At 68.6% G+C, this 113669-nt stretch carries 104 protein-coding genes and 1 riboswitch (2 of these 105 running past the window's edge); of the genes, 58 read left to right on the forward strand and 46 right to left on the reverse strand.

Going from position 1 to position 113669, the window contains the following annotated elements:
• Window positions 1-1331, reverse strand: the 5' portion of a protein-coding gene (locus J2Y49_RS15165; RefSeq protein WP_310115693.1) for an MmgE/PrpD family protein. 100 nt of this gene lie to the left of the window's left edge; only the first 1331 of its 1431 coding nucleotides appear in the window; it begins with the start codon at window positions 1329-1331; its stop codon lies off the left edge, out of view.
• A 195-nt stretch (window positions 1332-1526) separates the two neighbouring features.
• On the opposite strand from J2Y49_RS15165, the gene J2Y49_RS15170 reads away from it, so the two are divergent.
• The 14 genes from J2Y49_RS15170 (at window position 1527) to J2Y49_RS15235 (ending at window position 15453) form a co-directional block, all read left to right on the forward strand.
• Window positions 1527-2483 carry a LysR family transcriptional regulator gene (locus tag J2Y49_RS15170; protein WP_310115695.1) on the forward strand — a complete coding sequence of 319 codons (957 nt, stop codon included), beginning with the start codon at window positions 1527-1529 and terminating at the stop codon, window positions 2481-2483.
• Window positions 2484-2648: 165 nt separating this feature from the next.
• The gene (locus J2Y49_RS15175) at window positions 2649-2867 is read left to right on the forward strand and encodes a hypothetical protein (RefSeq protein ID WP_310115696.1); all 219 of its coding nucleotides are present in this window, start codon (window positions 2649-2651) and stop codon (window positions 2865-2867) included.
• Between the two features lie 15 nt (window positions 2868-2882).
• Entirely contained in the window at window positions 2883-3218 is a 336-nt protein-coding gene (locus J2Y49_RS15180; protein ID WP_310115697.1) for a hypothetical protein, read from the forward strand.
• A gap of 98 nt (window positions 3219-3316) precedes the next feature.
• On the forward strand, window positions 3317-3850 hold the full coding sequence (locus J2Y49_RS15185) for a sigma-70 family RNA polymerase sigma factor (protein WP_310115698.1): 534 nt from the start codon (window positions 3317-3319) through the stop codon (window positions 3848-3850).
• 18 nt (window positions 3851-3868) lie between these two features.
• Window positions 3869-4645 (forward strand): anti-sigma factor, encoded by a 777-nt coding sequence (locus J2Y49_RS15190; protein ID WP_310115699.1) that lies wholly within the window; start codon window positions 3869-3871, stop codon window positions 4643-4645.
• 124 nt (window positions 4646-4769) lie between these two features.
• Entirely contained in the window at window positions 4770-5105 is a 336-nt protein-coding gene (locus J2Y49_RS15195) for a hypothetical protein (protein ID WP_310115700.1), read from the forward strand.
• A gap of 228 nt (window positions 5106-5333) precedes the next feature.
• Entirely contained in the window at window positions 5334-5768 is a 435-nt protein-coding gene (locus tag J2Y49_RS15200; protein WP_310115701.1) for a DUF4399 domain-containing protein, read from the forward strand.
• A gap of 52 nt (window positions 5769-5820) precedes the next feature.
• The gene (locus J2Y49_RS15205; RefSeq protein ID WP_310115702.1) at window positions 5821-6411 is read left to right on the forward strand and encodes a DUF4399 domain-containing protein; all 591 of its coding nucleotides are present in this window, start codon (window positions 5821-5823) and stop codon (window positions 6409-6411) included.
• 67 nt (window positions 6412-6478) lie between these two features.
• Window positions 6479-8047 (forward strand): DUF4384 domain-containing protein, encoded by a 1569-nt coding sequence (locus tag J2Y49_RS15210; protein WP_310115703.1) that lies wholly within the window; start codon window positions 6479-6481, stop codon window positions 8045-8047.
• 114 nt (window positions 8048-8161) lie between these two features.
• Window positions 8162-8944: an OmpA family protein gene (locus tag J2Y49_RS15215; RefSeq protein WP_310115704.1), complete on the forward strand. Its 783-nt coding sequence runs from the start codon at window positions 8162-8164 to the stop codon at window positions 8942-8944.
• A gap of 26 nt (window positions 8945-8970) precedes the next feature.
• Complete coding sequence (locus J2Y49_RS15220) at window positions 8971-9342, forward strand: hypothetical protein (protein WP_310115705.1); 372 nt, start codon at window positions 8971-8973, stop codon at window positions 9340-9342.
• Between the two features lie 28 nt (window positions 9343-9370).
• Window positions 9371-10504: a DUF4384 domain-containing protein gene (locus J2Y49_RS15225; RefSeq protein ID WP_310115706.1), complete on the forward strand. Its 1134-nt coding sequence runs from the start codon at window positions 9371-9373 to the stop codon at window positions 10502-10504.
• An 8-nt stretch (window positions 10505-10512) separates the two neighbouring features.
• On the forward strand, window positions 10513-12411 hold the full coding sequence (locus J2Y49_RS15230) for an adenylate/guanylate cyclase domain-containing protein (RefSeq protein WP_310115707.1): 1899 nt from the start codon (window positions 10513-10515) through the stop codon (window positions 12409-12411).
• Between the two features lie 312 nt (window positions 12412-12723).
• Window positions 12724-15453 (forward strand): SUMF1/EgtB/PvdO family nonheme iron enzyme, encoded by a 2730-nt coding sequence (locus J2Y49_RS15235; protein ID WP_310115708.1) that lies wholly within the window; start codon window positions 12724-12726, stop codon window positions 15451-15453.
• 19 nt (window positions 15454-15472) lie between these two features.
• On the opposite strand, the gene J2Y49_RS15240 is transcribed toward J2Y49_RS15235, so the two are convergent.
• The 7 genes from J2Y49_RS15240 to J2Y49_RS15270 form a co-directional block, all read right to left on the reverse strand.
• The gene (locus J2Y49_RS15240) at window positions 15473-16168 is read right to left on the reverse strand and encodes a hypothetical protein (protein ID WP_310115709.1); all 696 of its coding nucleotides are present in this window, start codon (window positions 16166-16168) and stop codon (window positions 15473-15475) included.
• 127 nt (window positions 16169-16295) lie between these two features.
• Window positions 16296-17006 carry a Crp/Fnr family transcriptional regulator gene (locus tag J2Y49_RS15245; protein ID WP_149224988.1) on the reverse strand — a complete coding sequence of 237 codons (711 nt, stop codon included), beginning with the start codon at window positions 17004-17006 and terminating at the stop codon, window positions 16296-16298.
• Between the two features lie 200 nt (window positions 17007-17206).
• On the reverse strand, window positions 17207-17467 hold the full coding sequence (locus J2Y49_RS15250; RefSeq protein WP_310115710.1) for a hypothetical protein: 261 nt from the start codon (window positions 17465-17467) through the stop codon (window positions 17207-17209).
• A 25-nt stretch (window positions 17468-17492) separates the two neighbouring features.
• Window positions 17493-17837 (reverse strand): hypothetical protein, encoded by a 345-nt coding sequence (locus J2Y49_RS15255; RefSeq protein WP_310115711.1) that lies wholly within the window; start codon window positions 17835-17837, stop codon window positions 17493-17495.
• 83 nt (window positions 17838-17920) lie between these two features.
• Window positions 17921-18373: a hypothetical protein gene (locus J2Y49_RS15260; RefSeq protein ID WP_310115712.1), complete on the reverse strand. Its 453-nt coding sequence runs from the start codon at window positions 18371-18373 to the stop codon at window positions 17921-17923.
• Window positions 18374-18606: 233 nt separating this feature from the next.
• Window positions 18607-19149 (reverse strand): hypothetical protein, encoded by a 543-nt coding sequence (locus J2Y49_RS15265; protein WP_149224984.1) that lies wholly within the window; start codon window positions 19147-19149, stop codon window positions 18607-18609.
• A gap of 135 nt (window positions 19150-19284) precedes the next feature.
• Window positions 19285-19629, reverse strand: a complete 345-nt coding sequence (locus J2Y49_RS15270) for a cupin domain-containing protein (RefSeq protein WP_310115713.1) — start codon at window positions 19627-19629, stop codon at window positions 19285-19287.
• A gap of 179 nt (window positions 19630-19808) precedes the next feature.
• Window positions 19809-19941, forward strand: a riboswitch (TPP riboswitch).
• 103 nt (window positions 19942-20044) lie between these two features.
• Between J2Y49_RS15270 and J2Y49_RS15275 the strand changes: the two genes are divergently transcribed.
• The 6 genes from J2Y49_RS15275 to J2Y49_RS15300 are packed head-to-tail and all read left to right on the forward strand — an operon-like array spanning window position 20045 to window position 25957.
• Window positions 20045-21148: a long-chain fatty acid--CoA ligase gene (locus J2Y49_RS15275; RefSeq protein WP_310115714.1), complete on the forward strand. Its 1104-nt coding sequence runs from the start codon at window positions 20045-20047 to the stop codon at window positions 21146-21148.
• Between the two features lie 14 nt (window positions 21149-21162).
• On the forward strand, window positions 21163-22638 hold the full coding sequence (locus J2Y49_RS15280) for an acyl-CoA reductase (protein ID WP_310115715.1): 1476 nt from the start codon (window positions 21163-21165) through the stop codon (window positions 22636-22638).
• Window positions 22628-23410 (forward strand): ABC transporter ATP-binding protein, encoded by a 783-nt coding sequence (locus tag J2Y49_RS15285; RefSeq protein ID WP_310115716.1) that lies wholly within the window; start codon window positions 22628-22630, stop codon window positions 23408-23410. Before J2Y49_RS15280 ends, J2Y49_RS15285 begins: the two co-directional genes overlap by 11 nt.
• Complete coding sequence (locus J2Y49_RS15290) at window positions 23407-24156, forward strand: ABC transporter permease (RefSeq protein WP_310115717.1); 750 nt, start codon at window positions 23407-23409, stop codon at window positions 24154-24156. Before J2Y49_RS15285 ends, J2Y49_RS15290 begins: the two co-directional genes overlap by 4 nt.
• A 6-nt stretch (window positions 24157-24162) precedes the next feature.
• Window positions 24163-25173: an ABC transporter substrate-binding protein gene (locus J2Y49_RS15295; RefSeq protein ID WP_310115718.1), complete on the forward strand. Its 1011-nt coding sequence runs from the start codon at window positions 24163-24165 to the stop codon at window positions 25171-25173.
• 10 nt (window positions 25174-25183) lie between these two features.
• A complete protein-coding gene (locus J2Y49_RS15300; protein WP_310115719.1) occupies window positions 25184-25957 on the forward strand; it encodes a 3-oxoacyl-ACP reductase in 774 nt (257 codons plus the stop codon).
• Window positions 25958-26003: 46 nt separating this feature from the next.
• On the opposite strand, the gene J2Y49_RS15305 is transcribed toward J2Y49_RS15300, so the two are convergent.
• Window positions 26004-27485, reverse strand: a complete 1482-nt coding sequence (locus J2Y49_RS15305; RefSeq protein ID WP_310115720.1) for a M20/M25/M40 family metallo-hydrolase — start codon at window positions 27483-27485, stop codon at window positions 26004-26006.
• Window positions 27486-27781: 296 nt separating this feature from the next.
• Here J2Y49_RS15305 and J2Y49_RS15310 point away from each other — a divergent pair, with 296 nt between their 5' ends.
• From J2Y49_RS15310 to J2Y49_RS15345, 8 genes are all read left to right on the forward strand, one after another.
• Window positions 27782-29152, forward strand: a complete 1371-nt coding sequence (locus J2Y49_RS15310; RefSeq protein ID WP_310115721.1) for an extracellular solute-binding protein — start codon at window positions 27782-27784, stop codon at window positions 29150-29152.
• The gene (locus J2Y49_RS15315; RefSeq protein ID WP_310115722.1) at window positions 29149-31653 is read left to right on the forward strand and encodes an ATP-binding protein; all 2505 of its coding nucleotides are present in this window, start codon (window positions 29149-29151) and stop codon (window positions 31651-31653) included. The genes J2Y49_RS15310 and J2Y49_RS15315 overlap by 4 nt, the downstream gene beginning before the upstream one ends.
• 21 nt (window positions 31654-31674) lie before the next feature.
• Window positions 31675-33030 carry a sigma-54 dependent transcriptional regulator gene (locus J2Y49_RS15320; protein ID WP_310115723.1) on the forward strand — a complete coding sequence of 452 codons (1356 nt, stop codon included), beginning with the start codon at window positions 31675-31677 and terminating at the stop codon, window positions 33028-33030.
• Between the two features lie 165 nt (window positions 33031-33195).
• Window positions 33196-34563: an extracellular solute-binding protein gene (locus tag J2Y49_RS15325; RefSeq protein WP_310115724.1), complete on the forward strand. Its 1368-nt coding sequence runs from the start codon at window positions 33196-33198 to the stop codon at window positions 34561-34563.
• A 73-nt stretch (window positions 34564-34636) separates the two neighbouring features.
• Complete coding sequence (locus tag J2Y49_RS15330) at window positions 34637-36349, forward strand: iron ABC transporter permease (protein WP_310115725.1); 1713 nt, start codon at window positions 34637-34639, stop codon at window positions 36347-36349.
• 25 nt (window positions 36350-36374) lie between these two features.
• Window positions 36375-37505, forward strand: coding sequence for an ABC transporter ATP-binding protein (locus J2Y49_RS15335; RefSeq protein WP_310115726.1), 1131 nt, complete (start codon window positions 36375-36377; stop codon window positions 37503-37505).
• Window positions 37506-37517: 12 nt separating this feature from the next.
• Complete coding sequence (gph, locus tag J2Y49_RS15340) at window positions 37518-38210, forward strand: phosphoglycolate phosphatase (RefSeq protein ID WP_310115727.1); 693 nt, start codon at window positions 37518-37520, stop codon at window positions 38208-38210.
• Window positions 38204-38731 carry a histidine phosphatase family protein gene (locus tag J2Y49_RS15345; RefSeq protein ID WP_310115728.1) on the forward strand — a complete coding sequence of 176 codons (528 nt, stop codon included), beginning with the start codon at window positions 38204-38206 and terminating at the stop codon, window positions 38729-38731. Before gph ends, J2Y49_RS15345 begins: the two co-directional genes overlap by 7 nt.
• Before the next feature lie 37 nt (window positions 38732-38768).
• Here the strand turns inward: J2Y49_RS15345 and J2Y49_RS15350 are convergent, their stop codons facing one another.
• Together J2Y49_RS15350 and J2Y49_RS15355 are read right to left on the reverse strand one after the other, a co-directional pair.
• The gene (locus tag J2Y49_RS15350) at window positions 38769-40175 is read right to left on the reverse strand and encodes an L-serine ammonia-lyase (RefSeq protein WP_310115729.1); all 1407 of its coding nucleotides are present in this window, start codon (window positions 40173-40175) and stop codon (window positions 38769-38771) included.
• 139 nt (window positions 40176-40314) lie between these two features.
• Window positions 40315-41589, reverse strand: a complete 1275-nt coding sequence (locus J2Y49_RS15355) for a serine/threonine transporter (protein WP_310115730.1) — start codon at window positions 41587-41589, stop codon at window positions 40315-40317.
• A 360-nt stretch (window positions 41590-41949) separates the two neighbouring features.
• Here J2Y49_RS15355 and J2Y49_RS15360 point away from each other — a divergent pair, with 360 nt between their 5' ends.
• Both J2Y49_RS15360 and btsR read left to right on the forward strand, forming a co-directional pair.
• Window positions 41950-43644, forward strand: a complete 1695-nt coding sequence (locus tag J2Y49_RS15360; RefSeq protein ID WP_310115731.1) for a sensor histidine kinase — start codon at window positions 41950-41952, stop codon at window positions 43642-43644.
• Window positions 43641-44360, forward strand: a complete 720-nt coding sequence (gene btsR / locus J2Y49_RS15365; RefSeq protein WP_310115732.1) for a two-component system response regulator BtsR — start codon at window positions 43641-43643, stop codon at window positions 44358-44360. Before J2Y49_RS15360 ends, btsR begins: the two co-directional genes overlap by 4 nt.
• A 27-nt stretch (window positions 44361-44387) precedes the next feature.
• Here btsR and J2Y49_RS15370 read toward each other — a convergent pair whose 3' ends face one another.
• The 7 genes from J2Y49_RS15370 to J2Y49_RS15400 all read right to left on the reverse strand — a co-directional run bounded on the left by J2Y49_RS15370 (window position 44388) and on the right by J2Y49_RS15400 (window position 52646).
• Complete coding sequence (locus J2Y49_RS15370) at window positions 44388-46946, reverse strand: extracellular solute-binding protein (RefSeq protein ID WP_310115733.1); 2559 nt, start codon at window positions 46944-46946, stop codon at window positions 44388-44390.
• Window positions 46918-47592, reverse strand: coding sequence for a response regulator transcription factor (locus tag J2Y49_RS15375; protein WP_310115734.1), 675 nt, complete (start codon window positions 47590-47592; stop codon window positions 46918-46920). The genes J2Y49_RS15370 and J2Y49_RS15375 overlap by 29 nt, the downstream gene beginning before the upstream one ends.
• Before the next feature lie 34 nt (window positions 47593-47626).
• Entirely contained in the window at window positions 47627-48454 is an 828-nt protein-coding gene (locus J2Y49_RS15380) for a universal stress protein (protein WP_310115735.1), read from the reverse strand.
• 89 nt (window positions 48455-48543) lie between these two features.
• Window positions 48544-50064 carry a tripartite tricarboxylate transporter permease gene (locus J2Y49_RS15385; protein ID WP_310115736.1) on the reverse strand — a complete coding sequence of 507 codons (1521 nt, stop codon included), beginning with the start codon at window positions 50062-50064 and terminating at the stop codon, window positions 48544-48546.
• Between the two features lie 27 nt (window positions 50065-50091).
• Entirely contained in the window at window positions 50092-50574 is a 483-nt protein-coding gene (locus tag J2Y49_RS15390; RefSeq protein ID WP_310115737.1) for a tripartite tricarboxylate transporter TctB family protein, read from the reverse strand.
• A 73-nt stretch (window positions 50575-50647) separates the two neighbouring features.
• Entirely contained in the window at window positions 50648-51625 is a 978-nt protein-coding gene (locus J2Y49_RS15395; protein WP_310115738.1) for a tripartite tricarboxylate transporter substrate-binding protein, read from the reverse strand.
• 49 nt (window positions 51626-51674) lie between these two features.
• The gene (locus J2Y49_RS15400; protein ID WP_310115739.1) at window positions 51675-52646 is read right to left on the reverse strand and encodes a tripartite tricarboxylate transporter substrate-binding protein; all 972 of its coding nucleotides are present in this window, start codon (window positions 52644-52646) and stop codon (window positions 51675-51677) included.
• 733 nt (window positions 52647-53379) lie between these two features.
• Between J2Y49_RS15400 and J2Y49_RS15405 the strand changes: the two genes are divergently transcribed.
• The 5 genes from J2Y49_RS15405 to J2Y49_RS15425 are packed head-to-tail and all read left to right on the forward strand — an operon-like array spanning window position 53380 to window position 58692.
• The gene (locus J2Y49_RS15405) at window positions 53380-53832 is read left to right on the forward strand and encodes a c-type cytochrome (protein WP_149224958.1); all 453 of its coding nucleotides are present in this window, start codon (window positions 53380-53382) and stop codon (window positions 53830-53832) included.
• A 16-nt stretch (window positions 53833-53848) separates the two neighbouring features.
• Complete coding sequence (locus J2Y49_RS15410) at window positions 53849-55198, forward strand: cbb3-type cytochrome c oxidase subunit I (RefSeq protein WP_310115740.1); 1350 nt, start codon at window positions 53849-53851, stop codon at window positions 55196-55198.
• A 55-nt stretch (window positions 55199-55253) separates the two neighbouring features.
• Entirely contained in the window at window positions 55254-56039 is a 786-nt protein-coding gene (locus J2Y49_RS15415) for a CbbQ/NirQ/NorQ/GpvN family protein (RefSeq protein ID WP_310115741.1), read from the forward strand.
• Between the two features lie 4 nt (window positions 56040-56043).
• Window positions 56044-57969 (forward strand): VWA domain-containing protein, encoded by a 1926-nt coding sequence (locus tag J2Y49_RS15420; protein ID WP_310115743.1) that lies wholly within the window; start codon window positions 56044-56046, stop codon window positions 57967-57969.
• 24 nt (window positions 57970-57993) lie between these two features.
• Window positions 57994-58692, forward strand: coding sequence for a DUF4142 domain-containing protein (locus J2Y49_RS15425; protein WP_310115744.1), 699 nt, complete (start codon window positions 57994-57996; stop codon window positions 58690-58692).
• A gap of 30 nt (window positions 58693-58722) precedes the next feature.
• On the opposite strand, the gene J2Y49_RS15430 is transcribed toward J2Y49_RS15425, so the two are convergent.
• On the reverse strand, window positions 58723-59355 hold the full coding sequence (locus J2Y49_RS15430; protein ID WP_310115745.1) for a response regulator transcription factor: 633 nt from the start codon (window positions 59353-59355) through the stop codon (window positions 58723-58725).
• Window positions 59352-60668 (reverse strand): ATP-binding protein, encoded by a 1317-nt coding sequence (locus tag J2Y49_RS15435; protein WP_310115746.1) that lies wholly within the window; start codon window positions 60666-60668, stop codon window positions 59352-59354. Before J2Y49_RS15435 ends, J2Y49_RS15430 begins: the two co-directional genes overlap by 4 nt.
• Before the next feature lie 498 nt (window positions 60669-61166).
• On the opposite strand from J2Y49_RS15435, the gene J2Y49_RS15440 reads away from it, so the two are divergent.
• Together J2Y49_RS15440 and J2Y49_RS15445 are read left to right on the forward strand one after the other, a co-directional pair.
• A complete protein-coding gene (locus J2Y49_RS15440; RefSeq protein WP_310115747.1) occupies window positions 61167-63065 on the forward strand; it encodes a methanol/ethanol family PQQ-dependent dehydrogenase in 1899 nt (632 codons plus the stop codon).
• Window positions 63066-63154: 89 nt separating this feature from the next.
• Window positions 63155-63823: a pentapeptide repeat-containing protein gene (locus J2Y49_RS15445; RefSeq protein WP_310115748.1), complete on the forward strand. Its 669-nt coding sequence runs from the start codon at window positions 63155-63157 to the stop codon at window positions 63821-63823.
• A gap of 16 nt (window positions 63824-63839) precedes the next feature.
• On the opposite strand, the gene J2Y49_RS15450 is transcribed toward J2Y49_RS15445, so the two are convergent.
• Window positions 63840-64148, reverse strand: coding sequence for a putative quinol monooxygenase (locus tag J2Y49_RS15450; RefSeq protein ID WP_310115749.1), 309 nt, complete (start codon window positions 64146-64148; stop codon window positions 63840-63842).
• A 237-nt stretch (window positions 64149-64385) separates the two neighbouring features.
• On the opposite strand from J2Y49_RS15450, the gene J2Y49_RS15455 reads away from it, so the two are divergent.
• Window positions 64386-64805: a CopG family transcriptional regulator gene (locus J2Y49_RS15455; protein ID WP_310115750.1), complete on the forward strand. Its 420-nt coding sequence runs from the start codon at window positions 64386-64388 to the stop codon at window positions 64803-64805.
• A gap of 50 nt (window positions 64806-64855) precedes the next feature.
• Entirely contained in the window at window positions 64856-66079 is a 1224-nt protein-coding gene (locus J2Y49_RS15460; RefSeq protein ID WP_310115751.1) for a PHB depolymerase family esterase, read from the forward strand.
• Between the two features lie 3 nt (window positions 66080-66082).
• Here J2Y49_RS15460 and J2Y49_RS15465 read toward each other — a convergent pair whose 3' ends face one another.
• Window positions 66083-67009, reverse strand: a complete 927-nt coding sequence (locus J2Y49_RS15465) for a LysR family transcriptional regulator (protein ID WP_310115752.1) — start codon at window positions 67007-67009, stop codon at window positions 66083-66085.
• Between the two features lie 106 nt (window positions 67010-67115).
• On the opposite strand from J2Y49_RS15465, the gene J2Y49_RS15470 reads away from it, so the two are divergent.
• Window positions 67116-67793, forward strand: coding sequence for an SDR family NAD(P)-dependent oxidoreductase (locus J2Y49_RS15470; RefSeq protein ID WP_310115753.1), 678 nt, complete (start codon window positions 67116-67118; stop codon window positions 67791-67793).
• 49 nt (window positions 67794-67842) lie between these two features.
• Here the strand turns inward: J2Y49_RS15470 and J2Y49_RS15475 are convergent, their stop codons facing one another.
• Together J2Y49_RS15475 and J2Y49_RS15480 are read right to left on the reverse strand one after the other, a co-directional pair.
• Window positions 67843-68421, reverse strand: a complete 579-nt coding sequence (locus J2Y49_RS15475; RefSeq protein ID WP_310115754.1) for a hypothetical protein — start codon at window positions 68419-68421, stop codon at window positions 67843-67845.
• 117 nt (window positions 68422-68538) lie between these two features.
• Window positions 68539-69552 carry a helix-turn-helix domain-containing protein gene (locus tag J2Y49_RS15480; protein WP_310115755.1) on the reverse strand — a complete coding sequence of 338 codons (1014 nt, stop codon included), beginning with the start codon at window positions 69550-69552 and terminating at the stop codon, window positions 68539-68541.
• Window positions 69553-69754: 202 nt separating this feature from the next.
• On the opposite strand from J2Y49_RS15480, the gene kynU reads away from it, so the two are divergent.
• Genes kynU through J2Y49_RS15495 form a run of 3 tightly spaced genes read left to right on the forward strand, consistent with a single transcriptional unit; the run spans window position 69755 to window position 72641 of the window.
• On the forward strand, window positions 69755-70948 hold the full coding sequence (kynU, locus tag J2Y49_RS15485; protein ID WP_310115756.1) for a kynureninase: 1194 nt from the start codon (window positions 69755-69757) through the stop codon (window positions 70946-70948).
• On the forward strand, window positions 70945-71811 hold the full coding sequence (kynA, locus tag J2Y49_RS15490; protein WP_310115757.1) for a tryptophan 2,3-dioxygenase: 867 nt from the start codon (window positions 70945-70947) through the stop codon (window positions 71809-71811). The genes kynU and kynA overlap by 4 nt, the downstream gene beginning before the upstream one ends.
• The gene (locus tag J2Y49_RS15495) at window positions 71808-72641 is read left to right on the forward strand and encodes an alpha/beta hydrolase (RefSeq protein WP_310115758.1); all 834 of its coding nucleotides are present in this window, start codon (window positions 71808-71810) and stop codon (window positions 72639-72641) included. Before kynA ends, J2Y49_RS15495 begins: the two co-directional genes overlap by 4 nt.
• A 19-nt stretch (window positions 72642-72660) precedes the next feature.
• On the opposite strand, the gene J2Y49_RS15500 is transcribed toward J2Y49_RS15495, so the two are convergent.
• The 5 genes from J2Y49_RS15500 to J2Y49_RS15520 form a co-directional block, all read right to left on the reverse strand.
• On the reverse strand, window positions 72661-72807 hold the full coding sequence (locus tag J2Y49_RS15500) for a hypothetical protein (RefSeq protein WP_310115760.1): 147 nt from the start codon (window positions 72805-72807) through the stop codon (window positions 72661-72663).
• Window positions 72808-72898: 91 nt separating this feature from the next.
• Window positions 72899-73735 (reverse strand): oxidoreductase, encoded by an 837-nt coding sequence (locus J2Y49_RS15505; protein WP_310115761.1) that lies wholly within the window; start codon window positions 73733-73735, stop codon window positions 72899-72901.
• Window positions 73736-73872: 137 nt separating this feature from the next.
• Window positions 73873-74814, reverse strand: a complete 942-nt coding sequence (locus J2Y49_RS15510) for an AraC family transcriptional regulator (protein ID WP_310115762.1) — start codon at window positions 74812-74814, stop codon at window positions 73873-73875.
• Window positions 74815-74920: 106 nt separating this feature from the next.
• Window positions 74921-75547: an acetate uptake transporter gene (locus tag J2Y49_RS15515; RefSeq protein ID WP_310115763.1), complete on the reverse strand. Its 627-nt coding sequence runs from the start codon at window positions 75545-75547 to the stop codon at window positions 74921-74923.
• A gap of 159 nt (window positions 75548-75706) precedes the next feature.
• The gene (locus J2Y49_RS15520; protein WP_310115764.1) at window positions 75707-76633 is read right to left on the reverse strand and encodes a LysR substrate-binding domain-containing protein; all 927 of its coding nucleotides are present in this window, start codon (window positions 76631-76633) and stop codon (window positions 75707-75709) included.
• 282 nt (window positions 76634-76915) lie between these two features.
• Here J2Y49_RS15520 and tkt point away from each other — a divergent pair, with 282 nt between their 5' ends.
• A complete protein-coding gene (gene tkt / locus J2Y49_RS15525; protein ID WP_310115765.1) occupies window positions 76916-78904 on the forward strand; it encodes a transketolase in 1989 nt (662 codons plus the stop codon).
• A 39-nt stretch (window positions 78905-78943) separates the two neighbouring features.
• Window positions 78944-79909: a D-2-hydroxyacid dehydrogenase gene (locus tag J2Y49_RS15530; RefSeq protein WP_310115766.1), complete on the forward strand. Its 966-nt coding sequence runs from the start codon at window positions 78944-78946 to the stop codon at window positions 79907-79909.
• Here the strand turns inward: J2Y49_RS15530 and J2Y49_RS15535 are convergent.
• Entirely contained in the window at window positions 79903-80655 is a 753-nt protein-coding gene (locus J2Y49_RS15535; RefSeq protein WP_310115767.1) for a GntR family transcriptional regulator, read from the reverse strand. The two genes, J2Y49_RS15530 and J2Y49_RS15535, sit on opposite strands and share 7 nt — an antisense overlap.
• 224 nt (window positions 80656-80879) lie before the next feature.
• On the opposite strand from J2Y49_RS15535, the gene J2Y49_RS15540 reads away from it, so the two are divergent.
• The 7 genes from J2Y49_RS15540 to J2Y49_RS15570 all read left to right on the forward strand — a co-directional run bounded on the left by J2Y49_RS15540 (window position 80880) and on the right by J2Y49_RS15570 (window position 90013).
• Window positions 80880-81905, forward strand: coding sequence for an ABC transporter substrate-binding protein (locus tag J2Y49_RS15540; RefSeq protein ID WP_310115768.1), 1026 nt, complete (start codon window positions 80880-80882; stop codon window positions 81903-81905).
• Window positions 81906-82074: 169 nt separating this feature from the next.
• A complete protein-coding gene (locus J2Y49_RS15545; protein WP_310115769.1) occupies window positions 82075-82881 on the forward strand; it encodes an ABC transporter permease in 807 nt (268 codons plus the stop codon).
• A gap of 4 nt (window positions 82882-82885) precedes the next feature.
• A complete protein-coding gene (locus tag J2Y49_RS15550; protein WP_310115770.1) occupies window positions 82886-83668 on the forward strand; it encodes an ABC transporter ATP-binding protein in 783 nt (260 codons plus the stop codon).
• Complete coding sequence (locus J2Y49_RS15555) at window positions 83665-85008, forward strand: amidohydrolase family protein (RefSeq protein ID WP_310115771.1); 1344 nt, start codon at window positions 83665-83667, stop codon at window positions 85006-85008. Before J2Y49_RS15550 ends, J2Y49_RS15555 begins: the two co-directional genes overlap by 4 nt.
• A 30-nt stretch (window positions 85009-85038) precedes the next feature.
• A complete protein-coding gene (locus J2Y49_RS15560; protein ID WP_310115772.1) occupies window positions 85039-85770 on the forward strand; it encodes an aspartate/glutamate racemase family protein in 732 nt (243 codons plus the stop codon).
• A gap of 23 nt (window positions 85771-85793) precedes the next feature.
• Window positions 85794-87230 carry a dihydropyrimidinase gene (gene hydA / locus J2Y49_RS15565; protein ID WP_310115773.1) on the forward strand — a complete coding sequence of 479 codons (1437 nt, stop codon included), beginning with the start codon at window positions 85794-85796 and terminating at the stop codon, window positions 87228-87230.
• A gap of 251 nt (window positions 87231-87481) precedes the next feature.
• On the forward strand, window positions 87482-90013 hold the full coding sequence (locus tag J2Y49_RS15570) for an EAL domain-containing protein (protein ID WP_310115774.1): 2532 nt from the start codon (window positions 87482-87484) through the stop codon (window positions 90011-90013).
• Between the two features lie 67 nt (window positions 90014-90080).
• Here the strand turns inward: J2Y49_RS15570 and uxuA are convergent, their stop codons facing one another.
• The 3 genes from uxuA to J2Y49_RS15585 all read right to left on the reverse strand — a co-directional run bounded on the left by uxuA (window position 90081) and on the right by J2Y49_RS15585 (window position 94376).
• The gene (gene uxuA, locus J2Y49_RS15575) at window positions 90081-91271 is read right to left on the reverse strand and encodes a mannonate dehydratase (RefSeq protein WP_310115775.1); all 1191 of its coding nucleotides are present in this window, start codon (window positions 91269-91271) and stop codon (window positions 90081-90083) included.
• A gap of 54 nt (window positions 91272-91325) precedes the next feature.
• Window positions 91326-92849: a mannitol dehydrogenase family protein gene (locus tag J2Y49_RS15580; protein ID WP_310115776.1), complete on the reverse strand. Its 1524-nt coding sequence runs from the start codon at window positions 92847-92849 to the stop codon at window positions 91326-91328.
• A 165-nt stretch (window positions 92850-93014) separates the two neighbouring features.
• Window positions 93015-94376 (reverse strand): MFS transporter, encoded by a 1362-nt coding sequence (locus tag J2Y49_RS15585; RefSeq protein ID WP_310115777.1) that lies wholly within the window; start codon window positions 94374-94376, stop codon window positions 93015-93017.
• Between the two features lie 462 nt (window positions 94377-94838).
• On the opposite strand from J2Y49_RS15585, the gene J2Y49_RS15590 reads away from it, so the two are divergent.
• On the forward strand, window positions 94839-95972 hold the full coding sequence (locus J2Y49_RS15590; RefSeq protein ID WP_310115778.1) for a diguanylate cyclase: 1134 nt from the start codon (window positions 94839-94841) through the stop codon (window positions 95970-95972).
• A gap of 37 nt (window positions 95973-96009) precedes the next feature.
• On the opposite strand, the gene J2Y49_RS15595 is transcribed toward J2Y49_RS15590, so the two are convergent.
• From J2Y49_RS15595 to J2Y49_RS15605, 3 genes are read right to left on the reverse strand one after another with little or no spacing between them, the layout of a single operon-like run.
• Entirely contained in the window at window positions 96010-96750 is a 741-nt protein-coding gene (locus J2Y49_RS15595; protein ID WP_310115779.1) for a GntR family transcriptional regulator, read from the reverse strand.
• Window positions 96747-98147, reverse strand: coding sequence for an amidase (locus J2Y49_RS15600; RefSeq protein ID WP_310115780.1), 1401 nt, complete (start codon window positions 98145-98147; stop codon window positions 96747-96749). Before J2Y49_RS15600 ends, J2Y49_RS15595 begins: the two co-directional genes overlap by 4 nt.
• Complete coding sequence (locus J2Y49_RS15605) at window positions 98144-99352, reverse strand: MFS transporter (protein WP_310115781.1); 1209 nt, start codon at window positions 99350-99352, stop codon at window positions 98144-98146. The genes J2Y49_RS15600 and J2Y49_RS15605 overlap by 4 nt, the downstream gene beginning before the upstream one ends.
• 26 nt (window positions 99353-99378) lie before the next feature.
• Between J2Y49_RS15605 and J2Y49_RS15610 the strand changes: the two genes are divergently transcribed.
• A complete protein-coding gene (locus tag J2Y49_RS15610; RefSeq protein ID WP_310115782.1) occupies window positions 99379-99732 on the forward strand; it encodes a hydroxyisourate hydrolase in 354 nt (117 codons plus the stop codon).
• A gap of 6 nt (window positions 99733-99738) precedes the next feature.
• Here the strand turns inward: J2Y49_RS15610 and J2Y49_RS15615 are convergent, their stop codons facing one another.
• From J2Y49_RS15615 to fliG, 10 genes are all read right to left on the reverse strand, one after another.
• On the reverse strand, window positions 99739-100551 hold the full coding sequence (locus J2Y49_RS15615) for an ABC transporter permease (RefSeq protein WP_149224919.1): 813 nt from the start codon (window positions 100549-100551) through the stop codon (window positions 99739-99741).
• Window positions 100552-100568: 17 nt separating this feature from the next.
• A complete protein-coding gene (locus J2Y49_RS15620) occupies window positions 100569-101426 on the reverse strand; it encodes an ABC transporter permease (protein ID WP_149224918.1) in 858 nt (285 codons plus the stop codon).
• 70 nt (window positions 101427-101496) lie between these two features.
• Entirely contained in the window at window positions 101497-102543 is a 1047-nt protein-coding gene (locus tag J2Y49_RS15625; protein WP_310115783.1) for an ABC transporter substrate-binding protein, read from the reverse strand.
• A 50-nt stretch (window positions 102544-102593) separates the two neighbouring features.
• A complete protein-coding gene (locus J2Y49_RS15630) occupies window positions 102594-103712 on the reverse strand; it encodes an ABC transporter ATP-binding protein (protein ID WP_310115784.1) in 1119 nt (372 codons plus the stop codon).
• 182 nt (window positions 103713-103894) lie between these two features.
• Window positions 103895-104953, reverse strand: coding sequence for a biotin-dependent carboxyltransferase family protein (locus J2Y49_RS15635; protein WP_310115785.1), 1059 nt, complete (start codon window positions 104951-104953; stop codon window positions 103895-103897).
• Window positions 104950-105672: a 5-oxoprolinase subunit PxpB gene (pxpB, locus tag J2Y49_RS15640; RefSeq protein ID WP_310115786.1), complete on the reverse strand. Its 723-nt coding sequence runs from the start codon at window positions 105670-105672 to the stop codon at window positions 104950-104952. Before pxpB ends, J2Y49_RS15635 begins: the two co-directional genes overlap by 4 nt.
• 11 nt (window positions 105673-105683) lie before the next feature.
• Window positions 105684-106985 carry a TRAP transporter large permease subunit gene (locus tag J2Y49_RS15645; protein WP_310115787.1) on the reverse strand — a complete coding sequence of 434 codons (1302 nt, stop codon included), beginning with the start codon at window positions 106983-106985 and terminating at the stop codon, window positions 105684-105686.
• A 4-nt stretch (window positions 106986-106989) separates the two neighbouring features.
• Window positions 106990-107499, reverse strand: coding sequence for a TRAP transporter small permease (locus tag J2Y49_RS15650; RefSeq protein ID WP_310115788.1), 510 nt, complete (start codon window positions 107497-107499; stop codon window positions 106990-106992).
• A gap of 128 nt (window positions 107500-107627) precedes the next feature.
• Window positions 107628-108638 (reverse strand): TRAP transporter substrate-binding protein, encoded by a 1011-nt coding sequence (locus J2Y49_RS15655; RefSeq protein ID WP_310115789.1) that lies wholly within the window; start codon window positions 108636-108638, stop codon window positions 107628-107630.
• Between the two features lie 257 nt (window positions 108639-108895).
• The gene (gene fliG, locus J2Y49_RS15660) at window positions 108896-109918 is read right to left on the reverse strand and encodes a flagellar motor switch protein FliG (protein ID WP_014188857.1); all 1023 of its coding nucleotides are present in this window, start codon (window positions 109916-109918) and stop codon (window positions 108896-108898) included.
• Window positions 109919-110112: 194 nt separating this feature from the next.
• On the opposite strand from fliG, the gene J2Y49_RS15665 reads away from it, so the two are divergent.
• From J2Y49_RS15665 to J2Y49_RS15680, 4 genes are all read left to right on the forward strand, one after another.
• Window positions 110113-110868 carry a hypothetical protein gene (locus tag J2Y49_RS15665; RefSeq protein WP_310115791.1) on the forward strand — a complete coding sequence of 252 codons (756 nt, stop codon included), beginning with the start codon at window positions 110113-110115 and terminating at the stop codon, window positions 110866-110868.
• Window positions 110869-111035: 167 nt separating this feature from the next.
• Window positions 111036-111929 carry a MurR/RpiR family transcriptional regulator gene (locus tag J2Y49_RS15670; RefSeq protein WP_310115792.1) on the forward strand — a complete coding sequence of 298 codons (894 nt, stop codon included), beginning with the start codon at window positions 111036-111038 and terminating at the stop codon, window positions 111927-111929.
• A gap of 41 nt (window positions 111930-111970) precedes the next feature.
• The gene (locus J2Y49_RS15675; RefSeq protein ID WP_310115793.1) at window positions 111971-112816 is read left to right on the forward strand and encodes a D-amino acid aminotransferase; all 846 of its coding nucleotides are present in this window, start codon (window positions 111971-111973) and stop codon (window positions 112814-112816) included.
• On the forward strand, window positions 112813-113669 hold the start of the coding sequence (locus J2Y49_RS15680) for a dipeptide ABC transporter ATP-binding protein (RefSeq protein WP_310115794.1). 1057 nt of this gene lie beyond the right edge of the window; 857 of the gene's 1914 nt are visible here — the first part of the coding sequence; the start codon lies at window positions 112813-112815; its stop codon lies off the right edge, out of view. Before J2Y49_RS15675 ends, J2Y49_RS15680 begins: the two co-directional genes overlap by 4 nt.

Raw genomic sequence — 113669 nt, forward strand, 5'->3', positions numbered from 1 at the left:
TGGAGGCGCTCCGCTCCCTCCGCCCCGACCGCAAGGGCGGCGCAGCTTTTGAACTTGGCGGCATGCTCCGCTGCCGACAGCGGGCGGGCCACCGTGCCGCGCGCCGACGGGCAGAAGCGGGTGATCCGCTCCCCCGCCACCGTTTCGACGGTCACCTCCGCGCCCTCCGGCGCAAGCCGCGCACGGTCGGCGTCGGCGTTCCAGTCCGGATCGGCCGCCATGGCGACGCGCCCCATCGCCGCACCCAGCGCCGGATCCGTCAGCATGGCCCGGCTCAGATGCTCCAGCGCCAGGGTGCCGTGCAGCATCACGCAGGCAACGGCGAAATGCAGGCTGAAGCGGGCCTCTCCCGCCGTCGCCGGGCGGTCATAGGTCAGGTTGGCCGCCACCACCGGCGGAACACGGCAGTGGACGGCCGCGATGTCGGTGGCGCCGAGCCCCCGCTCCGCCATCAGGTCGCGCAGCGCGTCCATGGCGGCATGGGCGGACAGGCAGACCGGGTAGAGCTTGGTGTCGATGCCGGGATCGAGAAGACGCCAGCGCCTTCCGAGCGACTCCAGCGCCGCCCGCTCGAACCGGTCCTCCGCCACCAGCCGGGCGAAGCCGCGCGGATCCTCCACGACGCCATGCGGGACGGTGAGGCCGCGCGCGGCAAGGCGGGCGGCACGCACCCCGTTCGCCGCCGCCTGTGCGGCAAGCAGCGGCTTGGCTCCGGTGCCGAAACAGGCGCGCATGCCACCGGTCCCGCAGAGCGCGAAGGCGACGGCATCGGCGGCCGAAATTCCGTCCAGTCCCAGAGCCTTGGCCGTCGCCGCCGCGGCGCCGACCGTGCCGAACAGGGCGGTGGTCCACCAGCCGGCATGGTAGACGCCGTTGCCGACCGCCTCCGCCAGGGCATATTGCGCCTCGGCACCAGCCACCACGGCGGTGAGCAGGTCGCTGCCCGTGCCGCCGGCCATGTCGGTCGCCGCCAGCGCCGTCGGCACCAGGATGGCGGACCCATGGACGAAGCCGGCATAGCTGTTGTCGTCGAAATCCAGCGCATGGGCGGCGGCGGCATTCGCGAACGCGGCTCCCTCCATGCACAGGCGTCCGCCCGCCAGAAGCGGCGCCGGACCAGGGGCGTAGGTGTCGCGCGCGACATCGGCGGCCAGCACCGCGGCCTCCGTACCCGCGCCGGCCAGCGCCACACCCAGCGTATCGACGATGCAGGACAGTGCGACGGCTGCCGCCGGTTCCGGGATGTCGGCCCGCCGCAAGCCCGCCACCCAATCGCCGATGCGACGGGCCGCCGGGGTGGGAAGGGCAGGAGGGTCAGGGGGCGTCGTCATGGATGGAGCTCCGGCAGGGGATCGATATCCCTGCGAGGCTGCCGCGGAAGCGCGCGCACCGGTCAGATGAAGAAATTTATTTCATGATCGGCATGAATGCCGTTCATGGCGACTCTGTTCACAAGCCCTATACATAAGATAGTATGCAGATCGCTGTCCGAACCTGCCGGCCACCGGGAGCCTGATCGAAGCCCCATGCATCACCGAGACTTCGACCTTGGATCCCTTGAGGTGTTCGTCGCCGTGGCCGAATTGGGAAGCATGACGGGCGCCGCCCGCAGGCTTGGACTGACCCAGTCGGCCGTTTCGCATGTCGTGCGTCAACTGGAAACCGCCTTCGCCAGCCAGTTGCTGGACCGCAGCATCCGGCCGATGGCCTTGACCGCCGCCGGCCAAAGGCTTTGGCATTGGAGCAACCGCATCCTGACCGATGCGCGGCAATTGCCGGCCGCCATCGGCGGGGCCGACGCGTCCTTCATGCCGGAACTGCGCATCGGCTGCATCGACACGCTGGCGGCCCCCTTCATCCCGCGGCTGCTGCAACGGCTGCGCGACAGCGTGCCGTCCTTCAGTATCGCATCCGGCCTGTGCGGACAATTGCGCGAGCAGTTCCTCGCCCGCCGGCTGGACGTGCTGTTCACCATCGACAGTTTCGACGACATGGACCAGGTCGACAGCCTGCGCCTGCTTGTCGAACCCTTCGTGCTGCTGCTGCCGCGCAACTGGCCCGACGTCGCGGACGAGGCCGCCCTGCGGACCCTGTCGCGGACGCTGCCGCTGATCCGCAGCACGACGGACAGTGCGCTGGGCCGGCTGGTGGACCAGCATCTGCGGCGGCTGGGCATGGAGGTGCCGCGCAGCTTCGCCTTCGACGCCACGGATACGGTGATGGCCATGGTGGCGGAGGAGATGGGGTGGAGCCTGCTTCCGCCCACCGCCCTGGTGAAGAGCCGCCAGCACCTCGGCCATATCCGCGTTCTGCCGCTGCCCACCTCGGGATTCCGCCGGTCCATCCATCTGGTGACCCGGAAGGGCGAGTTGGGCGGGTTGCCGGAAGGCATCCACAAGGCCGGGCGGGCGGTGATCCGGCAGGGCTATTTCACCGAGGTCTTCGCCAATTCGCCCTGGCTCAAGCCGATGATCGGCCGCTAGCGGTCCCGATTCCGGCTGCCGCTCCCGACGCGCAAGATTTTCGGCGGCTTCAGCGGATTATTCCGGGCGCCCGCGCGTAATCAAGGAAACGAACGATCGAAACGAGCGTCGCCATTCGGTGGCGCGAGATGACCGGATCGAGCCATCCGAACCGCGGAGGCCACCATGACCTATCCCCGCTGGGCCACCGGCCTTGCCATCACCGTGATCGCCGCCATCGGCGTCCTGCTGGCGCTGGACTGGGTTACCGACGAGCGGCTCGGGGCCTGGGCGCCCTATTCCATCGGGGTCGCGCTGATCCTGCTGATGCTTCTGTCGTTCGGCGCCATGCCGCGGGCGGCTGCGACCCGTGCATCACGGCGCCGCAACGGCGGGGAACTTTGAAAGCGGAGGGACATCATGAGCCTGCACACCGATCCCGACGAGCGCACCGGCCTCTTCGCCGAGGGATTCGAAACCTATGTCGCGCGCGAACATTGGGCGCCGATCCTCACCCAGGCGCTTCTCTATGGAACCACCCTGGTGGTCGTCGCGCTCATGCTGGGCCTGCCGGTCCTGAACGCGCTGGCACTGGTGCATGTGGTGGCCTCCGTGTCCGGCTTCTTCGGCGGCCTGCTGGCGATGCGGCTGGACGAGATGGAGCCTGGACCGGCCGCGGTGGTCATCGCGCGGCGGAGCCTTGCGGCGCTGCTGGTGTCGGGAACCGCGCTGCTCCTCGTGCCCTTCGCGCAGTGAGGCAGATTCCGCATTGGCCGGGGAGATCAAAACGCCGGAGGATTAAAATGGCCTGCCGCGCGAACACATAGAAGAAGCCCCATCCATGGAGCGACGATGTGACGTTCAGCCTGCGAAGCCAGTTGTCGGATCACGTCCGCACATTGCGCCGCTACGCGATGACCCTGGTGCGCAACCGGGACGACGCGGAGGATCTTGTGCAGGAGACGCTGGTGCGGGCCATCGCCGGTGCCAGGACCTATCGGCCGGAGGCCAGCCTGCGCTCCTGGCTGTTCGGTATCCTGCACAACGTCCATGTCAGCGACCGGCGCCGCGATCAGGTGCGGACCCGTGCGGCGGCGTCCATCGAACCGCTCGTCCGCAGCGACATCGCCCCCAATCAACCCGACCAGGTCGAGCTTGCCCGGACCATGGAGGCCTTCGCCCGGCTTCCCGAGGACCAGCGGCGGGCGCTCATGCTGGTCGCGGTCGACGGGATGAGCTACCAGGAGGCCGCCGGGATTCTCGGTATTCCGCTTGGAACGCTGATGTCGCGCCTTGCGCGTGGGCGGGAGGCCCTGCGCGCCGATGTGCGCGGGGATGGAGGCCGTGGGGATGACGGCCGGCCGGCCCCTTTGCGGGTGGTGAAGTAAGCCATGATGGGGAACGGGATGAACGGTGAGTGGCAAACCGACCTGCACGCCTACATCGACGGCGAACTCGATGCCGAGCGCCGGTTGGCGTTCGAAGCGTTCCTCGCCTCCAACCCGGCGGCCGCCGCCCGGCTGCACGACTATCTCCATCAGAGGGAGATCCTGCGGCACGGCTTTGCGCGGATGGCCGGCGATCCTCCCCAACACACGGAAAGCCTGACCGGTCGCCTGTATGGCCGCTTGCGCATGGAGCGCACCATCCGGCGCTTCGGCCCGCTCGCGGCGGCGGTCCTGCTGCTGGTGGGCGGCGCCAACATCGCGGCCCTGGTCCATCACCAGCAGAAAACGGCCACTTACGCGGTGCCGGAATTCGCGGAGGAAGCCGCCGAGATGCACGCGACGGCCGTCAGCCAAAGCCTGGCATTCTCGGACCTGTCCCCGGTGGATCTGAATGCCATGGCAGAGGGGATTCCCCACCGCCTCGGCGCGATCACGGTCAACCTGCCGGCCTTGGACCCGAACCTGCTGACGCTGGTGCGGGCGACCCCGGTGCCGTTGAGCAGCGGCGTCGGCCTGCAGTTCGTCTACCGCGAGAGGGACGGCGAGATGCTGACTCTTCTGGTCGTCGCCGAGGATCCGATCGACGACAGGGGCCTGCACGCCGTCGAACAGCGCGGGCTTCAGCTGGTCTATTGGCGCAACGGTGCCACCGCCTACACGCTTGCGGGCAGCCGGTCGGACGGCGACCTTCTCGTGGTTGCCAAGAAGATGGCCGACAGCGTGAGACGGTCCTGATCGAAATCGGGCGAGGCGAAGCCTTTCAACGCGACAGTGTGGCCCGGGCCACAGCGGGCGTACGGCCGGTCGCGGCAGGATGAGGGTCTTAACGGCCCTGGTCCTTGCGTGAAGGAAATGCCCGATGTGCAGACTTGCCGCCATCCCCCTGCTCCTGACCCTCCTCGCGGCGATTCCGGCCGCCGTCCAGCCGGCCTCGGCGTTCGAGGTGCAGTCCGGTGGCATTCCGCTGCCGGCCGCAGCGACCCTGATCCCGGCGCACCGTGCCGGCACTGCATCGCCGCCCGCCGGCGTTGCCTTTCCACCCTGGATGGGCGGCGGTCGGACGGGGGCGGAAGCCATGGCCGCCGGGTTGCCGGGGATGAGGAGCGCCGGGGCGCTGCCCCAGGGCCGGGCAACGGGGGCGGGTGCCCCTGACCGCGCGGCGATGAACGAACAGCTGTTCGGAATCAGGCGCTGACCGGTGCCGACCGCGCGCATTGCACGTCTCGCACCCCCATTTCCGGAATTGCCGCAAGTATGGGGAAGCCGGCCGCGATTTTCGGCCAATTCGGAAGCAGGCTGCGCTGAACCGGTGCGGTTTCAACGGGATGGGATTACCCAAGAATTCGGGGGGACCCTGCTTCCCGGACGAAGACTAAGATGCAGGTCATCAGACAAAGGGCAATGAAGAAAACAGGGGGAAATCATGCTGCGGACTGCCGTCATCGCAGTCGGCGCCCTGCTGCTTCTGCCGCTGTTTCTGGCTGGGCAGGGAATGGCCGACCGGGCGAAAGCGCCCGACGACGCGCGTGCCTACATCCTGTGGCCGTCCAACGCGACGGTCATCAATGGCGGAAAGTTCTGGGTGCGCATGGGGCTCCAGAACATGGGGGTGGCGCCGGCCGGCATCAGCCATGCCGACACCGGGCACCATCACCTGCTGATCGACACCGACCTGTCGAACCCGGACGAGCCGATCCCCAACGACAAGCAGCACCTGCATTTCGGCGCCGGCCAGACCGAAGCGCGGCTGGAGCTGCCGCCGGGAACCCACACGCTGCAGATGGTGCTGGGCGACGCCGACCACATTCCGCACAACCCGCCGGTGATGTCGGAGAAGGTGACCATCACCGTCCGCTGACCGGCCCCGGCCGGCTGATATCCGCCGGTTCATGTTCGTCAGGGAGGGCACCATGAAGACTGGATTGTCCGTGCTTGCGGCCGGCCCCGGTCCGCACGCCGCTTTGAAACTGGCGCTGTGGGGGGTGCTGTCGGTTGCGCCGCTGTCGGTCGCGCCATTGATCGTGATGGCGAGCCCCGTGGCTGCGGCCGAGGCGTCTCCCGACCAGAAGGCCGAGCGAAGCCCCGCGACCGCGGAGCAGGCGCAGCCGGCCGCGCCGCGGACGCCCGGCCGCAAGGAGGCATGGCTCTACATCGGCTGGCCCAACAACGGCGAGGTGGTGGGAACGCGGTTCAAGGTGTGGTTCGGCCTGCGGAATTTCGGCGTCGCGCCGGCCGGCGTGCGCAAGGACGGCACCGGGCACCACCATCTGCTGATCGACACCGACCTGAAGGCCCTCGACGAGCCGATCCCCAGCGACAAGCAGCACCTGCATTTCGGCAAGGGCCAGACCGAAACCATCCTGGAACTGCCGCCGGGGCGGCACACGCTGCAGTTGGTCCTGGCCGACGCCGACCATGTGCCGCACGACCCGCCGATCATGTCGAAGAAGATCACCGTCACCGTCCGTGCCGACCGCGGCCAGCAACTGTCGGCACGGTGACGGCCAAAGCCGGAGAACCGGACCCGGCCCCGGCCCTGAATGCCCCAACCCACAGGAGACAGCGCCGATGAGCATGGTCCGGTTCCTTGGTTCGCTCGGGGTTTCCGCCGGCCTGACGCTGGCGCTGGGCGGCTGTTTCACCTCCGGCGAGATGGCCCGCGTGGTGCAGCAGCCGAAGACACCCGCCGTCCGCACCATCAGCAGCTTCAGCGAGGCGCTGCGCTGCATGGACACGCTGCTGTGGACCCACGGCAAGCGCGACATCTACATCACCGCCAACGGCCTGCCCGACGCCACCGGCCGGGTGGCCGGCGGCACGAAGGAGATGCTGATCACCGCCGTCTCCCGCATGTCGGAGACGTCCAGCGCCTTCCGCTTCGTGGATTTCGAACCGGCGCTGGACGACGTCAACGCGCTCTACTGGATGATCGGGGTGCAGCCGAACTTCCGCGCGCCCTCCTACTACATCCGCGGCGCCATCACCCAGCTGGACGACAATGTGGTCAGCGAGGCGGCGGGGGCGGGACTGTCGTTGCCGAAGCTGGACCTCGGCGTGTCGGCCGATCAGGTGGTGTCGATGGTCTCCGTCGACCTCAATGTCGGGGAACTGGTGACCCGGCAGATCATCCCCGGCATGTCGGCGTCCAACACGCTGGCCGTGGTGTCGTCGGGGCGCGGGGCGGATGCCGGCGGGGTGATCGGCAAGGCCGGACTGTCCTTCAACATCTCGCTGAACCGGTCGGAGGGGCTGCACCAGGGCGTGCGCACGCTGGTCGAACTCAGCACCATCGAGGTGCTGGGCAAGCTGACCCGCGTGCCCTATTGGCAATGCCTGGGCATCGACCAGACCAACCCGGCCTTCATGGCGGAGGCACGCGGCTGGTTCGACGGCATGGCACCGGCGGAGCGCGTCACCTTCACCCAGCGGGCGCTGTCGGCGCAGGGCTATTACGACGGGCCGGTCAACGGGCAGCTCGACCAGCGGACCGCCGAGGCCGTCGGCCGCTTCCAGGCGGACAACGACCTGATCGCCACCGGCCGCATCGACTTCGACCTCTACCAGCGCCTGCTCGCCAAGCCGCCCGGTCAGGGCGGCCAAGGCGGAGCACTGCCGGCCCGGCTGCAGAGCGTCAGCAACGCCGGGGGCGAGGGGCTGCCGCGTCCCCAGCCGTCGCCGGCCAAACTCGACCTGTTGCTTTCGTCGGACCGCGGCCCGGCACCGCGCTATCGCGCCGGGGAGGCGCTGGTGGTGCGGATGCAGCCGACGGCGGACGGCTTCGTCTACTGCTATTACCGCGACGCCGCCGGCACGGTTTCCCGCATCTTCCCCAACCGCTTCCAGCCCGACGCCTTCGTCGAGGCCGGCCGGCAGGTGGAAATCCCGCCCGGCGTGCAGAAGCCCTTCAATCTGCGGATGGATCGTGCGGGCGCGGAAGAGACGGTGGCCTGCATCCTGTCGCATGACGAGATCGGCTTGCGGATCCCGGAAGCGCTCAAGAGCGAGGATCTGCAGCCCATCCCCGGCACGGCGCTGGATGACGTGATCAACGCCTTCGCGACGGCCAAGGGGAGCGACGCCCGCGCCAAGCGGCTGTCGGTGAAGGTGCTGCCGGGCACGCTGGCGCAGGACGGGTAGGCCCGTTCTCTCCGGAAAACCGCCACCGACTGTTGGCCGGCTCACAGCGCGGGGGAGGGGGTGGCGATAGAACCAGGGGCAACGCCGTTCCTTCTCCTGCCCATGGAGCCTCAGATGACGAAGTCCATCCTGTCCCCCTTCCTGGCCCATGCCCTGGCCGCCACCCTGCCGATGCTGGCCGCCGTTTGCGCCGGACCGGCATCCGCCCAGAGCGTGGAAGGGTCCGGCCCGTCGAAGGTGATGATGTTCGACCGGCCGCCCAGTGTGGAGGAACTGCGCGAGGTGGTGGCGCCGGAACCGAAAATCCGCACCCGCAGCATCGAGATCATCGGCGGAGCGGCCGGTGCCGCCGCCAAGCGCCCGCGCCCCATCGACGAGATCAACTACGGCACGGCACCCATCCCGCCCGCGGCGCAGCCGGCTCCTCAGTATAATGCCCAGCCCACCGCCCAGCCTGCCGCCCAACCGGCGCCGAGCCGCCCTGCCCAAAAGCAGCGCCGGCAAGAGGCGCGGATGGAGGCCCCGGCCGCCGAGCCGCCCCCCGCCGCGCAGGCGGGTGAAGCGCCGCAGGCTTTCGGGTTCCGCATCAACTTCGCCCTCAATTCGGCAGAGATTCCGGCGGACTCCGCCTCCTACATCGACGCTGTCGGCGCGCTGATGAAGGAGGACCCGAATCTGGGACTGACGGTTGAGGGGCACACCGACGCCAGCGGGAGCCTTCCCTACAACCTGCTGCTGTCGCAGCGCCGCGCGGTGTCGGTCGGCGAATACCTGGTCCGCGTCCACCAGATCGATCCCAAGCGCATCACCGTGGACGGCAAGGGGCCGACCGCGCCGCTCGCCGCCAATCCCTATGACGGCCGCAACCGGCGCGTCGAATTCAAGCCGACCCGTTGAGCGGCGGCCGGAACGGAGGGGATGTCATGAAGCACGCCTTGCTCCTCGCCGCCTGCCTCGGGCTGGCCGTCACCGGCGCCGCCGATGCCACGCTGGTCCGCAAGAAGAGCCCGGAGAATTCCGGCGCCACAAGCAGCGGTGCCCAAGGCGGCGGTGTCCAGGGCGGGGTGGACGTCGCCCCGGCCGGAACGCGGGTCCGCGTCCAATGCTGGCAGGACGGCCACAAGATCATCGACGAGGCGGACCTCGCCGTCGTCTCGCTCAGCATCGCCAGCCAGATCAACGGACTGCGCTTCCGCCGCAACGGCGGGACGGATGGAACGGTGTCGGTGATGACGCAGTCCCGCACCGCTTGCCTGCTCGCCCCCGATGACGGGAAAGGCCGCAGCCGCGACTGATCCCCTCCCAAGCCACAAGGTGACCATCATGTCCAAGAGAACTCTTTCCCATCTGCTGGGTGCCGCGGCCGTCGCGGCCCTGGGCTGCGGCCTCGCCCCTGGGGTGCGGGCGGAGGCCGTGGTGGTCGCGTCCAGCGCGCCCGGCTATGTCCAGGGCCAGCTCGTCTCTGACGGTCAGGCCGTCCGGCTTCCCGACGGGGCCAACGCGACGCTGCTGTTCGCCAACGGCCGCCTGTTGCGGCTGCGCGGCCCCTATGACGGGATCCCCGGCGAGATGGCCGACAGCGCCGCTTCGGCCCGTGCCGGCCCCGTCGACGACCGCTTCATGCAGAGCGACCTGGGTGCGGCCCGCGCCTTGGGAAACCCGCTGGAGGCGGCGCTGGAGCGTGCGCTGGCGATCGACCCGTCCGTTCCCGGCACCCGCTGCGTCAGGGCGGGAAGCCCGCCGACGCTGCGCCGCCCGGTGGACGGCGGGCTGGACGGTATGCTGCTGCAGGATATGGCCGCTGGAAAGCGCGCATCGATCAGCTGGGCCGGCAGCGCTTCGGCGCCCTGGCCGCCGGGTCTTCCGCTGACGGACGGGGCGGACATTGCGGCCCTGCGGCCGGATGGAACGCCGATCGGCACCCTGCATGTCCGACTGGTGGACGCGACGGCTGGACCGGCGCTGGCGGTGGGCATGGCCTCGGCCGGCTGCACCGGGCAGATCGGCGCGGCGATGGCGGCCTTGCGCGACGCGACGGTGCCGCTCGGCCTCTTTCTCTCCGCGGATCCGGCTTCCGCAGCCAGCTACCGGCCGGGCGAGGATATCCGGCTGCTGGTCCAGACCGATCGCGACGCCCACCTTTACTGCTATCTGCGCAATGCGCGGGCCCAACTGATCCCCATCTTTCCGGCCGGCGCCAGCATGAGCGCCCATGTGGCGGGCAATGCGCCGGTCAGCCTGTCCGGTGACCGCATGCCCCTGCGGGCCGGCGACGGTCCCGCCGATCTGGAGGTGCGCTGCATCGCCGCCAGCCGCAATCTTGACGGCGAGATGCCCGGCCGCACCGACGCCTTCCGCCCGCTTGCCGAGGAGGCCGCCGTCCAGCTCGACCGCGCGGTGTCCCGCCTGCGCGAGACCGAGGTGGCATCCGCACAGCTTGTCCTGAAGGTTCGCTGAGGAGCCGCATGGACGGTGCACCCGCGACCCCCAGCGAGAGACCGCCGGCCTCTCCCGCCGCAAGGCCGGAGCCGCCTGAGCCCGGCCGGCGCCGCTGGCCGGGCATGCGGCTGGCCGTGGCCATCGCACTTGGCAGCGCCCTGCTGGCACTTGCCGCCGTGAGATTCGTGCCGCCGTTGCGCACCGCCGACGAGAGCCTGGGCGACCGGTTGATCGCAACCTCGGCACCGGTCCGGCCGCAGCATCCGGCCATCGCATTGGTGCTGTTTGGGGAGGACAGCTTCGCCGGGCTGGCCTGCCGGTCGCCGGTGGATCGCGGCATGCTGGCCGACATGATCGGCGTGCTGGAGGCGGCACGGGTGCGGGCCATCGGCATCGACGTGCTGTTCGACCAACCGACCCTGCCGGCGCTGGACGAGCGGCTGCGCCGCGCCATGCTCGGCGCGTCGGTCCCGGTGGTGGCGATCACCGCGCTGGAGCAGACTCCGCTGACCGAACGGCAGCGGCGCTTTCTGAACGACTTCACCGAAGGGCTGCCGCGCGGACACGCCAATCTGGCGAAGGACCGGCTGGATGCCGCCGTGCGCTGGCATGTTCCCTTCGGCGGCGACGGCACGCCCAGCCTGCCGGTGCAGCTTGCCCGCGTCGGCGGCGTGTCCGGCGTGCCGGCGGAGCCTTTCCGCATCGACTGGCATGGCCGGCCGGACGGCGCCACCGCCCCCTTTCCCATCTATCCCGCGGAGGCGGTCGCCCTGCTGCCCAAGGACTGGCTGGCCGGGCGGACGGTGCTGGTGGGGACGGCGCTGGCGGGCATCGACCAGCACCGCACGCCGCTGTCGCCCGCCGGCTCCTCGACGGCGGGCGTGGAGATCGAGGCACATGTGCTGGCCCAACTGCTCGACGGGCGGAGCAGCCCGCGCCTGCCCGTCGCGGGGGAGGCGGCGCTGGCGCTGCTGATGGCGGCGGCCGGGGTGACGGTGGCGCTGGCCGGGTTGCCGTTGTGGTTGCTGGCGTCGGTGGGCCTGCTCGTGCCGGCGGCGGGCTGGACCGGCGCGGCGGCGTTGTTCACGGCGGGCGGACCGCTGGTGCCGCTGGTGGCGCCGTCGCTGGCCTGGGTCGCCGGCATCGCCGCCATGACCGTGCAGCTGTCCTTGCGGGAGCGGGCCGACCGGCGCGTCATGATGCAGCTGTTCGCCAATCACGTCTCCCAGCCGGTGGCGGAGGAGATCTGGCGCGAGCGTGCGACCTTCATGGCCGGCAACCGCCCGCGCCCGCAGCAGCTGACCGCGACCGTGCTGTTTTCCGACATCGAAGGCTTCACCACCATCTGCGAAGCGCTGGAGCCGGAGCCGCTCATTCGCTGGCTGGAGGGCTATCTCGACGCCATGGTGCGCATCGTCACCGCCAATGACGGGGTGGTGCTGCGCTTCGTCGGCGATGCGATCCTGGCTGTCTTCGGCGCGCCGGTCGCCCGCACCACGCAGGCGCAGATTGACGCCGACGCCCTCCGCGCCGTCCGTTGCGCCCTGCAGATGGGGCGGGAACTGGTGGCGCTGAACCGGCAATGGCAGGCGGAGGGGCTGCCGCCGGTCGGCATCCGCGTCGGACTGCACACCGGCCCCCTGGTGGCCGGCAGTCTGGGCGGGCTGCGCCACAGCGAATATTCGCTGTTGGGGGACACCGCCAACACCGCCGCCCGGCTGGAGGCCTACGGCAAGCTGGTCGACGCCCGGACATCCCGCCACTGCCGCATCATCGTCGGCGACCCGACTTGGCAGGCGGTGCGGCAGGATGTGCAGGGCCGATGCACCGCGCTGCCGGTGGGGGAGGTGGCGCTGAAGGGCAAAACCAGGACGGTGCGCATCTGGCTGCTGGTCGACGACGGCGATGCTGACGGTTGTGTGTGAGGACAATCAGAAATCATGCGTGATGCGCGCAGTAATCCCTTCGGTCTGCCACCTCCTCTTTTGCCGGAGTTAGGCAGAAGGGGCGTCTTGGAATTGTTCGTTGCCGCGGGTATGCTTCTTCCATCCATGGCGGGTTGCCGGCAATTTCCGGAAATATTTTGAACAGCCCATCGCTATGCGCCGTAAGCTTCGCCGGCTGACCCGTAGATGGATGTGACAGTCGGACGTCATCGATGGAGTGCGGCGCCTCTTTGCTCAGGTACGGAGGCGGGGATGGTGGGACCGGTCGGACCCTGCCGGAAGGTTTTCGCGGTGCTTGTGCTCCTGCTGCTGGTCGCGGGACCGGCGGGGTTTGCGCGCGCGGCCGGACCTGCCGCTTCCGGGCCAGCCTCCGGCGGTGCGGCGGCGGAAATCCGTCTCGCCCTGGTCATCGGCGTCAGCAACTACCGCAACGCGCCGGAGCTGCTGAACCCGCGCAACGACGCACGTGCCATCGGCGAGGCGCTGCGTGCCCTGAACTTCACGGTGGACGAGCAATACGACCTGGACGCCCGCGGCTTCTCGACGGCCCTGCGCCAGTTCGGCCTGAAGGCCTCGCAGGCCGACGTGGCGGTGATCTTCTACGCCGGGCACGGCATCCAGGTCAGCGGCGTCAACTATCTGCTGCCCGCCGACGCCCAATTGGAGCGGGAGCGTGATCTGGTCTATGAGGCGATCCCGCTGAACCTGCCGATGGGGGAACTGGCCGGTGCGCGCAAGCTCGGCATCCTCATCCTCGACGCCTGCCGCAACAATCCCTTCGTCGACCGCCTGACCCGCAGCGGGTCGAACCGCAACCAGGCCCATCCCGGCTTCGGCAGCGTGGACGACACGCCCAGTGACACGCTGGTTGCGATGGCGACCCGCGCCGACCAGCTGGCGGAGGACGGCACCGGCGACCACAGCCCCTTCAGCGCGGCGCTGCTGCAGCATCTCCAGACGCCCGGCCTGGAGCTGAGCCTGTTCTTTCGCAATGTGCGCGATACGGTGAAGCAGGCCACCAACGGCCGGCAGGAGCCGTTCGTCTATGGCTCGCTCGGTGCCACGCCCTTCTATTTCAACCCGCGCCCGCCCAACCGGCCGCCGGTGGTGGGCGATCTGCGGGCGCTGACCCTGCTCGACCGCGCCAGCCCGGAGCCGCTGGCGCCCGGCAAGCCGACCGACCCCGACGACGACCAGATGTACGCCCGCGTCACCGGCCTGCCGCGCGGCGGCACCGTCCGCGTCGGGGAGCGCAGCGTCCTGATCGGCGATTACCTGACGGTGGAGCAGCTGGCAGCCACCAGCTTCAAGCCCGACGGCAGTTTCCGCGGGGAGGCCGGCGCCTTCGAATTCCTGGTGGCCGACGGCCGCGGCGGCACGGTGACCGGCACCATCCCCGTCACCATCCGGCCGAGCAACCAGCCGCCGGCCGTGGTGGCGGACCGCAAGCTGCGGGCCGCCGCCAACCCGATGGGGATCGACGCCCCGGCCGACCCGGACGGCGACGCGCTGACCGTCACCGTCACCGCCGTGCCGGAGCGCGGCAGTGTCCGCAACGGCGCCGCCGTGGTGAAGCCGGGTGACCGGCTGACCGTGGAGGCGCTGACCGCACTGACCTTCGACCCGGAAGCCGCGGCGCCGGGGCCGGCCGGAACCTTGCGCTACAGCGTCGATGACGGGCGTGGCGGCATCGCCACGGCCAACGTCGGCGTGGAGATCGCGCCGCCGGGGACCACGCCGGTGGCGGAACTGGAGGACAGCGTCTGGAAGCGCGTCCAGGCCAGCAAGGAGCCCGGCGACTATCAGGCCTTCCTGCAGCTGTTCGGCGGCAGCGGCTATGCCCCGATCGCCCGCCGCCAGATGGAGACGCTGAAACTTGCCGGCAGGCCGGCGGAGACGGCGTCCCAACCGAAGGTCGAGCAACCGAAAACGGAACAACCTAAAACAGAGCCTAGGGCCGAGGTCGCGCTGGGTCCCGGATTGGAGCCGGCCGATCCCGGACGCTACACCGTCGCCGCCGACGGCGTCATGCGGGCGACGCCGGCCAACGGCGGCGCGCGGGTCGGCCGGGTGGCGCGCGGGGCGACGGTGCAGGTGCTGGGCCGCGTGCCGGAGGGCGGGTGGTACCGCATCGCGCTGGAGGACGGCACGCAGGGCTTCGTCGCCGCCGCCCTGCTGAAGCACGAACCGCCGCCCGCTCCGCAGCCTGCTGCCGCTCCACCGCCCACGCCCCAGACGGCCGAAGCCCAGGTGGCGGCTGCGGCTCCGCTAAGGCCGGCCAACGGGGCGGCGCGCAATCATGGTGCCGGCAACAGTTTCCAGGATTGCCCGACCTGCCCGGTTCTGGTGCGGGTGCCGGCCGGCAGCTTCATGATGGGGAACGACAAGGGCGACCCGTCGGAGCGGCCGGTGCACCGCGTCACCATCGCCAAGCCCTTTGCGCTCGGCATGTATGAGGTGACCGTCGGCGAATGGCGCGCCTGCATGCAGGAAGGAGGCTGCACCGACCTGCCGCGCATGGTCAAGGTCACCGACACGTCGCCCGTCCACAATCTGCATTGGCAGGATGCCCAGGCCTATGTGGCGTGGCTCAGCCGCAAGACCGGGCAGCGCTACCGCCTGCCGAGCGAGGCGGAGTGGGAGTTCGCCGCGCGGGCCGGCACCGCCACGCCCTATTGGTGGGAGGCGGGCGCGGAAGTCCAGGCCGACTGCGACGATTGCGGCGGCCCGCACGAACACCTGACGCCCGCCGCGGTCGGCAGCTACAAGCCGAATCCCTTCGGCCTGCACGACATGAACGGCGGGGTGGCGGAGTGGGTGGCCGATTGCTGGAACCGCAACTACCAGGGCGCACCCGCCGATGGCGGCGCCTGGACCCAGGGCAACTGCCGCAAGCGGGTGCTGCGCGGCGGATCCTGGCGCGACCGGCTTGAGGTGATCAACGGCACCGTGCGCAACAGCTACGATGTCGACGTGCGCTATCTCACCAACGGCTTCCGCGTCGCGCGGGACGTGAACTGACGGGGTGAACTGACGGGGTTCAGCGCTGGACCGTGACGGTCGTCTGGGTCGCGCGGTTTTGCCTGCCGACGGCGGTGTTGGTCGTGGTGTTCACGTTGTTGACCTGCACCCCGCCCTGGGCCAGCGCCGAGGGCAGATGCGGCAGCGGCCCGGCGGTGCTCATCAGCAGGTCCAGCGTCGACGGACCTTGCGGTTTAGTGGTCGGAGCGGGCGCTGGCTCCGGTTCGGGCGCCGGCGCGGGAGCGGCGGTATCCACCGGTCCGGCGCTGTCGTCGCCAAGCTGCTGCTGGCTGATGTTGCCGTCGCCGAAGGCGAAGTTCAGCGCGCTGTTGAAATTGTTCACGATGAAGGGCGCGTCGATGAAGGTGAAGCTCGGGTCGACCGGCTGCACCGGCGGCTGGCGGCTGGCGGCCAGCGGCTGCCCCTTGCTGAAGCCGGCGAGATAGCCGGCGTCGCCGCGGATGCGGGTGATCGACTGCTGGTGCTTGGAGGATCGGCTGACCGATGGGTTGGTCACCATCGCGCCGGGAGGAGCGCCGCGGCGGTTCGGGTCCACCGACACCGGCAGGCGCGGCACCTGGGCGAAGGCCTGCGCCATCGCCGCTCCGGGGATCGGACCGGGCGGGAAGGCGATGCCGCCGGTCACCTGTGCTGAGGCCGTCCCGGCGGTCAGCAGCAGGGCGGTGGACAGAAGGATGATGCGGGGCGACGGCATGGCGGGCTCCCTCAAGACTGTTGGCCGGGACGATGAAGGGCATGGGGGCAGGGCATGGGGAGCAGGGTAGGGCCATCCGAGGGCTGGCGCTGTGGCGCGGCTCACAATCTGTCGGAGGATTGGCGGCTCAGTCGCAGGATTCGGCGATCTCGTCCAGCGCTTGGGCATCGCGGATGACGATGCAGCCGGCATCCATCGCGATCACGCCGGCACGCTGCCATTCGTTCAGCAGCTTGTTGACGCTTTCCCGCGACACGCCGACGAGACAGCCCAACTGCTGCTGCGACAGCTTGATGTCCAGCCGCAGCCCCTCCGGCCCCGGCCGCCCGAAGGCCTCGCCCAGCCGTTTCAAAGCGCGGGCGAAGCGGGAGGGCGCTTCCAGGAACAGCGTGTCCTCCAGATGCTCGCTGGTCTGGCGCAGCCGCTTGCACAGCACGCTGATGATGCGGAAGGCCAGATCGGGCCTTGCCGTCAGCACCGGCATCAGTTGCGACCGGTCGAGGACCAGCAGGTCGGTCTCCTCCAGCGCCACCGCGTCGGCGGTGCGCGGCTCGCCGTCCAGCAGGGCGATCTCGCCGAACAGGCCGCCCTTGTTGATGATGCTCAGCACCAGTTCCTTGCCGTCCATGGAGTGACAGCAGATCTTCACCCGGCCGCGGATGACCGCCATCATGCTGTCGCCGGGATCGCCCTTCTGGAAGATCATGGCGCCGCGCGGGTGGTGGGACAGCCTGGCGGCGGTCGCCAGCCGGTGCCGTTCCTCGCGCTCCAGATGCTTGAGCAGGAAATGCCCGGCGAGGACGAGATCCTTGTCGAAGTTGATCCGTATCGCGGTCATGGCTGCCCCCTGGCTGACGTCGCGGGCCGGTCCTCTAACCAGGGCATGGTACGCCGGCAACCGGCGCGTCCCGCCCCGTCAAGGGCGGTACGCCGTCGTTGGCACTTCTGCTCCGTTCGTGTGCGGATCGGACACGAAAAGGGCGGCCGGCGCCGGCCGGTCGCCCTTCGATCGCGATGACGGGGTGAGGAGCCCCGCCGTCAGCGGAAGATCGCCTTCGGCGGCAGCGGCTGGGGATTCAGGGCGCGGTCGCCGCCGTAGGCGGGGCCCGGCGTGATCCCCGGCAGGACCCTCGTGCCGCAAGTCAGGCAGGGCGGCGGCTTCGGGATGCCGGGGGACGGCTGGAGGATGATCGGGCCGAGGGTGGTTGCCCGCGTGTAGGACATGGTCGGCGTCGCGGCGAAAGCCGGGGCCGCGGCGAGGGTGGCGAGCGTCAGCGACAGGGTCAGAAGGCGGGACATGGCGGTGTCTCCGGTTCGGTTGGCGTCAGAGGTCGGGGTCTTCGTCGTCGTCCGGGTCCAAGGAGCGGGCCTGGGGGCCGAAGGGGAAGTCGCGGCGATTCAGCAAACCACGCAGGTCCGGCGCGACGGCGCGGGGGAGCAGTTGGATCTCCGCATCGGGAATGATTTCCGACTGCGGGTCGGATGGCGTGGCGGAACAGCGGGTCCGGCCGTCGAGCGTCACGCAGCTCAGCGTGCCTGAACCCCGCATGCAGACGGTCTTGCCGTTGACCGTCTGGCAGGCGAGGGAGACGGCATCCGCCGGGGCCGTCAAGGCCGTCAACAGCAGGGCGGGCGCGACGAAGGCCAGGATCATCGGGAACTTCGCCATCGGTGGTCTCCCGGACAAAAGAGGTGGGCAAAGGGCTGCAGGGCGGGCTGCAGGGCGGGCTGCAGGATGAGTGAAAGGGGGTCTCAGCGGCGAAGGCCGGTCAGCGACTGGGCGGCGCTGTTGCCGAGGCCGGCGGTGACGTTGGTGCCGATCCCGACATTGGTGCTGACCAGCGGGCCGCGGCCGCTGAAGTTCAGCCCGACCTGGACGCCGTTGCCCTGGAAGCCGAGCAGCTTCTGTCCGGCCGCGTTGCCGATCCCGGCGGCGACGTTGGTGGCGGTGCCGACATTGGTGCTGACCAGCGGGCCGACGCCGCGGATGGGAGCGCCGCCGCCCTGGAGGACGGTGCCCTGCTGCTGCGCCGAATTGCCGATGCCGGCGCCGACATTGGTGGCGTTGGCGACGTTGGTGCTGACCAGTCCGGGCACCGACATCAGTGAGGGCATGCCGGTGCCGGCACCGGTCTTGGGCTGTGCCAGGGCGGGTGTCGCGAGCAGGGCGGCGGCGAGGGTAGCGAAAGCGATTTTGCGGATCATGGCGGGAGTTCCTTCGGTGGGGATGAGGCTTCGGGCTTCCGCGTCCCGGCGTTCTTGTCCGGCGTTCTTGAGAAAAGCTTAGCTAAGCGCCTGAAATTGTTCTGTGAGTTGGCCCACAGATGCGGGTGCTTTTCCCGAAGGAATCCGATGGGCGAGACCGGACAAAAGAAAGCTCCGGCCGGGAAACCGGCCGGAGCGAGGTCAGGGGAGGAAGCCGGGAGGAGGGAAGTCGGTCAGCGCTGCTTGACGAGGGCGCTCTGGCCCGCCCAGTTGCCGGTTCCGGCGGACAGGTTCTGCATGGAGCTGTGGTTGAAGGGGCCGACCAGCCCGCCCGAACGCTGGAGAACGGTGCCGTGCTGCAGGGCGGTGTTGCCGATGCCGGCCGCCGTGTTGCCGACATTGGCGACCGAGCCGCCGCTCAGCAGGCCGCCGCTCTTCTGCATCACCGTCGCCCTTTGGCCGGCAAGGTTGCCGATGCCCGCGGCGGTGTTGCCGACCGTCGCCATCGACCCGCCGCTGAACACGCCGCCGCTCCGCTGTTTGACGAAGGCGTCCTGGTTGGCGGTGTTGCCGATGCCGGCGGCGAGGTTGGAGACGGTGGCGACGTTCGGACCGGCGAAGGGGCCCTTGGACTTCTGCATGACCAGCGCGCTCTGGTTGGCGGTGTTGCCGATCCCGGCCGCGGTGTTGGAGATGTCGGAGATGTTCTGGGCCATCGCCGGGGCGGCGAACAGGGCGAGCGAAGCGAAGCCGGTCAGCAGGGAGGTGCGGATCATGATCTGGTCTCCTGTCTCGGGGCCGCGGGATGCGGCGTGTTGCCGATGGACAGACCCTACCCAAGCCCCGGAATCCGGGATGTGAGCCGCTCCACACTCTTCCTGCTTTTGTCGATCGGCGGCGATCGGGGCCGCTTACGCCTCCTGCCAGCGCGGATAGGTGACGTAGGCGGTGAGGGCGCCCTGTTCGTGCGAGCGGATGGTGACCTTTGAGCCCTTGGGCATGTAGACGATCTCGCCCGGCCCGGCGGTGACCGTGCCGGCATCGGAGGCGACCGAGACCCGCCCTTCCAGCACCACCATCACGTCGTCGACGGCAATCGCCTCATCGATGCTCTGGTTGGGTTCGTAGCGGCCGTAGCCGATGGTGACGGGTCCGCCATGGCGCTGGTCGACCAAGTTCCCGACGAACACATCGGCGTCCTGTCCGGGCGTGCGTTCCAGCGATACGTCCGTCACGGCGAATTTGCGAACGGTCATCTGCGTCTCCTTGAAGAGAGGGCCGATCCACCCCAGCCGATATCGGAATTGCTGCGGCACAGGGCGGCAGCGGTACAACAGGGCGGAGAGCGAAAATCATCAATGCGCCGCCGTTTCCGCCGTCCGCAAAGCCGGCATCCCCGCCGTTGACAGACGGCGCGATGGTCTTCTAGGCTCCGTCCCGTTCCCAGGGGAGCCTCGTTCAGGAGGCTGAGACACCCGCCGGCCCGGTCCTTCGCGTCCGGGCGACGCGGCAACCCTTCGAACCTGATCCGGGTCATGCCGGCGTAGGGATGCGGGACGAGAAGGCCTTCGCGGCCGACGCGCTGATCCATACCCCACAGGCTTGTCCCGGATTCGTTTGTTGCTCCATCGGTCGGTGCCGCTTGGAGAAGAACGGGGCGGGGAGGGTGCGGTGAGCGCGATCTACGACAAGGTCCTGGCCTTTATGGAGGCCGACATCGGAACCGGGGCGGCGGCCGACGAGGCCTTCGACGCCCTGGCGCTGGCTGTCTTCGCCCACCAGTTCGAGCACAACCAGCCCTATCGCCGCTTCGCCATGCAGCGCGGGCGGACGCCGCGCGGGGTGAAGAGCTGGCGCGACATCCCGGCGGTGCCGATCAACGCCTTCAAGGACCTGACGCTCAGCTGCCGCCCGGCGGAGGAGTCCGCCCGCATCTTCATGACCAGCGGCACCACCAAGGGCGGCATCCGCGGCCAGATCCACCACACGACCCTGACGGTCTACGACCGCTCCATGCTGCTCAACTTCCGCCGCCGCTTCATGCCGGGGGCAGGGGCTGGCGCTGGCGCGGAGCGGATGGCGATGGGCATCCTGTTCCCGACCGAGACGGCGATGCCGAACTCCTCGCTCGCCCATTATCTGGAACTGGCGCGGGCGGAATGCGGCACGCCAGACAGCCGCCATTGGATCGGCGAGGCGGGCATCGACATCGCCGGGCTCTATGACCGGCTGGCCGCCGCCGAACGGTCGGGGGAGCCCTTCGCCCTGCTGGGCGCCAGCTATGGCTTCGTGCATCTGATGGACGCCATGGCACGCGACGGCCGCCGCTTCGCCCTGCCGGAGGGGAGCCGCATCCTCGACACCGGCGGCTTCAAGGGCCAGTCGCGGGAACTGGAGCCGGACGAGTTCTACGGCCAGCTGGCCGAGTTCTTCGGCGTGCCGCGCCAGCGCTGCATCAACATGTACGGCATGACGGAGCTGAGCACCCAGTTCTATGACGACGGCAACGCGGTCTGCCCGTCGCTGAAATCCGGCCCGCACTGGATCCGCAGCCGCGTGGTCGATCCATTGTCCGGCCGGGACGTGCCGCCCGGTAGCATGGGCGTGCTGGTTCACCACGATCTGGCCCACATCAACTCCGTCGCCGCGATCCTGACCGAGGACGCCGGCATCCTTGAGGAGGGCGGCTTCCGCCTGCTGGGCCGTGTCGCCGGTGCGCAAGCCAAGGGCTGTTCGCTGGCGGTGGAGGATTTCCTCGCCGCCGCGCGCGGTTGAGGGGGAGCGCAGCCTTGGCCTTCGGCGACGATCCGTCCGTCATTGAACTGGCCGGCCATCTGCCCGGCCTGCCGCCGGATGCGGTGGAGCGGCGTGTGCTGACCTTCGGGGCGGGCGCTGCGGCGCTGCGCGTGGCGGTACCGGTGCTGGACGCCGGGCAGGTGGAACGGGTCGCCGCGACGGTCCGGGCGGCGGCGCGCGGCTATCTGAAGACGCTGCCGACGGCACACATCGTCGCGGTGATCGACGCGGCGATCCAGCGGCTGCTCGACCGCGAGGACCCATGGCGCCACAGGGCGGAGCGGCTGCTGCCCATCGTCACCGGCTATGACGCCGAAATGGTGCGGCTGGGGCTGACCGGCTATCTGAAGACCTTCCGCGCCCACGAGCTGCGCCGCTTCCTGGCGGAGGATTTCGCCAACCCGCTGGTGCTGGACGAGTTCCAGCCGGCGCCCAAGGGCGGCTTCACCCGCGCCTTCGGCCCCGATTTGCTGCTGCATGTCTGGGCGGGCAATGTGCCGGGACTGCCCCTGTGGAGCCTGATCTCCGGCCTGCTGGTGAAATCCGGCACAGTCGGCAAGCTGCCCAGTGCCGAGCCGCTGTTCGCGGGCTGGTTCGCGCAATTGCTGGCGGAGATCGACCCCAAACTGGGCGACTGTCTGGCGGTGGTGTGGTGGAAGGGCGGCGACGTGGCGGCGGAGCGGGCATGGCTGGCCCAGGCCGACACGGTGGTCGCCTATGGCGGCAACGCGGCGCTGGCGGCGATCCGCGATCGGGTGCCGGTGACCACCCGCTTCCTGCCCTACGGTCACAAGATCAGTGTTGCGCTGGTGTCGCGTGCCGCGCTCGACCCCCGGCGGGCGGGGGAGACGGCGCGGCTGGCCGCCCACGACATCGCCCGCTACGACCAGCAGGGCTGCTATTCGCCGCAGACCCTGTTCGTCGAGCGCGGCGGCCGGCTGTCGCCGCAGGACTTCGCCGCCATGCTCGCCCATGAACTGGCGGCGCAGGCGCGCAAGCACCCGCGCCGCGCCCTGTCGATGGCGGAGGCCGGCCAGGTTGCCGGCTGGCGCGACGGGCAGGCGATGCGCGGCCTGGACGATCCCGGCCATTTGCTGCTGTCCGATCCGGCTGGCGGCTGGTGCGTGTCCTGCACCGACGCGCCGGACGGGCTGGCACCGACCGCACTGAACCGGACGATTGCCGTCGTGGCGGTGGACAATCTGGCCGAGGTGGCGGGCCGCGTCGCCCCGCACCGCGCCGTGCTGCAGACCGCCGGCATCGCCGCGCCGCCGGAAGAACTGTTCCGGCTGGCCGGGCCGCTGGGGGCGGCGGGGGTGACGCGGCTCTGCGCGCTGGGCAGCATGACCGCGCCGGAGGCGGGCTGGCACCATGACGGCCGGTTCAACCTGCTGGATCTGGTGACGGTGACGGAGATCGAACGGTCGGCGGAAGTGCTGGCGGAGGGGTTGGCCCGCTATGCCGATTGACCCGGCGGCCTTCCTGAGCTTCGAGGGGGTGCGCTTCGATTACGGCGGTGCGGCCATCGTTGACGGTGTCGACTGGAGCGTCGGCCGGGGCGCCATCCACTGCCTGCTGGGGCGCAGCGGCTGCGGCAAGACCACGCTGCTGAAGCTGGCTGCCGGGCTGCTCACCCCTGTCGCCGGGCAGGTGCGGCTGGACGGCGCGGCGGTGCGCGGACCGGGCGACGTGGTGGGCTTCGTCTTCCAGGCGCCGACGCTGCTGGAATGGCTGACGGTGCTCGACAATGTGCTGCTGCCGGTGACGCTGCACCGCCGCGCCACCGCCGACGACCGTGCCCGCGCGCTGGACCTGCTGGAACTGGTCGGGTTGGCGGGGTTGGCGGAGCGCGGACCGCGCGCGCTGTCGGGCGGCCAGCAGAGCCGGGTGGCGCTAGCCCGCGCGCTGATCGCCGATCCGGCATTGCTGCTGCTCGACGAACCCTTCGCCGCGCTGGACGCCCTGACGCGTGAGGAACTGCAGGAGGATCTGCTGCGGCTGTGCGCCCAGCGCGGCACCACCGCGCTGTTCGTCACCCACGACATCGCCGAGGCGGTCTATCTGGGCGACCGCGTGGCGGTGATGGCGGACGGGCGGCTGCGCCACAGTCTTTCCATCGACCTGCCGCGTCCGCGCCCGCGCGACCTGCGCTACGACCCGCGCTTCAACGCGCTGTGCCGCGATCTGCGCCACGCCATGGACGGCGCGGCCGGGCTGCGGCGGGCGGAGGCGGCGGAATGACCAACCGCGTCGCCGCGATCCTGCTGCCGCTGCTGCTTTTGGCGGGGTGGGAAGGCTATTGCCGCTGGTCCGGGATTCCGGCGCTGGTTCTGCCGCCGCCCTCCGCCGTGGGGGCGGCGCTGTGGAGCGGTCTGGCGAGCGGACGGCTGCTGCCGCATCTGGCGGTGACGGCGGCGGAAATGGCGCTGGGGCTCGGCATCGGCTGCCTCGTCGGTTTCGTCGCCGGGGTGGCGCTGGCGGAGGTCGCGGGGCTGCGCCGCCTGCTCTACCCCTATGTCATCGCCAGCCAGGTGGTGCCGAAACTGGCGCTGGCGCCGCTGTTCATCCTGTGGTTCGGCTTCGGCATGACCTCCACCGTCGCCATCACCGCGCTGATCTGCTTCTTCCCGCTGCTGGAGAATACGCTGACGGGCCTCGACCGCGTCGATCCGGCCAAGCGGGAGCTGTTCCGCATGCTGCGGGCCGGGCGCTGGCGCACCCTGACGCGGCTGAAGATTCCCTCGGGCCTGCCGGTGATCCTCGCCGGGCTGCGGGTGGCGGTGGTGCTGGCGCTGGTCGGTGCCGTGGTGGGGGAATTCATCGGCGGGCGCCAGGGGCTGGGCGCCTCGATCATCGCCGCGCAGGGGATGATGGACACCCCGCTGATGTTCGCCCTGTTCGCGGTCATCGCCGCGCTGGGGATGCTGGTGTATCAGGCCACTCTGCTGGTCGAGCGGTGGCTGTTGTCTCGACAGGCGAAAGGATAACAGGGCATGGGGCGGGGAATGGGGCTGTTTTCTCGTTTGGCGGTGGTGTCCGCCCTTGTCGGGGCGCTGCTGCTGGGCGGTGTGTCCGGCGCGCTTGCACAAACACTCGACAAGGTGACGGTGGCCGGCTGGAGCCAGCCGATCAGCGAGATCACCAACCTGCTGGCCGAGCCCGACAAGGGCTTCTTCAAGGCCAAGGGCATCGCGCTCGACTATGTGCCCGGCACCGGCGGCGGGTCGGCAATCCAGACCATGCTGACCGGCAAGGCCGACATCGCCTTCACCGATCCCGCCGCCCTCTATCTGGCGCTGGACAAGGGCGAGAAGCTGGTCGCCATCTACAACATCTATCCGCAGAACGTCTTCAACGTGGTGTCGCCCAAGGCCAACGGCATCACCAAGCCCGCCGACCTGAAGGGCAAGCGCGTCGGCGTCTACAGCCTGTCGAGCGGCACCCGGCAGAATCTGGCCGTGCTGCTACATCAGGTGGGCTTGAGCGAGAAGGACGTGGCCATCGAGGTGACCGGGCTGCTGAACTTCGCCCCGGTGATCCAGGGGCAGGTGGACGCCACGGCGGCGACCGACACCGGCCTTTACGTCGCGCGGCTGAAGGGACTGCCCGAGGTGAATGTGATCGAGGTGCGCGACAGCCTGAACCTGCCGAGCGACATCTTCGTGGTGACGGAGGAAACCTACCGCAGCAGGAAGCCGCTGCTCGCCCGCTTCCTCGCCGCCTACCGCGACAGCGCCGCCTGGATGATCGCCAACCCGGAGGAAGCGGCCCGCATCGCCGTCACCCGCGCCATCAACGGGTCGGACGAGGCGGTCAATCTGGGCATCATCAAGCTGCGCAACGCCTCCACCGTGTCGGAGACGACGGAGCGCGAGGGGCTGGGCGCCTTCGATCCCGGCGTGATGCAGAAGGGCGCCGACACCTTCCACCAGCTGGGGCTGATCGCCCGCCCGCTCGACATGGGTGCGGTGGTGCGCACCGACCTGATCCCACCCAAGCAGTAACGGGACCGTCATGGATTTCCAGGGCAAGGCCATCCTCGTCACCGGCGCCGGGCGCGGCATCGGCGCCGCCATCGCCCGCGCCTTCGCCGCCGAAGGGGCCATGGTGGTGATCAACTACCTGCGCAACCAGACGGCGGCGGAGGCGGTGGCGGCGGAGTGCCGGGCGCTGGGCGGCGACGGGTTGCCGCTGCGCGCGGACGTGACCGACGCTGCGGCGGTCGCCGGTATGGTGGAGACGGCGGTTGCGGAGTTCGGCGGGCTGGACGTCGTCGTCAACAACGCCTTCGCCCCCTATGTCTTCGACCCCGACCGGCGGCGGATGTTCTGGGAAACAGAGTGGGACGATTACCAGACCCAGATCGACGGGGCGCTGAAAAGCACCCACGCCGTCTGCCGGGCGGTGCTGCCGGCGCTGCGGCGGCGGGGCGGAGGCAGCATCGTCAACATGGCGACCGACCTCGTGGCGCGGCCGACCGTGCCATACCACGACTACACCACCGCCAAGGCGGCGCTGATCGGCTTCAGCCGCACCCTGGCCGCGGAGCTTGGGCCGTTCGGCATCCGCGTCAACTGCGTGGCGCCGGGGCTGGTCTATCCCACCGACGCCAGCCGGTCGACCCCGGAGCCGGTCAAGGACCGCATCACCGCCCTCACGCCGCTGGGCCGCATCGCGGCGCCGGAGGATGTCGCCGGGCCGGTCCTGTTCCTCGCCTCCGACTGGAGCCGCTTCATGACCGGGCAGACGTTGACGGTGGATGGCGGGCTGGTGATGGGCGCTACCTGAACCCCCACACCCGCCCGCCGTCACCGGAACCGGCGCAGGGCGAGCCTCAGAACGGCTGCTGGAGCACCCCGATCAGCCCCTTCACGCCCGATACGAAATTGCCGATGCGCAGGTTTTCGTCGAAGCTGTGCTGGTTGTTGTCGGCATTCACCAGGGGCACGATGACGAAGGGCACCTTCAGCGCCTCGACCGCCGAGCCGGTGGGCACCGTGCCGCCCATCATGCGGATGCGCACCGGCTCCTCGCCGTAGGTCGCCTTGTAGGAGCGGTACAGCCACTCGCCGACCGGGGATTGCATGTCGGTCCGCGCCGCCGAACTGGAGGCGGAGACCTTCTCCGAATCCAGGGAGGCCAGCTTGTCGTGCTTCGCCCGATCCTCGTCCGTCGGCGTGCCCTGGACCAGATGATAGCCCTGCGCCTCGATGTGCTTCCTCAGCATGCCGATCAGCTGCTCCGGCGGCGTTTCCGGAACCGTGCGCAGGTCGAGTTCGGCAACGGCGGTTTCCGGGATGATCGTGCGGGCCTTGGCGCCCACGTCGCCGGCCGCCATGCCGCGGATGTTGAGCGACGGGTACTGCAGCGCCTCCTGGTAGTTCTTGCCGACCTTTTCGGCCTCGGCGATGCCCAGGCGCTTGCGCAGCGCGGCCTCGTCATCGGGAACGGCGGCCATGATCTTTTCCGCCGCGGCGTCGATCTTCACGGTGTCATAATAGCCGGGAATGGTCACCCGGCCGGTCTCGTCCTTCATGGACGCCAGCAGCTGCGCCAGCCGCATTGCCGGGTTGGCGGCGTAGTTGCCGAAATGGCCGCTGTGCAGGCCCTGCTTGGCACCGAAGACGGTCAGGGTCGCCTGGGCGATGCCCCGGTTGCCGAAGACCAGCGTCGGCCTGTTGCTCTGGTGCATGGGGCCGTCCAGCACCAGCATCGCGTCGCTCTTCAGCAGGTCGGCGTTCTGCCGGATGACCTCGCCCAGGGTCGGCGATCCCTTCTCCTCTTCGGAATCCAGGATGACCTTGACGTTGACGCTGGGCGTCTTGCCCGTCCCTTTCAGGGCGTCGATGGCCGTCAGCAGCATCATGATCGGCCCCTTGTCGTCCGACGACGACCGCGCGAACAGACGCCAGTCCGGATCGACCTGCTCGCCGTAGAGCTTCTCCAGCGGGATCGTTTCCCACTCGCCCTTGTCGGTCTTCTGCTTCAGCGTCGCGTCCCAGGGGCTTTTCTGCTTCCACTGCTGCGGGGTGACCGACTGGCCGTCCAGATGCGCGTAGAACAGGATGGTCTTCTTGGCGGGATCGGCGCCGGGCAGTTCCGCATACAGCATCGGCTTGCCGTCGTTCGGCAGCTGCCGCGTCTGGAAGCCCCGCTTCTGGAACGCCTGCTCCAGCCACGCGACGTTCTTCTGAATGTCAGCGGCAACAACAGCGTCGTTGGGAAGCGCCAGAAGCTCGACGAATTCCTTGTAATTCGCAGAAGAGTGCTTCGCCGCGAGCGTATCGGCGGACGGGGAGGCCGCGCCGGCTTGCATCGGCAAGATCATGCAGGCGCCGAGAATAAGCACCTGCTTGAGCGAAATTTTCGCTTTAACCGACATTTCTTCCCTCTCACAGTCTTGTGAAGCGACGTGTACGAATGAAGTGCCAACAACGTCAAGTTTGATTGCCGCTTTCACAGGGCTGGGCTGTGCGTGACGCGCAGCAGGACGACGCAGAGGAAATCGGTGCCGTGGCAGCTATCAAAAGGGTCCGGTCCCGTGCAAGCTGTCCGCCGGATCGGCGGGGCGGGGGATCGGGTGGCGTGAAAGCGGCCGATGATGGGAGCGGCATGAAACGGATTTGGCGCAAGCGTGGACGGTGGCTGCCGGTGCTGTCGGCCGTCTGGCTGCTGCTGCCGTCCTCGGCGGCGGCGGAAACGGTCACCGTCATGACGTCCTTTCCCGCCGGCTTCTACGAGCCGGTGCGGGAGGCGTTCGAGCAGGCCCACCCCGACCGGCGCCTCCGGGTGATCAACGCCAAGACGACGGCGGCCATCACCCAACTGCAGGATCGCGTGGAGGACGTCGACCTCTTCTGGGCCTCCGCCCCCGATGCCTTCGAGGTGCTGAAGGCCGCCGGGCTGCTGGCGCCGGTCGCGGCGCGCCCCACCGGCGCCCCGGCGACCGTCGGCAACCAGCCGATCGACGATCCGGACGGCACCTATCTCGGTTTCGCGTTGTCGGGCTATGGGCTGGTCTGGGATCAATCCTATCTCGACCGGCACGGGATCGCCGCCCCCCGCAGCTGGGAGGATCTGCGCAAGCCCGCCTATGTCCGCCATCTCGGCATCACCGCGCCGTCGCGCTCCGGCACCATGCATCTGATGGTGGAAACCGTTCTGCAACTCCATGGCTGGGAGCGCGGCTGGGCCATGTGGCTGGAAATCGCCGGCAACATCGCGACGGTGACGGCGCGAAGCTACGGCGTTGTGGAAGGCGTGGGCAAGGGGCGTTTCGGCATCGGGCTGGCGATCGACTTCCTGGGCCAGGGAGCCGGCCAGGAGGCGTCGGACGGCGTTGGTCTGCGCTTCGCCTATCCCGCCGACAGCGTGTTCCTGCCGGCCAGCGTGGCGGTGCTGCGCAGCGCGCCCAATCCGGCGGGAGCGGGCGTCTTCATCGATTTCCTGCTGTCGCCCGCCGGGCAGGCGCTGATGCTGCGTCCGGACATCGGACGGCTGCCGGTCCGTCCCGACGCCTACGCCGCCGCGCCCGCCGGCTATCCCAACCCCTATGCCCGCGAGACCGGTGACGACCTCTTCCTCTTCGACCGGGCCTTGTCCAGCCGCCGCTACGAGCTGGTCAACCTCCTGTTCGACGAGTTGATCACCTTCCGGGTGAAGACGCTCAACCGGGTCTGGCAGCTGATCCACGAGGGCGAGAACCGTCTGGCCGTCACTCCGGATCCAGTGGCGCGGGACCTGTTGCGCATGGCCCGCGCGGCGGCAACCGCGGTTCCCGTCGACGCCGCCGAGGCCATCGATCCCGCCTTTTCCGCGGCGTTGCGGCGGCCTGCCCGCGGCATGCGGGTTTCTGCCCGGCAGGAGGAGCTGGCGGCGGAATGGCGGTCATTCTCCACGGCACAGCTGGATGCGGCGCTGTCGGCGGCCGAACGGGCGCTGGTGATCCTGCGGGTGGCGGCCGGCGAAGGGGGCTGGCCATGAGCGCGCTGGCGCAACCATCCATATCCGGCAAGGGGACGGGCGGCGGGCCGGGGAGCAGACCGAGACCGCTGCGCTTCGGCATCCGCGCCCGGCTGTTCCTGGCCTTCGTCGCGGTGGCCGTATTGTCGGTGGCGGCCTGTGTGCTGGGCTGGCTGTCCTACGACCGGCTGGGCGGAACGCTGGACGAGTTCGCCGAAAGCCACCTGCCGGCCCTGGGGCTCGCCGCCAAGCTGGCGGAGGAGGGCGGCGCCATCATCGCCACCGCCCCCATCCTGGCCGGCAGCCGGACCGAGGCCGAGATGGACGCGATCCGCGACACGCTGGGCCGCCGCCTGACCGCGCTGCGGGCGCTGACCGGCGCCATCGAAGGCGGCGTTCCCGGCCTGCGCCCGGTGGTGGACGCGCTCGGCCGCAATCTGGCGGAACTGGACGGCACGGTGCGCCGGCGGCTGGCGCTGGCCCGCCGCAACCAGGAAGCCATCGAGCGGCTGCGCTGGTTGCACGCCGATTTCCTCGACGAGATCGACCCGCTGGTCGCCGACGCCCGCTTCAACATCCAAAGCGCGCTGTCCTCCGTCGAGAGCGGCAAGGCGTCGGCCGATGCGGTCCGCATCCTGCGGGAGGAAAACCGGCGGAGCGAGGCGGTGCTGCAGATCGGCGCCAACGGCAACCTCGCGGTCGGGCTGATCGCGCGGGCGGCGACGCTCGCCACGCCCGAGATGCTCGACGACAACGCCGGCTTCCTCGACGAGACCGCCGACCGTCTGCAGCGCGACCTCGCGGCTCTGGCCGATTGGCCGGACGGCGTGTCGCTCGGGCAGGTGGTGGCCCAGCTTCTCGGGCTCGCGCGCGGGGCCGACGGCAGTGTGCCGGCATTGCGTCGGGAGGAGCTGGAAACCGCCGCGCGCGGGCAGGTCCTGCTGGCCGAGAACCGCGACATCGTCGCCCGGCTGAACGGGCTGATCGCCCGGCAGGTCCAGGCGGTCGAGCGTGATTCCCGTGCCGCCGCCGCGCGCTCGGCCCAGGCGGTCGCGTTCGGCCGCTCCGCCCTGCTGGCGAGCGCGGTGATCAGCCTGCTGGTGGCGGTGCTGGTGGCGTGGCTCTACGTCAACCGCAACCTGATCTCCCGCCTGACCCGGCTGGGCGACGCGGCCCGCGCCATCGCCGCCGGGGACCTGAAGGCCGACATCCCGCTGGGCGGTCGCGACGAATTGTCGGACATGGCGGCGGCACTGCTGGTCTTCCGCGACACCGCCATCGCGGTGGAGGAGGCGAACGCCCAGGCGATCATCGATAACGCCCAGGCAGGGCTGGCGATCACCGACGCCCAGGGCGTGATCGAGTTCGTCAATCCGCTCGCCGCCGCGCTGATCGCACCGCCCGACGGGCGCGGTGATGGGGAGGGCGATGGAGGGGGCGGTGGCGCCGCGCGCCTCGCCGACCGCCTGGATGCCGAGGGTGCCGGCCGCGTCGCGGCGTTCTTCGCCCAGGTGTCCGCCGGGGCCGAAGGCGTCGCGCCCACCCTGTCCATCCTGGCCACCGGACGGCGTCCGGATGGCGGGGCGGTTCCGGTGCAGGTCGGCGTCCGCCCCTTCCGGCGGCGCCAGCAGCAGCGCTTCATCGTCACCCTGACCGACATGACCGAACGTCTGGAGGCCCAGCACCTTCTGGAGCGCACGGTGCGGGAGCGTACCACCGACCTCCAGGCCACCAACGACCGGCTGGAGCGCGCCATCGCCGAGCACCAGCGCACCGAGCGGGAGCTGCGCGAGGCCCAGGCGGAGCTGGTGCAGGCCGGCAAGCTGGCGGCGCTGGGCCAGCTCGCCGCTGGTGTCGGGCACGAGCTGAACCAGCCGCTCGCCGCCATCCGCTCCTACGCGCACAACGGCCGCAAGCTGATCGGGCTGGGCCGGGTGGAGGAGGCGGGCGCCAATCTGGGCAAGATCGCCGACCTGACGGCCCGCATGGCGAACATCACCAACCACCTGAAGCGCTTCGCCCGGCGCCCCGACGCCCGTCTAAGTGCGGTAGAGCTGGAGCCGGTGATCCAGGGCGCCTTGTCCCTGTTCGGCAACCGCCTGCGCGAGGAGGCGGTCGCGGTGGAGCTGCGGTTGCCCGACGCCGGTGCGCCGCTGCGGGTCCGCGCCGAGGAGGTGCGGCTTGAACAGGTACTGGTCAACCTGCTGAGCAACGCGCTGGACGCCGTGGCCGGCGCGCCGGTCCGCCGTATCCTGATCCGCGCCGAGGCCGTGGAAAAAGAGGAGGGGGAGGAGGGCGATGCCGTCCGCATCGAGGTGCGCGACAGCGGTCCCGGCATCGCCGCCGATCCGGTCGAGCAGATCTTCGATCCCTTCTTCACCACCAAGCCGGTGGGGACGGGGCTGGGGCTCGGCCTGTCGATCTCGTACAACATCGTCCGCGACTTCGGCGGCGTGCTGTCGGTGGCCGAGAGCGGCCCCGGCGGAACTGCCTTCGTCCTCACCCTGACCCGCCTCCCCTGAGATGCCGATGAAGGCCTGCCAATGACCGTCCTGCTGATGACCGTCCTGCTGATCGACGACGATCCCGAAGTGCTCGACTCCAGCCGCCAGACGCTGGAGCTGGAGGGCTTTGCGGTTCAGGCCGTGACGGATCCGGCGGCGGCCCTGGCCCGGCTCGGACCCTCCTGGCCCGGCGTGGTGGTGACCGACGTGCGCATGCCGGGGATGGACGGTTTCGCCCTGCTGGAGCTGGTGCGCGCCGCCGACGCGGAGGTGCCGGTGGTGCTGGTCACCGGGCATGGCGACATCGCGATGGCGATGCGGGCGGTCCGCGAAGGCGCCTACGACTTCATCGAGAAGCCGGCCGAACCCGACCATCTGGTCGAGGTGGTGCGGCGCGCCCTGGACCATCGCGGGCTGGTTCTGGAGAACCGTCGCCTGCGGGCGCAGCTGGCCGAGGGTGGTGCGGAGGGGCGGATCATCGGCCGCTCCCCGGCCGTCGAGCGCCTGCGCGCCACCGTCGCCAACCTCGCCGACGCCGAGGTGGACGTGCTGCTGTTCGGCGAGACCGGCACCGGCAAGGAACTGGTTGCCCGCAGCCTGCACGAGGGCGGCCGGCGCCGCGCCGGCAACTTCGTGGCGCTGAACTGCGGCGCCATGCCCGACAGCATCATCGAGAGCGAGCTGTTCGGCCACGAGCCGGGCGCCTTCACCGGGGCGCAGGCAAGGCGCATCGGCAAGCTGGAACATGCGGCCGGCGGCACCCTGTTCCTCGACGAGATCGAAAGCATGCCGATGCATCTGCAGGTCAAGCTGCTGCGCGTGCTGCAGGAACGGGTGATCGAGCGCATCGGCGCCAACCGGACGATCCCGCTCGACCTGCGGGTGGTGGCGGCGACCAAGGTGGACCTGCTGCGGCTTGCCGCGGAGGGGAAGTTCCGCGAGGATCTCTATTACCGCCTCAACGTCGTCACCGTCCCGCTGCCTCCCTTGCGGGAACGGCGCGAGGACGTGGCCCTGCTGTTCCGCCATTTTCTCGACGCCGCCGCTTCCCGGTCGCGCCGGACCGTGCCGCCGCTCGACCCCGCCATGCTGGCCCGGCTGGCCGCCCATGGTTGGCCCGGCAATGTCCGCGAACTGCGCAACGTCGCCGAACGGGTGGCACTGGGTCTGGGCGACGGCCTCGCGCCCGTCGGCGTTGCGGTCGCGGCAACGGCGGAGATCGAACCGCTGGCCGACCAGCTCGACCGCGTCGAGAAGCAACTGATCGAGGATGCTCTGGCCCGCTGCGGCGGCCGCGTTGGCGAAACGGCGGAGCGGCTGGGGATCACCCGCAAGACCCTGTACCTGAAGATGCGCCACCACGGCCTGAACCGGGACGATTTCATGGAGGAGTGAGACGGCCGGCCAGGGGAATGTTCCCCGCATTACCCCGATATGCGGGCCGATGTTCCCGTCCTGACCCATCGATGGCGTGCGAAGCCAGACGGCGCAAGGTCCAACCGTCTGGCATGCCGATTGCTGATTGTCCCAGCATAAAACATCGAGGGAGGGACAACACCCATGCTTCGCACCACGCGCACCGCCACACGCACTTTGCGCAACGCCGCCGCCGCACTGGCCGTCCTGCTTCTGTCCGGCACCGCCGCCTTCGCGCAGGATGCCAGCGGCAAGCTGGTCATCGTCACCTCCTTTCCCAAGGACATGACGACCGCCTTCCAGCAGGCCTACCAGAAGGCCAACCCCAAGGTCACGGTCGAGATCCTGAACCGCAATACCAACGCGGGCGTGAAGTATCTCCAGGAAACCGCGTCGAACAACGGCGTCGACCTGTTCTGGGCCTCCGCCCCCGACGCCTTCGAGGTGCTGAAGGGCGCCGGGCTGCTGCAGCCCTACAAGCCCAAGGTGGAGGGCATCCCGGCCAAGGTCGGCGCCTATCCGGTCAACGATCCCGAGGGGATGTATGCCGGCTTCGCCGCGTCCGGCTACGGCATCATGTGGAACAGCCGCTACATGAAGGCCAACGACCTGCCGGTTCCCAAGGAATGGGCCGACCTGGCCAAGCCGGTCTATTACGACCACGTCGCGATCTCCGCCCCGTCGCGCTCCGGCACGACCCACCTGACCATCGAGACGATCCTCCAGGGCGAGGGCTGGGAGAAGGGTTGGCGCACCAACAAGGAGATGGCCGGCAACTACCGCACCATCACCGAGCGCAGCTTCGGCGTGCCGGACGGGGTGAATTCGGGCGCCTTCGGCGTCGGCATCGTCATCGATTTCTTCGCGTTGTCGTCGCAGGCGTCGGGCTTCCCGGTGGAGTTCGCCTATCCCACCATCACCACCATCGTCCCGGCCAATGTCGGCGTCGTGAAGAACGCGCCCAACAAGGCCGCAGCCGAGGGCTTCGTCGATTTCCTGCTGTCGCCGAAGGGGCAGGAGGTCCTGCTTGAGCCGGCGATCCGCCGCCTGCCGGTCAATCCCGTCACCTACGAGAAGGCGCCCGCCGGCTATCCCAACCCGTTCAAGGACAGCTCGCTGGGTTCCCAGGTGAACTTCGACGTCAACGTCTCGCAGGCCCGCTACAACGTGGTGGACGCGCTGTTCGACCAGCTGATCACCTTCCAGCTCGACGATCTGAAGGCCGCGACCCAGGCCATCCACAAGGCCGAGGCCGCCGTCGCCAAGAAGCCGAACGACAAGGCCAAGGCCCTGCTGGCCGAAGCGCGCGACCTCGTCGCCGCCATGCCGGTGACGGCGGAGCAGGCCGCCGACCCGCAGCTGGCCGGCGCCTTCACGGTGGAGCGCAAGTCGGCCAAGGACGCGGTGCCGGAACGCCAGGCGCAGGTCGAGCAGAAGTGGTCCGCCTTCGCCAAGGAGAACTACGCCGCCGCCCGCAAGAAGGCCGACGAGGCGCTGGCCCTGGCGCGCTGACGCGTCGGCGCTTCGTGCAGGGGGACGCGTCGGTTGCGTCCCCCTCCCTTCTCCCCAGTTCACGGGCCTTTCCATGACGTCACTTGCGCTCACGCGCGACCGCATCGCGCGCGTGCGGCCGGGGCCGGCGCTGGCCGCGCTGCTGATCGCCGCCTTCCTGCTGCTGTTCCTGGTCGTTCCGGTGGTCCAGGTCATCTTCGTCGCCTTCCAGGACAAGACGACGGGGGCCTTCACCCTGGTGAATTTCGCTGATTTCTTCAGCAACGACCTGTTCATGCGGTCCTTCGCCAATTCCTTCTACGTCTCGGCGATGTCGGTGGTGGTGGCGAGCCTGCTGGCGCTGCCGCTCGCCTACCTGACGACGCGGTTCGAGTTCCGCGGCTCCGTGCTGATCCAGAGCCTCGGTATCATTCCGCTGATCATGCCGCCCTTCATCGGCGCCGTGGCGATGCAGCTGCTGTTCGGGCGCAACGGCTCGGTCAACCTGCTGCTGCGCGACCATTTCGGCTTCTCGATTCCTTTCATGGAAGGGCTGAACGGCGTCATCTTCGTCCAGAGCATCCATTATTTCCCCTTCATCCTCATCAACCTGTCGGCCAGCCTGAAGAACATCGACCGGGCGATGGAGGAGTCGGCGCAGAATCTCGGTTGCCACGGCTTCCGCCTGTTCCGCCGCATCGTCTTCCCGCTGGCGATGCCGGGCTACGTCGCCGGCGCCTCGCTGGTCTTCATCAAGGTGTTCGACGACCTCGGCACGCCGCTGCTGCTGAACGTCAACGACATGCTGGCGCCGCAGGCTTACTTGCGCATCTCCTCGATCGGCATTTCCGATCCGATGGGCTACGTCATCTCCGTCGTGCTGATCGCCTGCTCGCTTCTGGCGCTCTGGGTGTCGGCGCTGGCGATGCGCGGCAAGGACTACGCCACGGTGCAGCGCGGCGGCGGCGGTCTGGCCAAGCGACGCCTGAAGCCGCTGGAAATGGTGGCGGCCTATGGCATCGTGCTGCTGATCCTGGTGCTGGTGCTGGCGCCGCATATAGGGTTGGGCCTGCTGTCCTTCGCCACCATCTGGTCCTTCAGCCCGGTCCCCGACGCCTTCACCCTGAAGCATTACCAGACCGTCTTCACCGAGAGCGGGCAGTACATCACCAACACGCTGCTCTATGCCTCGCTGGCGGCGCTGCTGGACGTGGTGATCGGCACCGCCATCGCCTATCTGGTCCTGCGCACCAAGCTGCCGGGCCGGCAATGGCTGGATTACATCGCGATGGCGGCGCTGGCGGTGCCGGGCGTCGTGCTGGGCATCGGCTACCTTCGCAGCTTCTACGGCGTGCCGATGCCGTTCACCGGCCAGCCGCTGTCGAACTTCTGGCTGATCCTGGTCTTCGCGCTGGCGATCCGCCGCCTGCCCTACGCTTTGCGCGCCTGCACCGCGGCCCTGCAGCAGGTCAGCTCCTCGCTGGAGGAGGCGGCCGAGAATCTCGGCGCCACCAAGCTGCGCACGGTTGGACGCATCGTCGTGCCGCTGATGTCGGGCGGCATCCTGGCCGGCTTCGTCACCAGCTTCGCCACCGCGGCGGTCGAGCTGTCGGCGACCATCATGCTGGTCCATTCGCAGAGCGATGCGCCGCTGGCCTACGGCCTCTACGTCTACATGCAGTCGGCGGCCGGACGCGGTCCGGGGGCGGCATTGGGCATCTTCGCCGTCATCATCGTGGGCTTGGGCACCTATCTGTCGCACGTCGTCATCGAGCGCGGCCGCCGAGACCGCGGCCAGGACCACTAAGAGAGTCCTTGAGGGAATCCCCATCATGAACCACCAGTTTTCCCCGGCCGCGCTCGCCGCCCAGATCGAGAGCGTCGGCGTCGACATCGAAGGCGTGAACTTGTCCTACGGCACCAACCATGTGCTGAAGGACGTGAACCTCGCCATCAAACCGGGCGAGTTCTTCGCCTTCCTCGGGCCGTCCGGCTGCGGCAAGACCACGCTGCTGCGGCTGATCGCCGGCTTCAACACCGCCCAGCGCGGCGAAGTTCGCATCGGCGGGCGCGACATCTCCGCCCTGCCACCCCACCGGCGAGACGTCGGCATGGTGTTCCAGAGCTACGCCCTGTGGCCGCACATGACCGTGCGCCGCAACGTCGCCTTCGGGCTGGAGGAGCGCCGCGTTCCCCGCGCCGAGATCGAGCGGCGGGTGGATGCCGCCCTCGATCTGGTCGGGCTGAAGCATCTGGCCGACCGCCGGCCGTCGCAGCTGTCGGGCGGACAGCAGCAGCGCGTGGCGCTGGCCCGCACCATCGTGATCGAGCCGAAGGTCCTGCTACTCGACGAGCCGCTGTCGAACCTCGACGCCAAGCTGCGCGTGCAGATGCGCCAGGAACTGCTGAGCCTGCAGCGCAAGCTTGGCCTCACCACCATCTTCGTCACCCACGACCAGGAGGAGGCCAATACCATCTGCGACCGCATCGCGGTGATGGAGGACGGCAAGGTGCAGCAGGTCGGCACGCCGCAGGACCTTTACGACCATCCCGCCAACCTGTTCGTCGCCGGCTTCCTCGGCACGGCCAACGTGCTGGACGGCGAGGTGCGCAGCGACGGCGCTGCCGGCAGCGTCTTCGTCGGCAACGGCATAACGCCGGTCGCGCTGCCGCCGCTGAAGGCGGGTGCTGCCGGGGCGGGAACTGGGGGCAAGCTGATGTTCCGTCCGCAGAACCTCGTCATCCGGGCCGACGGCGGACCGCCGGCTCCCGGTCACGCCCGGCTGACCGGAGTCATCCGGCACCGGGAATTCCTCGGCGCCTCCATCCGCTATGCGGTGGATGTCGGCGGGCAGCTGGTACAGGTGGACGCGCCGCATCAGGCGGGCGATGCTCTGCTCTCGCCGGATGCTCCGATCATCCTCGACCTTGCGGCCGACAAGGCCCGCTTCCTCCGCCAGTAAGGTGCCGTGACCGTGACCAACCCCGCCGACAGCCTCGACCGTCCTGCCATCCGTGCCGTCGCCTTCGACCTCGACGGCACGCTGGTGGACAGCGTCGCCGACCTGATGCATGCCTCCAACGCCCTGCTCGCCGAGCTGGGACGCCCGCCGGTCGATCTGCCGTCGGTGCGCTCCTTCGTCGGCGACGGAGCGCCCAAGCTGGTGGAGCGTGTGCTGGCCGCCACCGGCGGGGCTCCGGCCCCGGACGAGGCCGCCCGCTGCCTTGAACGCTTCCTGGCGATCTACGAGGCCGATCCCAGCGCCCACAGCGCGCTGTATCCCGGCGTCGCCGATACGCTGAAAGCGCTGGCGGCGGCCGGCCTGCGGCTCGGCGTCTGCACCAACAAGCCGATGGCGGCGACCATGCGGCTGCTCGACGATCTGGGCATCGCCGGCCGCTTCGCCGCCGTGGTCGGCGGCGACAGCTATCCGACCCGCAAGCCGTCGCCGGAGCCGTTGCTGGGCCTGCTGGAGCGGCTGGGTGTCCGACCGGAGGAGGCCGTCTTCGTCGGCGACAACGAGCACGACGTGGCAGCAGCCCGTGCGGCCGGTGTCGCGCGGGTGCTGATGGTGCCCTATGGCTACGCCCGGGTGCCGCTCGCCGGCCTGCCGCATGACGGCGTCCTCGACGGCTTCGCCGATCTGGTGAAGCGGCTGTCATGCTGAACGCGGTGATCTTCTGTCGCCATGGCGAGACGGAGAGCAACCTCGGCGGCTGGCTTGCCGGTTCGCGCGATGTGTCGCTGACCGAGCGGGGCCGGGCACAGGCGCGGGAGGCCGCCGCGGCGCTGATCGCCGGGCGGCGGCAGGTCCCGGTCGTCTACAGCAGCCCGCAGCGCCGGGCGCTGGAGACGGCGGCCATCCTGGCCGAGGCATTGGCGGCTCCGGTCGTCCCGGTCGCCGGTCTGGAAGAGCGCCGCTGGGGCGATCTGGAGGGCGGAGCCATTCCTGCCGACCTGTTGCGCGAGGAGGTGCCGAATGGGGAAAGCCTGACCGCATTCGGTGCCCGCGTCACCGCGGCACTCGACGGCTTGCCGGTGCCCGCGGACGGCCGCCCGCCCCTAATCGTCGCGCATGCCGGTACCTGGCCGGTGCTCTGCCGATGGTTGGGCGTGGAGTCCGCGCTGCTGTGGCCGCCGAACGCGTCGCCGGTCACCCTGACGCGACAGGGCGCCCGCGTCGGGTGACACGGGCGCCCTGTGCGAAGGAGAGTCCCGGGCAGCGTCAGGCCGCCCAGTTGACGCCGTCGGCGTCCTGAGTCTGCGGCGAGATCTGCGCGACCACCTTGACCGCCAGACCGCCGCAGGAGGTTTCACGGTATTTCGGATCCATGTCCTTGCCGGTCTCGAACATCGTCTCGATGACCTTGTCGAGCGACACCAGCGGTTCGCTGGTCCGGTGCAGGGCCATGCGCGTCGCGTTGATCGCCTTCATGGCGCCCATGGCGTTGCGTTCGATGCAGGGGATCTGCACCTGCCCGCCGACCGGGTCGCAGGTCAGGCCGAGATTGTGTTCCATCGCAATCTCGGCGGCGATGCACACCTGTTCGGGGCTGCCGCCCATCAGGTCGGCGAGGCCGCCGGCGGCCATTGAGCAGGCGACGCCGACCTCGCCCTGGCAGCCGACCTCGGCGCCGGAGATGGAGGCGTTCCGCTTGTAGAGCGCGCCGATGGCGGCCGATGCCATGAAGAAGCGGACGCAGGCGTCCTCGTCCACCGGCTTGATGAAATTGTGGTAGTAGGCGAGCACCGCCGGGACGATGCCGCAGGCGCCGTTGGTCGGCGCGGTGACGACGCGGCCGCCCGCCGCATTCTCCTCGTTCACCGCGAAGGCGAACATGTTGACCCAGTCGACCACGTTCATCGGATCGCGCGACAGTGCTTCGGACGAGGCCAGCTGGCGGCGCAGGATGGCGGCCCGGCGGGGGACCCGCATCGGACCGGGCAGCACGCCCTCGGTCGTCATGCCGCGGTCCATGCAAGCGCGCATCGTCTGCCAGATGTTGGCGAAATAGTCGCGGATCTCCTGATGGCTGTGCAGGCGCAGCTCGTTCTGCAGGATCAGGCCGGAGAAGGACAGGCCGGTTTTCCGGCAATGGGCCAGCAGGTCGGCGGCCGAAGCGTAGGGATAGGGAAGCTCCACCTCATCGCCGCTCTGCTTGCCGAAATTCTCGTCCTCGACGACGAAGCCGCCGCCGATCGAATAATAGGTCTTGCCCAGCAGCAGCCGGTCACCGTCGAAGGCCTGGATCGTCATGCCGTTCTCGTGCCGGGGCAGGTTCGACCGGTGGAAGGTGATGGCGGCCGGCGGGAAGTCGATCGGCTTGCCCTCCTGTCCCAGCGGCAGGCTTTGCGAATTGCGCACCTGCTGCAGGAAGGCGGGGATCGTGTCGATGGCGACCGTGTCCGGCAGGTTCCCGGCAAGGCCGAGCATGAGGGCGACATCGGTGTGGTGGCCCTTGCCGGTCAGCGCCAGCGAACCGTAGATGTCCACCGCGACGCGGGTTGTGGCATCGAACCCGCCGCAGGAGCGCAGGGCGTCCACGAACTGCTTGGCTGCCCTCATCGGTCCCACCGTGTGCGAACTGGAGGGGCCGATACCGACCTTGTAGAGGTCGAACATGCTGATCATGGCGTGCTTCCTTCCTGTGGACGGCCCCGGATACCTATGGGGAGATGCCTGGCCGGGTCTTCTCTTCGTCGCTTCAGGCGGCACCCGTCGCGGTGGACGGGGCCGCCTTGAGCGGAAACGTTGGGCAGGGGAGGGATCGTCAGAGGCTGAGCAGGGAGTAGAGGATTGCGGACATCGCGACGCTGCCGATGAACAGGACCACCACGTTGCCCGGCTGGCCGGCGTACTTGCGCATGGCCGGCACCTTGCGGATCGCGTACATCGGCATGATGAAGAGCAGGGCGGCGATGATGGGACCGCAGAGGGATTCGATCATGCCGAGGATGCTGGGGTTCAGGGTGGCGGCGATCCAGACGGCGGCGACCATGAACAGGGCGCTGAAGCTGTTGATCGCCTTGAGGTTGACGGACTTGCCCTGGCTGCGAAGCTGCTGGGAGATCAGGCCGTTCAGACCTTCGCGGGCGCCGAGATAGTGGCCGAAGAAGGACTTGGTGATCGCCACGAACGCCACGGCCGGGGTCAGGAGGGCCATCAGCGGGTTGTCGAACTTGTTGCCGAGATAGGACAGGATGGAGATGTTCTGGGCCTTCGCGTCGGCCAGTTCCTGCGGGGTCAGGCTGAAGACGCAGCTGAAGACGAAGAACATGACGACCAGGACCATCATGACGACCGCATATTTCTCGATGCGGGTGGTCTGCGCTTCAGCCTCTTCGCCATACTGGTTCTGCTGGGCGACGACGAAGCGGGAAATTGCCGGGGAGTGGTTGAAGGAGAACACCAGGGCCGGGATGCTGAGCCACAGGGTCAGGCTGAACTGGCCGGCGTTCGGAGCTTGTTCGAGGATCGCGCCGTTCCAGTCGGGGGCGAGATAGAGGCCGATGCCCATCAGGACCAGCACGAAGGGATAGACGAGCCAGCTCATGACCCGGACGACCATCTGCTCGCCCAGCTTGATGACGGCCATCAGCCCGAGGATCAGGCCCAGCGACAGCAGGATGCGCGGCGGCGGCACCATGCCCAACTGATGCACCATGAAGCTCTGGACCGTGTTGGTCAGGCCGACGCCGTAGATCAGCAGGATCGGCAGGATGGTGAAGAAGTACAGCAGGGTGATGAGCTTGCCCGCGGTGGTGCCGAAATGCTCGGTCACCACCTCGGTGATGTCGCTGCCCGGTTTGGACGAGGACAGGATGAAGCGGCACAGGCCCCGGTGGGCCAGATAGGTCATCGGAAAGGCGATGACCGCCATCACCGCCAGCGGCCAGAAGCCGCCAAGTCCGGCGTTGATGGGAAGAAAAAGGGTGCCTGCGCCAATAGCCGTTCCGAAGAGCCCAAGCATCCACATGGTGTCATGCTTGGTCCACGGCAGTGGAGGATTGCCAAGCCTCGTGGATTCCGTTGAGATGCTGACCATTTTTATGCCTCCAGCATGCCTTCGTTCGTGGATGTTCAGGCCATCCCGGAAAGGCTGCGCTTTGTTGACCTGGAGGAAGCCTAGCAACACCCCGCCGGCAATGCCTGACCGAACTCGGGAGCGGTGGAATAGCGAAATGAGCGGCGGAATGGAAAAATGAGCGGAGGCGGCCGGGGATGAGCGGCGGCCTGCGGGGGGCGAACGGCGCGTTCCGCCGCATCGGCCGGCCGAAAGGCCACCGCTTCGCACTGGCCTTTCGGCCGGGGATGGTTCACACCATGCGCCTCAGCCCAGCACATGCCATCGCTCACCTGCCCGGACCCGATAGTCCCGATGCGCGGGTGTAGGGAGCCTCAACCGATGCAAATTGATCCCGTGGGCCTCTCGCTGGTCCTGCTTCAGCAGATGTGCGTCTATCTGGTGGTGGCCTATCTCCTCAGCCGGACGAAGATCTTCATTCCGCTGACCCATGCGACGATCCGGCCGCCGCACAAGCTGGCCTGCTACGTCATCTTCTCGCTGTTCTGCATCATGGGGACCGTGCTCGGCATGCCGGTGGTCCATGCCATCGCCAACACGCCCGCGATCGGCGCGGTCCTCGGCGGTCTTCTCGGCGGGCCGGTGGTCGGGCTCGCGGTCGGCATCACCGGCGGGCTGCACCGCTATTCGCTGGGCGGGGCCTTCGCGCTCGCCGCCGCCATCGACATCGTCGTGCAGGGCGTGCTGGGCGGCCTGGTGCACCGCCACCTCATCAGGCGGGGCAAGATCCGCACCTTGTTCGACCCGGTCAAGGCCGGCGCCTTGACCTTCGTCGGGGTGGTGCTCGAACTGCTGATCGATCTCGCGGTGGCGAAGCCCTTCGAACAGACGCTGGAGATCGTCAAGCTGATCGCGGTGCCGGAGCTGATCGCAAATTCGCTGGGGGCGGCGATGTTCATGGGCATCTTGCTCGACCGCCGGGCGCTGATCGAGCGGCAGTCCAGCCTGTTCTCCGCCAAGGCGCTGGCCATCGCCGCGCGGGCCGACGGCGTGCTGCGCCGGGGCTTCAACCAGGAAAACAGCATGACCGTCGCCCGGATCATCTATGAGGAGACGGGGGTGGGTGCCGTCGCCATCACCGACCGCGAGAAGATCCTCGCCTTCATCGGCATCGGCGACGACCATCACCTGCCCGGCACGCGGATTTCCTCTGCGAGCACGCTGGACGCCATCGCCAACAACGAGGTCATCTATGCCGACGGCAACGAGGTGGCCTACCAGTGTTCGATCAGCCCGACCTGTCCGCTGGGGGCGTCGCTGGTCATCCCGCTGGTCGGCGAGGACAGCCACGTCATCGGCACGATCAAGCTGTACGAGCCCAAGACCAAGCTGTTCTCCACCATCAACCGCACGCTCGGCGAGGGCATCGCCAAGCTGCTGTCGAGCCAGATCCTCGCCGGCCGTTACGAACAGCAGAAGGCGATGCTGGCGCAGGCGGAGATCAAGCTTCTGCACGCCCAGGTGAACCCGCATTTCCTGTTCAACGCGCTGAACACCATTGCCGCCGTCACCTGCGACGATCCGGAAAAGGCCCGCGACCTGATCGGCGACCTGTCCACCTTCTTCCGCATGAACCTGAAACGCCCGAGCCAGATCGCCCCGCTGGCCGAGGAGATCGAGCATGTGAACGCCTATCTGCAGATCGAACTCGCGCGCTTTTCCGACAGCCTGTCGGTGGACATCGACATCCCCGACAGCCTGGGCCGGGTGCGGCTGCCGGCCTTCACGCTTCAGCCGGTGGTGGAGAATGCGATCAAGCACGGCACGTCTCAGCTGCTCCGCCCCGGCCATGTTTCCATAAATGCCCGACAGGAGGACGAAGTTCTCGTCGTCGACGTCGAAGACAATGCCGGCCTGTACGAACCGAAACCGACAGGTCAGGGGCTCGGCATGAGCCTGGTCGACCGCCGCATCAAGAACTGTTTCGGCCCTTCATACGGTGTTACCGTTGCGTCCGAGCGGGACGTCTTCACCCGCATCACGATCCGGGTTCCTCTGGAGGCCGCTTCCAAATGATCAACGTGCTCATCGTCGATGACGAACCGCTGGCCCGCAAGGAGCTTCGCCGCGTTCTCTCGAAGACCGACGACATCAACGTCATCGGGGAATGCAGCAACGCGATCGACGCAATCGGCGTGATCAACCGGGAGAAGCCGGACGTCGTGTTCCTGGACATCCAGATGCCGCGGGTGAGCGGCATCGAAATGCTGAGCATGCTCGACCATGAAAAGATGCCGCACATCGTCTTCCTGACGGCGTACGACGAGTTCGCAGTGCAGGCGTTCGAACAGCATGCCTTCGATTACCTGCTGAAGCCGGTCAACCAGGCCCGTCTCGACAAGACGCTGCAGCGCCTTCGCCGCGACCGCGAGCCGCAGAAGATCGACCAGCTTCCGGGTGCCAACCAGCTGCGCCAGATCCCCTGCTTCGGACAGCACCATGTGCAGTTGGTGCGCATGGAGGATGTCGAGCATGTGGCGTCCGGCGTCAGCGGCGTCTATGTGGTCTCCACCGACGGCACCGAACGGCCGACGGAACTTCCCCTCCACATCCTTCAGGACCGCACGCCGCTGCTGCGCTGCCACCGGCAGTATCTGGTCAACACGGACTGCATCGAGAAGATCAACTTCCTTGAAAACGGCCTCGCGGAGATCAGCACGAAACGCGGGCAGGTCATCCCCGTGAGCCGGCGCTTCTTCCCGCAGATCAAGGAGCGGCTCGGGATCCTGTGACGGCGCAGCCTCGGAGTTTGTGAGTTTTTAGGGCAACTGCACCGCCGACCGCCATTGCCGCAGGAAAGTCCCGCGCTTGAGCGGATCGAGGAAGACCAGCAGCGCCGCGCTGAGCGAGATGGGCTGCAGGGGTGCCACGGTGCTGGAGCGCAGGCCGGCGGCCGAGGCCTCGCGGGTGACCGAGGAGGACAGCGCGTAAAGGGCGGAGCGGTCGGCGACGACCTCCTGCCCGCGGGTGGACAGCAGGTAATCGATGAACAGGCCGGCCAGCCGGGGGCGCGGGGCCGATTTCGGGATGACCGCCACGCGCGAGATGACCAGCGTGTAGTCCTCCGGCATCACGATGCCGATGGGGGCGCCCGCCGCCGCCCGCGCCCGCGCGTAGGAGCCCAGGACATTGTAGGCGATCAGCGCCTCGCCCCGCTCCACCATGTCGAGAAGGTCGGCACTGCAGCAGGCCGTCCGAACCTGGGCATTGCCCATCAGCGCCACCAGTTGCCAGTATTGGCTGAACAGCAGCGCGTCGTGCGAGGCCAGGAGATAGCCGATGCCGCTGATGGTGACGTCGTAGGTGGCGACCAGCCGGCCGTAATTGGCGCGATCCTCGCGCAGCAGCCGGATCAGCGCGTCGCGGGTGCGCGGCACCCGGTCTTCGGCCAAGCGGTTGCGGTCATAGGCGATCACCGCCGGCTCGAAGGTGAAGCCGAAGGCTTCGTTCCGCCAATTGGCCCAGCCCGGCAGGAACTGGCTGTCGGCCGGGATGTGGGGCCGGGTGTGGCCGTCATTCACCAGCTTGACCTGCAGGTCGGCGGCGGAACTGATCAGCAGGTCCGGCTTGTCCGTCTCGGCATCCTTGACCGCACGGGCGTACAGCTCGGAGGTGCCGACATCGACATACTCCACCGTGACGTCCGGATGCGTGCGCTGGAAGTCGAGGACCAGCGGCTCCATCGCCTGCCGGTCGGTCGCCGCGTGGATGCGCAGCCGGTCCCGCGCCGTGCCGGGGGCCGGGTAGGTGATGGTCTGCGTCACCGTTTGAGCTGCCGTCTGCTGGGGCGACCACAGCACGGTCACTGCTGCGAAGGCCACGGCCAGCAATGCCGCCCGGCCGCCGGACGGGCCGGCGGCGGCATCGGACCCGGCGGTGGCGGCGGTGCCGGCGAGCGCGCCGGGGAAGTCGATCCGCGCCACCAGCCCGCCGCCCGGCCGGTCGTGCAGCGACAGGGTGGCGCCATGCGCCTCGGCAACGGAATGGACGATGGCCAGCCCCAGCCCGCTGCCGGCGACCCCGGCCGCAGAACTGCCGCGTCCGAAGCGGGTCAGCACGCCGGCCTTCTCCGCGTCCGGAATGCCGGGACCGCGGTCGGCCACCTCGATGCGCAGACCGCGGTCGCCGGGCCGACGGGTCAGGCACACGTCGATGGAGCCGGCGGACCCGGCATATTTCACAGCGTTGTCCACGAGGTTGGTCAGCGCCTCGCGCAGGCTGATGGCGTCGCCGGGGACCAGTCCCGGCTCGGCCGCGGGGTCGACCTCCAGCCGGATCGGCGTTTCTCCGGCGACGGGCCGCGCCCGCTGGATCACCTGTTCCAACAGGGCGCCGACATCCACGTCCTCCGGGTGCAGGGCCTCGCTGCGGTGCATCACCATGGCGTGGTTGAGAAGCTGGCTGGTGAGCTGGCTGGCCTCCACGGCGTTGCGGTGGACGCGCTGGGCGATCCGCCGCAGGGCGGCGGGGTCGTCCTCATCCGCCGCAAGCTCGGCCTGCAGACGCAGGCTGGCGAGCGGCGTGCGGATCTGGTGGGCAGCGTCGGCCAGGAAGGTCTGCATGGTGTCCAGGTTCGACTTCAGCCGCTCCATCAGCTGGTTGATCGCATGGACCAGCTGCGACACCTCTTGCGGCGGCGGCATGGCGATGGGGGAGAGGTCGCGGGCGTGCCGGTCGCGCAGCACGCGCTCCAGCGAGCCGAGCGGGGCCAGCGCCTGCCGGATGCCGAACCACACCAGCCCGGCCACGGCCAGCATGGCGAAGACGATGGGCAGGAAGGCGTTGGCGAGGATGTCGCGCGCCAGCGCCTGCCGTTCCTCCCGCGTCTGGGCGACGGCGATGGTCACCCAGCCGGCAAGGCCCGGCTGCGCCACGAAGCGGTCGAGCGTGGCGACGCGCACCCGTGCATCGCGATAGGTGGCGTCGGCGAATTGCGGGCGGACGCTGGCGCCGGGCTTGGCGGTCACCGGCAGGTCGTCGTATCCCGTGACCGGCGATCCGTCCGGCGCGACGATGCGGTAGAACAGCCGGTCGCGTCCGCCGCCCTGCTCCTCTCCGCCTTGCGCCAGGATGCTGAGCGAGGAATAGGGCAGATCGACCAGGAACTGCCCGTCTTGCACGCGCACCGTGTCGGCGATCGACAGGGCGGACGCCGCCAGCAGGCGGTCGAAGGCGGCGTCGGCGGCGCGCCGGGCATAGGCGTCGACGAACAGGAACAGGCAGCCGGTCAGCACCGCCAGCACGCCGAGCAGCCGGATGAACAGGCGGCGGCGCAGCGAATAGGTTCCCTCACTCCCCGTTGCGGATTTCCGCCACATACCCCAGCCCCCGAACCGTGCGGATCTCCATCGACGATCCCTGCATCTTGCGCCGCAGCCGCGAGACGTACAACTCGATGGCGTTCAGCGCGGTGGGCTGGTCCAGGCTGAACAGGCGGTCCATCAGGTCCTCCTTCGACATCACCGCGCCGAGGTGGCCGAGGAACAGCTCCAGCAGCCGGAACTCGCGTCCGCCCAGTTCCACCGGCTTTCCGTTGACCTGCACCAGCTTGGCCGCCGCGTCGAACAGGATGTTGCCGAACTGCGTGCGCGACGACGCCATGCCGTGGGAGCGGCGCAGCAGCGCCCGGCAGCGCGCCTCCAACTCGCGCAGGTCGAAGGGCTTGACGATGAAGTCGTCGGCGCCGAGGTCGAGCAGGTCGATCTTCACGTCCACCTGCGACCGGGCGGTCATCATCAGCACCGGGGTGGCGTTGCGGCGCCGGCGCAGCTGGCCCAGCAGCGCCTGTCCGTCGATGCCCGGCAGCATGATGTCGAGAAGGACGAGCTGATAAGGCTCCCGGCGCAGCAGTTCCTCCGCCTCATGGCCGTCGGCCACCCAATCCACCGCATAGCCCAGCTTGCGCAGGCGATGGACGATGGCGTCGGCCAGATCCTCGGTGTCTTCGACGACGAGAATGCGCATGGGCTGCCCCTCCGGTCTGGACCCGTCCGACGCCTCAATGGGCCATCAGGATCGGCAGTGTGGGCGGTTCGCGCAGGATGTCGAGCGTCACGCCGCCCCACACCCGCTCGCGGACCCGGCTGTGGCCGTAGCCGCCCATCACCAGGAGGTCGCAGCCCAGCGCCTGGGCGTTCTCCAGCAGCGCCCGGCTGACGCCGGAGGACACGGAGATGCGCTGGACGGTGGCGACGATGCCGTGCAGGGCGAGATAGCCGGTCAGGCGGTCGGGATCGGCGGAGCGGCTGTCCTGCGGCGTGTCGGTGGACAGCACGACGACCTTGCCGGCCCGGTGGAGGAATGGAATGGCCGTGGCGACCGCGCGGGCCGCCGCCGCACCGCCGTCCCAGGCGACCGCGACCGTGCCGCCGAGCGCCGCCGGCTCCGCCTTCGGAGCCAGCACAATCGGCCGGCCGGAGCCGAACAGCGCCGCCTCGATCACCGGGCCCATCGCATTGGTGCCGTCGGATGCCTGGGCGATCACGGTCACGTCGGCCAGACGCGCCTCCTCCGACACGGTTTCCGCCAGCGGGCCGGTCGCCTGCTGCCAGGTGGCGGTGACGCCGCTGTGACGGCCGCGGAATTCGTCGAACAGCTGGTGGGCGGCGTCCACCACCTCCGCCTGTTCGGCCTGCCCGATGCGGATCAGCTGCTCCACCAGCGCCTTGGGAATGGCGGCGCTTTCGATGGAGGTGCGGATTTCCACCTGCGGCATGACGCTGAGCCCCTCCACATGGGCGCCGAAGCGTTCGGCGACCAGGAAGGCGGAGGCGACGGCGCGGCGGTCCAGCGGACGGCCGGTGAGGGGAACGAGAACCTTCTTCATGGCGTGTTCTCCGTACAGGGACCGGCTTGCGGAATCCAGACGGTTTCCGGATTCCAGGCTGGGAGGGGCGAGCCGGAAAGAGTGGGCGATCAGACCGCGGAGGTCTTGCCGGCATGGTCGGACGCGGCGGCGCGGTTGCGGCGGCGCATCACCAGCGGACCGACCACCAGCAGCACGGCGATGGCGAGCAGCGCGGCGGAGATCGGATGGGTGATGAAGACGGTGGCGTCACCCTGGCTGATGGCGAGCGCGCGGCGGAACTGCTGTTCGGCCAGCGGCCCCAGGATCAGCCCGACGACGCAGGGCGCCACCGGCACGTTCAGCACCCGCATGCCGAAACCGACCAGCCCGATCACCCACAGGATGACCAGATCGACCACATTGTTGTTCAGCGTGTAGGCGCCCAGCGTGGAGAACACCAGGATGCCGGCATAGAGCCAGGGCCGCGGGATGACCAGCAGCTTCACCCACATCCCCACCAGCGGCAGGTTCAGCAGAAGCAGCAGGACGTTGCCGACATAGAGGCTGGCGATCATGCCCCAGACCAGTTCCGGGTTGCTGTCGAACAGCGTCGGGCCGGGCTGCAGGCCGTATTGCTGGAAGGCGGCCAGCATGATCGCGGCGGTGGCCGATGTCGGCAGGCCGAGCGACAGCAGCGGCGCCAGCACGCCGGCGGCGGACGCGTTGTTGGCGGCTTCCGGGCCTGCCACCGCCTCGATGGCGCCGTGGCCGAACTCCTCCGGCTTCTTCGCCAGCCGCTTTTCGACAAGGTAGGACAGGAAGGTCGGGATCTCGCTGCCGCCGGCCGGAAGGGCGCCGATGGGGAAGCCCAGCAGGGTGCCGCGCAGCCACGGCTTCCAGGAGCGCGACCAATCCTCGCAGCTCATCCATTTGGAGCCCTTCAGCGCATAGATCTCCTCCCGCTCGAAGCGGAAGCGCGAGGCGACGTAGAGCGTCTCGCCCACCGCGAACAGCCCGACCGCGACGACGACGGTGTCGATGCCGTCCAGCAGCTCCGGCACGCCGAAGGCCAGCCGCGCCTGACCGGTCTGCATGTCGATGCCGACCAGACCCAGCGCCAGCCCGAGGAACAGGCTGCCCAGCCCGCGGGCCAGCGAATTGCCCAGCACCGCGGTGACGGTGGTCAGCGCCAGCACCATCAGGGCGAAATATTCGGCCGGCCCGAACAGCAGCGCCATCTTCACCATCAGCGGTGCCACGAAGGTCAGGGCGATGGTGGCGATGGTGCCGGCGATGAAGGAGCCGATGGCCGCGGTGGCGAGCGCCTGGGCGCCGCGGCCCTGGCGGGCCATGGCGTGGCCGTCGATGGCGGTGACGATGCTGCCCGACTCGCCCGGCGCGTTCAGCAGGATCGAGGTGGTGGAGCCGCCATACATGGCGCCGTAATAGATGCCGGCGAACATGATGAAGGCGGAGGTCGGCTCCAGGTGGTAGGTGACCGGCAGCAGCAGCGCCACGGTGAGCGCCGGGCCGATGCCGGGCAGGACGCCGACCGCCGTGCCCACGGTGACCCCGATGGCCGACCACAGCAGGTTGTAGGGCGTCAGTGCCACGAGGAAGCCGTGGCCGAGCGCGGCGAGGGTGTCCATGGATGCGTTTCCTTCCCGAAAGGACGCTTATTCGGCCGGCAGGAACCACTCGCCGACGGTGCCGATCGGCAGGTTCAGGTCGAGGCCGTAGTTGAAGACCGCGAAGGTCCCGCCGGCGAGCACGAGCCCGAACACGGCGTTCAGCAGATAGCGGCGGTTGCCGAAGGCGCGCGCCACCGCGACGAACAGCAGGGCGGCGGACGGAATCCAGCCGAGATATTCGATCAGCAGGAACTGGGCGGCCAGTCCGGCCGCGACCAGCACCACCGCCCGCGGGTCCAGTTCCAGCCCGCCTTCATGCGCGATATGTCCGGCGAAGGCCTCGCGCAGCAGCGACAGGGCGACCAGCATCAGGCCGGCCGAGACCAGGTAGGGGAACAGGGCAGGGCCGACGACGCCGCGGCCGGCGGACGGGGTCAGCATGGTTTCGACGGCGATCAGCGCGCCCAGGGCGAACAGGCCGCCGCCGAGCAAGGCTTCGCCGATCCGCAAACTGCGGCCAGTGGTCATCGCATCCTCCCGAATTCTACGCAGTGGCCGGCGGGCGCCCTTGGCTTGCGGAGCGCCCGCGCCGGAGCCGCCGTTACTTGGTGACGCCGATGTCCTTCAGCGTCCCTTCGATGCGGGCGCGGTCTTCCTTCAGGAAGGCGGCGAACTGGTCGGCCGGCTGGTACTGGTCGATCCAGCCGCGCTGCTTCAGGATTTCCTGCCATTCGGGGCTGGCGACCGCCTTGGCCACCGCCTCCTGAAGCTCCTTCATCTCGGCCGGCTTGGCGTTGGCCTGGGCGAAGATGCCGCGCCAGTTGACGAATTCCAGATCGACGCCCTGCTCTTTCAGGGTCGGGGTGTCGGTGTTGGGGAGGCGCTGCGGCGCGGAGACGGCGATGGCGCGCAGCTTTCCGGCCTGGAACTGCGGCGCGAACTCGTTGTAGCCGCCCATGCCCAGCGTGACGTGGCCGCCCAGCGCCGAGGCCAGCAGCTCGCCGCCGCCGGCGGTGGCGACATAGTTGACCTTGGCCGGATCGACGCCGACCGCCTTGGCGATCAGGCCGGCGAGGATCTGGTCGCTGCCGCCGGCCGATCCGCCGCCCCACGACACCGAACCGGGATCGGTCTTGAACTTCTGCAGCAGGTCGCCGAAGGACTTGATGGGCGAGTCGGCCGGCACGACGATGGCGGTGTATTCGCCGGTCAGCCGGGCCAGCGGCGCCACCTGTTCCAGCGTGACCGCCGACTTGTTGGTGACGATGGCGCCCAGCATGATCTGGCCGCCGACCAGGATGGCTGGATTGCGCTTCTTGGCGGTGACGAACTGCGCCAGCCCGATGGTACCGCCGGCGCCCGGGATGTTGGAGACCTGGACGCCGGAGGCCAGCTTCTGGTTCTGCAGCACCTGTTGGAGTGTGCGCGCATGCTGGTCCCAGCCGCCGCCGGGGCTGGCCGGGGCGATGATCTCCAGCCCCTTCAGCTCGGCCAGCGACGGGGTGGCGGTGACGGTGCCGGCGATCAGGGCGGCGGCGGTGAACAGGCCCTTGAACAGGGTGGCGTGACGGGTGCCCATGGGGTTCCTCCTGGCTTTTTCTTGTCGATAAGGCGCGCTGCTTGAAGCGTTATTTGGCGAGGCCGAGGTCGGTCAGCACGGCTCCGATCCGGCTGCGTTCCTCCTTGAGGAAGGCGGCGAAGCGGTCGGACGGCAGGTAGAGGTCGATCCAGCCGCGTTCCTTGGCGATCTGCTTCCATTCGTCGGTCCGGACCATCGCGCCGACGGCCTCGTCCATCGCCTTCAGCTCGTCCGCCTTCAGGTTCCCCGGCGCCATCACGGCGCGCCAGTTCACCAGCTCCACGTCGACGCCCTGTTCCTTGAAGGTCGGGATGTCGATTCCGGGCACGCGCTGCGGCGCGGAGATGGCGAGCGCCCGCAGCTTTCCGGCCTGGAGCTGCGAGGCCATCTCGTTGTAGCCGCCGGTGGCGACGGTGATGTGGCCGCCCAGGATCGACGCCATCATCTCGCCGCCGGCCCCGGCCGCGATGTAGTTCATCTTGCCGACATCGCCGCCCACCGCCTTGACGATCAGGCCGTAGAGGATGTGGTCGGGGCTGCCGACGGCGAAGCCGCCCCAGGACACCGAACCCGGATCGGCCTTGAATTTCCGGACCAGGTCGTCGAGCGTCTTGATCGGCGAATCCGCCGCGACGACGATCGGCTGGTATTCGCCGGTCAGGCGGCCCAGCGGCGTCACCTGATCCAGCGTCACCGGCGACTTGTTGATCAGGATCGCGCCGATCATGCCGAGGCCGCTGATCATCATGCCGGGATTGCGCTTCTTCGACGTGACGAACTGGCTGAGGCCGATGGTGCCGCCGGCGCCGGGGATGTTGACCACCTGGACGCCGGACGCCAGCTTGTGGTTCTGCATCACCTGCTGCATCGCGCGGGCATGCTGGTCGTACCCGCCGCCGGGATTGGCCGGGGCGATGATCTCCACCGACTTCAGTTCGGCCGAAGCCGGAGCGGTGAAGGACGCGATGCCGACCGCCACGGCCGCGGCGAATGCCAGCTTGGCGGAAATGCCGAATTTCATGATGAACCCTCCCGACTGATTCTGTCCCCGATCGGACTTATCGTTGATCGCCTTGTCGATTGCCCGGACCGGACGGCTGCGCCGCCCCTCCGCCGGGCTGTCCGGGCCGCCGTTCCGGAAACGGCATGTCCGGGAGCAGGATCGATCCGCCGGCGCCGGCGCCGTGCGCGGCGCCATGGAAAGCGGGTTTGCGGTCTTCTTCCGGTGGCCGCGCGGGCTGGTCCGCCATGACGTTTCTCCCAAAGCGATCATTCGTGTTGGTGATTATTTACCAGACGAACCTGTCGTGAACCTGTCAGCCTTCGAGGGGATAGGCGAAATATCCGGGGTGGCGACAATCGGCTGGGCATGCCAGGCCGGGCTCTCTCCCGTCTTGCGTCGGCGAGGGCAGGCAGGGCTATCGAGTCGTTCACCAGTGCACTGCGGTATTCGGCGTGGCTGAACCGGTCGAATCCCATCGTTGAATCGCCATGACCTCCGGGCCATGCAATTGGTCATACAGTCAAGCTGAAATGTCTGCTCGAAGGTGTTGGTTCTTCTCCTTTGACCGACAGGACACGATATTGGGTAGTCACCGCCAACCCATTTGGACCCACTCCGGAAGGCGGAAAGTTACTCCGCGAGTTCAATTCGCCCATTCCCTCCTTTTGCGCCATAGCTCCCGCGAACCATCGCAGGTTTCATTAGGGGTGGATTGGCAATCCTGTCGCGAAACGACAACGAGGGGGAGGTGATGGCCGAGCGGTTCACGAAATCAGCGGCACGCAACATCTTCTATGGCGGATCGCTTTTCTTCCTGGTCACCTTCGTCGCCCTGACGATCCACAGCCACTACTACATACGCACGTCCAGCACGGACGAGGCGACGCTGTCCGACAGCGTCGCCCGCGGCAAGCACGTCTGGGAAAAAAACGCCTGCATCAACTGCCATTCGATCCTCGGCGAGGGCGCCTATTTCGCGCCGGAACTCGGCAATGTCTGGGTCCGCTATGGCGGGCGCGACGACGCCGAGAGCGCGCGCGCGGCGCTGATCGCCTGGATGCAGTCGCAGCCCAGCGGGGTCGAGGGGCGCCGGCAGATGCCGCAGTTCAATCTCACCGACCAGGAACTCAACGACCTCGTCGATTTCCTCGAATGGACCAGCCGCATCGACACGCAAGGCTGGCCGCCGAACGACGCGGGCTGAAGGGGAGGATCGCGGCATGAAATACGAAACCCAGCGCATCGCCTATTGGTACTTCGCCTGCGCGATGGTCCTGTTCGTCGTCCAGGTGCTGGTCGGCACGCTGGCCGGCACCGTCTATGTGCTGCCCAACTTCCTGTCCGAGACGCTGCCATTCAACATCCTGCGCATGATCCACACCAACGCGCTGATCGTGTGGCTGCTGCTCGGCTTCTTCGGCTCGGCCTATTACCTGATCCCGGAGGAGGCGGAGCGCGACATCGAGAGCCCGATGCTGGCCTATGTCCAGCTGGCGATCCTGATGATCGGCGCCCTCGCCGCGGTCGTCGGCTACACCATGGGCATCCATGAAGGACGCGAGTTCCTCGAACAGCCGCTGTGGGTGAAGGTCGGCATCGTCATAGCGGCGCTGATCTTCCTCTACAACGTCTCGCTGACCGTGTTCCGCGGCCGGAAGACGGCGATCACCAACGTCCTGTTGCTGGGGCTGTGGGGCGTCGCCATCTTCTTCCTGTTCGCCTTCTACAACCCGGCCAACCTGGCGCTGGACAAGATGTACTGGTGGTACGTCGTCCATCTGTGGGTTGAAGGCGTATGGGAATTGGTGATGGCGTCGATCCTGGCCTTCCTGGTCATCAAGATGACCGGCGTCGACCGCGAGGTGGTGGAGAAGTGGCTCTACGCCATCGTCGGCCTCGCCCTGTTCTCCGGCCTGCTCGGCACCGGGCACCATTACTACTGGATCGGCGCGCCGGGCTATTGGCAGTGGATCGGTTCGCTGTTCTCGACGCTGGAAGTCGCCCCCTTCTTCGTCATGGTCCTCTTCGCCTTCACCATGGCCTGGAAGGGACGGCGCGACCATCCGAACAGGGCGGCCTTCCTGTGGACGCTCGGCACGCCGGTCTTCGCCTTCTTCGGTGCGGGCGTGTGGGGCTTCCTGCACACGCTGTCCTTCGTGAACTACTACAGCCACGGCACCCAGGTCACCGCGGCGCATGGGCATCTCGCCTTCTTCGGCGCCTATGTGATGCTGAACCTGTCGATCATCACCTACGCCATGCCGGGCTTGCGTGGCCGCGCGCCCTACAACCAGGTGCTCAACATGTGGAGCTTCTGGATCATGACCTCGGCCATGGCCTTCATGACCTTCACCCTGACCTTCGGCGGCGTCGTGCAGATCCATCTGCAGCGCGTGCTGGGCATGACCTACATGGAGGTGCAGGAGCAGCTGGCCCTGTTCTACTGGATGCGTCTCGGGTCCGGCGTCTTCGTGGTGCTGTCGGTCCTGCTGTTCGTCTATTCCGTCTTCGGACCGGCCCGCGAGCAGTTGCCCGCGCGCAGCCGGCCCAGCGTCGCACCCGCGGAATGATGGCGGCGGAATGATGGGCGGGGATGCATCGATGGACGGGATGGCGGGGGATGGGATGGCGGACTCCATCATCCCCTTCTACGCCCCGACCGGCAACGAGGTGGCGCTGTTCGGGCATGCCCACCGCAACCGGCTGCCGCTGCTGCTGAAGGGGCCGACCGGTTGCGGCAAGACGCGCTTCGTCGCGCACATGGCGGCGCGGCTGGGCCGGCCGCTCCACACCGTGTCCTGCCACGACGATCTGACCGCCGCCGACCTGACCGGCCGCTATCTGCTGAAGGGCGGCGACACCGTCTGGACCGACGGTCCGCTGACCCGAGCGGTGCGCGAAGGCGCCATCTGCTATCTCGACGAGGTGGTGGAGGCGCGCAAGGACGTCACCGTCGTGCTGCACCCGCTGACCGACGACCGCCGCCTGCTGCCGCTGGAACGCACCGGCGAGCTTCTGGAGGCCCCGCCCGACTTCATGCTGGTCGTGTCCTACAACCCCGGCTACCAGAACATCCTGAAGTCGCTGAAGCCCAGCACCCGGCAGCGCTTCATCGCCATCGAGTTCGGCTTTCCGGCTCCGGCGGCGGAGATCGCCATTGTCGCCCGCGAGAGCGGGCTTGCCGCCGACCGGGTGGCGCCGCTGGTCCGGCTGGGCAACGCCCTGCGCGCGCTGAAGGGACAGGATCTGGAGGAGGGCGTCTCGACACGGCTGCTGGTCTATTGCGCCAGCCTGATCCGGGACGGGTTGGCGCGGGACGAGGCTGTGCTGGCCTCGATGATCGAGCCGCTCACTGACGATCCGGAGGTCAAGAAGGCACTGCTGCGGGTCGCCGAACTCACGCTGGGGTGATCGCATGGCATCCATCTGGGAACCGGAGGAGTTCGTCGGCGCGCTGTGGCACCGCCTTGTCGGCAATGCCGTCTCGTACCCGCGCCACCCGGAGGCTGCGGTCGGCCTGGACGATATGCGGATGCGGCTGGGCGTGCTGTTCCGGGCGCTGGGCGGGCCGGGCGCCGTCCGCATCGCGGCGACCGCCGCGGAGTCCTCCGGCCACCGGCTGGGGCTGAAGCAGCGGCTTGGCCTGGGAACCGAAAAGCTCGACCGCGCCCGCTACGATGGCGCGACCCTCCAGTTGCCCGACCGCCTTGACGTCTTTCCGGTGCGCGAGGACAACGCAGGACTCTACGAGTGGCTGGCCGCCTTCTTCGCCCATGCCGAGCCGCCGCCGATGCTTCCCGTCGACCTGCTGCAGGCCGATCTGGCCCGCCTGCGCGCGGCCAGAGGGGCGACCGACCGTGCGCTTGCGGCATGGCCCGGACTGCGGGTCCTGCATGAGCGGCTTTGCCGGGCGATGCGTGCCGCAAGGCCGCGGCGGCGCCTGCCCGCGCAGGAGGCCGCGGTGGAAAGCGTGGTCCTCGCCCTTCTCGGCGCGGAAGGGAAGCCTGCCGACGCCAGGTTTGCCGCCATGCTCGCCGTCGTGATCGATGGGGCCATGCCGCTCGACGCGTTCCGGGCGGATCCCGGCTATCGGCCGTTCCTGCCCGTGCCGCTGTGGGGCGAGGTGTCCGACGCCGTTGGAGCGGGCTTGGCGGCGGACGGGGACGAGGAAGGCGGCGGCGGTGCGGAAGGGGACGGCAAGCGCCGCAAGGCCAAGCGCCGCGACACCGACCAGACCCGGCGCGACGACCCGCTGATGCTGAACCGCTTCGAGAAGATCCTCGGGCTGGCGGAGATGGTGAACCTCAACCGCAAGGTCGAGGACGACGACGAGGAGAACGCGCGCAAGGCCGCCGAGGACATGGACGAGATCACGGTGGGCCAGCACGAGCGCAAGGCTTCGGCCAAGCTGAAGCTGGATCTCGATCTTGCCGCCGAGGAGGTCGACGCGGCACCGCTTCGCGCCGAGATCACCTATCCCGAGTGGGACTGGAAGCGGCGGCGCTATCTTCCCGATCATTGCCGCGTGATCGCCGAACCCGCCGCGCTGGAAGGCGAGGAGTGGCGTCCCGACGACTACGCGATCCGCCGCATCCGTCTGGTGCGCCGCCAGTTCGAGGCCATGCGGCCGCGCCGCCAGCTGATGACCGGCCAGCCCGACGGCGACGACCTCGACCTTTCGGCGCTGGTGCGCTCCGTCGCCGACCGGCAGGCGGGCGGTTACGGCTCGGAGCGGGTCTACAGCGCGGTGCGCACCGTCGCCCGCGACCTGTCGGTCTGCGTGCTGGTCGACGTCTCCCTGTCCACCGACAGCTATGTCGAGGAGCGGCGCGTGCTCGACGTCGAGAAGGAGGCGCTGCTGGCGTTGACGCACGGGCTGGCCGCCTGCGGCGACGAGCACGCCATCCTCACCTTCACCTCGCATCGCCGGCAGCGCGTCGACGTGCGCACGGTGAAGGATTTCGAGGAGCGGCTGGACGCCCGCGTCGTGCGCCGCATACAGGCGCTCAAGCCCGGCAGCTACACCCGGATGGGGGCTGCCCTGCGCCACGCCACTTTCCGCCTGAAGGACCGCCCGCATACCCATCGGCTGCTGCTGGTGCTGACCGACGGCAAGCCCAACGACACCGACCATTACGAGGGGCGTCATGCCATCGAGGACACCCGCGTGGCGGTGCAGGAGGCGCGCCGCGCCGGCTTGCGGCTGTTCGGCATCACCGTGGACGAGCAAGGGCGCGACTATCTCCCCTACATCTTCGGCACCGGCGCCTACGCCATCTTTCCCCATGTCGCGCGCCTGCCGGCGGCGTTGCCGGCCATCTATCGCCAATTGACCTGCTGAGAATTCACGGGAACAGGAGCCATCATGCTTAGGATCCTCCGCGCCGCCATTCTCGGAACCGTCCTGGGAACCGCCCTGGGAACCATCCTGGTGCCCGGCTCGTCCTGGGCACAGGCCAACCTCCGGCCGGACCCGACGCCGCGCCTGCCGCCGCAGCCGGGGCAATCGCTGCCGCTCGAAGATGCGCTGTTCCTCAGGCAAGCCGCGGCGGCGAGCCGGGAGCAGGCGGAACTCGGGCGGCTCGCCGCCGAGAAGGGACCGGACGACGCGTTCAAGGCGATGGCCAGGGAGATCGCGGAAACCCACGTGAAGCTCGATGACGGGCTGAAGCGCCTGTCCTCCGCCCGCACCCTGCCGCCGGCCGATCAGGTCAAGCCGCAGCGCGCCGACCAGTTCGGGGCGGCAGGGGCGGTGACCAACCCGGCGAACACGCAAGAAGGGATGGCGCAGGAGGCGGCGAAATCGCTGTCGGCGGCAAGCGGCGAGGGCTTCGCCAAAGGCTATCTGGAGGCGCAGCTGCGCATCCACGACCGCCTCGTCGACCTGTACCAGACCGAAGCGTCGCACACGCCCGACCGGGAGCTTGCCACCTTCGCCATCACCAACCTGGTGTCGATCCAGAAGAACCGCGACGCCCTGCGGCAGATGGCCGAGCGGTTCGGGATCAGCACCCCGGCCGAGGGGCAGGCCATCCAGTACGGCGACCCGGCCAAGGCGCGCTGAAACGGGGGGCGGAGCCTCCGTCCGGCGGGTTCAGCCGGCAAGCCCATTGGCGATGGCAATGCGGATCAGGGCGCGGGTGCTGTCGGCGCCCAGCTTGTCCTTGATCTGGGTGCAGGCGTTGGCCACCGTCTTCTGGCTGATGCCCAGCGTTTCGCCGATGGCCGCGGTGGTCATCCCGCGGCCGACCAGCGCCAGGATCTCCCGCTCGCGTTGGGTCAGCGGCGCCAGCGGGTCGGCCGGTGCCGTCAGGGTCATCAGCGCCAGTTCTCGCGCGAGCGCGTTGTCGAGATGGATGCGCCCGGCCAGCACGGTGCCGATGGCCGAGGCAAGGCTGTCGGGCGCGTCGTTCTTGGTGACGTAGCCCCTGGCGCCCGCCTTCAGCGCGCGGGCGGCGATGGCCGGGTCCTCGTGCATGCTGAAGATCAGCACCGGCACCGTCGGGTTTTCCGCCTGCATGCTGCGCAGCACCGCCATTCCGCCGCCTTCCCCCGGAATGTTCAGGTCGAGGATGACGACGTCCGGCCGTTCCGTCCGCCACAGGGAGAGCGCGCTGTCGACGTCCTCCGCCTCCACCACGCGCCCCAGCGCCGCTTCGGCCAGCAGCCGTTGGCAGCCGGCGCGCACGATGGGATGGTCGTCGACCAGAAGGATGGTGCGGGTCATGCCATGCGCTCCAGGCGAACCGTTGCCGAACAGTGTGAGGGCCGGGGCAGCCGGGCCGATACCCTGGTGCCGCCGCCTTCGGCGGGCCCGATGGACAGATATCCGCCCAGAGCCTGGACCCTCTCCGTCATGCCGGAAATCCCGAAGCCTGCCCTGTTCGGATCGTCGCCCGCAGGCAGGCCGGGACCGTCGTCGGTGACCGCGACCTCCACGCTGTCGGCGTTGATCCGCAAGGAAACCGCGACCGCCGACGGCACCGCATGGCGCAGGGCGTTGACCAGCGATTCCTGCACCAGCCGGTAGAGGGTCACGCGCAGCACCTCTTCGCAGCCGTCGAGATCCGCCACGGCGCCGGGTGGATCGAAGGAGAGCGTCCAGGCGACATCCGGCTTCCGCCGCATCCAGTCGCCGACCAGTTCGACCAGCGCTTCGCTCAACGGCAGCTGGTCGAGCAGGGCGGGGCGCAGGCGGACCAGGATGCGGCGGCTCAGCTGGTGGACCTCCGCCGCGGTGCCGAGGATCTTGCGCGCGCGCTCCGCCGCCTCTTCCCCATCGGCCCTCCCTTCGGCCAGCCGGAGGAGCCGTCCGGCATCGACCTTGATCGCGAACAGCGCGGCGCCGAGTTCGTCATGGATGTCGCGGGCGATCTCCCGCCTTTCGGAATCCTGTGCCGCGACGATCCGCTGGCCGACGCGGCGGTTCTCCCGGTCGGCCGCGGCCAGACCGTCGGCCAGCGCGGCGATGCCGGTTCCCAGCCGGCGGAGTTCGGGAACGCCCCCGCTGTCGAAGGCGAAGCGATAGTCGCCGTGGCGCAGCCGCTTCACCCCGGCCTCCAGCCGCGCCAGCGGCGCCAGGGCCCGCCCCACCGCCAGGAAGGCCGCCGCCAGGAGCAGGACGCCGACCGCCAGCACCGCGGCGGCGAGATCGCTCATGTCCTCCCAGACCTCGGCGATCTCGTCCCCAGGCTCGGCCACCACGCGCAGGGTGCCCAACCGCAACTCCTGCGGTTCCACGGCGATCAGCGCGGTGAACCAGTCCGGCGCCCGTCCGCTCTCCACCCCCGGTCCGGCAACATCGTCGCCCTCGACGAAGCGCAGATGGCGCAGCCCCAGCCCGTTCAGCATGCCGGGGCCGCCTGCCAGCGTTCCCCGCTCCGTCACTGCAAGACCGAGCGCGCGGCCGAGTTCGAGCGCCGACGCCATCTCCGCCCGCACCGCGTCGCGGGCGTTCGCGACCATCACCGCTCCGCCGGCCACTGTCATCAGCAGCAGGAAAAGCCCGATCAGGGCCAGGATGCGCATCTTCAGGGACACCGCCGCCCGCTCCGCAATAAGACCATTGACGGAATGTTAGTTCATCCATCGGTTCCCCTGCCATCCGCCCTTCGGACAATAGGGGCCGAGCAGCGCCAGGATGTTCCGCGCGGCCGATGGCCATACGGGAAAAATTCCCGTGTGGGTCGGGAAGTCGTCATGCGTGGACTTCAAGAAAATCTTCCCCGGAATGTCGAATGGAAAGGCGCGTCTGCCGGGAAGACTATGGGGACAGGCAGGACATGGCCCTGTGCGCCGGGCGGGATGCACAGAACAGCCTTCGACAGCGTCTTGCCGGCAAAGCGCCGCCTTCGGGCATGACACCGTCACGCACGGCCGCCTCCGCATCCGGGCGGCACAGCCTCCCGCCGTTGCCGGACGGGGAGCGCGGCCGGCGTGACGGTTTCCCGGCGCCGCTGCCGGCACGCTCCTGCAGGGCGCCTTGAGCACTCCATAGCCGACCATCGCCGTCTTACGGCCAATCAACGGGGGAAACGCATGACACTTTCGTCCAACACCACCACTGCGTCCGACGCCCATCGCCGGTCCCGGCTGCGGCGTCGTCTCGGCCTCGCGGCGGCGGTCGCCGGGCTGCTGCTCACGGCGTCCGTTCCCGCGCTGGCCGGCGAGGTCAGCTGGGATGCCATCGCCAGCGACGCGAAGAATCCCGGCGACGTACTGATGTACGGCATGGGGGTGGAGGGCAAGCGTTTCAGCCCACTGAAGCAGATCAACGCCGAGAGTGTGTCGCGCCTCGTCCCGGCGTGGTCCTTTTCCTTCGGCGACGAGAAGCAGCGCGGGCAGGAAACCCAGGCCCTGGTGCATGAGGGGGTGATCTACGTCACCGCCTCCTATTCGCGCATGTTCGCGCTGGATGCCAAGACCGGCAAGCGGCTGTGGACCTACGCCCACCGCCTGCCCGACGACATCCGGCCCTGCTGCGACGTCGTCAACCGCGGCGCGGCGATCTATGGGGACAAGGTGTTCTTCGGCACGCTCGACGCCTCCGTCGTCGCGCTGAACAAGGACACCGGCAAGGTCGTCTGGAAGAAGAAGTTCGCCGATCACAAGGTCGGCTACACGATGACCGGCGCGCCGACCATCGTGAAGGACCAGAAGAGCGGCAAGGTGCTGCTGATCCACGGGTCGTCGGGCGACGAGTTCGGTGTGGTCGGCCGGCTGTTCGCCCGCGATCCCGACACCGGCGACGAGGTGTGGATGCGCCCGCTGGTCGAGGGGCACATGGGCCGGCTGAACGGCAAGGACAGCACCCCCACCGGCAGCGACAAGGCGCCGTCCTGGCCGCGCGACAAGGAGGGCAAGCTGGTCGAGGCGTGGAACCATGGCGGCGGCGCGCCCTGGCAGAGCGCCACTTTCGACGTGGAGACCAACACCATCGTCATCGGCACCGGCAACCCGGCGCCGTGGAACGGCTGGGCGCGCTGGCCTGGCGACAGCCTCTACACCTCCGGCCAGGCCTATGTCGACCCGGCCACCGGCGAACTGAAGGGCTTCTATCAGCACACGCCCAACGACACCTGGGACTTCTCCGGCAACAACGAGCTTGTGCTGTTCGACTACACCGACGCCTCCGGCAAGACGGTGAAGGCGACCGCCCATGCCGACCGCAACGGATTCTTCTACGTCACCGACCGCGTGAAGCTGGCGACGGCCGGCGGCGAGCCCAACAAGCCGAACAGCGTGCTGGCCGCCTATCCCTTCGTCGACGGCATCACCTGGGCCAAGGGCATCGACCTGAAGACCGGCCGCCCGATCGAGGTCGAGGGCCAGCGTCCGCCCCTGCCGGCCGAAGGCGAGAAGCGCGGCAAGCCGGTCGAGGTGTCGCCGCCCTTCCTCGGCGGCAAGAACTGGAACCCGATGTCCTACAGCGAGGACACCAAGCTGTTCTACATCGCCGCCAACCATTGGAAGGAGGATTACTGGACCGAGCATGTCGGCTACAACCCCGGCTCGGCCTATCTCGGCATGGGGTTCCGCATCCACAAGATGTTCGACGACCATGTCGGCATCCTGCGGGCGCTCGATCCGACCACCGGAAAGATCGTGTGGGAACACAAGGAAGAGCTTCCGCTGTGGTCCGGCACGCTGGCGACCGCCGGCAATCTGGTCTTCACCGGCACCGGCGACGGCTACGTCAAGGCCTTCAACGCCAAGACGGGCGAGGAGCTTTGGCGCTTCCAGACCGGCTCCGGCATCATTTCGTCCCCCGTCACCTGGGAGCAGGACGGGGTGCAGTATGTCGGCATCACCACTGGCTATGGCGGCGCGGTGCCGCTGTGGGGCGGCGATCTGGCCGACCTGACCACCCGCGTGACCCAGGGCGGGTCCTTCTGGGTGTTCAAGCTCGCCGACGTGAAGGTCTCCGCCGCCAAGTGAGCCGGCCCAACCGGGTGATCCCAGGCCGGATGATCCCAGCAGAGCCGGGGCGGACGCCGCCCCGGCCTTTTCCCACCGGAGGCAACAACATGACGTCGCGCAAGAAGGCCCTGTTCCCCGGATTGGCAGGATGCGGCCTTGTCCTTTGCATGCTGGCGCCCGCCGTCTCGGCCATCTCCGCGGAGGTGGAAAGCGCCGCGCCGGAGAAGGTGGCAGAAGAACCGTCCGCCCGCCCGGTCGGCGGTGGCGAGGAGGAACGGGCTACCAGCGTGAACGGCTGCACGCTCGCTCCGCGCGTGACCTGCCCCAATCTCGACCTGCGGCACCGCAACCTGCGCGGGCTGGCGCTGGCGGGGGCCGATCTGCACGGAGCCAACTTGATGCGGGCCGACCTGCGCAACGCCGACCTGCGCGGTGCCAACCTGTCGGGCGCCATCCTCGACGGCGCCGACCTGCGCACCGCCTTTCTTCAGGGGGCGCGGCTGTCCGGCGCGCGTCTGCGCGGCGCCAATCTGGAATTCGCCCGGGCCACCGGCGCCGATTTCACCGGCAGCGACTTGACGGCGGCGAACCTGGAGGCGATCCGCGCCGACAAGATCAATCTCGCCGGCGCGAGCCTCGAAGGCGCCAATCTGCAAGAGGCGAAGCTGTCCCTGTCCAACCTGTCGGGCGCCAATCTGGACGGGGCGAAGATCCGCTTCGCGATCTTCCAGGACGCGCTGATGACCGGCTGCAAATCTTGCCCGTCCGACTGGTGAGGGGCGCCAGCCCCGGTCAGCCGATGCGGCGCAACAGGTCGATCCGCAGCGGCTCGCCCAACAGCGTGTCGAACCGTGCTGCGAGGCCAGTGAAGGCGGCGCCCGCCGCATGGGCGTCGAGTGCCGCCTGATCCTGCCATACCTCGTACATCACGATGGTGCCGGGCCGCTCGCGGCTGACATGGGCGGAATAGGCGAGGCAGCCCGGCTCCTTCAGGACGGTCGGGACGATGGCGGTGATGGCATCGGCCAGCGCCTGCTCCTGTCCAGGCTTGGCGATGAGATAGGCGACGAGCTGCACCTGATCGCTGGGCGGAACGGTCATTCTGAAAATTCCTTCTGGGCGGAGTTGGCCGGGACCGGTGCGGTCGCCGGCCATGTCTGTGTTCCGGCCGGGATTAAAGCGCATCCCGCCGCGGAACCGAAAATTCATTGTTCCGATCCCAGCCGGAAAGAAATCCGATCGTTCGTACAGGTTTGGGAAAACGCGGTCGCCGGCCTTGAACAGGAAGGGAACGACATCCACATACCATCCAGTTGGATGGTGGAAGGATGGTCGGCTATGAGCGACACGGCACGTGACCTGCGGCCTAAGGCAGGCGACAGCGAGAAGATCACGATCAATCTCGGCTATGTCGACCTGGGCCATATCGACCTGCTGGTCGATGAAGGATTCTATTCGAACCGTACCGACTTCATCCGCACGGCCATCCGCAATCAGGTCGACCGGCACGCCGAGGTCGTCCGCCAGTCGGTGACGCGCAAGAGCGTCGACCTGGGCCTGCGCCATTTCAGCCGTGCCGACCTGGAAGCCGCGCAGGCCGAAGGGCGGATGCTGGACATCCGCGTTCTCGGGCTCGCCACCATCGCCCAGGACGTTTCCGCCGACCTCGCCCGCGCCACCATCGCCTCGCTGACGGTGCTGGGTGCGCTGCATGCGCCGGCCGCCGTCAAGGCGGCGCTCGCCGACCGCATCCGCTGACGCGTCCGGCATCATTGCCGAACCTAGCCCGAACCTAGAAAGAACCCCTTATGCCCAACTCACGCCCCACCGGCTTCCTGCCCGGCATGGACGAGGTCGCCCGACTGACCCGTGCCGGCCAGCTTGCCGAAGCGACCGGCCTCGTCCAGCGCCTGCTGCGGGGGGAGGGCGAACCCGGCCCCACGGCAGCGCCAAACCCGGCTGCTCCCGACCCGACCATTCTGGAAGGCGAGTTCACGCGGCTCGATCCCGCCGCCAAAACCGAAAAGGCGCCGGGGCACCGGTCCGGCCATGCGACGAGGACCGGCCTGGGCGAGACCCTGCGCGGCCTTGCCGCCCGCCTGCGGCCGACCGGGCTGCACGGTGCGGGGACGGGTGCACCGCGCCCGCCCGCCGACCCGCTGCCCGATGGCGCGTCCTTCGTGACGGCTTCCTACAGCGGAACATCGGGGACCCGCGCCTACAAGCTCTATGTGCCGGCCAATCGCGGCGACGGGCCGCGTCCGCTGGTGGTGATGCTGCATGGCTGCACCCAGTCACCCGACGATTTCGCCGCGGGAACCCGGATGAACGCCTTCGCCGAACAGCATGGCGTGTTCATCGCCTATCCGGAACAGCCGGCCTCGGCCAACCCGCAGCGTTGCTGGAACTGGTTCAAGCCGGAGGACCAGCGCCGCGACCGCGGGGAGCCCGACCTGCTGGCCGGTATCACCCGCCGAATCATGGGCGAGCATCCCATCGACCCGAACCGCGTCTACATCGCCGGGCTGTCCGCCGGTGGTGCGGCGGCGGCAATCATGGCGGCGGCCTATCCCGATCTCTATGCCGCGGTCGGCGTGCATTCCGGACTGCCCGCCGGTGCCGCCGGCGATCTCCCTTCGGCTCTTGCCGCCATGCGCCAGGGCGGCCGGGCGGCTCCGACTGCCGGGCGGACGGGCCGCAAGGTGCCCACCATCATCTTCCATGGCGACCGGGACACGGTGGTGAACCCGCAGAACGGCGATCAGGTCGCGGCTCAGGCGACCGCCGCCGTCACCGGCCTGCGCACCGAAACGCAGAGCGGCGAAGCTCCCGGCCGGCGTACCCACAGCCGGACCCTCCACACCGATCCGTCCGGTCGGACATTGTGCGAGCACTGGACCATCCATGGCGCCGGACATGCCTGGGCGGGCGGAAGCCCTGCCGGATCCTACACCGACCCGCAGGGACCGGACGCCACGGCGGAGATGATGCGCTTCTTCCTGGAGCATCCGCTGTCGGCGACGCCGGGCTGACGATCAGGACGAAGCCGGCGGCTCCGGCAATCCGACGTCCAGTCCTGCGACGATCTGCCGGAGCCAGACCAGCGGCGGGTAGCTGGCGGTCGAGCCATGCCAGTACATCCGTGCCGTGAAGCCCGGCATCGGAAAGGGCAGGGCGGTGACCGTCAGGCCGAGCTGCGCTTTCGCGGCCTCCGCAACCCGGCGGCCGATGACCAGCACGAGGTCGCTGTCGGCGACGAGTTGCGGCGCCAGCAGGAAATGCGCGACGGTGAGTGCGACCCGCCGCTTCAGCCCCATCCCCGACAGGCAGTCGTCGACGACGCCAGCACCGTCGCCCGTCTGTGAAACCAGCAGCGCGGGAAAGCCGGCGAACCGCTCCGCCATCGGCGGTCCGTCGTGATAGGGGTGGCCGGGGCGGGTCACCATGACGAACCCCTCGTCGAAGAGGGGGCGGTTCAGCACATCCGGCGCGCCCTCTCCCGCGACGGCCAGCGACAGGTCCACCGCGCCGTCCTTGAGCAGCGAGATGGCGGATCTCCGGTCCGCGGCGATCACCCGCAGATCGATGCCCGGCGCCGAGCGGGACAGCGTCGCCATCAGCGGCGGCAACAGGACCGCCGCCAGATAGTCGCTGGCGGCCATGCGGATCTCCATTTCCGCACCCGCCGGGTCGAAGGCGATGGAATCCTGAAAGGTCGCGGCCAGCGCCGCCAGCGCCTGCGCGGCATGCACCCGGATTTCCTCCGCCCGCGGGCTGAGGCGGTATCCCCGCCCCTCCCGCACCAGCAGCGGATCGCCGAAAATCTCGCGGAGCCGCGCCAGCGCGCTGCTCGTCGCCGGCTGGCTGCGTCCGATGCGAAGCGCCGCACGCGAAACGCTGCGCTCCTCCAGCAGGGCCGCCAGCGCGATCACGAGGTTCAGGTCAATCGACCTTATATTCATGGCATGGATACTCGACATACCAACTACCGCTTGGACAGATAGCTGTGCCCGGCCGCACTGTCCACCGTGTTCGGCACGACGCCGACCTTGCAGGAGGACCCCATCCATGAGCACGGCTCACAGCACCAAGCATTCCGCTATCGTCATCGGCGCCGGTCCGGGCCTCGGCTTCGCGCTCGCCCGGCAGTTCGGACGTGAACTCGGGGAAGTGGCGCTGATCGCTCGTTCGGCCGACCGGCTCGTCCCCCTCGTCCGCGACTTGCAGGAACTGGGCATCACCGCGCACGCCCTGACGGCCGACGCCGCGGATCTCGACGGACTGCGCGGCACCATCGAGCGGGCGGTGGCGGTCATGTCCCCGCTGAAGGCGCTGATCTACAACGCCGCCGCCATCCAGCCGGCGCGGCCCCTGGCTCTGGATCCGAAGACCCTTGCTGCCGAGCTGGTCGTCGATGTCGCCGCTCCGTTGGCCGCGGCACAGGCGGCTGCGCCGGCCCTGGAGGCCAATGGCGGCGGCAGCGTGCTGTTCACCGGCGGCGGGTTCGCCCTCTATCCCAACCCGGAGATGGCCGCGCTCAGTGCCGGCAAGGCGGCGCTGCGCAACCTCACGGCAACGCTCGCCCAGGATTTGGCGCCGAAGAAAATCGATGTCGCCATCGTCACGATCTGCGGCTATCTGGCCGAGGAAGGCCGTTTCGCTGCAAACAATGTCGCGCGTGCCTATTGGGACCGCCACGCCGCCCCTGCGGATGCCGAACGTCCGTTCGAACTGACCTACGCGTGATCGTTATGGTGACGGGCAGCGCGTGCGTCCCGTCACCGGAACTTGCCCATCACCGGAACTTGAAAGGCAGCCGGATGCCCATCGCGGCGGTGTTGAAGCCGGCGGACATGAAGGCGTTGTTCATGTACTCCATGCCCTTCAGCCGGTTGATGACGATGCTGTCTTTCCTGTCCACCTGGGAGAGCGACCAGCCGCTGAACCATGGCTGTACGGTGCCGAGCGCTGTTGCCACCGGTTCCGCCAGGGTGTCGAACATGTTGGGAGCGGGGGTGTTGCCCAGCGCCGCGTTGAGGGTGGCACTTCTCTTCCCCCACCAGCTCTTGCGGCCGATGTAATAGTTGGATGCGGTGGCTATGTTGGCGGCTGATGCCTTGGTCGTGTTGCTGATGCCGTCCGATTCCAGGTTCATCGGCCCCCAGTGGCCGTCGCCCTTCGACGAGTCCTGGTCGATCAGCCATTCATGGATGACCTTCACCTTCGCCTTCGACGGCGACTGCTTGTACTGCTCCAGGCAGGTCAGGAACACCGCTTCGGCCGCGCCGCCGCTGACCGCCGCCCACATCATCACCATGGGGCGCTCGTTCAGGCTGAGCCTGGCGTCCAGAAGCCTCTTGAAGTCGTAAGCCACGGGTCTCACCTCGGATCGGCTGGTCGGTTGGAGCAGTACGCTAGCGTGGCAATGGCGGGCGGGCCATGACCGGGCGTCCAAATTTCCTTGACCATGCGTCCCCGAGAAGACCCCGAATCAGGCGCGCAGCCGGCGCAGCCAGTCCGGAAACTCGCCGCCGATGCCGCCCGCCGCCCCCTGCCGAACGGCGTCCCTCACCGGCCCAGCCGTTGCCCCGGCACGCATTTCCGACGGGGAGCAGCCGAAGGCGCGGCGGAAGGCCCGGCTGAAATGCGCCTCGCTGGTAAAACCGTGGGCGAAGGCGATTTCCCCGATGCGCCGCCGCTCGCCGGGATCGCACAGATGCTCCCGCACGCGCAGCAGACGGCGCTCCTGGATGTAGCGGTTGACGCCGTGGTGGGGCTCGAACAGCGTATAAAGCGCCGAGCGCGACAGGCCGAGCGCCATGCACAGCCGGTCCGGCGAGAGGTCCGGGTTCGTCAGGTTGGCGTCGATGTAGCGCCGCGCCTGCATGATCAGCGTCGCGGCGACCTGCGGCCGTGCCTGCACCAGCGCGTCGTGGCTGGGCGCCAGACAGGCGGTGACCATGTCGCGGATGACGCGCACGATCTGCGGCGCCTCCTCCACCGTCGCGGCCGGCACCGCCTGGGCCAGCGACCGCATATGGTCGGCCAGCAGCCGCCCCATGATGCCGCCGAGGCGCGTCCCGTGCAGTGCGTCTGCCCGCGGCAGCATGCCGGTCATGACATCGCGGGGAACGATGATGCAGGCGCCGTCCAGCCGCATCGGCGGCAATGCCAGCGGCTGGCCCATGTCCTTGACCAGGATTTCATCCGATGCGTTTCCGGCCGCACCCGTGCGATCCAGGCGGATGATGAAATGGTCCATGTGGTCCGACCGGATCTTCGTCGGCGACCGGTGGTAGGCCAACGCGTCGACATCCATGGTGCCGACGATCAGCGGCCCCAGATGGGCGCTGGTGGCCGTGCCGCTGAACCGCCGGCTGGCATCCTCTTCCAGCGGGGCGATCTCGTAGACCGACGTCATGGCATCCCGCCATGCGCCGAAACGCTCACGTTCCGGAAGGAAGTCGGTGGAAAAGCGCCGGAACGGAACGGTCTGCGTGGCCACGAAGGAAACCCGCAAATTGCTTAGTATACGACTTTCTTTCAGATAGGCACGCGCAGGTCAATAGGATGGTGGAGGCCCGCCGCCGCCCATTTTCCGCTGGACAGTCTCGGGGCGACGGCGATATCCAGGACCATAGGTGGCTGGGCCAACTAACAAATTTCGGCCGGCGGTGCTTGCCGGACAGACAGTGGCAGGCAGAGCTATGACCGATTTCCAAGCGACCCGCGTCCGCTTCCGCATTCCCGACGGCGTCATCTATCTGGACGGCAACTCGCTGGGACCGCTGCCGGTCGCCGCGGAGGAGCGGGTGGCCCGCACCCTGGCCGTGGAATGGGGCGGGCAGCTGATCCGCGGCTGGAACAGCGCCGGCTGGATGGTGCAGCCGCGCGTCGTCGGCGACCGGATCGCCCGGTTGATCGGCGCGCCGGCCGGGAGCGTGGTGGTGGGCGACACCCTGTCGATCAAGGTCTATCAGGCCCTGGCCGCGGCCCTGGCGATGCGGCCGGACCGCCGCGTCATCCTGTCCGACAGCGGCAACTTCCCGACCGACCTCTACATGGCGGAGGGGCTGATCGAAACGCTGGGCCGCGGCCATGTCCTGAAGGTAGTGGCGCCGGAGGAGGTGGAGGGCTCGCTCGGCGAGGATGTCGCCGCACTGATGCTGACCGAGGTCGATTACCGGACCGGCCGCCTGCACGACATGGCGGCGCTGACCGCCAAGGCCCATGCGGCGGGTGTGGTGACGGTGTGGGACCTCGCCCATTCCGCCGGTGCGCTGCCGGTCGATCTGGCCGGTTCGGGGGCTGATTTCGCGGTCGGCTGCACCTACAAATACCTGAATGGCGGGCCGGGGGCGCCGGCCTTCATCTATGTCGCGCCGCGCCATGCGCAGACGGCGCGGCCCGCGCTGTCCGGCTGGATGGGGCATGAGGCGCCCTTCGCCTTCGACCCATCCTATCGCCCCGGCGAGGGGGTGGAGCGGATGCGTGTCGGCACCCCGCCGGTGATCGCGCTGGCCGCACTCGACGCCGCGCTGGACGTGTGGGACGGGGTCGATATGGCCGATGTCCGCCGCACCTCCATCGCGCTCTGCGACTTGTTCATCGAACTGGTGGAGTCGCAGTGCCCGGAACTGGAACTCGCATCGCCGCGCGACGGCACGCGGCGCGGCAGCCAGGTGTCCTTCCGCCATCCCCACGGCTACGCCGTCATGCAGGCGCTGATCGACCGTGGCGTGATCGGCGATTTCCGCGCGCCGGACATCCTGCGCTTCGGCTTCACCCCACTCTATATCGGCGAGGCGGAGGTGCGCAGCGCCGTCGCCGTGCTGAAACAGGTGTTGGACGGCGGACTTTGGGACCGGCCCGACTATCACAGGAAGGCGACGGTGACATGAGCGGGCGTGACATGAGCGGGCATGACGCGGGCAAGCCTTACGATCCGGCGGCCGAGGGCGCCCAGATGGCCTTCGACGGGCGGATGTCCTACGGCGACTATCTGCAGCTCGACCGCATCCTGGGCGCGCAGATCCCGCGTTCCACCGCCCATGACGAAATGCTGTTCATCATCCAGCACCAGACGTCGGAGCTGTGGATGCGGCTGGCCGTCTACGAGATCCGCGCCGCGCGCGAGGCGATCCGCGAGGATCGGCTGTCGCCTGCCTTCAAGATGCTGGCTCGCGTCGCCCGCATCTTCGAACAGCTGAACTCCGCCTGGGACGTGCTGCGCACGATGACGCCCAGCGAATACACCCGCTTCCGCGACGATCTGGGCCAATCCTCCGGCTTCCAGTCCTACCAATATCGGGAAATCGAGTTCCTGCTGGGCAACCGCAATCCGGCGATGCTGCGCCCCCATGCCCACCGGCCGGAAATCCACGCCATGCTGGAACGGGAGCTGTCCCGCCCCAGCCTGTACGACGAGGCACTGCGCCTGCTGGCCCGCAACGGTATCCCGGTTCCGGCCGAAGTGCTGGAACGCGACGTGACGCTGACCCACCAGCCCCACGACGGCGTGACGGAGGCGTGGCGGGTCATCTACCAGTCCCCCGAAGCGCATTGGCCGCTGTACGAGCTTGCCGAGAAACTGGTTGATTTCGAGGATTATTTCCGCCGCTGGCGCTTCAACCATGTGACGACGGTGGAGCGGGTGATCGGCTTCAAGCGCGGCACCGGCGGTACCGGCGGCGTGTCCTACCTGCGCAACATGCTGGCGGTGGAGCTGTTCCCGGAACTCTGGCGCGTGAGGACGGTGCTGTGAGCGGATTGCAGGCAATCACCGATTGGGATGACGCCTACAGCAACAGCGCCTATATCCCCGGCGGCGACGCCTATCCGGCGCGCTGGGCGGAGCAGGCGGCGGCCTTCCGGGCAGAGCTTTCGGCAGCCGGCCGGGCGGAGTTGGACCTGCCTTATGGCGAGGGCGAACGGGACCGCTACGACCTTTTCCACCCCGATGCCGCGGCCAGGGGAACCGTCCTGTTCATCCATGGCGGCTATTGGATGGCCTTCGACAAGGGGCGCTGGTCGCATCTGGCGGCCGGCGCGCTCGCCCGCGGCTGGGCCGTCGCGATGCCCAGCTATACGCTCTGCCCCGAAAGCCGCATCGCCGGCATCACCCGGCAGGTCGCGCGTGCGGTGGAGGTCATCGCGCAAACCCAGCCGGGACCGTTGCGCCTGACCGGCCATTCCGCCGGCGGCCATCTGGTCAGCCGTCTTGCCTGTGCCGACGCGCCAATGGCGGTGGAGGTGCAGGGGCGGGTGGAGCATGTCGTCTCCATCAGCGGCCTGCACGATTTGCGGCCGCTGCTGAACACCCGCATGAACGCCACGCTGAAACTGGACGAGGCGGAGGCTGCGGCGGAAAGCCCGGCCCTACTGCGCCCGCGGCCGGGCACCCGCATCACCTGCTGGGCGGGTGCCGCCGAACGGCCGGAGTTCATCCGGCAGACGGAACTGCTCGCCAACATCTGGCGTGGGCTGGGGGCGGCGACCGAACTGCGGCTGGCGGGCGGGCGCCATCACTTCGATGTCATCGACGATCTGGCCGATCCGAAGTCCGATCTGTCGGCGGCTTTGCTTGGGCCTTGAAGCGGTGATCGGCCGATCTTCATCCCAGCAACTCCTCTCCTCGCGGGCGGTAGGGGCTGGCGGTCGGTTGGTGCGCCTCATGGCGCGTATGAATTTGGAAGCTGCGGTCGCTGCCGACCAGCAGAAGCAGGCCGAGCGACGCGGCAACGATCCCGATGCAGAGCATGGCGGCATCTCCTGTCGTAACGGTATTTCTTGCCTGATTCTCCAGGCGGGAGGGGCCGGGGGCGGAGTGACCGCCCCCGGTCCCCACGCTGTCAGGCTGCGAAGTCGGTTCCAGCCGAGCGGTCCCGCCAGGCGGCGATCTCGGCACGGCGCTGCTCGATCACGCCGTCGGCCATCGCGAGCGCATCGGAGCCGGCCAGGAAGTGGCGGGGCGGTTCGGGCGTTTCGGCAAGTTCGACCATTGCGGCGGCCAGCTTCACCGGGTCACCCGGCTGCCTGCGGCTGTAGCTGTCGTAGGTCGACCGCTGCTCGGCGGAGTGGGCGGCGTAATCGGCGATCTCCCTGGTGCCGTAGCGAACCGAGCTGCCGTCGAGGAAGTCGGTGCGGAAGAAGCCGGGCTCGACCACTGTGACGTGGATGCCGAAGGGCGCCACCTCCAGCGCCAGCGAGTCCGAGAAGCCTTCCACCGCGAATTTCGTCGAGCAATAGACCGAGGCGCCGGCAAAGCCCAGGACCCCGCCGATGGAGGACAGGTTCAGGATGCGGCCCGACCGCTGACGGCGCATCACCGGCAGGACGGCGCGGGTGACGTGGAACAGGCCGAACACGTTGGTGGTGAACTGCCGCTCAATGTCCGCCGCTTCGATCTCCTCGAACCGGCCGAGCTGGCCGAAGCCCGCATTGTTGACCAGCACGTCGATGCGCCCGAAGCGGTCGACCGCCGCCTGCACCGCCGCAACCGCCTGCGCCTCGTCGGCGACGTCGAGCGCCACCGTCAGCACGCGGTCGCCATGGCCGGCATAGGCCGTCTGCAGCTGGGCGAGCTTGCGGCCGGTGGCGACCACCCGGTCGCCGGCGGCCAGCGCCGCCTTCGCAATCTCCGCCCCGATGCCGCGCGCGCTGCCGGTGATGAACCAAACCTTGCTCATGTCCGTCTCCCATCTTCACTGGAGGACCCGCTGTCCGCTGCGGTCCCGATGAAGAGAGGATAGGGGCGGGTGGTGCGCACCCGGTAGACCAGAGGTCCGGCAGGATTGCCTGATCCTCCGGAACCGGGAGAAATCCCTCAGGCCCGCGCGGCCTGCCGGGCGCCGGCGTCGCCGCCGGTCATGGAGGCGCGCAGGCGGGCGGCGTCGCGGATGGGCGGCAACCCGAACAGGCGGGCATATTCGCGGCTGAACTGCGACGGGCTGCCGTAACCCACGGCGAACCCGACGCTGGCGGCATCGGCCAGATTGGCCAGGATCAGCCGCCGCGCCTCCTGCAGGCGCAATTGCTTTTGGTATTGGAGCGGGCTGAGCGCCGTGACCTCCTTGAAATGCTGGTGGAAGGCCGACGGGCTCATGTTGGCCTTGGCCGCGACCGCCTCGATGCGCAGCGGCTCGCGGAAATTGTCCTTGATCCACTTCACGGCCCGACCGATCTGCGCGGTGCGGCTTTCACCGAGTGCGATCCGGTGCAGCAGGCTGCCCTGGTCGGCGGTCAGCAGCCGATAGAGCAGTTCGCGTTCCACCAGCGGCGCCAGCACTGGAATGGCGTCGGGCGTCTCCAGCAGACGCGCCATCCGGGCCGCCGCGTCGATCATCTCCGGCGTGGCAAGGCTGGTCGTCAGGCCGAGCCCCTGATCGGCTTGCGGCGCCGCCTTCAATCCCGCTTCCAGGATCAGGCCGCTCAGCAGCGCCGGGTCCAGCATCAGGCGCAGGCACAGATATGGCGCCTCCGCCGTCGCCTGCGTCACTTGCCCGATCACCGGCAGGTCGAGCGACACCGCGAGATACTGGCCGGCCCGGTAATCCAGGATCCGGTCGCCGGCGATGCTGCGCTTCGCCCCGCGCGCGACGATGCAAACGGAGGGCTCATAGACGGTGTGGAGCTGTTCGGTCGGGCTGCCGGCGCGGATTACCGCCAGCCTGGGAATTTGCGTTTCATGGACGCCGTCCCCCAGGTCGGAGGTCACGCGGTCCAGGATCAGCGAGAATTCGGTCTCCTTGAACATGGCAGTTCCCATTCCGGTCGATCCGCAGCCAGACATCCTAGCGTCCGGATGCCGATGCTCACAGCCTTCCAAGAGGATCGTGCAAGCATCGGCGAGGAATGGGGGAGCGAGGAGTGGCTCAGCGCAGGAAGGGCTTTCCCATCGGCAGCACGTCGCGGCCGAAGACGTCGAGGAAGACGGCGTGCGCCATGCCGTACAGCGCCAGACCGGCACAGACCATCAGTTCGTAGCCGGCGATCACCGTGAAGATGTGATCGGCGAAATGGGCCAGATCCAGCAGGACGAAGCCGGTCAGCAGCGTGATGAAGATCAGGCCCAGCACCCGGCTGATCCGCATGGCGCCGATGGTCATGATCGCGGTGTAGAGCGTCCAGGCGACCAGATACCAGCCGATGTCCGTCTCGCTGACGGTGAACAGGCCCGTCTTGTTGCCGATCAGGATCAGGCACAGCGAGATCCAGAAACAGCCGTAGGAGGTGAAGGCGCTGTAGCCGAAATTGTTGCCCGCCTTCATCTCCTGCAGGCCGGCGATCATCTGCGCCACCCCGCCGAAGATCAGGCCGAGCCAGACCACCGGGCCGATGTCGACCCAGCCGACATTGTGGAACTGCAGAAGCAGAGTCGACAACCCGAAGCCGGCAAGCCCGACGACGGCCGGGTTGCCGTGCTTGAGCGGGGCGTGGGAAACGGTCTGACCGGCTTCGGCAGGCGAAGCCGGTTTCGCGACGAGAACGGATACTGACATTCTGGTTCCAGTCTCGCGGGCGGCAAACTTGAGCCCGCCCGCGGCAAAGAAGGTGTTGGGTATGGGCGGACACCGAACGCCCGCCTCCACCTTTAAAACCACGTTCCCGCGCGCCGATGAAGTGGTCATACCAGCGACATACCATCGCATCCGTATGCGTCAACCGGGCGGCGTCCGATGGCCTGGGGCCGCCTTGTCGAAATCGATCCCCGGAACGCCGAGTTCTTCGACGAGCCACGTCACGAAGCAGCGGAAGGCATGCTTCCGTTCGGCGCCCTTCGGCCAGACCATCCAATGCGCGACATGCCGCAGGCTATGCGAGCGTCCCTCCAAGGGGGCCACCAATTGGCCGCTCTGCAGTTCGCGCTCCGCCAGACGGGTGGATTCCAGCACGACGCCGACCCCGTTCACCGCGGCGGCGATGGCCATGAAGCTGCGGTCGAAGCGCGGTCCCGCCGGGGTGGCGGCTATGGCGGAATTGGCGTCGAACCACATCGGCCAGGTGACCCGGTTGTGGTCGCTGCGCACCAGCGGGACCGACAGGAGATCGTCGATGGCAGTGACCCGCGACGCGATGGCCGGCGCGCACAGTGGGCAGACCGTCTCCTGCCCCAGCGGGATCGCAACCACGTCGGACTGGCGCGGCTCGCCATAGACGATGGAGAGGTCGTATTCCTCGGATGGGAACAGCGGATAGTCCGGGCTGGCCGACAGCTTCAACTCCACCGCCGGGAAGAGGCCCAGGAAGCGGCCGAGCCGCGGCGACAGCCATTGCGCGGCGAAGGACGGCGCGCAGTGGACCCTGATGCGCGCCGGCCCGGTGGTCGTGATCTCCTGCAGGCCGCGCTGCAACTGATCGAAACCGCGTGTGAGGTGCCGATACAGCGTCCGCCCTTCCGGCGTCGGCTCGATCTTTCGCGGCGAGCGCAGGAAAAGCACCGTCCCCAGCATGCGCTCCAGTTCCCGGATCGCATGGCTGACCGCGGAGGGTGTGACCGCCAGTTCCTGTGCCGCCGCGGCAAAGCTGCCCAGGCGGCAGGCCGCCTCGAAGGCGCGTAGCTGGGTCAGCGGAAGACGGCCGGTCATAGGTGAATCCAATTCATGACCTGTTGCAAACGATGCGTTTGTCAGATGGTCCGGGGTGATGCAAGTCTTTCATCGCGCCGCAGCCGTTCGAAAGAACTCGCCAAGGCACGACTTATCGGTTCGGCACGATGCCGAGATCAAACTGCCGGAGTGGGCAGTAAATCCGGTATTGCCCGGACGGGGGCGCCGCCACCGCGCCGCCGGTCCGGTCCGTCTATCGCCCCTGCCATCGTGCATCGGTCGCCGTCCCGCCGGGTGGACGCGACGAGGAGACTTGCGCCCATGACGCCCCCTGCAGCCGTCGACCCCCGCCTGATGGCGAATGCGATCCGCTTCCTGTCCATCGACGCCATCGAGCGCGCCACCGAAGGGCATCAGGGCGTGCCGCTGGGCATGGCGGAGATCGCCACGGCCCTGTTCACCCAGCACTTCAAATGCAATCCGGCCGATCCGCGCTGGCCGGACCGCGACCGCTTCGTCCTGTCGAACGGCCATGGGTCGATGCTGCTCTATTCCCTGCTGCATCTGCTGGGGTACGAGCGCATCTCCCTCGACCAGATCAGGAATTTCCGCGAGCTCGGATCGCATTGCGCCGGCCATCCGGAATATGATCCCGACGCGGGCATCGAGGTCACCACCGGCCCGCTCGGCCAGGGCATCGCCAACGCCTTCGGCATGGCGGTCGCCGAAGCCTGTCTGAACGCCAAATACGGCCCCGCCCTGGTGGACCATCACACTTATGCCTTCGTCGGCGACGGTTGCCTGCAGGAGGGTGTCGGGCAGGAGGTCATCCAGCTCGCCGGCCATCTGCAGCTGGGCAAGCTGATCTTCTTCTGGGACGACAACAGCATCACCGACGACGGCAGCACCGTGCTGTCGATCAGCGAGGATGTCGCCGCCCGCTTCCGCGTTGCCGGCTGGCATGTGCAGGAGGTCGACGGCCATGATGTCGAGGCGGTGTCGGCGGCCATCGCGCTGGCGAAGAAGGACCCGCGCCCGTCGATGATCGCCTGCCGCACGGTGATCGCCCGCGGCATCCCGCGCCTGGAGGGCCAGCGCGGCGGCCACAGCGCCCGCCTGTTCAAGGAGGATCTGGAGGCGACGCGCGCCAGTCTCGGCTGGCCGTACCCGTCCTTCTCTGTGCCGGACGAGGTGCTGGCCGCCTGGCGCGCCGCCGGTGCGCGCCATGGTGGGGAGTATGAGGCGTGGCGCCACCGCGTCGCCGCCCTGCCGGACAAGGAGCGCGCCGAGTTCATCCGCGTGATCGAGGGCCGGTTGCCCGACGGCTGGCGCGACGTGCTGCTCGCCTACAAGAAGCGCATGGCCGACGAACGGGTTGCCCAGCCCTCCATCCAGGCGTCCGGCGACATCACCACGCTGCTTGCCGACATCCTGCCGGAGATGATGATCGGTTGCGCCGACCTGGAGGCACCGACCAACCACAAGCGCAGTCGCATTTCCTTCACCTCCGAGGAACCCGCCGGCACCTATGTCCATTGCGGCGTGCGCGAGCATGCGATGGGGGCGATGGTCAACGGAATGGCCGCGCATGGCGGCATCATCCCGGTCAGCGTCACCTATCTCGCCTTCTCCGACTATCAGCGGCCGACCTTACGCATGGCGGCGCTGATGGGGCTGCCGGCGCTCTACGTGTTCAGCCACGATTCCCTGGCGGTCGGCAAGAACGGGCCGACCCACCAGCCGGTGGAGATCCTCGCCTCCTTCCGGGCCATGCCGAACATCCTGGTGATGCGCCCGGCCGATGCGGTCGAAGCCGCCGAATGCTGGGAGATCGCGCTGGAACACCGGACCGGCCCCAGCATGCTGGTCTGCTCCAAGCAGGCGTTGCCCCCGACCGGCCGTGCCTACGGTGCAGAAAATCTGACGCGCCGCGGCGCCTATGTGCTGGCCGAGGCGGAAGGCGGCAAGCGTCTGGTCACGCTGATGGCCACCGGTTCGGAGGTGGCGCTGGCGCTCGAAGCGCGCCAGACCCTGCAGGCCGAGGGGATCCCCACCGCCGTGGTGTCGATGCCCTGCTGGGAACTGTTCGACCGGCAGGACGACGCCTACCGCGCGGAGGTGATCGGCATCGGCACGGTGCGCGTCGGCGTCGAGGCGGCGGTCCGGCTGGGCTGGGACAAGTATGTCGGCGAAACAGGCGGCTTCATCGGCATGAGCGGCTTCGGCGCCTCCGGCCCGGTGGATGCCCTGTTCGAACGCTTCGGCATCACTCCGGGCCACATCGTGGCCGAGGTCAAGCGCCGGCTCTGACCGCGCCGCCACCCCCCTTTCGTGACCAAGGACATCGTGATGCGCAAGATCGTCTTCCTCGACCGCGCCACCCTCGCCCCGCAGATCCGCCTGCGCAAGCCGGGTTTCCCGCATGAGCTGGTCGAACATGCCCAAACGACGCCGGATCAGGTGCTGGACCGTCTGGCCGGTGCCGAGATCGCCATCGTCAACAAGGTGCAGCTGACAGCCGACCTGCTGGAACGGTTGCCGCAGCTGAAGCTGATCGCCGTCGCCGCCACCGGCACCGATTGCATCGACAAGAAGTATTGCCGGACGCAAGGCATCGCCGTGAGCAACATCCGCGGCTATGCCATCAACACGGTGCCGGAACACACCTTCGCCCTGATGCTCGCGCTCCGCCGCAACATCGTGCCCTTCCGGCAGGATGTGCTGGATGGCGAATGGCAGAAGTCCGGGCAGTTTTGTTTCTTCAACCACCCGATCCACGATCTGCAGGGCGCCCGGCTCGGCATCATCGGCGAGGGCGTGCTGGGTCAGCGGGTCGCCGACATCGCCCGCGCCTTCGGCATGGTCCCGCTGTTCGCCGCGCACAAGGGCAAGTCCGGCCTCGGGCCGCTCTACACCCCGTGGGACGTGGTGCTGGAGACCAGCGACATCATCACCCTGCACAGCCCGCTCACACCCGGGACGCGCGGCATGATCGCCATGCCCGAGTTCCGCCGGATGAAGCGCAAGCCGCTGATCATCAACACCGCGCGGGGCGGTCTGGTGGTCGAGGACGATCTGGTGACCGCCCTGGACGAGGGGCTGATCGGCGGCGCCGGCTTCGACGTGACGCTTCCCGAACCGCCGCCGGCGGACAGCCCGCTGATGCGCATCGCCGGGCGGCCCAACGTCATCGTCACGCCACATCTGGGCTGGGCGTCGGACGAGGCGCAGCAGGCATTGGCCGACCAATTGATCGACAACATCGAAAATTTCGTCGCCGGCTCCCCCAGCAACCTCGTGACGGGCGACTATTGACTGCCGGCGGTGTCCGCTGGGTGGTCGGAAACCGACCGGTTGCCCTCCTTGGACACCGCGCCGGCCTCATTGCCCTGCCGCAGGGTGTTCAGGACCGCATCGGCGGTGCGGCGGCTGTGGTCGGCCAGCAGGGCTGCGGCGGCGGCGGCGTCGCGGCGGCGCAGGGCATCCATGACCGCCTCATGCTCCGCCAGCGATTCTTGCCAACGGTCGGCATCGTAATTCGCCAGCGAGCGCGCCCGGTTGAGCTGGGCGGCGAAACCCTTGTAGGTCGCCTCCAGTACCGGATTGCCGGCCATGGCGACGATCCAGCCATGGATGCGGCGGTTGGTGGTGGAATAGGCCGCTCGCTCCCCCGCCTGGAATTGGGCGACGAGTTCGCCGTGCAGCCGGTCCAACTCCGCGAACGCCTCGGCCGAACCGTTGTCGCAGGCGAGCCGGCCGGCGAGGCTCTCCAGTGCTTCCATCACTTGGAAGATCGCTGCGATCTCCTTGGGATCGATCGGCGTCACCACGGCGCCGCGGTGCGGGCGCAGTTCCACCAACCCTTCGGCCGCCAGCACGCGCAGCGCCTCGCGCAGCGGCGTGCGCGAGACGCCGAGCTGTTCGCACAACTCCATTTCCGGCACGCGGCGGCCGGGCGGCAGCTCCCCTTCAAGGATCATCGCCCGCAGCTCCGCCACCGCGGAGTGATGCAGCGTCTCACGGCGCAGGGGGGCGTTGGTGGTCCTTGCAGGGCTGTCCATGGTCGATCCGGCGGGTCTGTTCTGCTGCATACTTGGGCATTCTTGCTCAAACGATGCCATGCGCTCAAAAATAAGGCAAGCAACCTCGTTGATGATCCTTCTCAGCAAATCCGCCTCAAGCACCTGAAGTAAAATGATAATTACGAAATAGAGATTTTGTATACAATCTGGCACGGTGCTTGCGACAGAGGTGGAAACGCAACCGCATCTGGAGCCGAAGCCTCATGTCGATCCGGTCCCTCACCCTGAACGCCGTCACCGCCACCGCGCTGGCCCTGTCCGCCCTGGCAGCGGCCGCTCCGATGGCGCAGGCCGCCGATGCGGAAGCGGTGAAGCTCGGCTTCGCCAAATGCGCCCATTGCCTGCCGATGGCGCTGACGCCCGATCTGGCCAAGGGCGTTTCGATCGAGGCCATCAACTTCAACTCCGGCAACGACGTGCTGACCGCGCTGGTGTCCAAGAGCATCGACGTGGCGCAGGTCACCTACCTCCACTACGTCACCGCGTTGGACAAGGGCTTCGACGTCGTCGCCATCTCCGGTCAGGTCAATGGCGGGTCGGAGATCGTCACCGCCAAGGGCATCGACCTGAAGGCCGGGGACTGGGCCGGGCTGAAGGCGCTGGCGGCATCCCGCAAGGCGAAGGGCGAGCCACTGCGCGTCGCCGCATCGCGCGGGAACGCGCAGGACATCCACATGCGCGGCGCCCTGCAGAAGCATGGCATCGACGCCAACAAGGACGTCCAGTTCATCAACATCCCCAACCCGTCCGACCATGCCGCCGCCCTGCAGCGCGGCGAGGTCGACGTGATCTGCACGGTGGAGCCCTTCGCCTCGCAGATCCGCAGCACCGGCGTCGGGGCGCATTTCGCGCTGCCCTATGACCAGGCGGCCGGCAACCTGACCAACCTGATCGTCACGCGGTCCGACGTGATCAAGGAGCATCCCAAGGCGGTCGAGGCCACCGTCGCCTCCGTCGTGGCGCTGGTGGACAAGCTGAAGTCGGACCGCACCGTGTGGGTCGACACCATCAACAAATACACCGGCCTGAACAAGGACATCGCGGCGGCGTCCCTGGAAAACGCCTTCCCCGACTACGCCATCCACAAGGACAGCACCGTCGCCATCGCAACGATGATGCGGGAGCTGAAATACATCAGCAAAGACGTGTCGGACGCCGCGGTGAAGAACATCGACTACCGGTTTCTGGAAGCGGTGACGAAGAAGCCGAGGAGCGAGCTGGGGGGCTGAGGGCTAAGCATTGCCCCCACCCTAACCCTCCCCCGCTGGGCGGGGGAGGGGACTGCCGCCGCTTCCGCGACGAACTCCCTCCCCTGCCCAGCGGGGGAGGGTCGGGGTGGGGGCAATTGCGCCTCTCCCACCTCAGACACCACACCGACGACCATCGAAAGGCGGGTCCATGACCGCATTGTCGAAATCCTGGGAGCGCGCGGTCGTTCCCGTCCTGATCCTCGCGGCCTGGGAGATCGTGTCGCGGTCCGGCCTGTTGCCGGCGGCCTTGCTGCCGGCGCCTTCCGTCGTGCTGCACAGCTGGGCCGACTGGGTGTTCGGCTTCGACGAGACGTCGCAGGCCAACAGCGGGCGCTGGCTGGCCGACGCGCTGTCCAGCGCGGTGCGGGTCGCTGCCGGCTACGGCATTGCGGTGGCGACCGGCGTGTTGCTGGGCATCGCCATCGGCTGGTGGAGCTGGGTGGAGCGCGCCATCGAGCCGACCATCCAGATGCTGCGCCCGGTGCCGCCGGTGTCCTGGATCCCGGTGGCGATCATCTGGTTCGGCATCGCCAACAAGCCGGCGATCTTCCTGGTCTTCCTCGGCGCCTTCTTCCCGATCCTGATGAACACCATCCACGGCGTGAAGACCGCCGACCGTAACCTGATCCGCGCCGCCTCGATGATGGGCGCCACCGAACAGCAGCTGTTGCGTCATGTGGTGTTCCCGGCGGCGCTGCCCAGCATCTTCGCCGGCCTGCGCATCGGTATCGGCGCCGCCTGGATGCTGACCGTCACGGCGGAGATGGTCGCGGTCAAGAGCGGGCTGGGGTACGTGCTGTGGGACAGCTACTATTTCCTGCGCTACGACCTCGTCCTTGCCGCGATGGCCAGCATCGGGCTGCTGGGCTACGTCACCGATGCGCTGATCAAGCTGCTGATGTCGGCGGCGCTGCACTGGCAGCACGCCTCCACGCTCCAGAGCCGGGAGGGCTGACCCCATGGCCTCCATCGAACTTCGGAACATCACCAAGATCTACAGCGACGCCAAGCGCAAGCGCGACCTGCTGGCCATCGACGACGTCAGCCTGACGGTGGAGCGCAACGAGTTCCTCTGTCTGCTCGGCTCATCCGGCTGCGGCAAATCCACCCTGCTGAACATGATTGCCGGCTTCGAGAAGCCGACCAAGGGCACCGTCACCGTCGGCGGCAAGCCGGTGGACGGCCCCGGTGCCGACCGCGGCATGGTGTTCCAGCAGGCCAACCTGATGCCCTGGCTGCCGGTGTGGGAGAACATCGCCTTCCACCTGCGCCTGAAGGGCTGGCGCAAGGCCGACCGCCGCGCCGCCGCGCAGGAGTTCATCGACCTCGTCGGGCTGAAGGGCTTCGAGAACCATTATCCGGCCGAACTGTCGGGCGGCATGAGCCAGCGCGTCGGCATCGCCCGCGCCCTTCTGATGAATCCGCAGGTCATCCTGATGGACGAGCCCTTCGCCGCGCTCGACGCCCAGACCAAGATGGACATGCAGGAGGAACTGGTCGCCATCTGGCAGAAGCAGCGCTGCACCATCGTCTTCGTCACCCACAGCGTGGACGAGGCGCTGGTGCTGGGCACCCAGGTGGCGGTGCTGACCAGCCGGCCGGGCCGCCTGCGTGAACGCATCGAGTTGGATCTGCCGCGCCCGCGCGACATCACCAGCCCGCGCTTCAACGACCACAAGCGCCACATCCTGAACCTGATCCGGGAAGAGGGCCTGCAGCAGCGGCAGGTCGCCGCGGCATGACCGAGGCTTCCCAACCGCAACCGCTCGACCTGCTGTTGACCGGTGCCACCATCATAACCGGCGATGAGGCTGGGGTGATGGAGGATGCGGCGCTCGGCATCCGCGGCGGCCGGATCGTCCATCTGGCACCATCCGCACAGCCCGCACCGTCTGCCCTGCGTACGCTGGCGCTGCCGGGTCGGCTGGTCACGCCCGGCTTCGTCAACGCCCATCTGCATGCGGTGCTGGTGATGGTTCGCGGCGTCGCCGCCGACCTCGGCTTCGCCCCGTCCTACACGCCGGGTGTGCCCAAGGGCACCGACGCTACGCCGGAGGAGGCCCGCGCGCTGGCCCGGCTTGGCGCGGTGGAGGCGCTGCTGGCCGGTTCCACCCTGGTCTGCGACCATTTCGTCCATGCCGACGCGACGCTGGAGGCGATGGCCGAACTGGGCTTGCGCATCCATGCCGGCTGGCGTGTGCATGACGTCGATTTCGCCCGCGTGCCCAAGGGAGAGTGGAGCTTCGATGCGGCGCTCGGCGAGGATCTGCTGCGGCGGACGCTCGACCTGCACGACCGCTGGGACGGGGCGCGTGGTGGGCGCATCCGGGTGCAGATGGCGGCGCATGCGCCCGACACCTGCTCCCCCGCCTTCCTGCGCACCCTGGCCGAGGCGGCGGCGGAGCGCCGCATGCGCGTCAACACTCATCTGGCGCAAAGCCGGGTGGAGGTGGAGCGGGTGAAGGCGGCAACCGGCCTGACCCCCGCGGCGCTGCTGGAGGAGACAGGGCTGCTGAACGACCGGCTGCTCGCCACCCACTGCCTTTATGTGGACGAGGCCGAGATCGCCCGGCTGGCGCGGGCCGGCGCCCATGCCGTCCATGTGCCGAAATGCAACGCCGCGTCGGGCCGGTTGGCGCCGACCCCGGCACTGAAGGCGGCGGGCGTCAATCTGGCGCTCTGCACCGACACCCAGCATGCCGACATGGTGGAGGCGATGCGCTGGGCGCTCGCCACCGGACGCATCGGCCAGGGCGGCGTCACCGCCGACTGGCAACCCGCCGACGTCTTCCGCATGGCGACGCTGGGCGGCGCCCGCGCCGTCGGGATGGCCGATGAGATCGGCACGCTGGCGGTCGGCAAGGCGGCCGACCTCGTGGTGTTCGACGCCCGCCGGCCGCACCTGCGCCCGCTGATCAACCCGCTGGGAACGCTGGTCCACACCGGCCGCGGCGGCGATGTGGAGATGGTGCTGGTGGAAGGCGAAACGCTGGTGGACGGCGGCCGTCCCGTCCATGCCGACCTGGAAGAGATTTGCACTGAGGCCGACAAGGCCGCCCGCGCCCTGTGGGCGCGTGCCTGATCCAACTTCTGAAGAAAGACCGAACCCGAGATGACCAAGCGCGTTCTTCTGGGCATGCTGACCCCGTCCTCCAACACGGTGCTCGAACCGGTGACCGCCGCCATGCTGAGCGGCCTGCCGGAGGTGAGCGCCCATTTCGGCCGCTTCACCGTCAAGGAGATCTCGCTGCGCGCCGCGGCGCTCGACCAGTTCACCGATGCGCCCTTCCTCGATGCCGCCCGGCTGCTGGCCGATGCGCAGCTGAACGTGATCGGCTGGAACGGCACTTCGGCCGGCTGGCTCGGCTTCGACGCCGACGTGAAGCTGTGCAAGGCGATCGAGGATGAGACGGGAATCCCCGCCTGCACCTCCATGCTGGCGCTGAACGAGATCCTTGAGACGACGGGGCGCAAGCGCATCGCCATCGTCAGCCCCTATCTGGACGAGATCCAACGGACAATGGTCGCCAACTACAATGCCGCCGGCTTCGACGTGGTGGCCGAACGGCACCTGAACGACCGCGGCAACTTCTCCTTCTCCGAGATCAGCGAGGAGCGGATCGAGCGCATGTGCCTGGAGGTGGCGGAGGCCAAGCCGGACGCCATCGCCATCATCTGCACCAACATGCGCGGCGCGCCGGTGGCGGAGCGCGTGGAAAAGGCGCTGGGCATCCCCGTTTACGACACGGTGTCCACCGTGCTGTGGAAGGCGCTGCGCATGACCGGCGTCGATACCCGCCGGGTCCAGGGCTGGGGCAGCCTGTTCCGGGAATTGCACGGCTGACGCGACAGGAAGGGGAGGGGAGCATGGACTTCGATCTGGTCATCCGCAACGGCACGGTCGCCACCGCGTCGGACGTGTTCAAGGCCGATGTCGGCGTGAAGGACGGCAAGGTGGCTGCTCTCGGCAGCGGACTCGCCGCCGGGCGGGCGGAGATCGACGCCGGCGGGCTGCTGGTCCTGCCGGGCGGGGTCGACGGCCATGTCCATTTCGACCAGCCGACCGGCGACTCTTCGGTAATGGCCGACGATTTCCTGTCGGGCACCCGCTCGGCGGCGTTCGGCGGCACCACCACCGTGCTGCCCTTCGCCTGCCAGCAGAAGGGCCAGTCGCTGCGCGCCGCGGTGGAGGATTATCACCGCCGGGCGGCGGGCAAGCCGGTGATCGACTATGCCTTCCACCTGATCGTCACCGACCCGACCGAGCAGGTCCTGGGGCAGGAGCTGCCGGCGCTGATCCGCGACGGCTACACCTCCTTCAAGATCTACATGACCTATGACGCGCTGAAGCTGAACGACCGCCAGATCCTGGAGGTGCTGGACATCGCGCGCTCCGAAGGCGCCATGGTGATGATGCATGCGGAGAATGCCGACTGCATCGCCTGGCTGACCGAGAAGCTGGAACGCGCCGGCCAGACCGCGCCCTTCTTCCACGGCGTCTCCCGCCCCCGCGTGGCGGAGCGCGAGGCGACCCACCGCGCCATCTCGTTGGCAGAGCTGGTGGACGTGCCGATCCTGATCGTCCATGTCTCCGGCGCCGACGCGGTGGAGCAGATCCGCTGGGCCCAGGGCCGCGGCCTGCGCATCTATGCGGAAACCTGCCCGCAATACCTGTTCCTGACCGCCGACGATCTGGGCGGGGAAGGATTCGAGGGTGCGAAATGCATCTGCTCCCCGCCGCCGCGCGACGCCGCCAACCAGAAGGTGATCTGGGACGGGCTGACCGGCGGCACCTTCCAGGTCTTCTCCTCCGACCATGCGCCGTTCCGTTTCGACGGGCCGGGCGGCAAGAAGGTGAACGGCGAGAAGGCTCCCTTCCGCTGCGTGCCCAACGGCATTCCGGGAGTGGAGACCCGGCTGCCGCTGCTGTTCTCCGAAGGCGTGATGAAAGGCCGCATGGAGTTGACGAAGTTCGTCGAACTGACCGCCGCCAACCCGGCCCGCATGTATGGCCTGCACCCGCGCAAGGGCACCATCGCCGTCGGGTCGGACGCCGACATCGCGATCTGGGATCCCGCGCGCAAGGTGACAATCACCAACGGCATCCTGCACCACGATGTCGACTACACCCCCTATGAGGGCATCGAGGTCACCGGTTGGCCGGTGGTCACGCTGTCGCGCGGCGATGTGGTGTGCCGCGACGGCGCCCTGCTGGCGTCGCCCGGCCGCGGCGCCTTCCTGCCCTGCGGCCTGCCCGCCCCGGCCCGGCCGAAGGGGGCGCCTGCGCCGGCATTGCCATTCTAAGGGTCCGCCTACGGATCGCACCGGATTGCGAAGCTCAGATCTATGACGAAAGGCAAGGTGTCGCGCAACAGTAGGACGGCTGCGCGTTAAGATTGATCTGCGTCCCCTGCGAACTGTTCTCATAAGCGGAAAATTAACGGGAAGGAGGGCACAATAATTGTGATATTCGAAAACCGGTAACTTTCGCCATGATCTCTCCCCGCACTCCAGAAATCTTTGACCGGGCTACGGGCGATGCTCGCCGACTCAATATGGCCGGCCTGCTTTTTGCCGCCATGGTTGTGCTGACCATCGCGTTCGTGATGTTCATGGCACTGGAGACGGCGCGGCGAATCGACACGGCAATGGCGGAGCGGACGAAGGCGGAGATCGTCGATGCAGTGGCCGATCTGGGCGCCGCGATGGGGAAGAAGGCCGAGGAATACAGCCTGTGGAACGACGCCGTCGACCATCTGGTGGTCGCGTTCGACAGCGTCTGGGCCAATGCCAATGTCGGTCCCTATGCGGAACGCCTGTGGGGGCTGGACCGCTCCTATGCCTGGGACGGCCGCGACGGGCTGATCTATGCGTCGAAGGACGGCGCCCTGCGCGGCGATCTGGATGCGGCCGCCCGGGAGGCTGCGGATTTGCGGCCGGTGCTGACGGCGGCGCGGACCGCCGGCCGGCCGGTCAGCGGCATCGTCCGTATCGGGCAGACGCCCTTCGTCTTCGGCGCCCGCGTGATCGAGTATGAGGAGGGACGTGCCGCCCTGCCGCCCGACCCGCAACAGCCCGTCCAGGTCTTTCTGACCACGCTGGAAGGGGAATTGGCGAAGCTCGCCGAGTCGCGGCGGATCGCCGGGTTGCGAGTGGTCCCAATCGACCCGCCCGCTCTTCCGGCGCTGGCCAGCCTGCCCCTGGAGGCCATCGCCGGACAGCCGGTCGGCATCCTGACCTGGAAGCCGGAACAGCCCGGCGGCACGCTGGTCCGCCTGATCGCGCCCTATGCCGCCGGTTTCGCGCTGGCCCTGCTGGCGTTGCTTTTCCTGTTCCAGCGCGTGCTGCACCGGCTGAAGCGGCAGGAGCCGCTGCGCCTCAGCGAGGCGCGGCTGGCCCAGGCGCAGCGCGTCGCCCGGCTGGCCTACACGGTCCATCTGCCGGAGGAACGGCTGGAGGTCTCCGCCAATTTCCGCGACCTGATCGGCCTGCCCAGCGAGTCCGGCCTGCTCACCATCGGCCTCTATCTCGACCGGGTGATGCCGGAACACCGTATGGAGGTGCAGGAGGCCTACCGCCGCGCCTGGGCGGAGAACAGCCGCTTCGACATCGAATACCGCATCACCCGCTCAGGAGACGGCCATCTCGACCTTCAGGAGGTGGGGGAGCCGTTCCACGATTCCGACGGCCTCGTGATGGGCCTGATCACCGCGATTCAGGACGTCACCGCCCGCCGCCGCGCGGAGGAGACCATCCGGCATCAGGCCAATTACGATGCGCTGACCGGACTTCCCAACCGGCCGCTGTTCTACGACCGGCTGCGGCAGGCGCTGCGGCGGGCATCGCGGCTGCGTAACCGGATGGCCCTGCTGTTCATCGACCTGAACCGCTTCAAGTGGGTCAACGATACGCTGGGCCACCAGACCGGTGACATGCTGCTGCGCGAGGCGGCGCAGCGGATGGCCGGCTGCCTGCGCGATTCCGAAACCATCGCCCGGATCGGCGGCGACGAGTTCACGGTGATCCTGTCCGACATCGGCGACCGCGAGGATGCCGAGCGGGTGGCCCGCCGCCTGCTCGACTGCCTGTCGGAGCCGTTCCACATCGCCGGCCAGACCTTGCACATCTCCGCCAGCATCGGCGTCACCTTCGCCCCCGACCAGGGAAGCGATCCCGAGCTTCTGGTGAAGAACGCCGACGTCGCGATGTACCATGCCAAGCGCCTGGGCACCGCCAACTGGACCTTCTACGACCCGGCGATGGATGCCGATGCCCTGGCGCATCTGCAGCTGGAGAACGAACTTCACGAGGCGGTGGCGAAGGGCCAGCTTGCGCTGTTCCTCCAGCCGGTGGTCGATGTCGCGAGCGGCCAGCTGGCCGGCGCCGAGGCGGAGGTGCGCTGGAATCATCCCGGCCGCGGTTTGCTTTCCGCCGGTCAATTCCTGCATCTCGCCGAGGCGAACGGACTGATCGTGGCGGTCGGCGGCTGGCTGCTGGATGCCGCCTGCCGGCAGCTGGCGGACTGGCGCGGCCGTGGCGCCACCGGCCTGCGTCTGACCGTCCCGGTGTCCTCCCTGCAGCTCCGCCATTTCGGCTTCGAGGAGCAGGTCGCCGGCAGCCTCGCCCGCCATGGCGTCCCGCCCGACCGGCTGATCCTGGAACTGCCGGAGGCCGCCATGCTGTCGCCGTCCGATGAGACGACACGGACGATGCAGACGTTGCGGACGCTGGGGATCGCCTTCTCCATCAGCGGTTTCGGTACCGGCTATGCGTCGCTGGGCCATCTGCGCCGGCTGCCGGTGGAGTTCCTGAAGATCGATCAGGCTATCCTGCAGGACATAGCGCGGAACCCCGGCAACCAGGAGATGGTGCGCGCCATCGTGGCGCTGGCCCGCAGCATGAACCTGACGGTGATCGCGGAAGGGATCGAAACCGGGGAACAGCAGGCGCTGGCCGGCGAGGTGCGCTGCGTCTTTGCCCAGGGCCGCTATCTCGGCCATCCGGTTCCCGCCGAGGCCTTCGACCTGAAACTGACCGCTGCGGGGAGCGGGGCGTATTGTCCTGCCGACGCGGCGGAACGTCCCTGACGCGCGTTCGGCGGCGGGGCCCCTCTCCCCGCACTGGAGAGAGCCCCCGCCACCGTCACGCCCGCCGTCACGCCACCCGCTTCTCGCGGAAGGCCTCGATGGTCCGCATCACGCCCCGCAGTTCGGCGAGGCCCTTCAGCCGGCCGACGAAGGAATAGCCGGGATTCATCGTCTGGCCGATGTCGTCGCCCAGCAGATGGCCGTGGTCGGGACGCATCGGGATCTGGGCGTCGGCGCGGCCTGCCTGCCGGCGGCGGGCCTCCTCGTCGATCAGTGCCGCGGCCACGCCGATCAGGTCGGTGTCGCCGCCGAGATGGTCGGCCTCATAGAAGGACCCGTCCGGCTCGTGCGTGGTGTTGCGCAGATGGACGAAGTGGATGCGCGGCGCGAACTCCTTCGCCATCGCCACCAGATCGTTCTTCGGGTTGGACCCGAAGGAGCCGGTGCACAGGGTCAGCCCGCAGGCCTCCTGCGGCACCGCATCGAACATCGCCCGCACGTCGTCGGCGGTGGACATCACGCGCGGCAGGCCGAAGATGGGGAAGGACGGGTCGTCGGGGTGGATGCACAGCCGCACCCCTTCCTCTTCCGCAACCGGCGTGATCTCGCGCAGGAACTCGACCAGATTGGCACGCAGATCCTCGACGCCGATCTCCTGGTACAGCTCCAGCATGCCGCGGAAGCTGTCGCGGTCATAGGCGAAGTCGCGGGCCGGCAACCAGTCGATCAGATTGCGCTCCAGCTCGGCCACCTGCTCCGCGCTCATCGCCTCGAACCGCGCCTTGGCGGCGGCGACGTGGGCGGGATCGTAGCTGGCTTCGGCGTTGCGGCGCTTCAGCACGAACAGGTCGTAGGCGGCGAAATCGACGCTGTCGTAGCGCAGGGCATAGCCGCCGTTGGGCAGCCGGTGCATCAGGTTGGTCCGGCTCCAGTCGGTGATGACCATGAAGTTGTAGCAGATCACCGGAATTCCGGCGCGGGCGACGTTGCGGATCGACTGCTTGTAATTGTCGATCTTGGTGCGGAAGTCGCCGGTGCGGGTCTTGATCTCCTCGCCCACCCCGATGCTTTCCACCACCGACCAGGTCAGGCCGGCGGCCTCGACCATGGCGCGGCGCTTCATGATCTCTTCGGTGGTCCAGACACTGCCCTGATTCATGTGGTGCAGCGCCGTGACGATGCCGGTGGCACCGGCTTGACGGGCCTTCTCCAGGGTGACGGGATCGTCCGGGCCGAACCAGCGCCAGGTTTCCTGCATGATATGGTCCTTTCAAAAACGGGTTTGCTTGCGGCGGTCGTGACCACCGCGATTTCACGGGTTGGCGAGGAAGGCGCTCAGCGTCTTGGCGACGCCGACGGTCATCAGGCTGTCGAGATGGCGGACCACCGCATCGCGGAAGGCGGCCTCGGCGACGAGTTCCGGTGCGAATATGTCCTCGACGGCGAACAGGGCCGCCGCCAGCGCACCGGGATCGCCGGCATGAACGCGGGCGATGCGGGTCAGCGCCGCCGCCATCGGGTCGGCCACCGCATAGGCGTTGCCGGCCTCGTCCTTTTCCAGCAGGAAGCGCATCCAGGCGGCGACGGCCAGCGGGATAACCGCCGGAACCTTGCCGGCGGCGAACAGTTCGCGTGCCGGCTCCAGCAGGCGCGGCGGCAGCTTCTGCGATCCGTCCGACGAGATCTGGATCGTGCGGTGGCGGATGCCGGGGTTGCGGAAGCGCGCCTCCAGCGCCGCGGTATAGGCGGGGATGTCGGTTCCGGGCACCGGCGGCAGGGTCGGGATCAGGTCGGATGCCCACATGCGGCGCATGACGGCGGGCAGCTGCGGGTCGGTCATGGCGTCGGCGATGGTCTCGATCCCGGAGATCACCGACAGGTAGGCCAGCAGCGAATGGGCGCCGTTCAGGCAGCGCAGCTTCATCAGCTCGAACGGGTGGACGTCGTCCACCAGGATGGCGCCGGCCTTTTCCCAGGCCGGGCGGCCGAGCGGGAAGCGATCCTCGATCACCCACTGCTTGAACGGCTCCGTCACCACCGGCCAAGCGTCGGCGCAGCCCAGCGCCGTCTCCACCGTTGCGCGGTCGGCGTCCTGGGTGGCCGGCGTGATGCGGTCGACCATGGTGCAGGGGAAGCTGACCTGCTCCGCGATGTAGGCGGCAAGCTCGGGATCGCGCAGCTCAGCGTAGCGGACGACGATGCCCTTAACCTTGATGCCGTTCTGGGCGAGGTTGTCGCAGACCAGCACGGTGAAGGGCGCCACTCCGGCGGTGCGGCGGCGGCGGATGGCTTCGCACAGCAGGCCGGGCACGCTGCGCGGTACCGTGGGATCGGCAAGGTCGGCGCGGATCAGCGGATGCGCCTCGTCCAGCGAGCCGGTGGCGGCATCCTGGCAATAGCCCTTCTCCGTGACCGTCAGGGTGACGATGCGGATCTCCGGCTTCGAGGTCAGGGCCAGCACCTCCTCCAGCTGGTCGGCGGTCGTCATGGCGTCGATGAATGAGCCGACCACGCGCAGGCGGTCGCGGGTTCCCTCGCGCACCAGCAGCGTATAGAGGCAATCCTGCGGCTTCAGCGCGTCGCGGATGGCGGGCGACAGCGGGTCGACGCCGACGATGCCCCAATCCTTGACGCCGGTCGCCAGCACGTCGTCGGTGTAGGTGGCGAGATGGGCGCGGCAGAAGGCGCCGAGGCCGATATGGACGATGCCCGGCGTCACCGCGTCGCGGTCGTAGGCGGGGCGTTCGACGGCCTGGGGCAGGCGGCGGAGGGTGTCGGGGGAAAGGCGGGTTTGTGAAGGACGGGCCGCCAGCAGGGCGGTGTTCGCGTCGGGCATGATGGGCTCCGGTTCGCGGCGGTCGCTGCGGTCACCCGGTCTTTCCGCTGTCGCGGAGTGTCGCGGGGGGCCGGTGCACCGTCATTCGGTCAGGCTTGGATGGTTTGGAAGAACTCCGGGGCAGGGCGCCCCGGAGCGTGGGGTGGCGTGTCAGAGGGTGGCGTGTCAGACCTCGATGCCGGCCGGGGTGCGGCCCGACCCGGTCTTCGGCAGCACGAAGTGCATGATCGCCAGACCGACGAGGTAGAGGACGGAAGCGATGCCGAACAGCACCTGATAGTTGCCGTTGGTGGCGTCCAGCAGGCGGCCGACGCCCATCGACACGAACATGCCGACGAAATAGGCGCAGAAGCCGCCGATGCCGACCACCGAACCCACCGCGTTGCGCGGCATGGTGTCGGAGACGATGGTGTAGACGTTGGCCGAATAGCCCTGGTGGGCGGAGGCGGCGATGCCGATCAGCAGCACGGCCAGCCACATGTTGGACACGGTGGAGGCGAAGAAGACCGGCAGCACGCACAGGCCGCAGATCAGGAAGGTCAGCTTGCGGGCGCGCAGCGGCTTCATGCCGCGCTTGATCAGGTGCGAGGAGAACCAGCCGCCGCCGACGCTGCCGAAATCTGCCATGGTGTAGATGATGATCAGCGGCAGCATCGCCCCGAACAGGTTGACGCCATACTGCTTGTTCAGGAAGCCCGGAACCCAGTTCAGGTAGAACCACCAGACCGGAGCGGAGAAGCAGGTGCCGACGATGTTCGCCCAGGTGCCGCGGTAGCTCAGCAGCTTGATCCAGGGGATGTTTTCCTGCGGCATGACGGGGTCGCTGCGGATATAGGCCAGTTCCTCGGCCGTCAGCTTCGGATGCTCTTCCGGCTTGCGGTAGATCAGCAGCCAGGCGATGACCCAGAAGAAGCCGATGCCGCCGGTGACCAGGAACGCCGCCTGCCAGCCGAAGGCGACCAGCAGGATCGGCACCAGGATCGGCGCCACGACCGCGCCGACGTTGGAACCCGCGTTGAAGATGCCGGTGGCGAGCGCCCGCTCCTTGGCCGGGAACCACTCCGACACCGCCTTGATCGAGGCCGGGAAGTTGCCGCCCTCGGTCAGACCCAGGCCGGCACGCGCCACCTTGAAGCCGAAGACGCTGCCCATGAAGGCGTGGATGCAGGCGAAGAAGCTCCAGCCGGCGACGGCGGCCGGAAGGCCGATGCGGATGCCGATCTTGTCCATCAGCCGGCCGCAGCCGATGTAGCCGAAGGCGTAGGCCAGCGAGAAGGCGGCGACGATGTCGCCATAATCGGACTCGGTCCAGCCCATGTCGCCCATCAGCGTGGACTTCAGCAGGCCCAGGACCTGACGGTCCATGTAGTTGATGGTGGTCGAGAAGAAGAGCAGGGCGCAGATGGTCCAGCGGTAGCGGCCGATCGCCTTGCTTACCGTGACTGCGGCCTTGCCGATGGCGCCGGCCCTGCCGGCCGGCTCCGCCGACTGCGCGGGGGCGGCGTCGGCAATGATCTGTTCGCTCATGATTTGGCGTCTCCAGCCAGGACGCATGTCACCGCCGCCGGGCTTCGATCCCGCACCCATGGCCGATCCTGCATCGGACATGGGCACGCCGAAGGGTATGCGCGGAAGCCGGCATTCCGGGCTCCCACGCTGCATCGGGCGGTGGCTTCTTGCGTTTCAGCACTGTCTCCTGGAGCAGTCCGGCCATCGTCGGGAGCGGTGCCGCTTCGGTACCGTTCGTGGCGTTGCATACTACCATTCCAGTTGCTGGTATGGTAGTTGCGCACAGGGCTGGTGGTCAATCGAACCATCTGCGGCATTTCGTCAAGTCCGCCGCTGGTCGAAAGATCGGACGACCACATATCAAGTCGAGTGATTGCTTGGACCGATAGGGTTAACCCCGATGTACAGTATTAGAATATTCGCATGAGGATGGTGGCCTGAGACCGGACAGAGACCGGACAAGGCGCGGGAGGTGGCAAGGTGGGGGAAGCGAAGGCCACGACGGCGATCATGACGGCATTGGCCGGCGGCTTGGGCCTGCTTGCCCTGATGACCCTCGCTTACGGGACCGTCCTTTGCCAGCTGGGTGACCGGCCGCGGCTGCGGCAGATGTGCCTGGGCTTGCTGTTCGGCGCCGGAGGAGTTGCGGCGATGCTGCAATCGATCCCGGTGGCACCCGGCGTCTATCTGGACCTGAAAGCGGTGCCTGTCGCGCTTGCCGCTCCCTTCGGCGGTACGCTGGCCGCCATCCTGGCCGCAGGCATCGTTGCGACGGGCCGCATTGCGATCGGCGGTGCGGGCATGCTTCCCGGTGTGGCCGGCATCCTGCTGGCCGGCGCCGCCGGACTGCTGATGTCCCGGATGGTGCCCACCGTCGAGTGGCGGGGGGCCCGGCCGCTGTTGGTGCTCGCTCCCCTTTCTGCGCTCAACACGCTCGGAATCTTCGTGCTGCCTTGGGGCGTGGCGCTGCCGACCTTCATCCATGGCGGGCTGCCGGTCGCTCTCTTCACGGTGGTCGGCATCCTGATGCTGGGAACGATGCTGGCGCGCGAGCGACGCCGCATCGATACCGAGCGCCTGCTCCGTGACGCCGCGCTCTGCGATCCGCTGACCGGGCTGTCCAATCGCCGGGCCTTCTCCGGGGCCATCGACCGGATCGTCGCCGGAGCGGTGCGCAACGATTCGTCGCTGTCCCTCCTCATGCTGGACATCGACCATTTCAAGGAGGTCAACGACGCCCGCGGGCACGATGCCGGCGATGCGGTCTTGGTGGCGTTGAGCCGCGTGCTCGAACGAGGCGTGCGGCAGAGCGATCTCGTCGCCCGCTTCGGTGGCGAGGAATTCGCCATCTTACTGCCCAGCACGTCGCTGGACGGCGCCTACCAGCTTGCCGAACGCCTGCGCTGCGCCGTCCGGGACTGCGACATCCAGCATGACGGCGTGCTTCTGCATGTGACCGTTAGCATTGGCGTGTCGACCCTGGCTCCGAATGCGGACCGGCCCGACACCTTGATCAAGGCGGCGGACGTGGCGCTCTACTGTGCTAAAACGAACGGCCGCGACCGCGTGTGCCGCGCCCGGTCCCCATGCCAGATGCCGGTGCCGGCGGCGTAGTGACGAACCCCTGCCGGCGGTCTCCCGATCCCGCGCGTCACCCTGCCTGCCGGGCGCGGGGAGAGGCGCAGGCGGCGGCGACGACCTCGCCGGTGCGGCCGACATGGTGGACGAACAGATGCTCCGCGGTCTTGCCGTCACGCGCCTCCAGCGCCGACAGGATCTCGCGGTGCTCCAGCACCGATTCCTTCCACCGCCCTTGCGCGCCCAGCGCGAAGTAGCGTGCCCGCACCAGCCGGCCGAGCAGCCGGTCATGCGCCTCCACCAGCGCCGGGTTCTTGGCGCTCGACACGATCAGCCGGTGGATCTTCTGGTTGATCGCGAAATACTCCTCCAGCGCGCCGGCCCCCTGAAGCGCCTCGATCTTTTCCTGGAAGCCGCGCAGGCGGCGCAGGTCGGCGGCGGTCATCCGTTCGGCGGCGAGCCGGGCGGCGAAGCTCTCGATGCAGCCCTCCGCCTCGAACAGGTGGGTCAGTTCGGCGGCGTCGAGCGGGGCGACGATGGCGTTGCGGTTGGGACGCAGCATCACCAGCCCATCGGCCGCCAGCAGCTTCAGCGCCTCGCGCAGCGGTGTGCGGGAGATGCCGAGCTTCTCGCTCAGCTCCGGTTCAATCAGGCGGGCCGATGGCGCCAGATCGCCATAGATGATCATGTCGCGCAGCCGGTCCACGGCCATGTCGGCCAAGGGCGGCGGCGGCACCGCGCGGCGTCGGCGCGGCGGAGCGGTGTCCGGCGTATCGTCCGGCCTGTCATCGTCGAAGGTCATGGTCGGGCTCATGGCTGGGAATCCGGCCCGCCTGCGGCGAGCGCTTCCTCTGCGAAAGCGGCGAAGCGCAGCACCCGGCGATCCATCCCGCGCGGGGCGACGACCTGCAGGCCCACCGGCAGCCCGCCGCGCCCCGTCCCGCAGGGCAGGCTGAGCGCCGGGACCTTGGCGTGGTTGAACAGCGGCGTGAAAACCGCGTGCGCCCGCGGCGGAACCGGCAATCCGCCGATGGCTTCCGGCCCCAGCCGGTGGAGCGGCCAGGCGACGCAGGGCGTGGTCGGCCCGACGATCAGGTCCACCGCAGAAAACTGCGCGGCCAGGGTGCGGCCGACCTCTGCGCCGAGCAGTTGCGCCGCCGCCACCTCCGCCCCGCTCAAGGACAGGCCGCGCTCGATCTGCACGGCGATGTCGGGATCGAACAGGTTGGGATCGCGGCGGAAGGCTTCGCCATAAAGCGCGGCGAGCCCGGCATGCTGCAGCGGCATCAGCGCCGTTTCGGTGACGCCGGCCGGCCAATCCGGGAACCGGCCTTCGGGGCGGAAGATGCGGGCACCGGCGTGGGCCAGCGCCTCCATCGCCCGCTCCACCGCCTCGCGCACGTCGTCGTCCACCGGAGCGTCCAGGCCGAAGGTCGGACTGTAGGCGACGGTCAGGGAGGAAACCGGACGCTCCTCCGCCGGGGCGATGGCGGCGCTGTCGGGGTCGCGGGGGTCGGGGCCGGCCAGCGCCTCGAACATCAGGGCGGCGTCGGCGACATCGGCGGCGATGGGGGCCATCACGGCGATGCCGACGAAGGGCTCGGCGAAGCCGGGGCCGTACGGGATGGCGCCGAAGCTGGGCTTGAAGCCGACCGCGCCGACATGGGCCGGCGGGCGGCGGCTCGACCCGCCGGCGTCGGTGCCAAGCGCCAGCGGAACCAGCCCGCCGGCAACGGCGGCCGCCGGCCCGCCGCTGGAGCCGCCGGGGGTCAGTTCGGGGTCCATCGGGTGGCGGGTCGGGCCGAACAGCGGGTTGGTGGTGACGCCCTTGCAGGCGAATTCCGAGCTGTTGGCCATGCCGACGACGACCGCACCGGCGCGGCGCAGCCGTTCCACAGCGATGGCGTCGGCGGGGGCGTGGAAATCGGCGAACAGGCGCGACCCCTGGGTGACGCGGCGTCCGGCGACCCAGATGGTGTCCTTGACCGCCACCGGCACGCCGGCCAGCGGCAAATTCTCTCCGGCGGCAAGGCGGCGGTCCACCGCGTCGGACTCGGCCAGCGCCTGTTCGGCATGGACGGCGACCAGGGCGTTCAGGGCGGGATTGCCGGCGGCGATGCCGGCGAGCGCCGCTTCGGTCACGGCTCGGGCGCTGCTGTGGCGTTTGCGCACGGCCTCGGCCAGGGCCACGGCGCGAAGGGGAAGGGTCATCGCTTGTCTCCGAGAAGGCTCAGTCCCGCCAGTGCCGCCAGCAGGCTGACCGCGAGATAGCCGGTGGCCAGGGTGCTGACCGCGGCGGCGGCCACCAGCAGGACCGGGCCGGCGATCAGCCCGGCGAAGCCGCCGACCATCACCGCCCCCGTCGCCTCGCCGATGCGCCCCGCCGGCGCCAGCCGCGCCACCTCGGCCAGGAAGACCCCGTTCCAGCCGCTGGCGGTCAGCCCGAACAGGAAGGTCGCCGCCGCCAGGGCCGGGAAGGGCAGGGAGGCGCCGGCCAGCGCGACCAGCGCCGAAGCCGCCGCCATGCCCAGCCCCAGCAGCCCGACCAGCCGGCGCGGCGCCATCCAGCGCGAGGCGACCACGCCCCAGCCGAGCCGTCCGGCGAGCCCGCCCGCCTGCCCGGCCGCCAGCGCCACCCCGGCGGCGACATGCTCCAACCCCAGTTCCGCCACCGCGAAGACGACGAAGAAGCCGTTCAGCGTCAGCTGGCTCGCCGAATAGGGAAAGGAGGCCAACGCCAGACGCCGCAGTGCCGGGTCGCCGCGCAGCAGCTGGATCGCCGACACCAGCCCGAAGGCGGTGGTGGCGGATCGGGTCAGCGGATCGTAGGCCGTCCGCAGCCGTTCGAAGGGCAGGACGCAAATCAGCGCCAGCGCGGCGATGGCCGCATAGCCGGCGCGCGGATCGGTGACGGCGGCCAGCAGCGGCAGGGTCAGCGATCCGGCCATCGCGCCGATCTGGTTGCCGGTCTGCCGGACCGAGAACACCATCGGCCGGTCGGCCTCCCGCACCAGCCGCCCGAGGATGGCGGCGCTGGCCGGCGTCTCCGGCCCGCAGGCCAGTCCGATGGCGATCCCCGCCGCAAGCAGCGCCAAGGCGCCGCTCCCCGTCATCGCACACAGCATGGCCGCGGCCACCGCCACCGCGCAGAAGCTGGCCACCCGAAAGGAGCCCAACCGTCCCGCCAGAACCCCGCCGCAGAGCGAAGCCGCCATCCCGACCGCGAAGCCGGTGGTGGTGAAGAGGCCCAGTCCCGCCGGGTCGATCCCCATGCGCGGCGCCAGAACGCCCGGCGCGAACAGGGCGAGGGCCACCAGCGCCTGCAGGCCGGTCATTCCGATCAGCGCCGGCAGAAGCGGCGGCATCGCCGGAGGCTCGGCCGGCGCTGGCGCCACCGCCGCCGTCTCGGCTACCATCGCAAAAACCCTGACCTGGAGGCGGCATGGCCGGCGGTATTTCGATTCACGGTGTCGACGTGGCGCGCGGCGTCGCCGCGGAAGGGCTGCGGGTGGAGCTTTACGCCCTGACGCCCGACCGCCGCCTGCTGGCCGACGGCCGGCTGGGCGCCAACGGGCAGCTCGACCACCCCACAATCCGTGGCGAGGGCATCGCCCCCGGCCCGCACGAGGTGCTGTTCCATGTCGGCGACTGGCTGCGCGCGGCGGGATATCCGGAGGAGCAGACCCGCTTCCTCGACATCATGCCGTTCCGCTTCAAAGTGACCGACCTGGACCGCCATCTGCATCTGCCCTTCAAATTCACCCCCTTCGGGGTTTCTCTCTTTCTGGGTGTGTAGGCCGGCTCAGGTCAACCGCTTCGACAGGCCGGCGACGCGCTCCATCACCATCATCAGCGCGATGGTGGCGACGATCAGCACGCCCGACAGCGCCGCGACCGTCACGTCGAGCTTGCCCTCCAGATCCTGCCACATGCGGATCGGCAGCATGTCGGTCGCCGCATCGCGCAGGAACAGCGACACCGGCACATTGTCGAAGGAGGCCATGAAGGCGATGAATCCGCCGGCCATGATGCCCGGCCGGATCAGCGGCAGGGTGATGCGGCGGAAAGTGAACCAGCGGGTGGCGCCCAGGCTCGCCGACGCCTCCAGCAGGGTCGGGTTCATCTGCGCCAGCGACGCCACGGTGTTGCGCACCACGAAGGGCACCGACACCACGGTGTGGCCGATGATGAGGGTCAGCGGCGATACCGGCACGCCGACCAGCGAGAAGAACATCAGCGACGACAGCCCGAAGGCCAGCGCCGGCAGGACCAGCGGCGACAGGAACAGGCTGTCCAGCACCCGCGCCGTCAGGCTGGCCGAGCGCGCGATGCCGAGCGAGGCGGCGACGCCCAGCAGGATCGACAGGCCGGTCGCCCACGCCGCCACCTTCAGGCTGTTCATCAGCGCGAACTGGAGCTGCCACGCGTTCCACAGCTCGACATACCAGCGCAGCGAATAGCCGGGCGGCGGAAATTTCAGCGAATAGCCGCTGGTGAAGGACACCCAGATCACCACAACCGTCGGCGCAGCCAGCAGCAGCAGGGCCAGCAGCGCCACCCCGGTCATGACGATGCGGAAGCTGAGCGCGTCGAAATCGAAACGGCGGTTGCCCATGGCGGCCTCCCCAAAAGTCAGGCGTTGGTGTAGCCGCGCGACAGGCGGCCCAGCACGTTGAAGATCGACACCACCACCAGCACCGCGACCAGGAAGATGACGGAAATCGCGGCGGCGAAGGGCCAGTTCTGCAGGGTGGAGGCCTGCTGGTAGATGTACATCGGCATGAACAGCATCTGCCCACCGCCGATCAGGCTCTGCGTGATGAAGGCGGTGATGGCGGCGGCATAGGTCAGCAGGCAGCCGGCGATGATCCCCGGCAGCGACAGCGGCAGGATCACCTTGCGGAAGGTCCGCCAATGCCCGGCCCCCAGCACCGACGAGGCATCGGCGAGGTTCGGGTCGATGCGGCTCAGCGCCGTAATCAGCGGCAGCACCATCAGCGGCATCTGCACCTGGGCCAGCGCCATCACCACGCCGCCCTCCGTGTAGAGCAGCTTCAGCGGCGTGTCGATCAGCCCCAGCCCGAGCAGAGAGGCGTTGACGATCCCCTGCCGCCCCAGGATGACCACCCAGGCGAAGGTGCGCACCACCACGCTGGTCAGCAGCGGCAGCAGCACCAGCAGCATGATGACGCCCTTGGCCCATCCGGGGGAGCGCTGGTGCAGCCACGCCACCGGATAGCCCAGCAACAGCGTCAGCGCCGTCACCTTCACCCCCAGCCACAGCGTCGATCCCAGCACGCCGAGGCTGAAGCTGTCGCCGAGGAAGTTGACGTACTGGGTCAGCCCGAAGTGTCCGCCCTGCGGATCGGTCTGGAAGCTCAGCGCCAGCAGGATGACCAGCGGCGTGACGAAGAAGACGACGAACCCCGCCGCCAGCGGCGCCGCCAGTTTCAGGTCGTATGTGGTGACGTTGCGCAGCGTCGCGGCCATTGGGGGTCCTTTAAGTAACCTCTCCCTGAAGATCATCCCCTCTCCCCCGGGGGGAGAGGGGGGCCAAGCCTCACACCCGGATCTCGCGGTTGAAGCGTTCGATCCAGGCGCTGCGCTGTTCGTTGATCTTGGCCCAGTCCTGGAAGACGAACTTCTTCGCGATCTCGGCATGGTCCTTGGCGAGCGTCTTGGCGAGTTCGCCCTTGATCGCGACCTTGGTGTTGGTCGGCACGATCAGGAACGGCTCCTCCATCAGCTGGGCCTGGACCTCCGGCGACAGGGCGGCTTCGATCAGCTTGAAGGCGAGTTCCTTGTTGGGGGAGTTCTTGACGATGTGGATGGTCGTCTTGAAGGCGATGGCGCCTTCCTTCGGGATGACGAACTCCACCGGGACGCCGCGCGCCTTCAGGATCTGGATGGCGTTGAAGTTGCCGGGGGAGATGTCGATCTGCCCCTGCTGGAACAGGGTGGCGAGCTGGCCGGGGTTGGCGGCGACGGCGGCGAGGCTGGGGCGCAGCGCCTCCAGCGCCTTGAAGGCGGGATCGATGTTGGATTCCGACCCGCCATGCATCTTGGCCAGCTCCACCATGAAGCCGGTGCCGAGCGTCGAGTTCAGGTTGGTGATGCCGACGCGACCCTTGAATTCCGGCTTCCACAGGTCCGCCCAGGAGGTCGGCGGCGTCTTCACCGTTTCCGGGTTGTAGGTGATGCCCACGACCTGGAAGAAGGGCGCCGGCCCCATCGGCACCTGCGCCTCCGGGATCAGGTCCTTGTAATGGGCGCTCTTTTCCACCGGATAGGGTTCGACCAGATCCTGCGCGATGGCCTGCAGCGCGGGCCCCGGATCGTGCAGCATGACGTCGATCGGCGGGTTGTTCTTCGCCGCGTTCACCTTGGCGATCTGGTCGACCGACAGCATGGGGTCGAGCACCATGTCGGCATTGCCGGTCGCCTTGCGGAAGGCGGGGACGAGCACGGCCTTGTGCGCCTCCTCCCAGCTGCCGGTGAAGGTCGCGAAGACCAGCGGGCGCGCCTGTGCCCAGGTCAGGCCGGGAAAGGCGTGCATGGCACCCAGCGTCAGGGCCGTCTGCATCAGGGTGCGGCGGGTCAGCAGCATGGATCACTCCTGTCGGGTGAGGGAGGCGATAGAGGGAATGGAAAGACGGATCAGGCCGCGGCGAAGACCGAGGCGAGGCGGGGGGCAACCGGGGCGAGGCGCACCGGCGTGCCGGGGGCGAACAGGGCGGCGCGATCGATGCGCGGTTCCGAGACCTTCACGGCGGATCCGTCGGCGACGCGAACCTCATGGACGATTGTGGCGCCCAGCGGCAGCCCCATCTCCACCACGCCGTTCAGCGTGTCGGCGCCGCTTGCGGCGGGATCGACGCGCAGATGCTCCGGCCGCAGGCAGACGGTGACGCGGCCGCCGGGGCGGACGTCGCCCTTGGGCGCGCGCGTTTCGATGGTGCCGCCGGCATCCAGCCGCACCGTACCGCCGCTGCGGTCGGCACCGAGCAGAACGCCGCCCAACAGGTTGGCGGAGCCGACGAAGGTGTTGACGAACAGGCTGTCCGGCGCGTCGTAGATGTCGGTCGGCGGGGAGAACTGCTCCAGCCGGCCCTGGCTCAGCACCGCGACGCGGTCTGCCATCGACAGCGCTTCCTCCTGGTCGTGTGTGACGAGGATGGTGGTGATGCCGGACAGGCGCTGGATGCGCTTCACCTCGATCTGCATATCCAGGCGCAGGTTCTTGTCGAGCGCGGCAAAGGGTTCGTCCAGCAGCAGGATCGACGGGTTCACCGCCAGCGCGCGGGCCAGCGCGACGCGCTGCTGCTGGCCGCCGGACAGCTGGCGCGGCATGCGGTCGCCGAGATGGCCCAGCTTCACCAGGTCCAGCATGCGCTGGGCCTCGCTGCGTTGGGTGGCGCGGTCGACGCCGCGGGCGTCCAGCCCATAGGCGACGTTCTCCGCCACCGTCATGTGCGGGAACAACGCGTAGTTCTGGAAGACGATGCCGACGGAGCGGCGGTTGGGCGGCAGCCCATCGATCGCCTCGCCGCCGACGATGACGTGGCCCTTCGTCTGGGCCATGAAGCCGGCGATGATCCGCAGCAGGGTCGTCTTGCCGCAGCCTGACGGCCCGAGCAGGGCGACCAGCTCACCGCCCTTGATGTCGAGCGTCACGTCATCGACGGCCAGCGTGTTGCCGTAGCGCTGGGTGATCCCGTCGAGAAGAAGCGTCTGCCCACGCTGGGCCGACAGGCTGCTTTGCGAGGCTCCGACCATGGCTGTACCGTCCGTTTCGCGTTGCACTTTGCAGATCGTTAGATAGCAAAGCGCATGCCGTTTTCGGACTTATCTTTTTATATCAGTCATTTAAAGCAATATTGGCTTTATGTGAGGAGTGGCTGTCGTTTCAGGGTGATGCCGATTTAAGCGGCAGGCGCAGGCAATTGCCGCATTTGTCATCACACCAGTGGAAGATCGCTGCCGCCGTTCACGATGTCCACCGTGCCGGAGATCAGATTTTCCGCATACAGCGCTTCCAGATCGATGCCGCCGGCCGGGCGCACCGGGCGGATGGCGCGGATCCAGCCGGATATCGCCTGTTCCTGCCGGCGGCGGATCGCTTCCGCCTCATCCACCGTCACCGCCTGGAAGGACAGGCGGTCGCCGGGGCGCAGGCGGCCGGCGCGGGGCAGGTCGGCGGAGATCACGGTGGCGATCTTGGCATAGCCGCCGGCAGTCTGGTGGTCGTTCAGAAGCAGGATCGGCTGCCCGTTGCCCGGCACCTGGATGGAGCCGGTGACCAGCCCATCGGACGGGATGTCGGCCGACCCGCGATGCTTCAGCGACGGTCCCTCAAGCCGCAGGCCCATGCGGTCGGCCTGCTTGCCCACATGGTAGGCTGCCGACAGGAAGGTCGCCAAAGCCTGCTCGGTGAAGCGGTCGTCCTGCGGCCCGAGCACGACGCGCAGCGGCCCGACGCCATAGTCCGGCGGCTGCGGCAGCTCCACGTCAGGCCCATCGGGCGCTCCATCGCGGACAAGCGGCAGCCGGTCGTCCTGGCCCAGAGGACGCCCGCCGAGCGGACCGATGCCGGCACGGACATAGGTGGACAGGCTGCCCATCACCGGTGCCAGCGCGAAGCCGCCGGCCACCGCCAGATAGGCGACCGATGCCCCGTCGACCGCCCCCAGCCGCAGCAGGTCGCCCTGGCGCAGGCTGTGGCTGCGGTGGGGCTCCAGCGGCCGGGCAGGCTCCCCCTCGCGCTCCAGGGAAATCGCCAGCGGGCCGACCGCGGCGATGCGGGCGGAGGCGGCGTCCACTCTTAGGACGGGGCCGAGCAGCGCGATCTCCAGCCCTGCCATGCCCTGCGGGTTGCCGACCAGCGCATTGGCAAGCCGCAGCGCCACCGGGTCGAGCGCACCGGCCACCGGCATGCCCAGTTCCTGGAAGCCGAAGCGGCCCAGATCCTGGATCGTCGCGAACAGGCCCGGCCGGACCACCGTCAGAAAGGCGCTCATGACTCCGCCCTCAGGCTGTCGGGATCGAAGCGGCCGCTTGCCACCGTCTGCGCGATGCCATCGAAGGTGGCGCGGTCCACCGCCTCGAAGCGCACCCGGTCACCGGCCGCCAGCAGGACGGGGGCGGGCCGGCCGGCGTCATAGAGTGGCACCGGGCAGCCGCCGATCAGGTGCCAGCCGCCGGGACTCTCCCACGGATAGACGGTGGTCAGCCGCCCGGCGACGGCGACGGAGCCGGCCGGCACCCGCACCCGCGGCTCCGTTCGGCGCGGCCGTTCCAGCTCCGGCGGCAGGTCGCCCATGTAGCCGAAGCCCGGCATGAAGCCCAGCATGTAGACGAAATACTCGGCCGAGCCGTGCAACTCCGCCACCCGCTCCACGGTCAGCTCCAGCCCGGCGGCCAGTTCGGCCAGATCGGGGCCGAGGTCCGGGTCGTAGCAGACCGGCAGGCGCCACAGCCGCCCCTCGGCCGTGGCGGCGTCGCTGCCGGCCAGCGCCGCCTCCACCGCAGTCTGCATCTCCCGCCGCCCGGTGGCGACGGGATCGTAGACCACCAGCAGCGAGCGGAAGGTCGGCACCGTCTCCACCAGTCCCGGCGGCGGTTCGGCTTTCAGCCGGGCGTGCAGGGCCATGACGCGGGCGTTGGTCGCCCGGTCGATGACCTCGCCGAACTCGACGTTGAAGGCGGTGTCGCCCGCGGTGGTGAAGCGGATCTCCACGCCAACGCTCCTTACCCGATCATCATCGACGGCAGCCACGTCACCATGCCGGGGAACAGCCACAACAGGGCCACCATCAGCACCATCAGCATGAAGAAGGGCAGGCTGGCCTTGCCGATCGTGAAGATGTTCCTGCCGGTCATCGCCTGCAGCACGAACAGGTTGAAGCCGACCGGCGGCGTGATCTGCGCCATCTCCACCACGATGATGATGTAGATGCCGAACCACAGCAGGTCGATACCCGCCTGCTGCACCATCGGCAGGATCACCGAGGTGGTCAGCACCACCATGGAAATGCCGTCGAGGAAGCAGCCCATCACGATGAAGAAGGCGGTCAGCGCCATCAGCAGCGCCGCCGGCGACAGCTGCATCGTGGTGATCCACTCCGCCAGCAGGCGCGGAATGCCGGTATAGCCCATCGCCACCGTCAGGAAGGCCGCACCCGCCAGGATGAAGCCGATCATGCAGGAGGTGTGGGCGGCGCCGAACAGGCTGTCGCGGAAGGTCGTCCAGTTCAGCGTCCCCGTCGCCAGCGCCAGCACCAGCGACCCCAGCACGCCGATGCCTGCGGCCTCGGTCGGTGTGGCGATGCCGACATAGATGGATCCCAGCACCGCGGCGATCAGCAGCATCACCGGGATCAGTGCGCCGGTATCGCGGATCTTGTCGGCGAAGCTCTGCGACGGTTCGGGTGGCGGCACCCGGCTGGGGTTCAGCAGCGACCAGCCGCCGACATAGGCCATGAACAGCCCGGTCAGCACGATGCCGGGAACGACGCCGGCGATGAACAGCCGGGCGATCGACACGTCGGCGGCCACGCCATAGACGATCATGATGATCGAGGGCGGGATCAGCAGCCCCAGCGTGCCGGCCCCGGCCAGCGATCCCAGAGTCATCATCTGGTCGTAGCCGCGCCGGTTCAGTTCCGGGATGGTCATGCGGCCGATGGTGGCGGCGGTCGCGGCCGAAGACCCCGACACCGCCGCGAAGATCGAGCAGCCGATGACGTTCACATGCATCAGTCGGCCGGGCAGCCAGCCGGTCCAGGGCGCCAGCCCCTTGAACATGTCGGACGAGATGCGGGTGCGGAACAGGATCTCGCCCATCCAGATGAACAGCGGCAAGGCCGTCAGCGTCCAGGAGGTGCTGGCGCCCCAGATGTTGGTCGCCATCACCATGCCCACCGGCCGTGCGGTGAACAGCGCCATGGCGACGAAGCCGACGCCGGCCAGCGCCAGCGCCACCCAAACGCCGGCCCCCAGCATCAGGAACATCGTCACCACGACGACAATGGATGCGGTTGTCTGATCCATCGCTTTAGCCCTCGCTCTGCATGCCGGCATGCTGGTAGGACGCGTCCCCGCCCCGCAGCACGGCCACAAGGTCGTCGATCAGGGCGATCACCAGCACGACCAGTCCGGCCGCCATCAGCGCCTGCGGGATCCACAGCGGGATCGGCAGCACGCCCTGGCTGAGGTCGCCGAAATCATAGGAATCGTAGGTCATGCGCAGCCAGTACCAGGCGAAATAGGCGCTGAGCGCCGTGCCGAAGGCGAGGCAGGCCAGTTCGAAGGCGCGGCGGGGCGCGCCGTGCAGCCGCTCGACTAGCACGCCGACGCGGATGTGGGAGCCGCGGCGCAGCGCCGGCCCCAGCATCAGGAAGAAGGACGCGGCCATGCAATAGCCGGCGAGCTCGTCGGCCCCCGGCACCATGCGGCCGACAAGGCGGCTTCCCACCTGCGTGATGATCAGCACGGCGATGGCGGCAAGCGCGACCGCGCCCAGGATCTCGGCGGTTCGGTAAAGAATGGACAGTGCGGTGCGCATGGCGCAACCACCTCCTGCGGTCGGTCGGGGCGAAGAGGCGTGGCGGCGGCGCTATCCCGGCCGGCCCGCCGCAGCGGGGCGTCCGGGATAGCGCGCACACTCAACGTCTGGTTACTGGCAACGGCCGGTTACTTGCGGAAGGCGGAGATGATCGCCTCGCCATCGGCACCGGCGGCCTTGGTCCATTCCTCGGTCATGGTCTTGCCGATCGCGGACAGGCCTTCCTTCAGCTTGTCGGACGGCGGCAGGACCTTCATGCCGTTGCCGGCCATGGTCTTGTTCAGCTCGGCCGTCTTCTTCTCCCACTCGGCCCAGCCGGCGGCCTCGGCCTTGGCGGCGGCGTCCTGGACCGCCTTCTGGGTGTTGGCGTCCAGCCCCTTCCACACTTCGGCGTTGACGAAGACCATGTTGCGCGGCAGCCAGGCCTGGACGTCGTAATAAACCTTCACGAAATCCCAGGCCTTGGTGTCGACGCCGGTGGCGGCCGAGGTGATCATCGCGGTGACGATGCCGGTGCCGAAGGCCTGCGCGACCTCCGCCGCCTCGATCTTCACCGGGACGGCGCCGCTCAGCTCGGCGATGCGGGTGGTTGCCGGGTTGTAGGCGCGGAACTTCTGCCCCTTCAGCGCTTCGACCGATTGGATCTCGTCCTTCACGTAGAGGCCCTGCGGCGGCCACGGGATCGAGTAGAGCAGCTTCAGGCGCTGGCGCTCCAGCTTCTTCTCGAGATACGTCTTGGAGACGTCGTAGAGCTTGCGAGACGACTGGAAGTCGGTGGCGAGGAAGGGCACCGAATCGAGGCCGAACAGCGGGTCCTCGTTCGCCCAGGAGCTGATCAGCACCTCGCCCAGCTGCGCCTGTCCGGACTGGACCGCGCGCTTGATCTCCGGATGGCGGACCAGCGAGCCGTTGGAATGGACGGTGATCTGGATCTTGCCGCCGGTGGCCGCCTTCACGTTCTCCGCGAACTGCTTCACCACGATGGTGTGCAGGTTCGTGTCGGGGTAGGGGGTCGGCATGTCCCAGGTCTCGGCGAGTGCTGCCAGCGGCCCGGCGGCGACGCCCAGCCCCAGCAGGCCGGCGACGATCGGGCCGGCCATCCGGGCAACGAGACGCGATTGCAGCATGTCAGCGGTCATGATGTTCGGAAGCTCCCTGATTGTTGGCCGAAGCGGCGCCCGCCGGCCTTATGGCCGATCGGTCTGTGGTCGGAAGCCGGATGTCCGGCCCGGCCGGAGCCTGCGCGAGCAGCCCATGGCCAAGGCATCGTGACGGCCGCCTTCCCGATCCTGCCTGTTCGGTCCCCCAAGGGTTCACCGTTCCGAGCGATCCGTCAAACCTCCAATGTTACAAACAGGGAAAAAATCAGCGCCGCCCGTCCCTTATGGGCGCGGGCTCAGTAGATCAGCTCGTTCTCGCCGCTGCCCTCGGCCAGCACCAGTTCGCCGCGGGCGGCGAGGTCCTTTGCCAGCTGGACCATGTACATCTGCGCCTCGTCCACGTCGCGGACGCGGACCGGGCCCATGGCGGCCATGTCCTCGCGCAGGATCTTGGCCGCGCGTTCGGACATGTTGGAGAAGAACAGGTCCTTCAGCGACTCCGACGCGCCCTTCAGCGCGGTGCCCAACTTTTGCTTGTCCACCGTGCGCAGGACGGTCTGGACGCCGCCGGGGTCGAGCTTCGACAGATCCTCGAAGGTGAACATCAGCGACTTGATGCGCTCGGCGCTGTCGCGGTTGCGCTCCTCCAGGGCGGCCATGAAGCGGTGCTCGGTGGTGCGGTCCAGCCCGTTGAAGATCTCCGCCAGCATCTCGTGGCTGTCGCGGCGGCTGGTGCGGGCGAGGTTGGTCATGAACTCGGTGCGCAGCGTGCGCTCCACGTCGTCCAGAACCTCCTTCTGCACCGCCTCCATGCGCAGCATGCGCATGATGACTTCCATCGCGAAGCTCTCCGGCAACTGCGCCAGGACGCGGCCGGCATGGTCGGAGCGGATCTTGGACAAAACGACGGCGACGGTCTGCGGGTACTCGTTCTTCAGATAGTTGGACAGCACCGACTCGTTGACGTTGGTCAGCTTGTCCCACATGGTGCGGCCGGCCGGACCACGGATGTCCTCCATGATCTGGTCGACCTTGTCCTTCGGCAGGGTCTTCAGCAGCAGCCGCTCCGTCGAATCGAAGGAGCCGACGACGGTGCCGCTCGACGACATCTGCTCGGCGAACTCGACGAACAGGCGCTCGATCAGGTTGGCCGACACGGTGCCCAGGTTCGCCATCACCTGGGACAGCTCCTTGATCTCCTCGTCGTCCATCAGCGAAAACAGCTTGGACGAATGCTCCTCGCCCAGCGCGAGCATCATGATGGCGGCCTTTTCCGGGCCGGTGAGGGTCCGGTAGTCCTCACGAACCTTCTGAGCCATTGCTACCCTTCATGCCTGCGCGGTTCCGATAATGCCCGATAATTGCGGCAAACATCGTTAACAAACGATAAGGAAGCCGATCAGGAATAGTGAAACCGGTTGTCGCGCCTGCCTTCCGCCGGCGTCCCGGAACCGAATCCGGCCGCGGCGGTTGGGGATTGCGTCATTCCCCTGCACAAGAATGGGAGGCGTCCATGCCTGCCCCGTCGGGCCTTCCCCGCCGCCCCGCCGCCGCCGCCATCCGGGCGTTGATGATCCGTGCCGGCCTTCGCGGCGCAGTGACCGCTCTGTCCCTTCCCGGTCTGATGGTCGCCCTGCCGGCCTCCGCTTTGGCGGAGCAGGCGGTGACGCTGGAGGGTTCCGACTGCCGCTATCGCGATCAGTATCCCGACCGGCGCAAGACCATCCGCTGGTCCGGTGCCTGCGTCGACGGCTGGGCAAGCGGACCCGGCGTGCTGACCTGGTTCCACGACGGTCGCTATGAGGGGCGGGCGGAGGCGACCCTCGTCGACGGGCGGATCGAAGGCCGGGCCCGCATCGCATGGCGGGACGGCCGCCGTCTCGACGGCAATTTCGAGGACGGGCTGGTTTCGGGAGAGGCGACCCATGTCTGGGCGGACGGGCGCACCTATGAGGGTGAATGGCGGGACGACCGCCGCACCGGTTTCGGCACGCTCATTTTTCCGAGCGGAAACAGGTATGTCGGCGAGTTCCACCGCAACCGCCCCACCGGTCCGGGGGAGTTCGTGACCGCCGATGGCCGCCGCTTCCAGGCGCAGATCGGCGCCCGCGGCACCGTCAGCGCCGGTATGCCGCTCGACCGCCCGCCGCAATCGGCCGCCGTTCCTCCGCCCGCTCCCGCATCGCCGCCAGCCGATACCGCCGGGCCGCAACGGCTGGAAGAATGGCTGACGGAGCCCGATCAGGTTCTGCGCACCCCGCCGCAGTAACCGGCGCTTCTCCACTACCCCTCCTACGCCCCTCCTGGGTGGCGCCCGCGGCGCGTCACCCTTTGGCATACGCCATTATGTGAAAATGAATTTACAGGAATGTGGAAAACCTGTAACTCTGTGCTCACGCAAGCCACGCTTGGGCTTTCCGGAGGAGCATCGAGGGAATGGAGCCACCCATTCAGACGGGATCGCTGCTGATCCGGATGCAGAACTGCCAGGCGCAGCTGCCGGCGGCGCTCGCCAAGGTGGGGGAATGGGCTCTCGCCTATCCGTTCCGCACCGCGACGCTGAAGATCGGGGAGCTGGCGGCGGCGGCCGAGGTGTCGGTGGCGTCCGTCAACCGCTATGCCCGCTTCCTCGGCTATGAGGGCTATCCGGAGTTCCGCGAGGATCTGCTGCGCGCCTTCGAATCCACCTTCGCGCCGGTGGAAAAGCTGCGCGTAGCCGTGCAGCGTGATACCTCGAATGCCGAGATCATGCGGGAATCGCTGGCCAGCGACGCCGGCAACATCACCCGCACCAAGGAGCTGCTGCAGCCCGAACAGTGCGAGGCCGCGATCCGCCTGATCCGCGACTCCAATCGCGTCGTGGCTCTCGGCCTCGGCGACAGCGCCTATCTCGCCCTGTTCCTGGCCGATGTGCTGGAGCCCTATGTCGACCATGTCCGCGAAGCCATCGAGTTCGCGGGCACCGAGCGCACCATCCGCCGGCTGATGACGGTGAAGCCCGGCGATCTGGTGATCGCCATCACCTCGCCGCGCTATTCGCGCCGGACCATCGAGCATCTGCAGCTGTGCCGGGAACGCGGGGCGAAGGCCATCGCGCTGACCGACGCGCCGGACAGCCCGATCGTCCCGCTTGCCGACGTCACCCTGCTGGCCGGGGCCGACCATGGCGTGCGCCACAGCTCCCCCACCGGGCTGATGGCGCTGATCGTGGCGCTGGGCACCGCGCTGTCCCGCTCCGGTCCCGACAGCGTCGGACAGGCCGCCGACGTCGCCGAACGCATCCTGCCCTACCTCCACGTCGTGCCGAAAGCCAAGCGGCCGACGGAATGAACAGGGCTTTCCTTTCCACGCGCCAAAGAAGCTGAAAAGCGATGACGATCTCCTATTGGAACGGGCGTTACCTGCCGCTGGACGAGGTCCATGTGTCGCCGCTGGACCGCGGTTTCCTGTTCGCCGACGGCCTCTACGAGGTGACCGCCGCCTACAATGGCCGCCTGTTCGAGCCGGAGGCGCACATTGCCCGCCTGCAGCGCGGCCTGTCCGAACTGCGCATCGACTGCACGCTGTCGGCCGGCGACTGGCTGGGCATCATGGAGCGGCTGGCCGCGGAGTCCGGCATCGACGGCGACCTGACGGTTTACCTGCAAGTCACCCGCGGTGCCGCCGCCAGCCGCGGCCATGCCTTCCCGGCCGGCGTCACCCCGTCGGTCTTCGGCATGGTCAGCCCGCTGAAGCGCCCGCCGGCTTCCTGGCGCGACCAGGGCGTCGCCGCCATCACCATTCCCGACATCCGCTGGGGCCGCTGCGACCTGAAGACGGTGGCGCTGCTCGGCAGCGTGCTGGCGCAGCAGGCGGCGACCGATGCCGGCGTGGTCGATGCGCTGCAACTGCGCGACGGGATGGTGACCGAGGGGGCCGCCACCAACATCTTCGTGGTCAAGGACGGCGTCATCGCCACCCCGATCAACGACAACCACATCCTGGAAGGCATCACCCGCATTGTCATCCTGCGGCTGGCCGCCGGGGCCGGCCTGCGGTTGGAGGAGCGCGACATCCCTGCGGCTGAGCTTGAGACGGCCGACGAGATCTGGATCGCCAGCACCACCAAGGAGGTCACCCCCGTCACCAGCCTGAACGGCAAGCCGGTCGGCACCGGCGCGCCGGGCATGGTGTGGCGCCGCATGTTCGCGTTGTTCGCCGAGAGGCTTGGGCGATGAGCGTTGCCGCTGCCGCAAAGTCGGTCGACACCGCGACGGCGCTGCTGTCGGTGGAGGGGCTGAGCGTTGCCTTCGACGGCGAGCATGGTCCCGTGCGTGTGGTCGACGACGTCAGCTTCACCGTGGCGCCGGGCGAGACGGTCGCCATCGTCGGCGAATCCGGCTCCGGCAAGTCGGTGACCTCTCTGTCTCTGATGCGGCTGGTCGATTATGCCGGTGGTCGCATCGTCGGCGGGCGCATCCGCTTCAAGGGACGCGACGGGCGCGAACGCGACCTGGCATCCCCGCCGGCCGAAGCGCTGACCGACATGCGCGGCAACGACATCGCCATGGTCTTCCAGGAGCCGATGACGTCGCTGAACCCGGTCTTCACCATCGGCGACCAGATCGCCGAGGCGGTGATGCTGCACCAGGGTCTCGACCGCAAGGCGGCGCGGGCGGAGGCGCTGCGCATGCTGGAGAAGGTGCGGATTCCCGAACCGGCCCGGCTGCTCGACCGCCATCCGCACCAGCTGTCGGGCGGCATGCGCCAGCGCGTGATGATCGCCATGGCGCTGTCCTGCCGGCCCTCCCTGCTGATCGCCGACGAGCCGACCACGGCGCTGGACGTCACCATCCAGGCGCAGATCCTGCGTCTGATCCGTCTGCTGCAGGAAGAGATGGGGATGGGCGTCATCTTCATCACCCACGACATGGGCGTGGTGGCGGAGGTGGCCGACCGTGTCGTCGTGATGTGGCGCGGCCGCAAGGTGGAGGAGGGCAGCGTCGAGCGCATCTTCCAGGCGCCGCAGCACCCCTACACCAAGGCGCTGCTGTCCGCCGTGCCGAAGCTGGGCGCCTTGCGCGGCCAGGA

The organism is Azospirillum sp. BE72 (genome assembly GCF_031455875.1).
Classification (GTDB): domain Bacteria; phylum Pseudomonadota; class Alphaproteobacteria; order Azospirillales; family Azospirillaceae; genus Azospirillum.

Coding starts and splice junctions, on each gene's coding strand:
- J2Y49_RS15170 (WP_310115695.1), top strand. CDS start 1,527: ATGCATCACCGAGACTTCGACCTTGGATCCCTTGAGGTGTTCGTCGCC.
- J2Y49_RS15175 (WP_310115696.1), top strand. CDS start 2,649: ATGACCTATCCCCGCTGGGCCACCGGCCTTGCCATCACCGTGATCGCC.
- J2Y49_RS15180 (WP_310115697.1), top strand. CDS start 2,883: ATGAGCCTGCACACCGATCCCGACGAGCGCACCGGCCTCTTCGCCGAG.
- J2Y49_RS15190 (WP_310115699.1), top strand. CDS start 3,869: ATGAACGGTGAGTGGCAAACCGACCTGCACGCCTACATCGACGGCGAA.
- J2Y49_RS15195 (WP_310115700.1), top strand. CDS start 4,770: ATGTGCAGACTTGCCGCCATCCCCCTGCTCCTGACCCTCCTCGCGGCG.
- J2Y49_RS15200 (WP_310115701.1), top strand. CDS start 5,334: ATGCTGCGGACTGCCGTCATCGCAGTCGGCGCCCTGCTGCTTCTGCCG.
- J2Y49_RS15205 (WP_310115702.1), top strand. CDS start 5,821: ATGAAGACTGGATTGTCCGTGCTTGCGGCCGGCCCCGGTCCGCACGCC.
- J2Y49_RS15210 (WP_310115703.1), top strand. CDS start 6,479: ATGAGCATGGTCCGGTTCCTTGGTTCGCTCGGGGTTTCCGCCGGCCTG.
- J2Y49_RS15215 (WP_310115704.1), top strand. CDS start 8,162: ATGACGAAGTCCATCCTGTCCCCCTTCCTGGCCCATGCCCTGGCCGCC.
- J2Y49_RS15220 (WP_310115705.1), top strand. CDS start 8,971: ATGAAGCACGCCTTGCTCCTCGCCGCCTGCCTCGGGCTGGCCGTCACC.
- J2Y49_RS15225 (WP_310115706.1), top strand. CDS start 9,371: ATGTCCAAGAGAACTCTTTCCCATCTGCTGGGTGCCGCGGCCGTCGCG.
- J2Y49_RS15230 (WP_310115707.1), top strand. CDS start 10,513: ATGGACGGTGCACCCGCGACCCCCAGCGAGAGACCGCCGGCCTCTCCC.
- J2Y49_RS15240 (WP_310115709.1), bottom strand. CDS start 16,168: ATGCCGTCGCCCCGCATCATCCTTCTGTCCACCGCCCTGCTGCTGACC.
- J2Y49_RS15245 (WP_149224988.1), bottom strand. CDS start 17,006: ATGACCGCGATACGGATCAACTTCGACAAGGATCTCGTCCTCGCCGGG.
- J2Y49_RS15250 (WP_310115710.1), bottom strand. CDS start 17,467: ATGTCCCGCCTTCTGACCCTGTCGCTGACGCTCGCCACCCTCGCCGCG.
- J2Y49_RS15255 (WP_310115711.1), bottom strand. CDS start 17,837: ATGGCGAAGTTCCCGATGATCCTGGCCTTCGTCGCGCCCGCCCTGCTG.
- J2Y49_RS15260 (WP_310115712.1), bottom strand. CDS start 18,373: ATGATCCGCAAAATCGCTTTCGCTACCCTCGCCGCCGCCCTGCTCGCG.
- J2Y49_RS15265 (WP_149224984.1), bottom strand. CDS start 19,149: ATGATCCGCACCTCCCTGCTGACCGGCTTCGCTTCGCTCGCCCTGTTC.
- J2Y49_RS15270 (WP_310115713.1), bottom strand. CDS start 19,629: ATGACCGTTCGCAAATTCGCCGTGACGGACGTATCGCTGGAACGCACG.
- J2Y49_RS15285 (WP_310115716.1), top strand. CDS start 22,628: ATGCCGATTGACCCGGCGGCCTTCCTGAGCTTCGAGGGGGTGCGCTTC.
- J2Y49_RS15290 (WP_310115717.1), top strand. CDS start 23,407: ATGACCAACCGCGTCGCCGCGATCCTGCTGCCGCTGCTGCTTTTGGCG.
- J2Y49_RS15295 (WP_310115718.1), top strand. CDS start 24,163: ATGGGGCGGGGAATGGGGCTGTTTTCTCGTTTGGCGGTGGTGTCCGCC.
- J2Y49_RS15300 (WP_310115719.1), top strand. CDS start 25,184: ATGGATTTCCAGGGCAAGGCCATCCTCGTCACCGGCGCCGGGCGCGGC.
- J2Y49_RS15305 (WP_310115720.1), bottom strand. CDS start 27,485: ATGCAAGCCGGCGCGGCCTCCCCGTCCGCCGATACGCTCGCGGCGAAG.
- J2Y49_RS15310 (WP_310115721.1), top strand. CDS start 27,782: ATGAAACGGATTTGGCGCAAGCGTGGACGGTGGCTGCCGGTGCTGTCG.
- J2Y49_RS15315 (WP_310115722.1), top strand. CDS start 29,149: ATGAGCGCGCTGGCGCAACCATCCATATCCGGCAAGGGGACGGGCGGC.
- J2Y49_RS15320 (WP_310115723.1), top strand. CDS start 31,675: ATGACCGTCCTGCTGATGACCGTCCTGCTGATCGACGACGATCCCGAA.
- J2Y49_RS15325 (WP_310115724.1), top strand. CDS start 33,196: ATGCTTCGCACCACGCGCACCGCCACACGCACTTTGCGCAACGCCGCC.
- J2Y49_RS15330 (WP_310115725.1), top strand. CDS start 34,637: ATGACGTCACTTGCGCTCACGCGCGACCGCATCGCGCGCGTGCGGCCG.
- J2Y49_RS15335 (WP_310115726.1), top strand. CDS start 36,375: ATGAACCACCAGTTTTCCCCGGCCGCGCTCGCCGCCCAGATCGAGAGC.
- J2Y49_RS15345 (WP_310115728.1), top strand. CDS start 38,204: ATGCTGAACGCGGTGATCTTCTGTCGCCATGGCGAGACGGAGAGCAAC.
- J2Y49_RS15350 (WP_310115729.1), bottom strand. CDS start 40,175: ATGATCAGCATGTTCGACCTCTACAAGGTCGGTATCGGCCCCTCCAGT.
- J2Y49_RS15355 (WP_310115730.1), bottom strand. CDS start 41,589: ATGGTCAGCATCTCAACGGAATCCACGAGGCTTGGCAATCCTCCACTG.
- J2Y49_RS15360 (WP_310115731.1), top strand. CDS start 41,950: ATGCAAATTGATCCCGTGGGCCTCTCGCTGGTCCTGCTTCAGCAGATG.
- btsR (WP_310115732.1), top strand. CDS start 43,641: ATGATCAACGTGCTCATCGTCGATGACGAACCGCTGGCCCGCAAGGAG.
- J2Y49_RS15370 (WP_310115733.1), bottom strand. CDS start 46,946: ATGTGGCGGAAATCCGCAACGGGGAGTGAGGGAACCTATTCGCTGCGC.
- J2Y49_RS15375 (WP_310115734.1), bottom strand. CDS start 47,592: ATGCGCATTCTCGTCGTCGAAGACACCGAGGATCTGGCCGACGCCATC.
- J2Y49_RS15380 (WP_310115735.1), bottom strand. CDS start 48,454: ATGAAGAAGGTTCTCGTTCCCCTCACCGGCCGTCCGCTGGACCGCCGC.
- J2Y49_RS15385 (WP_310115736.1), bottom strand. CDS start 50,064: ATGGACACCCTCGCCGCGCTCGGCCACGGCTTCCTCGTGGCACTGACG.
- J2Y49_RS15390 (WP_310115737.1), bottom strand. CDS start 50,574: ATGACCACTGGCCGCAGTTTGCGGATCGGCGAAGCCTTGCTCGGCGGC.
- J2Y49_RS15395 (WP_310115738.1), bottom strand. CDS start 51,625: ATGGGCACCCGTCACGCCACCCTGTTCAAGGGCCTGTTCACCGCCGCC.
- J2Y49_RS15400 (WP_310115739.1), bottom strand. CDS start 52,646: ATGAAATTCGGCATTTCCGCCAAGCTGGCATTCGCCGCGGCCGTGGCG.
- J2Y49_RS15405 (WP_149224958.1), top strand. CDS start 53,380: ATGGCCGAGCGGTTCACGAAATCAGCGGCACGCAACATCTTCTATGGC.
- J2Y49_RS15410 (WP_310115740.1), top strand. CDS start 53,849: ATGAAATACGAAACCCAGCGCATCGCCTATTGGTACTTCGCCTGCGCG.
- J2Y49_RS15415 (WP_310115741.1), top strand. CDS start 55,254: ATGGCGGACTCCATCATCCCCTTCTACGCCCCGACCGGCAACGAGGTG.
- J2Y49_RS15420 (WP_310115743.1), top strand. CDS start 56,044: ATGGCATCCATCTGGGAACCGGAGGAGTTCGTCGGCGCGCTGTGGCAC.
- J2Y49_RS15425 (WP_310115744.1), top strand. CDS start 57,994: ATGCTTAGGATCCTCCGCGCCGCCATTCTCGGAACCGTCCTGGGAACC.
- J2Y49_RS15430 (WP_310115745.1), bottom strand. CDS start 59,355: ATGACCCGCACCATCCTTCTGGTCGACGACCATCCCATCGTGCGCGCC.
- J2Y49_RS15440 (WP_310115747.1), top strand. CDS start 61,167: ATGACACTTTCGTCCAACACCACCACTGCGTCCGACGCCCATCGCCGG.
- J2Y49_RS15445 (WP_310115748.1), top strand. CDS start 63,155: ATGACGTCGCGCAAGAAGGCCCTGTTCCCCGGATTGGCAGGATGCGGC.
- J2Y49_RS15450 (WP_310115749.1), bottom strand. CDS start 64,148: ATGACCGTTCCGCCCAGCGATCAGGTGCAGCTCGTCGCCTATCTCATC.
- J2Y49_RS15455 (WP_310115750.1), top strand. CDS start 64,386: ATGAGCGACACGGCACGTGACCTGCGGCCTAAGGCAGGCGACAGCGAG.
- J2Y49_RS15460 (WP_310115751.1), top strand. CDS start 64,856: ATGCCCAACTCACGCCCCACCGGCTTCCTGCCCGGCATGGACGAGGTC.
- J2Y49_RS15465 (WP_310115752.1), bottom strand. CDS start 67,009: ATGAATATAAGGTCGATTGACCTGAACCTCGTGATCGCGCTGGCGGCC.
- J2Y49_RS15470 (WP_310115753.1), top strand. CDS start 67,116: ATGAGCACGGCTCACAGCACCAAGCATTCCGCTATCGTCATCGGCGCC.
- kynU (WP_310115756.1), top strand. CDS start 69,755: ATGACCGATTTCCAAGCGACCCGCGTCCGCTTCCGCATTCCCGACGGC.
- kynA (WP_310115757.1), top strand. CDS start 70,945: ATGAGCGGGCGTGACATGAGCGGGCATGACGCGGGCAAGCCTTACGAT.
- J2Y49_RS15500 (WP_310115760.1), bottom strand. CDS start 72,807: ATGCTCTGCATCGGGATCGTTGCCGCGTCGCTCGGCCTGCTTCTGCTG.
- J2Y49_RS15505 (WP_310115761.1), bottom strand. CDS start 73,735: ATGAGCAAGGTTTGGTTCATCACCGGCAGCGCGCGCGGCATCGGGGCG.
- J2Y49_RS15510 (WP_310115762.1), bottom strand. CDS start 74,814: ATGGGAACTGCCATGTTCAAGGAGACCGAATTCTCGCTGATCCTGGAC.
- J2Y49_RS15515 (WP_310115763.1), bottom strand. CDS start 75,547: ATGTCAGTATCCGTTCTCGTCGCGAAACCGGCTTCGCCTGCCGAAGCC.
- J2Y49_RS15520 (WP_310115764.1), bottom strand. CDS start 76,633: ATGACCGGCCGTCTTCCGCTGACCCAGCTACGCGCCTTCGAGGCGGCC.
- tkt (WP_310115765.1), top strand. CDS start 76,916: ATGACGCCCCCTGCAGCCGTCGACCCCCGCCTGATGGCGAATGCGATC.
- J2Y49_RS15530 (WP_310115766.1), top strand. CDS start 78,944: ATGCGCAAGATCGTCTTCCTCGACCGCGCCACCCTCGCCCCGCAGATC.
- J2Y49_RS15535 (WP_310115767.1), bottom strand. CDS start 80,655: ATGGACAGCCCTGCAAGGACCACCAACGCCCCCCTGCGCCGTGAGACG.
- J2Y49_RS15540 (WP_310115768.1), top strand. CDS start 80,880: ATGTCGATCCGGTCCCTCACCCTGAACGCCGTCACCGCCACCGCGCTG.
- J2Y49_RS15545 (WP_310115769.1), top strand. CDS start 82,075: ATGACCGCATTGTCGAAATCCTGGGAGCGCGCGGTCGTTCCCGTCCTG.
- J2Y49_RS15550 (WP_310115770.1), top strand. CDS start 82,886: ATGGCCTCCATCGAACTTCGGAACATCACCAAGATCTACAGCGACGCC.
- J2Y49_RS15555 (WP_310115771.1), top strand. CDS start 83,665: ATGACCGAGGCTTCCCAACCGCAACCGCTCGACCTGCTGTTGACCGGT.
- J2Y49_RS15560 (WP_310115772.1), top strand. CDS start 85,039: ATGACCAAGCGCGTTCTTCTGGGCATGCTGACCCCGTCCTCCAACACG.
- hydA (WP_310115773.1), top strand. CDS start 85,794: ATGGACTTCGATCTGGTCATCCGCAACGGCACGGTCGCCACCGCGTCG.
- J2Y49_RS15570 (WP_310115774.1), top strand. CDS start 87,482: ATGGCCGGCCTGCTTTTTGCCGCCATGGTTGTGCTGACCATCGCGTTC.
- uxuA (WP_310115775.1), bottom strand. CDS start 91,271: ATGCAGGAAACCTGGCGCTGGTTCGGCCCGGACGATCCCGTCACCCTG.
- J2Y49_RS15580 (WP_310115776.1), bottom strand. CDS start 92,849: ATGCCCGACGCGAACACCGCCCTGCTGGCGGCCCGTCCTTCACAAACC.
- J2Y49_RS15585 (WP_310115777.1), bottom strand. CDS start 94,376: ATGAGCGAACAGATCATTGCCGACGCCGCCCCCGCGCAGTCGGCGGAG.
- J2Y49_RS15595 (WP_310115779.1), bottom strand. CDS start 96,750: ATGAGCCCGACCATGACCTTCGACGATGACAGGCCGGACGATACGCCG.
- J2Y49_RS15600 (WP_310115780.1), bottom strand. CDS start 98,147: ATGACCCTTCCCCTTCGCGCCGTGGCCCTGGCCGAGGCCGTGCGCAAA.
- J2Y49_RS15605 (WP_310115781.1), bottom strand. CDS start 99,352: ATGGTAGCCGAGACGGCGGCGGTGGCGCCAGCGCCGGCCGAGCCTCCG.
- J2Y49_RS15610 (WP_310115782.1), top strand. CDS start 99,379: ATGGCCGGCGGTATTTCGATTCACGGTGTCGACGTGGCGCGCGGCGTC.
- J2Y49_RS15615 (WP_149224919.1), bottom strand. CDS start 100,551: ATGGGCAACCGCCGTTTCGATTTCGACGCGCTCAGCTTCCGCATCGTC.
- J2Y49_RS15620 (WP_149224918.1), bottom strand. CDS start 101,426: ATGGCCGCGACGCTGCGCAACGTCACCACATACGACCTGAAACTGGCG.
- J2Y49_RS15625 (WP_310115783.1), bottom strand. CDS start 102,543: ATGCTGCTGACCCGCCGCACCCTGATGCAGACGGCCCTGACGCTGGGT.
- J2Y49_RS15630 (WP_310115784.1), bottom strand. CDS start 103,712: ATGGTCGGAGCCTCGCAAAGCAGCCTGTCGGCCCAGCGTGGGCAGACG.
- J2Y49_RS15635 (WP_310115785.1), bottom strand. CDS start 104,953: ATGAGCGCCTTTCTGACGGTGGTCCGGCCGGGCCTGTTCGCGACGATC.
- J2Y49_RS15645 (WP_310115787.1), bottom strand. CDS start 106,985: ATGGATCAGACAACCGCATCCATTGTCGTCGTGGTGACGATGTTCCTG.
- J2Y49_RS15650 (WP_310115788.1), bottom strand. CDS start 107,499: ATGCGCACCGCACTGTCCATTCTTTACCGAACCGCCGAGATCCTGGGC.
- J2Y49_RS15655 (WP_310115789.1), bottom strand. CDS start 108,638: ATGACCGCTGACATGCTGCAATCGCGTCTCGTTGCCCGGATGGCCGGC.
- fliG (WP_014188857.1), bottom strand. CDS start 109,918: ATGGCTCAGAAGGTTCGTGAGGACTACCGGACCCTCACCGGCCCGGAA.
- J2Y49_RS15665 (WP_310115791.1), top strand. CDS start 110,113: ATGCCTGCCCCGTCGGGCCTTCCCCGCCGCCCCGCCGCCGCCGCCATC.
- J2Y49_RS15670 (WP_310115792.1), top strand. CDS start 111,036: ATGGAGCCACCCATTCAGACGGGATCGCTGCTGATCCGGATGCAGAAC.
- J2Y49_RS15675 (WP_310115793.1), top strand. CDS start 111,971: ATGACGATCTCCTATTGGAACGGGCGTTACCTGCCGCTGGACGAGGTC.